The organism is Pantoea sp. PNA 14-12 (assembly GCF_004364735.1).
GTDB lineage: Bacteria > Pseudomonadota > Gammaproteobacteria > Enterobacterales > Enterobacteriaceae > Pantoea > Pantoea stewartii.
On record NZ_SOAJ01000005.1, the window covers coordinates 115,344 to 230,686 of the forward strand.

Below are 115,343 nucleotides of genomic sequence, written 5' to 3' on the forward strand. Positions count from 1 at the left end.
CGAGAGCGACGTCACCCGACTGGCGTCGTGGTGGCACACTGACGCCGATCTGGGCCGTCCAATGGAAGCCTTTACCGATATGAGTAAAAGCCGTAAAGCGGGGTTTACCGGCTACCGCAGCACGCTGGATTCATTCATCCAGCTGTTCGATAAGCTGAAGCAGGAAAAAATCATCCCGCAGTAACGGGATTCGGCCCTGTCAGCGGAAGGCCATCGTCGCTGCGCTAAGGGTTATACTTGTAGTCTGACTGACGTGAAATAAGGACCAGGACGATGGCAACGTGTTTTATCATTGGCGCGGCGGGAAAAGTAGGTACCCACCTGACGAAACAGCTTTGCGCCAGACAGCATACGGTCTCGGCGCTGCACCGTAAACCGGAGCAGGCCGAAGCCATCACCGCTGTGGGCGCGACACCGATCATGGGCGATCTTCAGAAACTCAGTGTTGAGACGCTAGGGCAGAAAATGACCGGTCATGAGGTGGTGATTTTCAGCGCAGGGGCGGGTGGTGCTGGCATTGAACTCACTAATGCTATTGATGGTCAGGGTCTGGCGCTGGCGGTTGCTGCAGCAGAGAAGGCGGGGGTTAACCGTTTTTTGCTGGTGTCGGTTTTTCCGGATGCGGCGCGGGGCGAAAAAACGTCTGAAGGCTTCGAGAACTACATGCATGTGAAGCGGCTGGCGGATGTTCGCCTGGTGGAAAGTCAGCTTGACTGGGTAATCCTGCGTCCCGGGACGTTAACGGATACGGCGGGCAGTGGCACCGTACGAGCCGGTTACGCCATCCCCTACGGAGCGGTTCCACGTGAAGACGTTGCCGCCACGCTGGTGGCGCTCGTTGAAACACCGCAACTGAATCACAAAATCATTGAACTGACCGCAGGTGATGAAAGCATCAGTCACGCTCTGCAACGTTTGCAGCGCTAAAAAAAACGGCCCCTGTCAGGGGGCCGTTTTCTGTTACTGCCAGCTTATTTTACACAGCGCGAGCAGTGTTCACGTTCGATATGCTGGAAAAAGTCATTTCCTTTGTCATCGACCAGAATGAAGGCCGGGAAATTTTCTACCTCGATTTTCCAGATTGCTTCCATTCCTAACTCAGCGTATTCCACACACTCCAGGCTCTTGATGCTCTGTTGCGCCAGAACTGCCGCGGGTCCGCCAATACTGCCCAGGTAAAACCCGCCGTGTTTATGACAGGCATCAGTAACCTGCTGGCTGCGGTTGCCTTTTGCCAGCATCACTTTGCTGCCGCCATTTGCCTGCAGAAGGTCAACATAGGAATCCATGCGGCCTGCTGTTGTCGGGCCCAGTGAACCCGATGCATAGCCTTCAGGCGTTTTTGCCGGTCCGGCATAGTATACCGGGTGATCCTTGATGTACTGCGGCAGGCCTTCGCCGTTATCAATACGTTCTTTCAATTTCGCATGCGCAATATCGCGGGCCACGATAATGGTGCCGGTCAGGGACAGACGGGTGGACACCGGATACTCAGAAAGCTGTGCAAGAATCTCATTCATTGGGCGATTCAGGTCAATATGCACCACCTCGCCCTCACCCTGTTTGCGCAGCGCTTCAGGAATATAGCGTCCAGGATTGGCTTCCAGCTTCTCAATCCAGATACCGTCGCGGTTGATTTTGGCTTTGATATTGCGGTCAGCGGAGCAGGAGACGCCCATACCGACGGGGCAGGATGCGCCGTGGCGTGGCAGACGGATAACGCGGATATCGTGGGCGAAATATTTTCCGCCAAACTGTGCGCCCAGCCCTAACTGCTGTGCGGCTTCCAGTAATTCCTGTTCCAGCTGAACATCGCGGAATGCCTGGCCATGCTCGTTGCCTTCTGTTGGCAAGCCATCGTAGTAGTGCGTTGACGCCAGCTTCACGGTTTTCAGCGTGCTTTCAGCGGAGGTACCGCCAATGACAAAGGCGATATGGTAAGGCGGACAGGCTGCGGTGCCCAGGGTGCGCATTTTATCGACAAGATAATTCTTCAGCTTACCCGGGCTGAGCAGGGCTTTGGTTTCCTGGTACAGATAGGTTTTGTTGGCTGAACCGCCCCCTTTGGCGATGCAGAGAAACTTGTATTCGTCACCATCCACGCTGTAGAGATCGATCTGGGCGGGCAGGTTAGTCCCGGTGTTGACCTCTTTATACATGTCCAGCGCCGCGTTCTGTGAGTAACGCAGATTGTCTTCGATATAGGTATTGTAGATCCCCTTTGACAGGGCGGCCTCATCACCTCCACCTGTCCACACGCGCTGACCTTTTTTCCCCATAATGATGGCTGTACCGGTGTCCTGGCAGGTTGGCAGTACACCTTTGGCCGCGATTTCTGAATTGCGCAGGAACTGGAGTGCCACATATTTGTCGTTATCGCTGGCTTCAGGATCATCAAGAATAGAGGCCACCTGCTGCTGGTGGGCCGGGCGCAACATAAAGGAAGCATCATGAAAAGCCTGTTGTGCCAGTAGGGTTAACGCCTGAGGCTCTACTTTCAGCACCTCCTGCCCGTCAAATTCAGCAACGGAAACATAGTCAGGGCTGAGCAGGTAGTATTCGGTATCCTCGTGGGTAAGAGGGAAGGGGTTCTGATAATAAAAAGGTTTGTTCGACATGGTATCTCACTTAATGACGTGCTGGCTCCTTTTGAGACAGGCTGACAGGAGCAACATCACAGGCGAATTCGTTGTTTATTATGCTTGCCAGCCGTAAGCGCAGGCTGGCAAGTAGTGGCATGTTATCGTATGACGCGCTGGATTGCACAGGGCGCGGTCAGAACATCCACACCATCCAGGGATAAGCAATCAGCATCATTGCAATCAGGAAGATAGCGCCGAAGATAGTTCCCAGTCGCCAGTAATCCTTAGTAGGTAAGTAGCCGCTGCCGTAATAAATAGGGCTCGGACCTGTACCGTAAGGTGTGATGATGCCCATCACGCCCAGAGAGGTACACAGCATCAGACAGAACACGGGCATATTGATGCCAGGAATCGAGGCGGCAATCGTCAACATGGCAGGCAGTAACGCCGTTGTGTGCGCGGTGGTACTGGCGAACAGGTAATGCAGCAGGAAAAAGGCAATTAACAACACGACCGCCGAGATCTGTGGATCATAGCCTTGAAGTAATATTCCTCCTTCTTTACCCAGCCAGGCGATAAAGCCCACTCTGGCCAGACCGTCAGCCAGGGCTACCAGCGTGGCAAACCAGGCAAAAGTGTTCCAGGCCGCTTTGTTGCTGGTGATATCATTCCAGTTAAGCACACCAGTCCACAGCATCAGGATGATGACTAACAGTGCCGCCATGGCCGGTTCGATCCAGGCAGTAGCAAAAATCCACATCAACAGCGCACAGACCACAAACACCAGTAACAGGATTTCATTGCGGGTCAGTTTACCCAGTTTTTCAAGCTCTGCCATCGCCCAGCGTGGCACCTCATCATTCACTTTGACTTCAGGTGGATAGAACCAGTAAGCCAGCAGCGGCATGCTCAGAATCAGCAGCAGACCTAAAGGAATAAAGGCAAGAAACCACATTCCCCAGGAAATATCGAAGCCAATGACGCTTTTGACTAAAGCAAGGGCTAACAGATTCGGCGCCAGTGCAGACAGGAACATGGAGCTGGTAATACAGGCCGCCGTGATGGCAACCCACATTAAGTAGGATCCGATTTTGCGCGCGCTGGGATCGTTGGGTTTAGAGCCATACAGCGGTGGCAGGTTGGCGATAATCGGGTAGATGGTACCGCCACTGCGCGCGGTGTTAGACGGAGTAAAGGGTGCTAAAAGCAGGTCAGCAAAAGTGATGGCATAACCTAATGTTAAGCTGCGGCGGCCCAGATATTTCACCAGAATCAGGGCCAGACGACGACCAAACTGCGTTTTATCGTAGCCAGCAGCAAACATGAATGCGCCAAAGATCAGCCACACGGTTGAATTACCAAAGCCGCTGACGGCCCATTTAAAGGACTCCGTTGCGAGTTTAAATGTCGGATTGGCCAGTTCTGTCGGACTAAACAGCAAAAACTGACTGAAGAGGGCGATGACTACGACGCCTGTCAGACCAATTACGGCACCGGGCAGCGGCTCAAAAATCAAGCCTACAATCACCCCAACAAAGATGGCGAAGAAATGCCATGCATAGGGTTCAAGACCGGACGGTACGGGGACGAGTAATAAAAGCACTGCGACGATGACAGGCAGGGCTAGCATCAGTGCTTTATTTTTTTTGCCCGCAGCTGCAGGGGCTGCTTTAGGGGGCTCTTTCATGTTTGAGAGTGTTTTCATAGTGTTTTTCTACGAGTTAAGGATAATACGATTAACGCCCCGGCGAATTCTTCAAGACATTTTATTTATTCTACATTATAAGAATAACCCGTGGTGTTTTATATTCTTTTAACGTTTCTACTCGTGCGATGCAGAAAATTTAAGAAACCATGTGAATATGATGCGACTTCTGGAAAATAAAATTTTGATCTGGATCAAACAAGTTAAATTGTATTTTTTATGTTTTAACAAATTAAACAATAATCAATGAGGAACAGGTGAGTAAGATAGCATTGAATACTTTTTGCAACCACATCAGGAAGAAAAAACGCAGAACGTTAATTTTAAATTATTGTTTTTAATGGGTTTATTTTACTGCTGTTTCACTATTGCTTTTTGGTAACTATTGATTAACAATAACCATACATCACGAAATCACTCCAATCAAACAAAAAGTCTAAAGATATTTAAAAGTTAAATAATTAAAATTATATCTTATGAAACTAAATTAACTGATATATTAGAAGCATGACATCGGACCACTTAAATTAAATTAAAAACGTCCAGAAAGAATTCCCGGTTTTTGATATTTTGGAGTTAATCGCAATGAATACACTCACCCCAATTCTTAATCCCCTCACCTTGCCGCGTGGTGCAGTTTTAAAAAATCGTCTGATCATGGCACCAATGACAACCTGTACCGGATTTTATGATGGTACGGTGACCAGCGAGTTGGTTGAATATTACCGTGCACGTGCGGGCAGTATCGGAACAGTGATTGTTGAGTGCTGCTTTATCGATCCAAAAGGCCCGGCTTTTCCGGGTGCGATCGCCATCGACAGCGACAACAAAATACCCGGCTTAAAACGCATCGCTGACGCCATCAAGGAAAAAGGATCCACCGCGATTCTTCAAATCTATCACGGCGGACGCATGGTTGAGCCTGAACTGATTGGCGGTAAAACCCCAGTCGCGCCCAGCGCAATTGCGGCACCCCGTGAAGGGGCAACGACGCCCCGCGCCTTAACGGCAGAAGAAGTGGATACCATGATCACCAAATTTGGTGATGCCGTTAACCGCGCCATCAAAGCGGGTTTCGATGGCGTAGAAATCCATGGCGCTAACACCTATCTTATTCAGCAATTCTACTCACCTAACTCAAATCAGCGTGAAGACAAATGGGGCGGCAGTCGTGATAACCGCGCCCGCTTCCCGCTGGAAGTGCTGGATATCACGCATAAGATGGCCGAGCGCTTTGCGCATAACTCGTTCATCATCGGTTATCGTTTTTCGCCTGAAGAACTCGAAGTGCCCGGCATCCGCTTTGACGACACAATGTACTTACTGGAGAAACTTGCAGCACGGGGCCTGGATTATGTGCACTTCTCTGTCGGGCAGTTGATGCGCCCATCCATCGTGGATACCACCGATCCTACACCGCTTATTGAGAAGTTTATTGCCATGCGGTCAGAAACCCTGGCGAAGGTCCCGGTAATAGGTGTCGGCGGCGTGGTTAACAAAGAGGATGCAGAAAAGGCACTGGAAAAAGGCTATGACCTGGTCGCCGTCGGTAAAGCCTGCATCGCTTATCCAGACTGGACTGACCGCATCATCAATAATGAGCACCTTGAACTCTATATCGACAGCAACAAACGTGAAGCTTTACTCATCCCCGAGCCTCTGTGGCGTTTCTCACTGGTTGACGCCATGATTCGTGACATGAGCGAAACCGGTCGTAAATACAAAGCGGGCGTTTATCAGGAGAAAGTTGAGGCTGAAGCGCTGAAGCTGAAAATCAACGTTACGCTGGATACCGATCGTATTACCGATATTTCCCTGGTTCCTGATGACACGCTGGATGTGGACTTCACCACCACGTTTGAAAGTCTGCGTAATCGTATTCTGGTGGCAAACAGCCCACATGTTGACGCGATTACCGGTGCGACGACACAGAGTGAAGCGCTGAAAAAAGCGGTCTCACGCGCAATGACCACATCGAACAAAGCACACGTCATTGAAGAGGGCGGCAATCCCAACGCGCCACAGCAGTATGACGTTGTGGTTGTTGGCAGTGGTGGTGCAGGGCTGGCCGCCGCCATTCAGGCCCACGATGAAGGCGCTAAAGTGGTGGTCATTGAGAAGATGCCGACCATTGGCGGCAACACCATTAAAGCCTCTGTCGGGATGAACGCCGCAGAAACGCGTTTTCAGAAGCTGAAAGGGATTCAGGACAGCAAGGAGCTGTTTTATGAAGAAACCCTCAAAGGCGGTAAATTTAAAAATAATCCCGCGCTGTTGCGTGAGTTTGTTGACTTAGCGCCGGAAGCCATCGACTGGCTGGCAGATCACGGTATTGAGCTTAACGATATCACTATCACAGGCGGTATGAGTATCGACCGTACGCATCGCCCTGCAGACCGCTCCGCTGTCGGCGGCTTCCTGATTAGTGGTCTGGTGAAAAATATCAACAGCCGTAATATCGACGTGCTGCTTGAAACCGCAGTTGAAGAGATCCTGTTTGAAAATGGCGCGGTCAGCGGCGTGAAGGTGGTGGATGAATACAATGACAGCCGTATTCTGAACGCAAAAAGCGTGATTGTGGCGACAGGCGGTTTCAGTGCTAACCGGGAAATGGTGGTGAAATATCGCCCGGAACTGGATGGTTTTGTCACCACCAACCATAAAGGCGCTACCGGTGCAGGCATCGCAATGCTGCAAAAAATTGGGGCGGATACAGTCGATATGGGCGAGATTCAGATTCACCCGACCGTCGAGCAGACGACATCTTACCTGGTCTCAGAATCAATTCGCGGTGGCGGGGCGATCCTGGTCAGCCAGGCAGGCCAGCGCTTCTACAACGAAATGGAAACTCGCGATAAAGTTTCGGCGCAGATTATTGCGCTGCCAGAAAAAAGTGCCTGGATTATCTTTGACGAGCAGGTCCGTATGAACAACAAGGCCGCTGATGAATATATTGCGAAAGGCTTTGTGATCAGCGCCCCGAGCGTAGCGGAGCTGGCGGTTAAGCTGAATATGGAACACCGTACGCTGGAAGAGACACTGCAACGCTACAACGGTTTTGTGATTAAACAGAAAGACGAGGATTTTGGCCGTCAAACCGCGCTGCGTCATCCGTTAAGCGAAGGGCCTTTCTATGCCATTCGCATCGCGCCCGGCGTCCATCACACAATGGGCGGCGTGACTATCAACACGGCGACTGCAGTACTGGACACCAAGAAGCAGGTTATTAACGGTGCCTGGGCTTGTGGTGAGGTCGTCGGTGGTATCCACGGCGCAAACCGTATCGGTGGAAACGCGGTTGCCGATATCATCATCTTTGGTATTCTTGCTGGCGCAAACGCAGCGGCTTTTGCCAAGCGCTAAGCCGTGATATCCGGCATCCGTATAACATCGGATGCCGGTTCTTCTTTCTCCCCGAGTCCTGTCGCTTATGCAAACTGATTCGCACGTGTACGCCTATTCCGCCGTCCTGATGGGCTCGCCCATTCTGCTTAAGCTGTATGAGCATAATGAGGCGCTGGCAGGTCAGGTTTTTCGCTTGATCAAACAGTATGAGAATGTGCTTACCGTCAATCGCGAGCACTCCGAAGTGATGGCGATTAATCATGCGGCCGGTCAGCGTCCCGTCAGCGTCAGCCAGCCCGTGTTTACGCTAATCGAGCGTGCACTTGCGGTCAGCCTGCTGCCTGAAAGTAGTTTTAATCTGGCCATCGGACCGCTGGTCAAATGCTGGAAGATCGGCTTTCAGGGGAAAAGCGTGCCGGCGCGGGCAGAGATACAGGCAAAACTCGCTTTAACCCATCCTGAGAACATTGAACTTGATGCGGCGAACCGTTCGGTCTTTCTGAAGCAAGCGGGCATGGAGATTGATCTGGGTGCGATTGCCAAGGGCTATATTGCCGATCGGGTGCAGGCATTTTTACATGAGCATGGTGTGGACAGCGCGCTCATCAATCTTGGCGGCAATGTGCAAACGCTCGGCGCGCCGCCTGATGCACCGCAGGAAGGCTGGGCAATTGGTTTAAAAAAACCCTTTGCCGCTTCGGACGCGCTGCTTGGGGTGATTAACGTAACGAATAAATCCGTAGTGACTTCCGGGATTTACGAACGTTACTTTGAACAGGAAGGGGTCTGCTACCACCATATCCTGGACAGGCATACCGGCTATCCGCTGGATAACGCGCTACTCAGCGTAACCATTGTGTCAGATCACTCAATTGATGGGGATATTTTTACCACGCTGATCTATGGCATGGGCATTGAAAAGGGGAGCGACTATCTGAAAGCCTATCCCGGCATAGAGGCTATCTTCGTGACGCGCGACAAACGCATCATCTGCTCGTCACAACGTCACTTTGATTTTACATTGCTGGATCACAGCTTCCGCTACATCACTGGCAGTACTGACGTAAAAGTGCGTGATACTCAGGCTGGAGACGGTAACGATAAACCGGACGACCTGTCACACCGTAATGAATGCTCGTAAATAAAATATTGCTTTGCGCCAGCCAAATCAGGTATTTGCGGCAAGATACACGAGAAATATTGACCTCCGTTGCCAGCTCATCGGTGGAAAATTCCGTTCCGGGATGCGCATCAATCCACAGGCAAAGCGTACGCAGTGTTTGCGGTGTCAGTCCTTTAGGCAGACGTTTTGTCTCGTTGGCGTTCGCCGGGTTGCCGTGCAGCAACTGGTCGACATCAGATTGTTGATAAAACTGATGATTATCCATGAGCCGTTTTTTTTGTCGCCAGCCGGTCAATGCTTCTTCAAAGCGCGAAAACTGAAACGGTTTAATCAGGTAATCCACAACACCATAATTCAGCGAGGTTTTGATGGTTGCCGCATCCGCTGCTGACGAGATGATAATCACGTCAATCGGACGACCGGCGCTGCGCAGCTCCGGCAGCAAATCCAGTCCGTTTTCCTGCTGCATATAGATATCCAGCAAAATAAGATCAACGGCCGGATCGGTCTGCAACAGGCGTTCTTTGGCTTGCAGTAACGTGGACGCAGTGCCACAACAGGTAAAACCGTCTATCTGACCGATGTAGCATCGGTTCAGCTCGGCCACCATGGCATCATCGTCTACAACTAACACATTGATCATTCGTTAATATTTCCTCTTTCCCACGGAAGCTGTACTAAAAACTGCGTGTACACGCCTGGCTCGGATTCGACGCTGACGTTACCGCCCAGACTTTCCGTTTGTTGCTTGAGTAAAAACAGTCCAACGCCACGATCTTCACCTTTGGTGGAAACGCCACGTTCGAAAATGGTTGCCAGCTGATCGGCAGGAATGCCGGGACCATCGTCGCTGACCTCACATGACAACCAGCCGTTTTGGTAGTGCAGCATGACGTGAATTTCACCGTCCATATCCGGGTCAAGCGCCTCAAGGGCGTTTTCGATCAGGTTACCCAGCACCGTTATTAATGCGGCAATTTGCTGTTCACTGCCGCTGTCTGGCAGGTAGCTGGCTTCGCTCAGGATTAGCTGATGGCCTTCATCCGTCACACGATTAATTTTGCTTAACAGGAAACCCGCAATGACCGGTGATTTAATCTTCTGCAACAGCGAACCGATTTCGGTCTGGTAGTTATTGGCCGTTTTAAGGATGTACTCTTCCATCTGCGCATAGTTTTTCATGTGCAGCAGCCCAAGAATCACGTGCAGTTTGTTCATGAATTCATGGGAACGTTCACGCAGCGCATCCACATAGTTTACCATGCCGTCGAGACGCTGCATTAGCTGACTGATCTCTGTCTTGTCCCTGAAGGTGCTCACCGCGCCAATGATACTGCTGCGACTGCGCACGGGTACGGTGTTGCTGATCAGTATCTTGCCGCGCACATTAAGTTCTTCATCATATGCGGCTTTGCCATCATGCAACGCATCACGCAGATGGGTCAGCATTTGCGCATTTTCCGGTACGCGATCGCCACTCAGAAAGGCTTCACGCGTCGTCTCTTTCAATAATTGTGACGCTGCCTGATTGATCAGGCTGACGCGGGACTGATCGTCGACGGCAATGACGCCTTCCTTAATCGAATCCAGGATAGCCTGACGCTCTTCAAACAAACTGGAGATTTCGTATGGCTCTAACCCCAGCAAAATGTGCTTCAGGCGTTTTACTAATATGAAAATGCCCAGCATGCCGACCAACGCGCCTAATAATACCGTCCAGAAGATATTCCAGCGGCTTTTTGTGACTTGCGCGGCAACGTCATTCACTGAGATGCCAATAGCCACAACGCCGATTTGCTGATGTCTGGCATTAAACACGGGTGTAAACACTCGGAGTGCTTCGACCAGAACGCCATGATTAACCGCAACGTTCTCATGACCCTGTAAAGCAGGGTTAATATCCTCACCGACAAAATGTTGGTTAACCACATCAGGATTCGGATGCGAAAACCGAATACCGCGCATATCTGTTACCACGACAAACAGCAAATCATTACGTTTACGCGTTGTCTGGGCGATAGGCTGAATGATTTTGCTGCCATCAGGCTGGGTCAGCGCCTGCTGGATTTCCGGGCTGTCAGCCAGCGTTCGCGCCACGGCCAGGGCCTTATCTTTCACATGCGCACGTGTGAAGTTATCAATCTGCACATAGTAAAGCAGATGTACGCTTAACAAGACGGTCATCAACACAGCAGCCATCATCAGAGACGAGAGCGTGCTGAGTTTCATGGGGCGTTTTTTAGACGAACGGTGGGGCCGGGAGTCATTCATAGTGAGTATCAGCAATAGTAAGGTTCGCGATGCAACATACGCGAAGTCGTACCACCAGTACAGTTTCATGGCCAGCGATCATCAGTTTAAAAAAACTCACCACACAGGCAGGACTGATTCAGGTCAATGCTGCTACCCAAAAGTAAAGCTATCGTGCGTCATTGCGCGTGTTTTCCGTGCTTATCCCCCAGAGGCCTCTTATTGCCACAATGAAATGTCAGCTTGTTATTCTGGAGTCAGGGTTGATGAAGAAGAAGAACGGCACGCCAATGCCTCACGATGCAACGTTTCGACAATTTCTCTCGCAGCCCGAGATTGCACGTGACTTTATGGAATTGCATCTTCCCGCCGAATTACGCGCTATTTGTGATCTGAATACATTGAAACTGGAATCCGGCTCTTTTGTGGAAGACGACCTTCGCCAGTATTTCAGTGATGTTCTCTACAGTCTGAAAACGACACGAGACGAGGAGGGCTATATCCATGTACTGATCGAACATCAGTCCTCCCCGGATAAACTGATGGCTTTCAGATTACTGCGGTACGCGGTGGCGGCCATGCAACGTCACCTTGAAGCCGGCCACAAAAGTCTGCCGCTGGTGATTCCTGTCCTCTTCTATACCGGGAAACGTAGTCCCTATCCCTACTCGACCCGTTGGCTCGATGCATTCAGCGATCCCGTACTGGCTGCCCGACTCTATGCCGAACCCTTCCCGCTGGTGGATGTCACCGTGATTCCTGATGAAGAAATTGCGGGTCATCGCAGTATGGCCGCGCTGACACTGCTCCAGAAGCATATCCATCAGCGTGATTTTGCGGAGCTGATGGATACGCTTGTCCCGGTATTGCTGGCAGGCTATCTTTCTTCATCACAAGTCATATCATTGATACACTACATTGTGCAGACAGGGGAAACTTCGGATGCCGAAGCCCTGGTCAGAGAACTGGCACAACGTGTGCCGCAACATGGAGACGAACTAATGACCATCGCGCAGCAGCTCGAACAAAAAGGCATCGAAAAGGGCATGGAGAAAGGTATCGAAAAGGGCATTCAGCTGGGACGTGAAGCGGGTCGTTCTGAAGGGGAACGTGAAGCTACCCTGAAAATTGCCCGTACTATGCTGCAAAACGGCCTGGATAACGAGACGGTAATGAAAATGACGGGTCTTAATGCGGATGATCTGGCGCAGATCCGTCACTGAGGATCCCCTTGACCGGTCAGTGATAAAGAGCCGCTTTTATCACCGTTGAGAGACTCACTATCCGTAATATCTTATCTGGAACGGCGCGCTTTCCTCTTTGTGTTTTAGCCTTCCTGCGAGTAAAAGCTGTCGCATCATTTCTCATCACCGCGCGCTGAAAATATTTGCCTTAGGGCATTGTATATTGCAAAACGCCCCTTTATTGTGTGGTTAAAATATATCGATAATGAAGTTAACCTTTTGTAACTAAATTAATCGAAATAAAGAAGCTTTTAATTTTTTAACTATTTTCACATTAACTACGCAATAACAATATTTTAAACTTTCGGGACTTTTTTTAACTACTTCTCCACGTTAATTGTAGATTCCGAATGATTAAATCAACTAAATTCGTACCTGCACTTTCGCTTGCAGCGTTACTCGTTTCTTCAGTCACCCATGCTGAAAATTCACCAGAAAAAACAGACGTTCTGCTGATCGGCGGCGGTATCATGAGTGCTTCTCTGGGCACCCTGCTGGAAGAGCTACAACCGGGCTGGAAACAGATCATGGTTGAGAAGCTTGATGGTGTGGCACTTGAATCCTCGAATGGCTGGAATAATGCCGGTACCGGCCACTCCGCCAATATGGAACTGAACTACACGCCTGAGCGTGCTGATGGTTCTATTGACGTGACCAAAGCGCTGGAAATTAACGAAGCCTTCATGATCTCCCGCCAGTTCTGGAGTTCTCAGGTGAAAGACGGCGTGTTAAATAACCCGCGTTCATTTATCAACTCTACGCCGCATATGAGTTTTGTATGGGGCGATAATGTGGATTATCTGACTAAGCGCTACGCGGCGTTGCAGAAAACCGTCCTGTTCCAGGGTATGCAGTTCTCCACCGATCACAAACAGATTGCGCAGTGGGCACCTCTGGTGATGGAAGGTCGCGACCCTCAACAAAAAGTGGCGGCAACCTGGACGCCTGTCGGGACCGACGTTAACTACGGTGAAATTACCCGTCAGTTGATTGGTAGCCTGAAGAAACATGATAATTTCCGTCTGGAAACGTCTTCTGAAGTCACTGACTTCAAACGTAACAGCGATAACTCCTGGCACGTGACCATCAAAGATGCCAAAAATGGCGGCGAACGCACGGTAGACGCAAAATATGTGTTCATCGGCGCGGGCGGCGGTGCGCTGAAGTTACTGCAAAAAACCGGCATTCCCGAAGCGGATAATTATGCAGGTTTCCCGGTTGGCGGCTCATTCCTGGTCACCAAAAACCCGCAGATTGCTGAGCGTCATTTAGCCAAAGTTTACGGTCAGGCTTCTGTGGGTGCGCCACCGATGTCCGTTCCACATCTTGATACACGCTACTTCGATGGCAAACGTGTCGTGTTGTTTGGACCTTTCGCCACGTTCTCAACCAAGTTCCTGAAAAACGGTTCGCTGTTTGACTTGCTGAGCTCGACGACGACTCACAACTTTATGCCAATGACCCATGTGGGCCTGGATAACTTCGATCTGGTGAAATACCTGATTGGTCAGGTCATGTTGAGCGATGATGACCGCTTTGCTGCGCTGAGAGAATATTATCCTGATGCGAAGAAAGAAGACTGGACGCTGATCCAGGCCGGTCAACGTGTACAGATCATCAAGAAAGATGCAGAGAAAGGTGGCGTGCTGAAACTCGGTACAGAAATCGTGACCGATCAGCAGAAAACCGTTGCTGCACTGCTGGGCGCATCGCCAGGCGCATCAACCGCTGCACCTATTGCGATTAACGTTATGCAGAAACTGTTCCCGGAGCAATTCAAGTCTGCGGAATGGCAGGAAAAAATCCGTAAAATTGTTCCTGCTTACGGTCAGAAACTGAACGACAATCCTGCACTGACCCAGCAGGTATGGGATGAAACGGCTGCAACGCTGCAGCTGACGAAGCCACCGGTTATTAACATGGGCACTAAGCCTGCTGAAGCTCCCGCGGCGAAAAGTGATAAAACACCTGAACCAGCGAAGCACGATATGGCGCTGTAATGCCATAATCTGAAAAAGCCCGCGTCAGTGATGACGCGGGCTTTTTTACGTCTGAAGCGTGCGCGCAATCTTCATCAGGTTTTATCACGGCGCCAACTGGACCACGGATCTTCATCGGATGACGGTGCGGAATCCGGTTGCGCGTCATCCCGTGAAGCCAGGTACAGGGCTTCCACTTCAGCACGCGCCCAGGGCGTCCGGCGAAGAAACTTCAGGCTGGACTTTACACTGGGATCGTTTTTAAAACAGTTGATATTGATACGCTTGCTCAGTTCAGCCCAGCCATATCGTGCCACCAGGCTGTTGACCTGCATTTCAAGTGTAATACCGTGCAGAGGATCGTTAGAGACGTGAGCGGTCATAGTCTTTCCGGTAAATGCTGTAAAAGTCTTATCCTGCAGCACGATGCTGCGTGGCGCAAGTCAGTTCAGTCAGGGGCGCTGTGGGGCGACATTGTCCACCGGCACGCTAAGCCTTGCGGACAGTCTTCACAAATAAATAAGGCCGGTAAAAATTACCGGCCTGAGTCAGGCAGAATAAGAAAGGCTTACAGCAATGACTGTGCTGTTTTCTCCAGGAGTGCCAGCAGGACAGTAATGTCCTCCAGGGTCACCGTTGGGTTCAACAACGTCATTTTCAGGCAGGTCATACCGTTATGCTCGGTCACGCCGACATTGGCCCGGCCGGATTCCAGCAATGCATCGCCGATGCGCTGGTTGAACAGCGCAATGTCAGCATCGCTCCAGCCCGCGGACTGATGTGGGCGATAACGGAACAGGACGCTCGCCAGCTGAGGTTTCATTACCAGCTCCAGCGCATCCTGCTGTTCAATAAACTGCGCAACCTGCTGTGCCAGCGTGACGCCGTGATCGATAATTTCGGCATACTGTTTCTGGCCCAGCGCTTCCAGTCCCATCCACAGCTTCAGCGCATCGAAACGACGCGTGGTTTGCAGAGATTTTGATACCAGGTTTGGTACGCCCTGTGCCTCATCAAATTCAGAGTTCAGGTAAGCGGCCTGATAGCGCATCAGCTCATAGTGACGGGCTTCTTTTAACAGGAAAGCGCCACAGCTGATTGTCTGGAAGAATTGTTTATGGAAATCCAGCGTAACGGAATCCACCAGATCCAGACCATCCAGGTAATGACGATATTTCTCGGACAGCAGCAGCGCGCCGCCCCAGGCCGCATCAACGTGAACCCAGATGTGCTGCTCAGCCGCCAGCCTGACGATCTCACGTAACGGATCGATAGCACCCGCATCCGTTGTGCCCGCCGTCGCGACAATCGCCAGCACCTGCTCGTTGTTGGCTTTGGCCTGTGCCAGTTTCTGAGCCAGGTCCGTCATATCCATGCGCGCAAACTCGTCGCATTTCACCAACGTGACCGACTGGTAGCCTAAGCCGAGCAGGGCCATATTTTTCTGCACTGAGAAGTGCGCGTTTTCCGAACAGAAAACTTTGATTTTTTTCAGATCGCCAGTCAGGCCGTCCTGCTGCACGGAATGACCCTGACGGGCAAAGAAGGCATCGCGTGCCAGCATCAGCCCCATCAGATTGCTCTGCGTGCCGCCACTAGTAAAGACGCCTGCATCACCCGCCTGATAACCAACCTGCTCGCGCAACCACTCGATCAGCTTCATTTCGATAAGCGTGGCAGAAGGTGCCTGATCCCACGAGTCCATACTCTGGTTCGTGGCGTTGATCAGTACTTCAGCGGCCTGGCTGATAACCAGACTTGGGCAATGTAAATGCGCAACACACTGTGGATGATGAACAGACAGGCTGTCTTTCAGGAAATACTCAATCGCGCGCTCAATGGCGGCCTGGTTACCCAGGCCTTCTGGATTAAAGTCCAGCTTGATGCGTTCGCGGAGTTCTGCAACCGTTTTGCCCTGATACATTTCAGGCTGTTCCAGCCACTTAACAACGGCCGCGCTGCTTTGAGCGATAGCCTGCTGATAAGCCTCGGTGCTTTGCATCGAGGACGCCAGAATAGGATTTGACCGTGACATCGAACTTACTCCACTTAAACTGCTTCGACGCCTGCGGCAAGCAGGGCGTTTTCAAACTTATCCAGGAAAACCTGAAGCTCATCATGGTTGATCAGCAAAGAAGGCAGCAGACGTAATACGCTGCCGTGGCGGCCGCCACGCTCCAGAATCAGACCATTTTCGAAGCATTTTTTCTGCACCAGCGCAGACAGATCGCCATCAGCCGGGTAGCAGCCCATGTGATCCTGTGCTTCGTTTGGTTTGACCATTTCGATACCGATCATCAAACCCAGACCACGGACGTTGCCAATCGCAGGATAACGTTTTTGCAGCTCGGTCAGTTTGCCTTTCAGCCACTCACCTTTTTCTGCCACGCTGTCAGCGATGTTGTTTTCTTTCAGCAATTTCAACGTTGTCAGACCGGTTGCCATGGCCAGTTGGTTGCCACGGAATGTACCGGTATGGTGGCCAGGCGACCAGGCATCAAATTGCTTTTTAATACCCAGTACGGCTAATGGCAAACCGCCACCGACGGCTTTTGACATAACGATAATGTCGGGTTCAATGCCGGCGTGTTCAAAGGCAAAGAATTTACCGGTACGGGCAAATCCGGCCTGAACCTCATCCAGGATCAGCAGAATGCCGTGCTCCTGGGTGACTTTACGGATACGTTGCAGCCACTCTGCTGGCGCAGGATTGACGCCGCCTTCACCCTGAACGGCTTCCAGGATGACCGCAGCCGGTTTACGTACGCCACTTTCAACGTCGTTGATCAGGTTTTCGAAGTAGTAGGTCAGCGCTTTAACACCGGCTTCGCCGCCAATGCCCAGCGGGCAACGGTAAAGGTGCGGATAAGGCATGAACTGCACTTCCGGCATCATGCCGTCCACGGCTTCTTTCGGTGACAGATTACCTGTCACTGAAAGCGCACCGTGGGTCATGCCATGATAACCGCCGGAGAAGCTGATCACGCCTGAACGGCCCGTGTGTTTTTTCGCCAGTTTCAGCGCGGCTTCAACTGCGTCCGCACCAGAAGGACCAGTGAACTGCAGGCAGTACTCTTTGCCCTGACCCGGTAACAGAGAGAGCAAATATTCTGAGAACGCGTCTTTTAATGGCGTGGTCAGATCGAGAGTATGTAACGGCAAGCCGCTGGTAATGACATTTTGGATGCTTTGCAGTACGTCAGGATGATTATGACCCAACGCAAGCGTTCCGGCACCGGCAAGACAGTCAAGATACTGTTTGTTCTCAACGTCTGTGATCCAGACGCCATTAGCTTTTGCGATCGCTAACGGCAATTTACGCGGATAACTTCGAACATTTGATTCAAACTCGGCCTGGCGGGCCAGATAAGACTCATTGTTACCGTTTAATGTATTCGCATTCAAACTATCAATACGGACTTTATCCGTCATCATATCTCTCCTACAACCGGGCGTGGCATCACGCTGCAGTTGGATAAGTGAATAAAATTTAGAACTCATGTTAAAAACGCGGCCAATATATTGTTTTTTAACACAGGACTCAATGATTAATTTTATGTCTTTTTATTAATTCATTTGTTATATAAAACAGTTGCTTACCGTTAATTTCGTCACTAAGTAAGCAACTTTTCTTAAAACAGATAATCAATAAAGTGCCAAAAAACACGCGCTTATCGGATCACGCATGCGTTTTACTAAGTAAAAATAAAGTGTGTTAGCAACCGTTTCGGTGCGGATAAGCGATAAAATTTGAGATTAATCAACCATCAAAATGTAAAACGTGCGCCATAGAGATGAAACAATATAAGGATAAGAGTAAATATAATTATAACTTCTATTTAACATTCCTTTAATGTCGGTGGGCGTCAACGCCACGCTGTTGTTGCGGATGCGGTTAACGCAGCAGTTTTACAAAGTGATGAATATCAGACATCACCTGCTCGACTCTCTCAGGCGAAGACTTAATACTGAGCAGATCGGCATAGCCATTCAGCATGGCGTTGAGCTGACGCGCGCTGCGCGCAACATCCTCAATCCGAAAGTATCCCTGTGCGACGCCAGCCTCAAGAATGCGACACAGCAGGGCATCCCAGCCGGCCGTAATTTTTTCGGCCAGTCCGGCATAATCATCGTGATGGCCAGCCATCTGCCACACTGAAGCATAAAGTTGCCAGCCGGAATCCGCCGCATCAGGAATATGTCCTTCGATTAAACAGTATAGTTGCTGCTCAGGATCCAGCGCGGCCAGTTCACGGGCGAAGTCGTCGAGTTCGCCCTGCATAAAGCGCTCCAGCGCCGTTAAGGTCAGCGTGTGCCAGTCAGGAAAATAGTGATAGATATGACTGCGTGAAATTCCCAGCGTCGCGGTGAGCTCGCGTGTGGTGGCCTTTTCGAGCCCCTTTTCAAGAAAAAGCGCGACGGCGCCCGCCAGAATTTTTTCTTTCAGTGTTTCCCCGGCGGTTTGTGTTGATGCTTGCATCCTGACTCCTGAATTAACTTTGAGCAATCACGCAATTATGATGCGCTGGTACTTGAGCGACCGCTCAGTTTTAACAGTTTACGAAAAGAAAATCATGTGTTCTTCCAGAGCGACACTACCGAATACCGCGCCACATACCGCCATTGCAACCCTGAAAACGCTGGGGCGACGTCACAGTAAAAAGTTGACTCTCACCCTGTTGCGGGTCATGGCGGAAAATGTCTCCTGTTTGCTTTACCCGCTGTTAGCCGGGTTCGCGATTAGTGCCATTATCACCGGACATGCGCTCCAGGCCATGCTTCATGCGGTAATGGCCTTTACAATGTGGGAAACGGTGCGGCAAGGCGTAGCGTGGATACCCGAATTTTTGCACGGATCTATGTAGAGTTGGCGGTGCCGGTGGTCGTGGCGCAACGCGAAGCGTAATGCCTCAACGATTGCTATCCGTGTGACGCTGTCACGTGAGGTTGTCGACTTTTTTGAGCTGCATTTGCCTGTCTTGATAACATCCGTCGTCCCATCAGCGGTGCCGCCATCGTGTTGCTGGCAATTGCGTTCTGGACGGGCGTCGGTTGCCCGATCATTTTGCTGAGCCTGGCATGTTTCCTGCCGGGATTCTCACACAAAAATAAAGCCTTGTCTGGCCGGCTAAATAACCGACTGGAAAAAGAGATCAGCTTGCCGCCGGCACAACACGCAGGACAGCCTGACGTAACAGGTTCACACACCTCACCCGTCTCAACAGTCAGTACCGCTTCGTATCAAATTTGTTTACTATCCATTTAATATATTCATAACCCAAATAACCATCTGGTTTAACGACTGCCAACAGGATAACGCTGTCCAGGCGCTGGTGAAGGATCACACAGCATCATGCTGGGTTTACCGCTGACAGGAAAAAGATTTCTTGCATGCGTAACGTAAAGGACAGTGGCTGGCTTGTCGATAAAGTTAATCAGAGCAGGTCGTCGCAGTCATCACTTCGTCAAGTTTAGCGATGACGTAAGGCAAAGCATCCAGGACGCGATGCATTCTGGCAACACACTATTCGTATGCCAAAGAAGGATTTGCTGCCAGAGAAAGGCAGCTTTTTGACTGGATAATATGATGAATCACTATTCACGCCGACGCGTGCTGAAGATGGTTGGGCTTGTCGCTGTGGCCAGTGCGACCGGCCATCTGTTCCCTTTGGCGCCTCTCAACGCCGCGCAACCGAACATGCAGGCAGATGCCCTTGATGTGTTTATGCTGGTTTCACAGCAACTGACACAACAGAATGAGCTCAATGACACGGTAGGCAGTGCGCTTTTTGATGCGTTCAGTCAGACGCAGAAAAACTTCAGCGCGGCACTTTTTCATCTCAGCAACCTGTTAACGCATCAGCCCGACCTGTTACAACAGGCACGCCTGCAGTTTGCTGAAACTGAGGCGGCAAGCGCCAGGCTGGCCGGGGCGATTCTGAGCAGCTGGTATACCGGCATTGTCGGCAAAGGCAAAAATGCGCGCTATATCACCTATATCAACACGCTTGCGAATCGGGTCGTTAACGACAAACTGGTTCCACCGAGCTTCTCCTATGGCGTCTGTGGCAGTTGGGCGAGCCAACCGTGACCCTTTTCAAGAGTAATGTTATCCATGAAGAAGAATAATTCGGCTGGTGTGGTCGTTATCGGTGCAGGCGTGAATGGCGCGTTACTGGCGACGCGTCTGGCGAAAGCCGGAAAGTCCGTTATCCTGCTTGAATCCGGACCTAAGGTCAGCCGTGGAGAACTGGTGGAGCGCTTCCGCAGTTCTGCCTTTAAGTCTGACTTTATGTCACCGTACCCCTTTTCACCGATGGCACCCCAACCGCGCTATACCCCAGAACCCAATGATTATCTGCAGCAACTGGGTCCTCAGGCATTTAATGCGCAATATATTCGTATTTTTGGCGGCACCAGCTGGCACTGGGCGGCTCAGTTGTGGCGCTTTGTCCCGAATGATTTTCAGCAACATTCGCTGTATGGCGTGGGAAAAGACTGGCCGATTAGCTATCAGGATCTGGAACCTTATTACTATGAAGCCGAAGTCATCGCTGGCGTCGGCGGATCGCCGGACAACGGCTCGCCTCGCAGTAAGCCGTTTCCGATGGAACGGGTGCCAGCCTCCTGGTTGCAGCAACGTGTCACGGCCCGACTCGCGCCAGACTTCACCGTACTGGATGACAGTACCGGCCGCAACAGCCGAAGTTACGATGGCCGACCGGCCTGCTGTGGAAACAATAACTGCATGCCCGTGTGCCCCATTGATGCGCAGTATCACGGTGGCCTGGCCGCTCAGCAGGCGGAAGACAGCGGCGTACAGGTAATCACTGAAGCTGTCGTTTATCAACTTGAGCACGATGCGCAGGGGCGGATTGTGGCCGCAAACTATTATGACTGGAATAAAACCCGCCATCGCGTGACGGCGCAGACATTTGTTCTGGCGGCCAATGCGATTGAAACGCCTAAGCTGCTGCTGATGTCCACCAGCGAGAGATTCCCACAGGGCATCGGCAATGCCCGGGACACTGTGGGCCGTAACCTCTGCGATCACCCCGCGATTGGCGTCACGTTTGATGTGGATGAAGAAATCTGGCCCGGACGCGGCCCCGTCAGCCCGTGCTCAATCGGGCAGTTCAGGGACGGTGAGTTCCGTCGTGAACACGCGCCATTCCGTCTGGATATTTCCAATGCCTCGCAGGTCGCCGCGGTGACGAAAGAAGTGCTGGAGGAAGGCTATTTTGGCAAAAAACTTCAGGAACAGATTCGCTTCCGTGCGGCACGTCGTCTCAGCATAAAGAATGCCCTGGAACAGCTCCCGGATCCCACCAACCGCGTCACGTTAAGCAGTAACAAAGATGCTCTGGGGCTGCCTACCCCGGCACTGTACTGGAATGTGGACGAGTATGTGCAAAAGGGCACGGCGAAAACCCGTGAATGTTATGACGCGATTGCCGCAAAGCTGGGCGCGACCAATATTCGCCACAGTAAAAGCGGCAAATTTTCTAATCGCCAACATATTACTGGCACGTTGTCGATGGGCCTGGATCCCGCTACCAGCGTCACGGATGCCTGGGGGCGGGCGCACGATCATGAAAACCTGTTTATGGTGGGCACTGGCGTGATGCCCACGGTCGGAACCTGTAATGTCACACTGACCGCCATGGCGCTTGCGTTGCGCACGGCTGATAAAATTTTGCAGGAGACGCAGCATGGATAAGTTACTGAGGCGCCTGGTGGTGCCGATTGCCCTTATGCTCAGCCTCATGCAGACCACTGCGCATGCCGAAAGCCAGGGCGATCTTATTAAGCGGGGAGAATACCTTGCCGTAGCCGGGGACTGCGCGGCCTGCCATACAGAAGAGGGCAAAGCACCGTTTACCGGTGGCCATGCGATTGGCAGCCCGTTAGGGATCATCTTCAGTACCAACATTACGCCTTCAAAAACGGCAGGCATTGGTCACTACAGTGAGAAGCAGTTTGCCGATGCCTTACGCAAGGGCATTCGCGCGGATGGCAGCCATCTTTATCCGGCCATGCCGTATACCGCCTATGCCCGGATTAACGACAGCGATATCTCCGCGCTTTATGCCTATTTTATGTACGGTGTAAAAGCAGATGATACACAGCCAGAAAAAACGGCGTTGCCGTTTCCGTTTAATCTCCGCTTCAGCATGGCGGCGTGGAATCTTCTGTTCCTTGACGGCAAGCCTTTTACTCCCGATCCCAGCCAGTCTGCTGAATGGAATCGCGGCGCGTATCTGGTGGAAGGGTTAACCCACTGCAGCACCTGCCATACGCCACGTAATTTCCTGATGGCGGAGGAGTCGGATAAATCGTTACAGGGCGCTTCTCTCGGGACCTGGTATGCGCCAGCGATTACGTCTGCTGCGTTACAAAGTGACGATCAGTGGTCACGCGAGTCGCTGGCAGCCTATCTCGCCAGCGGTCACGCCGATAATGGTGCAACGGCGGCCGGTCCGATGCTGGAAGCCATCGACAAAAGTTTTTCGCGGATGACGCCGGACGATCGGGCCGCTATCGCGACCTACCTGTTGCCTGCTGTCGATCACGAAGACGACAGCACGGATGCCGATGCCGACAGCGAGGAGCCCACTGTCGGTCTGACGCCCGTCACCGGGGACGATACACCTGATATGTTATCGGATATGACGGACGGCGAGCAGATTTACCGTAATAACTGCGCATCCTGCCATAACCTGGAAGGACAGGGACTTAACGGCCTGCCTGCCTTAACCAAACATCCGGTACTGGAGAAACCCAATGCGGATAACGTGGCGATGGTCATACTGGACGGTGTCTGGCCTGCAAAAGGGCAGGGCATGCTCAGTTTTGCCCAGACCTTAAATGACACACAAATTGCCGATGTCACGAACTACGTGATGCAGGACATCGGCAACAGTGCAGTGCGCATCACTCCGGCGCGCGTGAAAGCATTGCGTCAGGGCGGTGAGCCTTCACTGCTGCTGCCGCTGGTCCGGGGGGCGATGGTCGCAGGCGTGCTGGTGGTCATTGGGGGGCTGTTTTGGTGGTGGCGTCGTCGACGTTAAGGCATCTTCCCCTCTGTCTCTGATGGCAGAGGGGAACCTGATAATCAGCTCACTCGCCCTGCCGCATTATGTTTCCACCGCCGGAGAAGATTCTCTTTCCTCTCGCTGACATGCACAGCATGCGCGTGAAAGCGTAACCGTCATCTACACTAAACACAGTTGGCAGAAATGGCCTGTGTGGTTGTCATTGTTAACATGTTATTTCTGATATGTTGCGGTATCCCATAGCGAAAAAACGGTAAACCGGCATGGAATTACGTCGTAAAAAAGATGCTGCAATGATGCGCCTTTCCCCGCTGCTCAGAAGCATAACACTGGCCTGTAGTTTACTGACGCTGGGCGTGATTGTGGTTAATGCCTGGACGCTGCACATGGACTGGCAGAGAACCGTCCGGTCAACCGAGGAGCGTGCGATTGATCTCTCTGTCGCACAGGCCCGTCAGGCAGAAGATACCTTTTTGCAAATCGAACTTTCTCTGCGCGAGGTACAGCGCGTTATTCAGTCCCAGCCCGGAACGTATATTGACGTGGCGGAAGTCAATAACATCATGCGCACCTTACAAAGTCGTCTTCCTCAACTGGAGGACATGTTTTACTTTGACTCACAAGGGCGATGGATAGCCAGTTCGCTTACTGAGATGCCCAAAGGAAATAACAATGCTGACCGGGAGTATTTTATTTTCCATCAACATAATCTTCGTAGCAGCGTGCATGTCGGTCCGGCGCTCCGCAGCCGCAGCTCGGGACGCTATGTCATCCCGGTATCCTTACGGATTAATGACGACTATGGCGGCTTCAAAGGTGTGCTGCTCGCCACGATTAGCATTGATTATTTCCGCCATTATTACGATTACTTTGTTATCGGCCCGCAGGATTTACTGGTGCTTATGCTGGCAGACAGTACGGTGCTGTATGCGCGCCCGTTACCAGACAGCTATATCGGCAAGAACCTCTCCTCCAGTCCACTTTTCCATCAGTTATTAGCCAACGCCGAGCGCGGAAGCGGCCAGTGGAAAGCCGAACTGGATGGCGAAAAGCGAATATTTGGTTTTGTCAGCTCCAGCCGTTATCCGGTAGTTGTGACCGCGGGATTTGATACCAAACGGCTTTTTTTAGAGTGGATGCAAAGCCGCGTGCAGGGGGTTTTACTGAGCCTTGTATTGCTGGTGGGCATTATTCTGCTCTGGATATTTATCCGGAATGAAGCCAGGCGCAGCCTGCGTTATCAACTTGAACTGACGCATCTTCGCGATGAGCTCACCGCCGCGAATCAGTCGCTGAAGAGTCTGGCAAACGCGGACGGGCTTACAGGGCTGGCAAATCGTCGCTATTTCGATCAATTCCTGAAAAAAAGCCTGCTCCATGCGCGCAGCAGCGGCGGGCCGGTGTCGCTGATCCTTTTCGATATCGACTATTTTAAACGCTACAACGATACTTATGGCCATGTGTCAGGTGACGAATGCTTACAGCAGGTCGCCCAGATACTGAAAACATTTGCCCAACGTCGCACGGATATCGCGGCCCGTTATGGCGGCGAAGAATTTGCGATTGTATTGGCCGATACGTCGGCCCGGGATGCGTTGACCGTTGCCTTAAGTGTGGTCGAGACCGTCAGACAACAGGCCATACCTCATGTCTCAACGGGGCTCACAACGGGTTGCGTTACGCTCAGTGCGGGGGTGGCGGCTACGGAGGCTGGCGAAGGGCCAGAGCATGCAGAATCACTGATCAAGCGTGCGGATGATGCCTTGTACCGGACAAAACACGAAGGGCGAAACGGTGCTAGTCTGTAACGTCGCGCCATTCAGTGCCGCTGCCCGGATTAGCACCGGGCAGTGGTGTCTTACTTGTCGCTACCGAAGCCTTGCTTATGCAGTGCGGGCAGGACTTTGGGGAAATAGATGTGTTGGTAATAGCCACTCACGCTGTCACTCCAGCTTTCGCCGTCGGCGCGGCCTGTATCTTTCCAGTGCTGCACCATCTCGGCGTTATAGTGGGCAATCTGTTGTTCCAGGCCTTCGGTATGGTAGCTTTCCTCATGACGGAAAGTCTGCATTGGCAGGCGTGGCTTCTGAAACGCGGGTTGATCAACATAGCCGATAACCACACCTGCGACCGGGAAGGTATATTCTGGCAGGTTAAGCAGTTCGATCATGGCGTCAGGATCGCGGCGGATACCACCAATCGGCACAATGCCCAGTCCTTCTGAACGGGCTGCAGCCATGATGCTTCCCAGGGCAATACCCACATCCGTCGAGCCAGAAACAATACTTTCAATGCTCTGCTGGGCAATTTGCTCTTTGCCTACGGCGGCCATCGCCATCCGTGATTTATGCATATCCAGCACCACAGTGATAAAGACAGGGGCTTTAGCGATCCACGGTTGGCCGCCCGCGATTTGCGAGATAGTCTGGCGTTTAGCCGGATCGCGTGTCACCACCAGAGAAACCTGCTGTGAGTTTACGGAGGTAGGCGCGCGATAAGCAGTGCTGATTATGCGATCCAGAATGGCATCATCGACCGGCTGATCGGTGAAGCTGCGTTCGCTTTTGTGACGGGTAAACAGGTTAATTATCTCGCTCATCATCTCTCCTGACATCATCCTTTAAAAATCGTGTCGTGAGGATAACAAAAGAGTGCGCTGTGCTCTTTAACCGTACTGGCTTTCACCCGCAAAAACAGGTTAACTGCCTTCAAACGAATCAGATCAGGGCCTGTCAGCAGCACGACACGAAGGGCGTCGATAGCCTGTCTGCACAACGCTTAACCGTCCCTGCACCTTGCAGAACCGTTAGCCGCCATAATCACATCACGTTCTGTCATTCTGCTGACACTTTTCAGCCATAAATCTTTCATTTTGCTCCGCTAGCTTACTGCCATTCTCATTGGCAGAGCGGCGAAGCTATGAGCCATTTGGCGCTTCACAACATCACTAAACGCTGGGGCGAAAAAACTGCTCTGGATAACATTTGTTTCGAAGCGGAAGAAGGAACCTTTGTAGCGCTGTTAGGTCCGTCAGGCTGCGGTAAGTCGACGCTGCTTCGGACGATCGCCGGACTGGAAACCGCGGATGAGGGAACGGTCAGTTTCAGTCATCGCGATATCACGCACCTGCCGCCATCAGATCGCAAACTTTCTATGGTTTTTCAGTCGTATGCGCTGTTTCCGCATCTAAGCGTTCGCGAAAATTTGCTGTTTGGTTTAAAAGCGCGCGGCGAGGACAGGCAGACATTTGCTGGCCGCCTGAGCCGCGTCAGCAAATTAATGGAACTGGAGACGTTGCTGGATCGGTTACCTGCACAGCTTTCGGGCGGCCAACAACAGCGCGTTGCACTCGGACGTGCCGTGATTGCCAACAACACCTTATGCCTGATGGATGAACCCCTTTCTAACCTTGACGCGAAACTGCGCCAAAGTATGCGTCGCGAAATTCGTGCGCTGCAGAGAGCGCTGGGCCTGACGATGCTCTATGTCACCCACGATCAGACGGAAGCGATGAGCATGGCTGACCGCATCATTCTGCTGAATGATGGCCGGATTGAGCAGCATGATACGCCAGACAACCTGTATAACAATCCGGCCAGTATTTTTGCGGCGCAGTTTATCGGTGCGCCGCCCATGAATATTCTGCCGCTGACCTCTGTCAACGGCAGGCACTTTTTGAGCCAGCTCACTCAGCCTGTGGTCACCGAGTCATCCGAGACGGCGCTCAGTCTGGGGATCAGGGCGGAAGATATCCAGTTCATTGATCCTCAGAGTGCGGGGTTGACTGCCAACGTCGTGAACTACGAATACATGGGCGCAGATACGTTAGTGGTCTGTCAGCTAACAGGCAGCCAGGCCGTTTTAACCGTTACCATGCCGGGCATGAAACGTTTTAACGAAGGTCATCTGACCGGGCTGCAATGGCCTGTCGATAAGCAATACCTGTTTTCCACTGCGAGCGGTAAACGCTGTTTACACGCTGAACAGCAGATGTCTGCCTCTTTCAAACAATACGCCGTTTAACTTTTACCTAAGGGAAAATCATGCCAGCCATTCGTCTGTCACGTTTGCTTTCAGCCTTACTTATCGCGACGAGCACGGCAGTCTTTGCCGCCGAGCCGGTCAAACTGCAAATGTATTACCCTATCGCGGTCGGTGGGGCGATCAGCCATACCGTGGAAGCGCTGGTGGCCGATTTCGAAAAAATTCATCCTGAGGTCAGCATTCAGCCTGTTTATACCGGTGACTACGCTACAACGGTTACGAAAGCCTTAACCGCCTTTCGTGGCGGGAATGCGCCGCAAATGGCGGTCATTGGTGATATCGAAGCCTACTCTCTGATGGATGCAGGGGCTATTGTGGCGGCCAGCGATCTGGCTCAGGATGACGCCGGTAAAAAATGGATCGACAGCTTTTACCCCGCTTTTTTGCGCCACATCAACGGCAAAGTCTGGGGCGTGCCTTTTCAGCGCTCGACGGTGGTGCTGTACTGGAATAAACAGGCGTTTGAAAAAGCGGGTCTGGCTGCTGATACAGCGCCTGAGAACTGGCAGCAGGTGGTGGATTTCGGTAAAAAACTGGTCGTGAAAGACGGCGATAACGTCAGTCAGTGGGGCATCGAAATCCCGACGACGCCCAATGGTTACTGGGTTTTCCAGGGGTTTGCGGCCACGAACGGCGCGCATCTGGATAACGGCAAGGGCACGGCGGTCTATTTTAATACGCCCAACAATGTCGAAACGCTGCAATGGCTGACCGATTTAGGCCAGAAGGCGGGCGTTTCCCCGAAAGGCGCGATTGCCTGGGGCACGACGCCACAGGATTTCCTCAGTGGCAAAACGGCCATGATGGTTACCACCACCGGCAACCTGAGTGTGGTGCGCAAAAATGCCAAATTCCCGTTTGGTGTTGCCATGTTGCCTGAAAAAACACAGCGCGGCAGCCCAACGGGCGGCGGTAATCTCTACGTTTTCAAAAGTGCTTCACCAGAACAGCAAAAAGCCGCCATGGAATTTATCCGTTGGGTCACTGCGCCAGAGCAGGCGGCGCGCTGGAGTATTGCGACAGGCTATGTCGCTACCTCCCCGGCAGCATGGGAAACGCCAGCGATGCAAGACTATGTGAAGCAGGTTCCTCAGGCGCTGGTCGCTCGTGAACAACTGAAATATGCCCAGCCTGAACTCTCTACCTACAACAGTGTGCAGATACAGGAAGCCCTGAACCATGCCATTGAAGCGGCGGTGACGCAGTCTAAAACCCCGGCTGAGGCACTGGAAGCGGCACAGAAGCAGGCCGATCGTTTACTGAAGGCCTATCAGTAAGGGGATGGCGATGAACATGGCGGCAACAGCAACGCCCGCACCGCGTGTGCGGCGCGGTTCACTTCAGCTGTGTGGCTATTTGCTGATTTTACCGGCGCTGGGTTTTCTGCTGCTGTTTACCCATTATCCTGCGCTGGCAACGGTGTGGGAAAGCCTGTTCAGCGCTGCCCGTGCAGGTCATCCGGCCCACTTTGTTGGGCTGGATAACTACGCTGCGCTGCTGGATGATGATGTGTTTATCCGGTCGCTGTGGAATAACCTGTTGTATGCCTTGATCACTATACCGCTTGCGGTTTCCCTGGCGTTACTGATGGCCCTGGCCGTTAACCGACGGCTGGCGGGTAACGCCGCTGTGCGTGCAGCCTTCTTTATTCCCTCTCTGCTGCCGATGATAGCCATCGCCAATCTGTGGCTGTTTTTCTACACACCACAGCTGGGACTTCTGAATAAGCTGCTTGCGCTGTTTTCTGTCGCACCGGTTAACTGGCTCGGCGAACCCGGCACGACGCTCGGGTGCCTGATGGCCGTTTCTGTCTGGCGCGAGGCTGGTTTTTTTATGATTTTTTATCTGGCTGCGTTACAGCAGATCGATCCGCGCCTCAGCGAAGCAGCACAAATCGAAGGGGCGTCAAAGGGGTATTTTTTTCGCCGCGTCCAGTGGCCGTTACTGATGCCGACGACGTTTTTCGTGCTGATTAATGCCTCAATGAATGCATTTCGTATCGTCGATCAGGTGATTGCGATGACCAACGGTGGCCCGGACAACAGCAGCAGCCTGTTGCTGTTTTATATCTACCGTACGGCATTCAGCTACTGGGATCTCCCTGCGGCAGCGGCGATGACCGTCGTATTGCTGCTGATTTTAGCCCTGATTGCGGTGCTGAAATTTTCCCTGTTGGATAAGCGAGCGCACTATCAATGAAGCCTGAATTCTCTGCGGGCCGACTGTGCCTGAATATGGTTATCTGGCTGGCGGCGCTGCTGTGGTTGTTACCGATACTGGTGGCGTTGTGGGTAGCGGTTCACCCGGCGGCCGATCAGGGAAGCTTCTCGCTGTGGGCACCCCTGACGCTACAAAATTTCACGGATGCCTGGCACGCCGCGCCCTTTGGCCGCTATTTCCTGAATACCATATTGCTGGTGGTCATGATTGTGGTGTGTCAGCTTATCCTGGCCACGATGGCGGCGTACGCGCTGGTCAGGTTTCGCCTGAAATATTCGGGTTTTCTGTTCGCGCTTATCCTGTTACAGCTGATGATAAGCCCGGATGTCCTGATCCTGAATAATTACAAAACCATTGGTGCGCTGGGCTTGCGCGATACGTTGACCGGCATTGCCTTGCCGTATTTTGCTTCAGCATTTGCGATTTTCTTGCTGCGCCAGACCTTTAAAAGCATCCCTGTGGTGCTGGAAGAAGCGGCCATTGTAGAGGGCGCCAGTCGGTTTTATATCCTGCGCAAAATCTATATTCCGCTGGCCAGGCCAATCTATATCGCTTTTGCACTGGTCTCCATTAGTTTCCACTGGAATGATTTTCTGTGGCCGCTGGTTATTACGGATTCTGTAAAAGTCCGTCCGTTGACGGTAGGACTGCAGTTATTTTCGGCACCGGAGCAGGGCGTGCAATGGGCACTGATTGGGGCGGCAACAATCATGACAACGCTGCCGCTGTTGCTGTTGTTTCTGGTGTTCCAGCGCCAGTTTATCCAGTCATTTATGCGCGCAGGCATTCGCTAAGGAAAATAACATGTTAACGCCGCACACTCTCAGCCCGTCACAACGTACCTTGCTGGCGGATATTGCGTCGCTGTATCAGCCGCCATCGTTACGTGCGTTGCCCGTCAGAGATAATGGCATCCGTTTTGGTCTGCTTGCCGATCCTCAGTATGCTGATGTGGACCCGGATATCAGCAACAATCTTTACTACCGCAATGGCCTTAATAAACTCAGCCAGGCCATCAAGGCATTCAACGCGGAGCCGCTGGATTTTGTGGTGACGCTGGGCGATCTGGTGGATCGCCACTGGCAAAGCTATGCCGCAATACTGCCGGTGTTTGCCCGGTTACAGCATCCGCATGCTGTGGTACTGGGCAACCATGATGCGCAGACCATCGCTGAACGACTAGATAATCAGGCTCCCTTACCCAAAGGCTATTACGCTTTCCGTTTTAACGGTTGGCGCTTTGTTGTTTACGATGGCAACGATATGAGCCTGTACTGTAATACCCTCAACGGCCGCGATCGTGAAGAGGCCGCAGCCTTGTTAGCGCAACTGCAACATGACCAACAGCCTCAGGCGCAGCCCTGGAACGGTGCCGTTGGCAGGCAACAATTCAACTGGATTGAACAGCAGCTACAGGCTGCCCAACAGTCACGGGAAAGCGTGATTGTTTTTGGCCACTATCCGCTGGCACCCGTAACCACGCACCGCCTGATGAATGCCCCCGCGCTGGTGGCGTTATTCACACGTTATCGCGTACGCGCCTGTTTTGCCGGGCACGATCATCGTGGAGGTTATGCCTGTATCGACGGGACGGAATTTTTCACCCTGAAAGGCATGCTGGATGGCCCCACAGCGGTGCCCTTTGCGTGGGTTGATATCACGGGTGACCAACTCAGGGTGTCCGGTTTTGGTGGAGAAATCAGCCGGGGCTAGCGTTTTGTGGGTGCGGGTTCAGCGTGTCTGATGCAGGGGAAACGCGAACAGCGCTGTGTTATGCATTTTAGTTACATCATACTTTTACGATTTCCTGCCAGGGTGCCGGCATCAACTTTCGCGGCAAAATAGCGTTAGCAGCAGATAATCTGCGAACATAACTTTTCGCGGAAAACCCGCTTTCATCGGCCCGCCAGAAGTATGTGCTATCCGTGACAGCGTAACGAGAAGCGGCAGCAGGGCAGAGATTAACGTGCAGTCTAATAAGGAAAACCCCCAGTTTCTTCACCACTATCACCTTGTTCATTCATCTGGCGGGGTGAATTCTTTGCACTGATTAGCGACTCACACCAGTGATGCCGCGCCTGAGGTAAAGCGTTCCGGTCCGTCACGGACCAGCAAAGTGCGCTTTGATCGACTCGCAGAGTGATGCGGCTGCAGGGGATAACGGTTTTTCAGCACAGTGCAGGCTGACGCCAATCGTGCCCATTTCCGGCAGAGCTGATGTCAGCAACGTTAGCGAAGACGGTAAGCCCATCTGTGTCCGCAAGGTAATACCCAGCCCCGCCTCTGCGGCGGCCCATATTCCGCTCAGACTGCGGCTGGTGAACGCAATGCGCCAGGGAATATTTGCGCTGTCTAATGCCGCAGTGGCGGCGCTACGCATAAGGCAGGGCGCGTCAAAGACCAGCAAGGGTAGTGGTTGTTTAGCCTCCAGTAGACTCTGGACATCAAAACCCTTTACGCTGATCCAGTTGAGCGGCAACGCGCCAAGTGACTGACTGTGCGCCGTCGACTCCTCGCCTTGCCAGCAGAGGGCGACGTCAATCTCGTGCTGGCGTATTGCGGTCAGCAAGGGCTGATTGCGGCTCACGGATGCTGAAATTTGCACGTCGGGATGCGCACGCGAAAACTGACCCAGAACGGCAGGCAGGAATGTTTCGCCAAAATCTTCCTGCAAACCCAGCCGCACTTCTCCGCCAATCCCGCTGGCCTTGATGGCGGCACAGGCTTCGTCATTCAGGCTCATCAGCCTGCGCGCATAGGCAAGCATAATCTCGCCCTGCGCGGTAAGCGTCAGATGCCGTCCTGACTTCTGCACCAACGCTGCTCCCGCCTGGTATTCCAGTTTCTTTAGCTGAGCGCTCACCGCCGAGGTTGATCGGCCCAGGCGCTGCGCGGCAGACGCAAAGCTCCCCAGTTCAATGCCGGTCACAAACGTACGCAGGCTTTCTGCATCAAACGTCACGGGCCTTTTCGCCATTCTTTTTCATCCCATAAAACGGGACTGTTTGTCCCAATATTTCTGATTTTATAAATCATCGCCGCCTTTTATCTTTTTATCACACCCACAAAAGGAAAGAGAAATGAACCCCTTACCGTTAACGCGCGAAAATCTGGCTGAGATAGCGCCCAGGCTGGCAGCGTTGAGTGAAGACATTTTATTTGGCGATATCTGGCAGCGCGACGGGCTTTCACCGCGAGACAGAAGTCTGATTACTGTCAGTGCGCTTATTGCGTTAAACCGACCCGAACAACTGAGCTGGCATCTGAAACTGGCTCGCAAGAATGGCCTCTCTGAGGCTGAGCTCACGGAAATGATGACCCACCTGGCCTTTTATTGCGGCTGGCCGGCGGCTGTTTCCGCCCTCACGGTTTTTAAAAACACGCTCTCAGAGTAAGGAATATCTATGCCCGTCAGTCGTATTGCGATATCTGAACACCGTATTGAACAGTGGCGTGAGGCTATCTCCACAGCGTTACAGGACGCATTCGAGACCTCTTTTTCTGTGCCGTACGGGGATTGTTTTCAGTTCTTTGACAGTTATCACCGGCATACACGTATTTTTGACCGGCACTATTTGTGCAGCGCGCAGACGGGCCGAAGTGATGACTTTCTTCTGTTTCACATTACGGCAGGGAAAGCGCGTAGCCTCGCACAAAAGCAGGCTTTTTATGCAGATTTGAATGCGCGTCTGGTAAAGGCGATTGGCATTAATCCGGCTGACGTCATGATTGTCGTGAATTTCAGTGACCCCGAGGACTGGTCATTTGGCAACGGCAAGGTGTTTAGTCTGGCCGATATCTCATCACGCTGAGGAGAAAAAATATGCTGGCGATGCAGTACCGTTTTGTTCTTCCCGCTGACTACGATATGACAATCATTCAGCGCAGGATTGCTGACAACGGCAAAAAAATGGATGGCTTTCCAGGCCTGCTGTTTAAAGCTTTTCTTTACGCCTGGCAGAAGGGCGCCGATATGAACGGCCAGGAAAACAGTTATGCCCCGTTTTATCTCTGGCAGGATGCGGACAGTATGCACCGCTTTTTAGCCAGCGAGGGGTTCAAAAGGTTGACGCAGGCCTTTGGCTGGCCGCGTATTGATACCTTTCCGGTGCTGTCTGCCGACATATCGACGGCTATCAGCCAGGCGAGTTGGGCCGTCTGTGAAATCAGCCCCGTACAACCTTACAGCGATCTCGCGCTACTGACTCACCATCGGCCGCTGGACAATGCGCTGGCACGGGTGTCCGCACTGGACGCCTGCGGCTGGCGGCGCCTGACATTCACCTTATGGCGAACGCCGCAGGCCGTCACTTGTCCGGCTCGCGCTTATCAGGTCGGATATATAGCGCGGGCGTGACCGACGGACCGTTACGCTCTGTCACACATTTATCTTACTAACCGCATATCTATTAGAACGGTTATATGACTATCTTATTTTATCTGCCGGGTACGTGTGCATGACCTTTCTGTCCGCCCGGCCATGCGGCTAAATATTTCCATTTTTTGCCAGTGAATCTAGTATTAATGTGCATAAGGCACTGTTGCCTGTTTGCCGATGGAGAGAAAAAGAATGCATCAAATGAAGCGCCTGAAAATGCTGACGGCAGCGACGCTGCTGGCGTTAAGCCTGCCTGTGACTTCTGCGTTTGCTGCGCTGGCCGCAGGAGAAACCGCACCGGACTTTAAACTGGAAGCGGCTCTGGCAGGTAAAGAAACGACCTTCTCCTTACAGCAGGCACTGAAAAAAGGACCGGTTGTACTTTATTTCTTCCCGGCGGCGTTCAGCGCCGGCTGCACGCTGGAAGCGCATGCTTTTGCGGAAGCAACCGATGAGTTTAAAAAGCAGGGCGCAACGGTAATTGGCGTGACCGCAGGTAATACCGATCAGATTGCGAAATTCTCTCAGCTTGAGTGTCGCGATAAGTTCACCGTCGCCGCCGATCCGGGTGCCAAAGTGGCGGCCGAATACAAAAGTACGATGGAAATGAAAGGCAAAACTCTGTCTGACCGCACATCGTATGTTATTGCGCCGGATGGCAAAATTTTGCTGAGTTACACCGATAAAAATCCAGAGGCCCATATTCAGAAGACCCTGGATGCCGTGAAAAAATACCGTCAGGCTAACCCGGCTTAATCTCACATCTGGACAGCGCCATCATGTTGACTGCTATCGCCGCCGCGTTTCTGGGCGGCATTATTCTTAATCTCATGCCCTGTGTATTCCCGGTGATCTCGCTGAAGGCCCTGAGTCTGCTGCGCCACAATGCCCAACCCGCACATGCGCGAGCCGAAGGGCTGGCTTTTCTGGTGGGTGTGGTTGTCACGATGGTGCTGCTGGTCAGTGTGCTGTTACTGGCAAGAATGGGGGGCGCTTCCGTCGGCTGGGGTTTTCAGTTGCAATCGCCGCTGGTGATAGCCTTACTGGTGCTAATCATGGTGGCATCGGCCCTCAACCTGTTCGGCCTGTTTGAGGTTGGCTTATCCCTTCAGCGGGCGGGTGAAGTCGGAGGCGAGTGGGGAGGGCTAACCGGATCGGCACTCACCGGCGCGCTGGCCATCGTCGTCGCCACGCCCTGTAGCGCGCCGTTTATGGCCAGCGCCATCGGCTATGCCTTTACGCAACCTCCCGTTATCAGTGTGGTTATTTTCCTTTCACTGGCGCTGGGGTTTGCAGCACCGTTCACACTAATTTCCTTTTTCCCTGTGTTTGCCCGCCTGCTACCTGCGCCGGGTGCCTGGATGATCACGCTCAAACACGGGCTCGCCTTTCCCATGCTGGGGGCGGCGGGGTGGTTGATTTGGGTACTGGAGCGTCAGGCGGGTTCGACAGCCCTGGCAGCCATTCTGACATGCTGCCTGGTGCTGAGTTTTGCCGCCTGGCTGTATGGTATGGCGCAAAAGCGACAGATGATGGGAAGGCGGCACTGGGCATTACACATCGCTACAGCCGCCATGGTCGTTCTGTTAATTCCGCCGTTGTTAACATTGAAAACCGCCACGACAACGACGGATTCGCCCGATACCGTTGCCGCGGCCGCGGTGGCATGGACACCTCAAAATGTTGAGGCGATAAAAGGTCAGGGCAAACCCGTTCTGGTCAATTTTACGGCCTCATGGTGCATTACCTGTCAGGTTAACGAGCGCACCTCCCTGTCGACGCAGGCGGTTAAGCAAGCCATGGCGCGCACTGACACCATCTATATGATTGCGGACTCCACGAAGTACAATCCTGATGTCGAACAGGCGCTCAGCGACTTTGGTCGCGGCGGATTGCCGCTGTATGTCGTTTACCCTGCGGATGGCGGAAAACCTGTCGTTCTGCCGCAGGTGTTAACCCCGGGCATCGTTATCACGGCACTGCAGCAGGCCAGCGAAAAAGGTAAAAAAACCTGATGGCCTTATTGCTGCGGCAGACCATTAAACCTGCATTCAGGCCTGCGCACGCATAAGGCGGGCCTGAACCTGCACGGCATGCACACAGGATGAACATGAAAACAATCGGACTGATCGGTGGGATGAGCTGGGAATCCACGCTGCCTTATTACCGCTTCATCAATGAAGGTATTCGGGAAAGACTGGGCGGATTACACTCGGCACGACTGCTGTTACACAGCGTCGATTTTCACGATATTGAAGTCTGTCAGCGTGAGGGCAACTGGGCACAGGCAGGCAAGCAGTTGGGTGAAGCCGCCCGGGGACTGGCACTTGCCGGGGCCGAAGCCATCGTGCTGTGTACCAATACGATGCACAAGGTTGCCGACGATATAGAAGCCCACTGCAATCTTCCCTTTTTACACATTGCCGATGCCACGGGCAGGGCGATAACAGCCAGAGGGATGACGCGAGTTGCCTTGCTGGGCACCCGCTATACGATGGAGCAGGATTTTTATCTGGGGCGGTTACAGCAGCGGTTTTCGATTAACACGATCGTGCCGGAGGCGGAGCAGCGCGCCACCCTCAATCACATCATTTTTGATGAACTCTGCATGGGAAAATTTACCGAAAGCGCACGCCAGTATTATCTTGATGTGATCACGCAGCTGCGCGATCAGGGCGCGCAGGCGGTGATTTTCGGCTGCACGGAAATCGGCCTGCTGGTTCGCGAGGCGCAAAGCGCTCTGCCTGTCTTTGATACCACCAGCCTTCATGCCCGTGATGCCGTAGACTTTATGTTGTCCTGATTGTCCGTTATCCGGGCAACCAAAAAGTCTGTTCGTCGGCGTCATTAAGGGGTTTCAAATATCACGTAGAGCTTACGCATGGTCGTGTCCATAACCCATGTGCCTTCCGTATTTGCTTCAAAAAACAACGTATCGCCGGGTTTGAAATGCTGTGGTGTTTCGCCATCAGCAGTAAAAGATCCCGTTCCGGAAAGGAAGTGCATCATCTCCGCTTGCTTTACGCCGCGACGATAGCTGCCCGGCGAACATTCAAAAATGCCCATATCAATACTCTCATGGCCCGGGATGACTTTCTGCAGCCCGGCGATCATGATTTCAGGTGAACCAGGTAATCCCTCAACGGTACCCCAGGGTTCGAGAGTGCTGATCGAAGCAGGTTGTTCAAGTTTTTGTACTTTCATTTTTTCTTCCTGAGCGATTGTCACGGTTATGGCAGGCATTGCACGTTGCCCTTAGCGTAAACAAAACCAGAAAAACAAAGCGCGTTTTAATTTCCTGCGTATGAAACTTCTGCTCATTCACCGTCGTCTTTAAAGCAGAATATGCCTGGCAAGGTCACGGCGCGTTCGGTACAGAGGCTAAGGGCGCAGTGTGCGGTTTTCCCGACACTTTGCGACTTAATGCCACACGACATCGTCGGACTGAAACTGGCGTAGGGCTATCAACAAAATAGAAGGATCACGTTTAACGGTATCCGGCGATAGCTAACGGGTTCGTTTATCTGTTCTGCAATAAACAAGATCGCGGGATGGATTTGAAGAAGGCACTGGTGATGAATTAACCCTTTTAGTCATGACAGCCCTTTAGCGGATATCACTCTATTTGACGCAATCACGATGATTAAGGATTTACCAAAAAACGGTATCGAACATATCTGTAATTCCACGAGGCGAGAGCTTAAGGCGCTAGTATGTGCGGTATGCCATTCTCCTGAATTAAACACCAGCAAGCCAGGTTATCCAGAGCGGGCGGCGCATCCGCCGTTTTTGCTTGTGAATGCAGGCAGTTACGATGTCATCTCATCTGCCAGACGCCGTGGGATCGCAGCCTGATTTAAGTCACCTATTCTGAGCATGCTTTGACTGTTTTTTAAAGCAAAACAGACAGGCTTATTTCGCAACAGGTAGCGTTGAGATGGGTTTCGATCCCGGTTGATCGCCTTTTCCGCCAGGCTTAACCATGCCCGTTCTCGCCGACTTTATCCGTCTGTTTATTTTTTCGCCTTGCGGCGAAATAAGATTTTTAATGAAAGTTAAACGTCTCATAAACGTAACAGAACCTGAACGGCAAAAACGTACAACATCGCTACGCTCAATATAGGTAAATCATTTTCATAATCGTTACGGAGTCAAATTGATGCATAAACTTTCGATTGTTGTTATTACCGCAGGTCTGCTCATGGCAATGAGTACTCAGGTCGAAGCGAAAGGGTGCCTGAAAGGTGCAGCCGTCGGTGGCGTTGCCGGGCATATGAAAAACCACGGTGCAGCGGGTGCGGCGGCTGGCTGTGCGGTTGGGCATCATATGGCGAAGAAAAAACAAAAAGAGGCGGATGCTAAGCAGCAAGGGCAGCAGTAAATCTCGCCTCCCTACACCGTCCGTCAGCGGACAGGTGTAGGGCAGATCAGGCTTTCCACCACAGGTAATCTCTTCTCTCCCTTTCGTGACGCACGTTAGCTCAGCAGGCTGGCGGCCACGTTTACAGATAACCCCAGAATCGTCAGATTAAAGATAAAAGAGATGACCGACTGCAGCAGGGCGAGTTTTCGCATTTCTGTTGTGCCCGTTGCCACATCGGCGGTCTGAGAAGCCACCGCGATGGTAAAAGAGAAATAGAGAAAATCCCAGTAAGCCGGGTGCGCAGGTTTCTCTGGAAAGATCATCGGGGTAACGCTGCTGCTACGATGCAAATAGTGCTGGTGTGCATAATGCATGGCAAACGCGCTGGGCAGTAAAGCCCAGGAGGCGATGAGCGTTATGGCGGTCAGAAGCAAATGCAGGGCCCGCGGTGTGCCCGTCAGGCTTTTCAGCGTGGGAAGCTCGCTCATAATGGCCACCATACTGATCGTACAGGCTACAATCACCAGCCCCAGTACCAGTGCGGCACTTTGATCCTGCATCTGGGCGATTCGTTTAATCTGATCAGGCGCAGTGCGTAACATACGAAACCAGATAAACCAGAGATAGAGCCACGCCAGCACGTTCCAGCTTATCAACAGTCGCTGCATTTGCCCCAACTGTTCGGGCAGTAAAAAATAGCAGACGATACCCGCAACGACAGAGATGAGCAGGCGCAACCGGGCGAAAAGATTTGAGCCAAAGGAAGAGTGCATGGTCATGGGTTTTTACTGGTAATTGAATCAGTTAACTCTAGTGTATTCCGGATTATCCTGCCGTAAAAAAAGCACGAGATTTACCCTGCGTTGTGAATGGGATGATGATGACATTCAGCTCTGAGTCAAATGCCCCAGCCACCACACCTTAAGTCAGGCAAACAGATGCGGTTACGTGCGATGTCACCCCATTTCCTCTTTCTGTTCTGTACCGGCACCGAGAGTGTGCAACGCACATTCATTACTCATCATTCTGGTGCTTAACGGCCTGAAAATCGGGTAATTGCCTGATTTCTGGCAACATGATTTCTGGCACGTCAATTGCAGAACTGTGAACAGTACGCAGCGCAACACATAATCTGATAGCAATAGCTGGCTAGGGTTCCGGTTCACGCAGGTGAATGTCTGGTCCGAGAGCTGGCGACCTCTGCGAGGTTACACGGCGGGACAAAAGCCCGGGAGACAGCAGCACCGTGAGGTGTCGCGCTGCTCCTTTTTTGTGCCAACCAGAGGTTAACCATGAAAACAACGTCGTTCATCCGCACGCTTTTGCTGTCACTGGTCTTGCTGATCAGCTTTCCTTCCTTCGCCGCGGTCAAAAAAGAATTCAACATCTGCTGGACGATCTATGCGGGCTGGATGCCCTGGGGCACCATCAGTAATGAAAAAATTATTGATAAATGGGCCAGCAAATACGGCATCAAAATCAATATCGTTCAACTCAACGACTACATCGAATCCATTAACCAGTATACAGCGGGGCAGTTTGACGGCTGCACCATGACTAATATGGATGCGCTGACTATCCCGGCGGCAGGCGGCGTGGATTCGACTGCGCTGATCACCGGCAGCTATTCCGATGGCAACGACGGTATAGTCCTGAAAGGGGTGAATAAAAAACTCAGCGACCTGAAGGGCATGTCGGTCTATTTACCTGAGCTGTCGGTATCGCACTATCTTCTGGTTCGCGGACTGGAAAAAGCCGGACTGCAGGAAAAAGACGTGAAGGTCGTCAATACCTCGGATGCGGATATCGTCTCGGCCTTTGGCACCAGCAACGTGCGGGCGGTGGTCGCCTGGAACCCGCAACTGTCCGTCATTAAAAAGACGCCACAAACCACGGAAGTGTTTAGCTCCTCCCAGGTCCCCGGTGAACTTATCGACATGATGGTGGTGAACACCCAGACGCTGAAAGATAACCCGGCTCTCGGCAAAGCGCTGACCGGAGCCTGGTTTGAAATGATGGCAAAAATGCACGCAGGCGATACGAAAGTGCTGAGTGAGATGGCTGCTGATTCCGGTACCGACCTTGCGGGCTATCAGGCCCAGCTGAAAACGACCCACCTGTTCTGGACACCTGCCGAAACGCTGGCCTTTATTTCTTCCCCGGAATTGCCAAAAACCATGCAGCGCGTGGCGACATTCTCCTTTGATAAAGGGCTGCTGGGCCAGGGCGCACAGAGCGCTGACTTTATCGGCATGACGTTCCCGGGCAACGTCACCATTGGCGACAGGGCTAACAGCAAGCTGCGCTTCGACGACAGCTATCTGAAGCTGGCCGCCGCGGGCAAGTTGTAACCACTGACCACGGGAGTTCATGCCATGCGCCTCATCAACCGCTATCCCCGCCAGGGCATGCGCCTGACGCTAATGCTGTTGCCCTTCGTGCTGATTATCGCCGCCTGGTTTATCGGGTCGGCGGTGCGGCTTGAAGCCAATCCGCAGGACAAACTGCTGCCCGGCCTGTCGCAGATGATTGATGCCATTGACCGGATGGCTTTCACGCCGGATAAGCGCAGTGGTGAATACCTGCTGTGGACCGATACGTTTACCAGCCTGAGCCGCCTGCTGCTGGGGCTGACGCTCTCCTCGTTGATCGGCCTGTGTCTGGGTATCGCCGCAGGGGTGTTCCCACTGTCCCGCGCCGCCCTGTCACCCCTGCTGACGGTTGTCTCGATGATTCCGCCGCTGGCGATTCTGCCCGTGCTGTTTATTGTTTTCGGCCTGGATGAGTTGTCAAAAGTGATGCTTATCGTCATTGGCATTACGCCGATGCTCGCGCGCGATCTTGAACACCGGGCGCGGGAAATCCCGGCAGAACTCTTTATCAAAGCGCAAACCCTGGGGGCGAATAGCTGGACGGTTGTACTGCGGGTTGTCCTGCCGCAGCTGTTATCGCGGCTTATTACCTCGCTACGTCTGCTGCTGGGATCGGCCTGGCTGTTTTTAATCTCTTCTGAAGCGATTTCGGCGACCGCCGGGCTCGGCTATCGCATTTTCCTGGTGCGGCGTTACATGGCGATGGATGTGATTATCCCTTATGTCATCTGGATCACGCTGCTGGCATGGCTGATGGATCTGGGCCTGCGCAGGTTGCACAACGCCTGTTTCCCCTGGGCGGAAGGAGGCCGGAAATGAGTTTTATCAGCATCAGGAATATCTGGCAGGAGTACGGCGATCATGTAGTGCTGGAGCGTATCAGTTTGCAGGTTAAAGAGGGTGAATTCTGCTCCCTGGTCGGTGCATCGGGCTGCGGAAAATCGACATTTTTACGCCTGCTGCTGGGTCAGGAGAAACCTACCCGGGGAGAGATCACGCTGGATGGCCAGGCTCTGGCAACAGAACCAGACCGTAGCCGCGGCGTCGTGTTTCAGCGCTACTCCGTGTTTCCCCATCTCAACGTCCTGGATAACGTCGCGACGGGACTTGAGTTACCTGCTTCCCCGCTGTTTGGCCGCCTGTTTGGTGCCCGGAAACGCGAGGCCCGCCAGCAGGCGCGCGCGATGCTGGAGAAGGTGGGGCTGGGAAATGCGCTGGATAAATATCCGGCGCAGCTCTCCGGCGGCATGCAGCAAAGGCTGGCGATTGCCCAGGCATTCATTATGCAACCGCGCGTGCTGTTGCTTGATGAACCTTTTGGCGCGCTGGATCCCGGCATTCGCAAAGATATGCATGCGCTGTTGCTTCAACTATGGAGTGAAACCCGTATGACGGTGTTTATGGTCACCCACGATCTTGCCGAAGGCTTCAACCTGGGTACCCGGCTACTGGTATTCGACAAAGTCCGTCACGATCCCCAGGCCCCTGATGCCTGGGGCGCACGTATTACTTACGACATTCCGCTTAATGAGGCGCGAATGGCACAGATAATGGCAGACAGTAAAGACAACGTTTATGCATTAAGGAGACAGCAATGACCGCACGTTTTCACTCGGCTCCCAGCCTGCGCGAAGAGCGGCTTCCCGGCGGGGCGCATACCTCACTCATTCTGCGTAAAGGACAGATCCTGCGCCTGACCGATCTCGACGGCGGCGCTAACGTCAGCATGATGATGCTCAATCCCCACGAAAAAAGTGAACGCCTGAATCTGCCGGATACGCTAAAGGGTCAGCATACTGCCCGGCTCACCATCGGGCACTGTTTCTACTCCGATATGGGCCGCGTACTCGCCGGAATCGTGGCGGACAGCTGTGGCTGGCACGACCCGTTTGGTGGCGTACTGAACGCGGCAGAAACGCACGAAAAATATGGCACGGGGCGCTATCAGGAGCTGCGGAATGGCTTCCATCGTAACGGCGTCGATAATCTGTTGGTCGAAATGGGCAAATGGGATTTGGGTCTGGAAGATCTGCTCATGGTCGTTAACTTCTTCAGCAAAGTTACTGTAGATGAAGATGGCCGCTTCCACTTCATCACAGCGAACAGTCGCGCAGGGGATTTTGTTGAGTTGTTTGCCCCTATGGACGTCCTGATCGTTTTGACCGCGCTGCCGCATCCGATGGATCCTGCCCCGGACTATGCCCCGCGCCCCATTCAGCTGAGCTGGTATCAGGCGGATGACGAACAGGCCGCTACCGAAGCGTTGTTTATCCGCGATGAAAACCAGCGCGCGATTCGCAATACCCTACTTTTTGCCCTGTAAGGAGGCAGTGATGACCATGATTTCCAGCGACCACCGTCCTGAAGATGCCGTGTACCGTCACGTGATCCCGGCGGGAGAACCCTGGCTGTTTGAGGTTAAAAAAGGGCAAACACTGCGTCTGCTCGATTTGGAAGGGAATCAGGCGATCGATACGCTGTTTTACAACGCGGATAACCCGCGTGAACGTTACGATCCTCAACGTACGCTACGCCGTCAGGGTAAGGCTTACCTGACCACCGGCAGCGTACTCTATTCCAATCTGGGCAATCCGTTGCTGACTATTGTCGCCGATACCTGCGGCCGTCACGATACGTTGGGCGGGGCTTGTGCGCAGGAAAGTAACACTGTGCGCTATGCCCATGACAAGCGCTATATGCACAGCTGCCGGGATAATTTTCTCTGTGCCTGCCTGCACGATGGCCGTCTGCATAAACGCGATATCGGTGCCAACATCAACTTTTTTATGAATGTCCCTGTTACCCCGCAAGGGGGACTGACCTTTGAGGACGGCATCTCTGCGGCCGGTAAATACGTTGAACTGCGTGCTGATTGTAATGCGGTAGTTTTAATCTCTAACTGTCCGCAGTTAAACAACCCCTGCAACGGCTGGAACCCTACACCCGCCGAGGTACTGGTGTGGAACTGAGTCCGGCGCGGCTGAGCGTTACGCGCGCCTGAACAACATCAGCCCCGGGGACGGCCCCAGGGGACAGATCGACTTTGTGCGGGACGGCCCGCTTCCCTGAGAGTTCCGCTTATGTTTGATACCTTACTGATTGCCAACCGTGGCGCGATTGCCTGCCGCATTTTGCGCACCCTACGTGCCATGCAGGTGAAGGGTGTGGCTGTGTACGCCGAAGCCGATCTCGGTAGCCTGCATATTCGCGACGCGGATGAAGCGTTAAGCCTTGGCGACGGCCCGGCGGCGCAAACCTATCTGGTCGCCGAAAAAATTATCGCCGCAGCGCAGCAAAGTGGCGCACAGGCCATTCATCCGGGCTACGGTTTTCTCTCTGAAAATGCCGCGTTCGCGGAAGCCTGTGAGGCCGCAGGACTGATTTTTGTCGGCCCAACGCCGCAGCAGTTGCGAACCTTTGGCCTGAAGCACACGGCCCGGGCCCTGGCGAAAGCCGAAGGTGTGCCCTTACTGGAAGGCAGCGAATTACTGGCCGATGCCGCCGCAGCCTGCCGTGTCGCCGGGACAGTCGGTTATCCGGTGATGCTGAAAAGCACCGCGGGCGGCGGCGGAATTGGCATGCGCGTTTGCCGCGATGCGCACGAGCTGGCCGACGCGTTCGATACGGTACAGCGGCTGGGGCAAAACAACTTCAGCGACGCCGGCGTGTTTCTCGAAAACTATATCGAACGGGCGCGCCACCTTGAGGTACAGATTTTCGGCGACGGACTGGGTGAGGTTATCGCGCTGGGCGTGCGTGACTGCTCGGTGCAGCGGCGTAATCAAAAGGTCATCGAAGAAACCCCCGCGCCCAATCTGCCCGAAGGAATGGCGCAGGCGCTGTGCGAGGCGGCGGTTGCGCTGGGTAAAGCGGTAAACTATCGCAGTGCGGGCACGGTGGAGTTTGTTTATGACAGCGTCGCCCGCCAGTTTTACTTCCTGGAGGTCAATACCCGCCTTCAGGTAGAGCATGGCGTAACGGAACAGGTCTGGGGTGTTGACCTGGTGAAATGGATGATTGAACTGGCGGCGGGCACCTTGCCGCCGCTGCGCGAGCTGGCCGCGGGGCTTCAGCCACAGGGCCATGCTGTTCAGGCACGGGTTTATGCGGAAGATCCGGGACGGCAGTTTCAGCCTTCCCCCGGACTGCTCACGGAGGTAGCCTTTCCCGAAACCGAGAATGCCAGCCTGCGCATTGATCACTGGGTCGAAGCCGGCTGTGAAGTGCCGCCGTTTTTTGATCCGCTACTGGCAAAAATGATCGCCTGGCGGCCCAGCCGCGATGAGGCCATTGCCACGCTTTCGCAGGCGCTAGGGGAGACGCGTTTGTACGGTGTTGAAACCAATCGCCTCTATCTGCAGCAAATCCTGGCGTTTGCGCCCTTTGTCCACGGAGAACCCTGGACCCGTTGTCTGGAGCAACTGTGTTATCAGGCGGCGACAGTTGAGGTGCTGAGTGCCGGTACGCAAACCAGCGTTCAGGATTACCCGGGCCGTCTGGGGTACTGGGCAGTCGGCGTACCGCCATCCGGGCCGATGGATGATCGCGCCCTGCGTTCAGGCAACCGGCTGCTGGGGAATGAGGAGGGCGAAGCCGCGCTGGAAATCACCCTCACCGGACCCACCCTGAAATTTAACACCGCCATTGAGGCGGTGATTTGCGGTGCATCGCTGAGCGCTACCCTGGATGGCCAGCCCGTGCCGATGGAATGTGTCTTTACGATATCCGCCGGAGCAACGCTAAAGCTGGGTGCCGTAAACGGTGCGGGCGTGCGAAGCTATCTTTGCCTGAGCGGCGGTATTCAGGTGCCAACATATTTAGGCAGCAAAAGCACCTTTACGCTCGGCCAGTTTGGTGGTCATGTCGGACGCGCCCTGCGCAGCGGTGATATCCTGCACCTGGCACCGCAGGCGGCGCAGGCGGGCACGAAACTTCCTCTGGCTTTGCGTACGAATCTTCCGCAGGTCCGCACCTTGCGGGTGATTTATGGCCCCCATGGCGCGCCGGAGTTTTTTACGCCGGACTATATCGCCACCTTTTTTGCCACGGACTGGGAAGTACATTTCAACTCCAGTCGCACGGGCGTTCGTCTGATTGGACCCAAGCCTGACTGGAGCCGTGACAGCGGCGGCGAAGCCGGACTGCACCCGTCGAATATTCACGATAACCCCTACGCTATTGGCGCGGTTGATTTTACCGGCGATATGCCGGTAATTTTGGGCCCGGATGGACCCAGTCTGGGGGGCTTCGTTTGTCCGGTCACGGTCATAGAAGCCGACCTCTGGCAGCTGGGGCAACTGAAAGCCGGTGATAACGTGCGCTTTACCGCAGTGGATTTGCCCACCGCGCGTCAGCTGGCCCGGGAGCAACGCCAGGCGCTGGCAACGCTCTGCGCGCAGGAGACGGCCTGGCAACCTGCGCCGCTGACCTCGCCGATTGTTATGACCTGCGGCGAGGCCGATAAGCGCCTGGTGGCGCGGCTTTCGGGCGATACGCATCTGCTCCTCGAAGCCGGGGAGCCGGAACTGGACCTGGTTCTGCGTTTTCGTATTCATGCCCTGATGCAGGCGCTGGAAGCGCATGCAAAAGACGGGGTGATTGATATCACGCCGGGGATCCGTTCGCTGCAAATCCATTTTCAGCCTGAAATTCTCACCCATGACGCGCTGCTGGCATGGGTGCGCGGCGAGTGGCTCACAGTTTGTATGCATGATGATCTGCAGGTGCCGACGCGCGTGGTGCATCTGCCGCTTTCCTGGGACGATCCCGCCTGCCGTCAGGCGATTGAAAAATACATGACCACGGTACGTCCTGATGCGCCGTGGTGCCCCAGCAACCTGGAGTTTATTCGTCGGATTAACGATCTGCCTGACGAGCAGGCGGTCTGGAAAACGGTATTTGAAGCCAGCTACCTGGTTATGGGGCTGGGCGATGTCTATCTTGGCGCGCCGGTAGCGACACCGCTGGATCCGCGCCATCGTCTTGTCACCACAAAATATAATCCGGCGCGCACCTGGACGGCAGAAAATTCGGTCGGTATCGGTGGGGCTTACCTGTGCGTTTACGGTATGGAAGGGCCCGGTGGCTATCAGTTTGTGGGCCGCACGCTTCAGATGTGGAACCGCTATCGCGACGTCACCGATTTTGCCGGAAAACCCTGGCTACTGCGCTTCTTCGATCAACTGCGTTTTTACCCCGTATCCGCCGGGGAACTGATGCAAATCCGCCGCGATTTTCCACTGGGACGCTATCCGCTGCGCATTGAGCACAGCACGCTGCGGTTAAGCGATTATCAGCAGTTTCTTGCTCAGGAGGCGCAGAGCATCGCGGCGTTTCGTGACCATCAGCAAAAGGCGTTTAATGCGGAACGCGATCGCTGGATCGCCAGCGGTCAGGCTCATTTCGACAGCCAGGAAAGCGTGGTGGAAGAGGGCGGCGATAGGTCATTACAGCAGGGTGAACAGGGCGTCGAAAGCCCGGTTTCCGGCAATCTCTGGCAGGTGCAAACCACGGCGGGAAGTCGCGTGCGTGCGGGGGATGTGCTGGTCGTGCTGGAATCCATGAAAATGGAGATTCCGCTGCTGGCGCCGTGCGACGGCATCATTCAGCAGATAAACGTGCAGCCAGGCAGTGCTGTGCGCGCGGGACAGCGGGTTGCGGTGATAAGGGAAGAGAACGTCTGAAGCGGGAGCGGTTTCGGACCCCGGATAGCGGTTACCGCCGGGGCTGATCACGCTCGTTGGTGATCTCCGTCTGGCAGGGGCGCGAAGCAGGTATGGCTCGTGCACCTGCGCGCCGAAAGCCATGCGCTCTGGCATGTTATCGGCGCGCTGTTTGCTAAACAAAAACGGCTGTAAAGGTGATGCGTATTCCCGGCCTTTTACGCGTCGCGGACGCTGCCACCATAAGCTTCCGGCACCAGATCCTGCTCGGCATCCCCGCTCTCAAGTAGCATTAACAGACTTTCAGCAACTTTTTCAGGTGAATGCGCGAAGGCGGCAATCTCTTTTTCCTGCGCGCTGGCCTGCTCACGGCCTGATTTAACGGACTGGTAAAATTCTGTCGCGGTCACAAAGGGATAGAAAGTCGATACCGTGATCCCCTCAGAAGCCAGCTCCAGACGGGCAACACGTGAAAGCATATTCAGTCCGGCTTTCGCGCTGGTATAGGCCGCAGAGCCTGGATAGGTTGCCAGCGTTGCACCTGAGCTGACATTAACAATGCTGCCGCGTCCTTGCTGACGCATCGCGGGTAGGACCGCCTGCATCATCCTGAGTGGCGCAACCAGATTTACGTCCAGCAGTGCCATGAAGTCCTCACTGCCGATCGTGTCAATGGCACCATGCAGCCCTTGCCCCGCATTGTTGATTAACGCGTCAACGCGCCCAAAATGGCTAAGCGTGGTCTGAACGGCGTTGGCAATCTCATCATGACGCGTCACATCACAGGCTATCGCTATGGCGTTTCCCAACGCTTGCGCCAGCGCGCTAATGCGTTCTTTACGCCGCGCGATAAGTACCACCTGCGCGCCAGATTGTGCAGCCGCCCGGGCGGTTGCTGCACCAATGCCCGACGATGCGCCGGTTATCATGATTACTGCCCCTTTAATATTCATCGCTTTTCTCGCTCCGGTTGCGGCACTCTCCGCACTGATTTTAGTGCGCACATCATTGCCGCGCGGCCTGAATTCTGCTTATTATTTGCCTGTTTCTGCTTAATTCTGCGTAAGGCTGAGCTTATGACAACGGCATTAGACGCCCTGCGCGAGAGTGTGCAGGACTGGCCTGTGGATGCAAACGCGCATTCGGCCATCCCACGACTGGACATCTACCGGGTCACGCAACCTCTTACTCTTCCGCCTGAGGTTTATCCGCCCTTTATTAGCCTGATCCTGCAGGGTGAGAAGCAACTGCAGATTGGATCGCGTCTCTTTCGCTATAGCGCCGGGCAGGCCTTTATCTCGTCTGTCGATCTGCCAGCAAGCGGTAAGATTGTGGGTGCCAGCGATACAGCGCCTTATCTGGCAGTGTGCCTGACATTCGATCTTGCCGTGATAAGAGCATTACTGCATGTGTCACCCGCAATGAGTGAACCACCGGACGGACCGGGGTTTGCTGTTGAGGATGCAGATGCAACATTACTGGATGCCTGGTTGCGACTGGTGCGTCTGATTCATCATCCCGAAGATATTGCTGTGATGGCGCCCTTAACGGAGCGTGAAATTGTTTACCGCCTGTTGCGTGGCCCCCAGGGGGCGCTGTTGCGTCAGGCTGCTGACACAAGCGGTTATTTTTCATCCATCCGCAGTGCGGTGAGCTGGTTGAAAACGCACTATGCTTCGCCGGTGCGCATTGAACAACTGGCGCATATGACCAACATGAGTATCTCGGTATTTCATCGTCGTTTTAAAGCCAGCACCGGATTTTCTCCGTTGCAGTATCAAAAGCATCTGCGGCTTTATGCGGCGCGTAATCTGCTCTTTCGTCAGCCCGGTAACGTCGCTGCCGTTGCGTCGACGGTGGGTTATGACAGTTTGACGCAGTTTACCCGCGAATATACTCGTCTGTTTGGCATCCCGCCCGCGCGGGACGCCAGAGATCATCGTGGGGTAGGCGCGTTTCAGCAGGTGAGGTCGCTTTGATGACCCGCACCCGAATAATGCATCAGGGCACAATAACCATTTGAGAAGGCGCGCCTACGGCAACGTAGTTTCCGGTAAAGGTGATGGCACCGCTCGCTTTATCCACTCTGAAGCTGGTGATGTTATCGCTACGCTGATTCATCACGTAAATCATGCTGCCATCGGGGGATAACGTCAGCGTTCTGGGGTAATCACCGCGCGTCCACACATCATCCTTATGCGTCAGTGTGCCGTTAGCATTGACCTCAAAGTGCGCAATGCTGTCATGCAGACGGTTGGCCACGTAAAGATTTTTCCCCGCCTTATCAATAACTAACCCGGCTGCAAAACTGGTGCCTTTATAACCGGCAGGCAGCGTAGAAACCGTGGCCTTTTCCTGCAAGGCACCGGTATGCGGATTAATAAGGTAATGCGTGAGTGTCGAGGCTTCTTCATTGACTAACCAGAGCGCACGACCGTCGGCGCTAAAGACGAAATGGCGCGGGCCTGCTCCTGCTGACGAGGCATTTATCCATGCGGGTTTACCGGGCGTGAGCGTACCGTCTTTATTCAGGTGATACTGGTAAATGCGATCCAGTCCCAGATCCGTCGAGTACACAAACTGGCCCGTAGGATCGCTGGCGACCATATGTGCATGCGGACCGTTGTGGTCGCTAATAGCAAAGCTGCCCTCGGGCGCCGCCGCGGGTTTGCCTGCGCCTGCCGGGCCACTGTCCTGATGATGATCGATGGCCTGGCTCAGTTTACCCTCTGACGTCACCGCAAACACTGTGATACTGCCGCTGACATAATTGGCGACCATCAGGTAACGCTGGTCGGGTGTCAGAGACAGATAAACCGGCCCCTTACCTTGGGTGTCAACCTGATTTAATGCCGTGAGCGAGCCGTCCGGGCCAATCTGATAAGCGGTAACGCTGCCTTTTTCGGTCTCACTGGCCACATAGAGATGTTTACCATCGGCTGACGCGACCATCTGCGCCTGATTGGGCAGTTGACTCACCAACGTTTTTCCCGACAGTTCACCCTGCGCATTGATCGTGAATCGATAAACCCCTTCGCCATCAGTATTATAGGTTCCCACATACGCGTAAGATGCCTGAGCCATAAACGGCACAAAGGCCGTAACGCTTGCAACGGCGGCTGCTGTCAGAATCGTTTTATTCATAATTTTTCCCTATTTACCAGTGTCATAAAGCGAATATAACGGTTGCCCGTTCATCAATGCAGTGACTGCGCCGTGAGTAAAAGGGCAGAACGCAGCGTTTCAGTGATGCGCGCTTTGCCTTCACGTCGAAACGATTACCAGAAAAGTGTGGCGGAGAGTATCCATCCACTTTGTCGTGTCGCTTTTCGGCCTGTCAGAAGCGCCTCTGCGTGGCACACATGCCTGGCTGCGGTTTTCTGAAGGTGTCCGTTAAGCGTTTGTATTGGGAATGTAAAGCCAGAGTCTGGATAAATTATCAGCAAGCTCTGATGGGATACAGAGAGTGTTTTTCCGGTAGTAAGCGGAAATGTTTTGGCTGGGGATGGGGGATGTCACAGGAGGGGAATGGGCAGAAAGCTGTTTGGAGATAAAGGCTTGAATAAAAAGGCTTTTGCTGACGCAGGCTCTTCCCGACTCATCATTATTAACGATTCAGGTTCAGGTCTGGTGTTTGATACAGATGCGAACACCGCAGGTCACTTCTGTGCAGCCTGAAAACTTTATTATCTTAAGTAAAACCGAATTCAATGTCAGAAACATGATATAGCGTGGTTATTTTATCATGGTGAATTAAAAAGAAACCTGCGTTGCTTCGAGGCGAATAATTAATTGCCATTTTCTGTAATGGTGAAATGTAGTTTCGCGCATCTGTAAAAGCTTTTCGGCGGGGATATATCGATCCTCACCGGGTCCGCTTTCAGGCTTTTCTCCTGTGTGCGAAGAATAACCCGGTCGTCCGGAAATAAAAAGCGGGGCTCTGGACGGTTTCCTGTAAACAAGATGAAGCTAACCCTCTGTCGGTAAAAGAGAAAATGAAAAGGGGGGAGGAGGGCATCGCCCTGACACTCTGTCCTTGAGTTGTGGTAACGGCGGAAGTTGCCATACAACAGGCTGACTCAGAGAAAACCTCGAAAATTGCCCAAATACAGGGGGCGGGAAAAGCGATAAAATCTGTCTGGTCAATTACCGCATAAGTGACTTTCATCGGGTATCATATCATTCATATGCTAAAGTCTTTTAATTAATAATCTAAGCCGAATTCGTCCTCTTTTTATATCCGCATTCATTCAGACAGACATATCAAAAATTGCTCGCGATAAGGCGAGCAGAATGAAATTAATATAAAATTTGAGTTTAACGCTATAAAGGTGTTGTGGTGATGGTAATAATGTTATTAAAATTTCCCGCAGTAGGTTTATCGTCGGAACGGACACCTGTGAAACCCAAATCAAAAACACGACTGGCGGAATTAACCGAAAATGATATTTTACCATCAGAGCCGAAAACTGTTTTTTTTCCGTCAATATCGGTAAGAAAATTCAAACCTCCGCCAGCAACGAGATACCCGCCAGATGTTACCTTATTGGTGCTGAGGCTAATATTAATACCAGCACTGTAAGAGCACTGTGAAATAACTTTCACACTTTTACTGACACCAGTCGACTGACCAGGAGAAAGAGCGGCGAGTTGAGAAGTGGTAAAGGTCCCCATATTCAGATTCGCGTTACTGACAGATGTCGTGCACACAGGCGGTGGGGGCAATACATTGACTGTGTAGGTAAACCTGTCGGAGTTTTCTCCATATCGGTGATCAATATTTATGCTTATCGTTTTAGTCTCAGAGGATTCATTTTTGAATGTGGCGTATACAGTGTCTACTAATTTCTCTACCTTTTTATTTGAATCAGGACGGTTTGAGGGGAAATAACGGTTCTTTTCATGGTTGAGAGGAATTTTTATATTATTTGCGTATGAAGACGTACCATCACTATAAGTATATGTAACATTGGCAATGACAGAATCATTATCAACCTGAGCATCGTCACTTTTCCATCCTGTAATATCATAATCGTATGCAGGCTCAATGCTATGGCCATTATAAACAGACTGTAACTGCATTCTGCATACCTTACTTGACGTGCAGGTAAAACTGCCGCTGACGGAATCTGCAAAAACAGACCGGGAATGTAGAGAACAGACAAGCACAGGTATGATACAGAAAACTATGAATTTGCATCTCGCCCCCAAAAAAAATTTAAGGAAAAAGCTAAAAGTCAGCGTATTATTCATTTTGTGTATTTACTCATTGAAGGGCGATGCCGTTAAGAATAAACGACATTCGCCAGTCATTTTCAGTAAGTGAAATAAAAGCTACCCGGTACGGGCAGCTTTGCTAATTAGTTGTACGCAACGTTGAGCGTGACAATACTGCTAAAATCACCAGCCGTGGGTGCGGTGGCAGACGTCTGGATTAACTTTGCGGTAAAATCCATTCTCACTTTGCTATCCACTATCGCATAATCAACGGAGCTGCTACCGTTGGGCAAAAGCTGGGTTGCTTGTGTGCTACCACCGTACAGACCGAGTGCTACACCTGCAGCTCCTGAACGGGTACTATTTGCAAAAAGTGTCTGATTGGTTCCGTCAGGGGTTCCATCTGCGGTCACAGTAACTGATTTAGCACCAGCGCCACAGCCTTCTAAATCCAGATGAAATGTTTTAGCCGCACCAGATTCTCCTGTGCCCGTAAAATCTCTAAGAGATGCCCGGCCTAAAGATACATTGATTCCAGAAGCACTCCAGCCGGGCGTACAGGTATTATCAACAACCGTTGCTGTAACATTAATTTTTGCAGTTTCGGTTGCCGCATAAACATCAGTAGCTGCGCATGCAATTATGATATTCATCAAGAAAGCAGCACTGAACTTTTTGGTTGAAGGCATTTTAGATCCTCAATAGTTTTCATTTAAAATTTGAAATAAGAATGTTTGCAATAGTTCATATTTCACTTACACACCAGAGACATTTGAATAATGCTTTTATCCTGTTTTATTTTTGAAAAGTCATAACGGGCAGTACATTGTTCGCCTGTATGATTTCCCCATTTAGCCCTAAGCAATCCTTTCTCCTTTAAACCGGTAAGATATACCTCTCCATTTTCATCAATAATTCCGGCTTTATCATCGTCAGAGACAGAAACACCGGCACCAAAAGGTAAAGGTTTATCCTGATAAATCAGGTTTAAAAGAGCTTGATGCCCTTTACGAACGTTAAAACCGGCAAGTACTATCGCACCTTCGGTAGGAGTAACGTATTTGACGGGCTCTTTAATTTCAGTAAACTGATCAAGCGAGCCGACATTAAGAGCGACACGATTTCGACGATAATCTGAAGCATTATTTTTGATTGTATAACCACGCCAGTCAGTTCTCACTCCCGGACTATCAGTTACAGGTATATACGATGCTTCAGGTGCTTTAATGAGAATATTAGTTTTACTCAGCTGCTGACCAAACGTCAGACCATATGACGAAAGTACCACGCTTCCTGTAGCTCCATATCTTAACTGGCTGTAATTCTTACTCTGACCGTAACCCAGTGAAATACCGCCATAGGTACCCAAATAATCAATGGCAGCGTCGCTGGAGTTACCCTCCCGCTGGTTATAAACCTGACTAACACCCCAGTTTAAATTATTGTTTTCCAGAGCACTTCCGCTGAGCTGCATTTGATTAGAGGTACTGCCGTTACCGCTGTTAATATTGTATGCTAGGTAACTATTACTCAGCATACCTCTATTGGATAACCAGTTATCAAGTGGAAGTGAAAAAGAGAGGTATATACTCTTATCAGCATAAGGCTGATCGCTGTATTTACTATACCCTGCGGAGACTTGATAATTAACCTTCCAGAATGAACTGTTGAATCCGACTTGAAAAGAAGTGGTCGGTGTCATGCCACTCCAATATGTCTGCCGACTTGCTGTCAGATACAGCGAGCCTACTTCCCCGAGTCGTTGTGTTATATTAGCCTGTATAAGATTTTTTTTAGCTTGATAGAGGTTGTAATAATCACCCCAGTTTACTTTATCGTTATTAGGATTAATGCGGTTTGAAAGATCATCACTGGCCCATCCGTTCATTTTTTTCAAAGCCGCTTCAGATAGCGTGTAATAACCCCTGGTAGAAAATCGGTTTGCCATTAACTGGAATGTTGTCCCTACCGATGACAGAGATCTTGCATACATCAATCTCCATGAAGCACCACTATGCTTCGATTCATCAGCTAAAAGACTCTCTGCCCGGGTAACATCGGCTGATATGGCACCGAGAAGGCCAGCATTTAAACCTGTACCGATTGCAGCCGCCTGATAACGGTTTGCTAGCTGCGTGCCACCATAAATGGTTGTATCATCCGTTACACCCCACTGAAAAGTTCCATGCGCAAAGTTAAGCGGATCATATAAGTTGTTAGTATCTCTGACTTTCCCGGCTGCCAGCGTATAAACAACACGTCCTTCTCGTTGTAAAACCGGTACAGAAGAATAAGGCACAACAAAATGTGTCTTTGTACCATTAGTTTCTACAATCGTAACCCTGAGGTCACCACTGTTGCTGACGGAAGCCAGATCAGTAATAGAGAATGCCCCTGCAGGCACTGCCGTGCTGTAGATAAGATTACCGTTTTGACGAACATACACTTCGGCATTACTGGCAGCGACACCTCTGATTACCGGCGCGAAGCCCTGCATCGTGTCGGAATACATTGCTAAATCAGTCCCTATTTTAAAACCACTGAATGAAAAAGATTCAAATATGTTTCCATTCGACTGTGTATTACCTATGACGAGGTTACTCTTCCATGGAACGATAGGCCGCATTAAATAAGTATTCAGATGTTCCCAACTATGCTCTCGCTTACCGTTGCTCCTATATCGAGTTAGTATACTGTTATCGCGTAAACGCCACGCGCCTGTGTTTATGCCAGAATTTAAGTTCATATAATCATTAAAGGCATTTCCGTATACGGTACTGTTTTTATTTCCTGAATATTGCCAGCTCAAAAAAACCGCGTTTATGCCGTTGTCCCATTCAGTTTCATTCGTTGATTCATTGTTTTTCAAAATTAAATATGCTTGTGGGATATTAATGTCCAGCCTCATTTTGGAGAAGCTGAATCGTGTATACGCAGAGTCTATATATTCTCCCGGATTAAAACATTTCGTTCGGGACGTATTATTTATCTTAGTGAACGTGTTAAAGTTCAAGCCGATACTTTGAAAAAAATCCGGCCTGAGACAAGCCATTAAACCGGTATCATCTCTTACGCTTTTTGTTTTTATATTCATATAATGTATGGAAGTAAAATAAATGTTCTTCTTTTCAATGAGTGAACCATTTAAATACACGTCAACATTATAATTTCCAGGTAATTGTCTGCCCGGGGTAGAGAACACAGATAAATCAGCTACATTATTGACATTGTCTGAAATCATAGCTGGATCAAAATTAAGTCGGGCAAAACTAATTTTAGGGTTTAAAATTATGGTCAATATAAAAATACTTTTCACAAAAAAACATGTTCTTTCCATTTTTATTGCTTTTTTTGTTATAGCACTTTGGCATGAATTGGGAGAGTGTTCGCACCATAGTCATTAATGGTTGAGTAAATAATCAGAGATGAGCTTGTATCCCCTGATGTTAATAATTGTTCTGAAAAAGGTTTAACCATCATGCTTTCGATATTTTGTGAGCCATATTTAATATTGACCATGGTCAGGTAATAAGGTGTTGGGTTTTTTACAACTATGCTGTTATTACTTTTCATGAAACTTAACTTTGCCGGTGCTTTCTCAGGAGAGGGGCTTAACCCTGACGGACGCACAAATAATTTAATGCGGCTTGCTATGGCGATACGGACATTATTCTCATCATCAGTTTTTTTTCCGATTGAAGGAATACCTTTCGCAATGAAGTAGTAAAGAGACTCTCTGTCTTCCGGCAGATTATGATTCATAAGAATGAGCCTGAGAATGTTCTCATCCTCCGGACCACTCAGATAAAGAGGAGGGACTACGATCAAATCCTTGACTTTCACACCTGCCTGATTTTCAACCCAGGACTGTACCAAAAAAGAATCTTTGGATGATGTGTTAGATATAGTGAAAGTCAGTTGTTTATCATCCATTGGATAAACAAGTCTTGTTCCTTCTATAGTAATACCACCATCAGCAATGGCGTGATTAAGGGAAACTAAAAAAAACGCAAATACAGCTATAACACTTCGTATTTTTGACATGATCTACAATTTAACCTCAAAAAACCCTGATGCGGCAACTACATGACTTCATAAATTGATATCGGCCTCTTAGTTTATTAGACCTGGGTAAGTCATGATGTGAAGGATAACTCTACCATTTTCTTTTTTATTTTGTTAAATATGAGATCTGAATAAATCTGAAGTTTTCTTTTTATGCTGAAATGATTTTTTTAATTAATCTTTTGTTTTTTACTAAAAAAAATTCCGTTGTTTGATTTAAATCAATTGTTAACTTAAAAAAGGTCTCCGGAATTAATGTGGATATTTGCTGTTCTTTACAAAAGAAGTCTGTGCGCCCACCTGTAACCTGTTAAAGAAGATGAATTCTTTTATCAAAAGATTAGATAGCATTGATGTTTGTGAATGTGCTGTCCATGAATAGCCGACTTTTTTGATATTGCTGATTAAACAGGAAAGAGGTGGTGGTTATGAGCCTGTGCGCTATCAGAAATTCCAGTTAGGTAGACTGATTCATTTTTTGCATTTACATAATTATTGCTTACACCGATCTGAAAATTATCACCGCAGCGCAGCAAAGTCGCGCGCAGGCAATTCACCCGGGTTACGGTTTTCTCTTTGAAAATGCCGCGCTTGCGGAAGCCTGTGAGTCCGCAGGGCGGATTTTTATCGCCCAACGCCGCAGCAGTTGCGAACCTTTGGCCTGAGGCTCACAGCCCGTGCTCTGGCGAAAGCCGAAGATATGCATTGCTGGAAGGCAGCGAATTACTCGTCGATGTCGCCGAGGTCTGCCGCGTCACCAGTACAGCCAGTTATCTGGTGAGGCTGAAAAGTTCACCTGCGTTCAGGTTCGGGCTGCCTCCGTAGAAACAGGGGTTATTGAGTTCTTCAGTTGTGTACAACGCCTGCGCCCTCACGTTCAGCCGGAATTATCATCCTGACGCTTTTATGAAGATACCGCTGATAGTGACGCGGGCAACCTGACGGTCGGGAACGCACTCCGGCCACCAGCTGACCTGTCATCAGTTTCCTTCAGGCTTATCCTCTTTCAGGTAAAACGGATCGGCGCTCTTTGGCAGAGTCAGGGAAATCTGGCGCTAACGGTCAAGGCGCTCATCAAAATAAACCCGCAGTACCTCTGACTGCTGCAGTTCTGCTTCCATCGGGATAAGGGTTTATTCATTTGCTCTTTACAGACAACACAACGCCTGAGGCTGCGAGATCAATATTGATTTTATACCGCTCCAGCCTGTCTTTCGCTGCAATATCATGTGACGTAGTAACTCTTCCTGAATACAGTATGGTGTCTGTACAGACAAAGGCGGCAGGAGAGGGTGATATAATGGCCAGAACGGCCGGTGGGATTACGTGTGCGGTTTTTCGTCAGACACATTCAGGGAAAGCTTCAATAGTGCGCGGCGGGTGACAGATGCTCTCAGTATTTTCCGGGAGTTTACACCCAGCTTTTTCTGCACGGAATTGATGGCTTCTTTAACCTTATCTTCAGAAAACCTAAGTTATTTAGCGAGACTCTCTCTCGTAATGTGACAGAAGACCAGCATGCAAAGATGAGTGGCCTGCTGCACAGTCTGCTCAGGAAAAATGTTGTAAGCGATTCATAATTTACGTATTCGTTAGCAGTCATCGTGACTTCATGATCACTTTAACTGCGATACGTTTCCCTGAGTTCATAAATCATGTTACTGATTAATTCGTCCTGATATAAAAAATACGGCGAGTTTCAAAAGTCACTCAACAGATTGTCAGGTATAGAGTTTTTATTATGGAACCTGGTAATTTTGTTAAGACAGCTCAGAACGTTGAATTTATAAAAAATCTTAGTGAATATAAACGAGAAAAAATAGCGTTCCCTGGTGTTGTTTATATTATGTAAAAATCACATGGCTGAATGCCCTAATCCAGACCCATCATGCGCCAGAAATATACTACTAAAACAATGCCATTTTAAATTTCTTGCAGTCTGTTTTTTATTTATATACCCTTGCAGAAAATAAAAGGGAATTAAGCATCTTCCGGTCTGTTGTTTCATTTACGTAGGATACACCACACCGGAATGGAGTAAATGGGGTTATTCACCCCATTGACAGATGCAATGACTTGTGTATAAGGATTCTTATTCCACAGAGAGTAATCTGCTTTATACATCTGCAAGCCGCAAGGAACGTACTTTGAAGATCACACTTATTACCAATCCTTCCCACCAGGAAAAAAACGTTATTACTGATGGACTCTGGAGCCACAACGCCACATTCCATCCCGTTGAAATCGAACCGTTTCTGCTTTACTGCACAGACGATGATGGCAACGTAGCTGGAGGTCTGATCGCTCAGACATGGTGGGGGACTCTTGAAATTCAGTATTTATGGATCGCTGAACGTATCAGAGGTAAGGGATATGGAAAAGAATTGATGTCAGCTGCTGAAGCAGAGGCCAGAAACCGAAACTGCCACATGGCCACAGTGGACACGTTCGATTTTCAGGCCAGGTCGTTCTATGAAAAGCTCGGTTACAAAGAGTATGGATCACTCTCAGGCTATGCACATAAGTTCAGACGTCACTACCTGGCAAAAGAATTTACGTAGCATACCTGCGAAAGCAGAGGTATGTATGCAGTATAAGAGAGTCTGCGCGAACACACTGTCCATCATGATCAAAATGATCGAAAAACTGGATGAACCGTGGGGAATTAAAGACTGCCAGTCCAGACATCTTTTTATGAACAAAGCCGCCCGCATGTACACCTGCACACCGGCGGCTTTCGATCTTGAGGGTAAACTTGACTGCGAATTTCCCACAACGTGGGCGGAGCAGGCGGAAGGGTTTATTGAACATGACAGAAAGGCGGAATCAGAAGGAAAAGGCGTCAGCGTGATAGAGACCGACTTCTGGTTTGGCCGAAAAGAACTCTACCCTTATATCAGTGAGAAAATACCCTTCAGGGATGCGAACGGTGTCTGTATGGGGACACTGTGGAATGCCAGAAAAATAAGGGTCCTTTCCCCGTACGTATGTATCAGTGATAAAAAACCGGGCGTCCTGCATACAGCGTCCGACCAGTCTGTATTCACTCGTTCGGAAATGGATATGATTTTTTATCTGATGAAAAACCTGAGTCAGAAAGAGGTCGCAAACCAACTCGGATTATCCACAAAGACCATTAATAACAAAATGCAAAATATATACAGAAAGACAGGAGTTAATTCAGTTTCTGCGCTCTATGAATTCTGCTTACATAAAAACCTGCAGAATTACCTGCCTGAATTTGCCATTAATAAAGGCATAAAATTTATCTGACCGGAGCACTTATGAGCTTGCATGAAAATTATTCTGTTGAAAGGGTTCCGGCCGCAGCCCGCCTGCCGTTCTGGGGCGTGGCACTGGTTCACATGGGGATGCTGACTGCGCTGGACCAGTTCATGTTGGGGGCCACCCTTGGCCACTCAATGAGCTATGCACACGCCTTCATCGCCATCACCGCCGGCAGCCTGATTTTCTTTGTCGCAACATTTGGGCTGGGTTACGCCGGTATGCGGGAAGGCATCTCCGGCAGCCTGCTGGCTCGCTGGTGCGGTTTTGGCCGGGGAGGTTCCGTGCTGGTCAGTCTGCTTATCGCCGTCAGTCTCCTGGGATGGTTTGGCATACAGAATTCCGTCTTTGCCAGTTCGCTGGATCATGCCCTTGGCCAGAAACTCGGATTCCACTGGGCAGCTGCGCTTTCAGGCCTTACCCTGACGCTTATCGTGGCTTTCGGTTTCAGAGCGCTACGCTTTGCCGCCCGCATAGCGGTCCCGGCGTTCGCCATCAGCGTTCTGTACATTTCTACCGTTCTGCTGACAGGTCAGGACATGGGGGCGCTTTCGGCGCTGTCTGAAGCAGGAAAAGGTCTTTCCATCAGTGATGCCATTACGCTTGTGGTGGGAGGCAGTATCGTGGCCAGCCTGATAACGCCAGACCTGACACGCTATTACAGCAACGGCCGGCAGGTCATGCTCATGACGGTTCTGACCATCTTTGCGGGAGAATACGTTATCAACGGGCTGGCAGTGATCATTTCCGTGATACTGAATACTGCAGACGTGGTGACCATTATGAGTCAGGTCACCGGCGGCATTGGGCTGGTCGTCGTGGTGTTTTCGACGATGAGGATCAACGACATCAACCTGTATTCGTCCTCGCTTGGCGTGGCCAACGCGATTGAAGCTTTTACGGGGAAAAAAATCCCGTACGTGGTTATCACGCTTTTCATCGGCCTTGCCGGCACTACGATGTCGGTAATGGGCATTCTTGACCGTTTCGTCGACTTTCTTAACCTGCTGGGTGTCCTGTTCCCGCCAGTCATCGGAGTCATGATGGTTGACTATTTCATTCTGAAAAGTGACAGGAAGGTACTGGACGAAAGCCGGCGCAGGAACGCCTTACCCGACGAATCGCAGACGAAAAACTTCGGCTGGAATGCGATCATCGCCAGCCTGTTGGGCGCGGTAGCGGGTTATTACGTCACCTACGGCGTACCGGCGCTGAACTCAATCATTGCTGGCTGCCTGATGTACCTCGTACTGAATTTTATCAAAGGACAAATGACGTCACGGGACAGTGAAAGCATATCCGGAATCTGACAGCCGTAAACATGCCCTGACACAGACTAATCTGCGCTGTTTAAGGCGGGTACATTCAGCCACGCTTCAGCGGCCTTCCTGGCCGCTTTCTTTACCCCACGATCATTACGTGTCAGTACTGACGAGGAAGAACTGACGCTGCAGAACAGCATTTTTAAAGATGCCCGGGGCAGGGATGGTTATGTTGACGGCGTTTATAAAGAAAAGGCCTCAGGTGCCAGAGTTGACCGCGCTGAACTCCAGCGCATGATTGCCGACCTGCATGCCGGTGAGGTGGTTGTAGCCGAAACAGGCCATGTATTCATTTTCAGGGAGCAGGTCAGCTGGTCGGTAAGGCTCATCAGCATATAAATCCAGCTCTTCAAAATATAAAACGGCTCAACTATTGTCATCGAATGATGCCGGGAACCAGTACAGCAAGGCCTTGCACAAGCTGGCGATTGCGCAAGCCACGGCGGCGGTTCGCCATTGCCAGCGGCCCGGACTCGCGATAACGAACAGGCAGACGCCGGCAGTGGTGAACCGTCAGGCCGAGTCGTTGTGATGCAAGCGAGGTGGTAAGCCGGCCATCAATAACGTCATGCACGATTTTGATGCGGTTAACTTCATTCATCGTAAAGCACGCCGAACCCTAAGCCGTCATCAGGTTTATCCTCAGCCCGGAAGCCTTGGTAAAAGGACGTCAATGCGGACATCTCAATACAGCCAGAGGCAGACATCTGAACTTAGCCACTACAGTAAAGTGCGCATAATCATAGTTATGTTAAATGATATAGCTTTTATGTAATTATCTGCCCATTACCAGTCCTGTAAGTCGCCCTGTCTTCACAATCCTCCTGCTTCTCGTTTTTCTGAAGCGTATATCTGGTCGCTGCGCCTGTAGCGAAAGCTGTATTGACACTAAAGCACCCACATATTTAGTGGAACTGGTGGACCCCTAACTCCCACTCACAAAAGGTTTAACGTTAGTTAAAGTGGCTTTTACCATCCATTCCCAGGGAAAATAAGAGGTATCATTGATATGGGTTGCGTATCTTCCAAAAACTCTATCACGTCTGATAGTTTTCGTTCTTACACATTAAATTCTCCAGACAATTTTGGGGCATCATCATCTTCTGCGGTCAGGCGTCAGGGACATTCCCCTAGATATGGCGAGCTAAAAGGACCACAACCTAGCAGGTTGGTACCTTATCAGCAGTCTCTGGTCGGTGTGGCACGTTGGCCGGATCAAAGGTTTAACAGAGATGATTCACCTCACCAAATGGCATATGGACAATCTTTTTACAATAAAACCAGAGAATTGGGTTCGGAAATTGCTGAGGGCTCAGTGACAAACTTCCATGAGCTTTGGGGTAAGGCCCGTGAATGGAGAGCAAACATGGCTTCCGAAAACGCACATGTTTTTCGGGAGGAACGTGATCCCAATACTTATAAAGTTTATGGGACGCCCTTAGCTGAACAGTACGCTTATGTAGCCCGGAAGTTAGCTGACCGAAATGATTTAGAAACCAGCCCTTCTCAATATTCTCTTCCGCCAACTAAATCCCTTCAAATTATAGGGAAAATAAATGGTGAAAAAATTCCCCTTACACAGGTTACGGTCAGTACAGATAAGAATGCAGATCGAATGCAAGAACCTTATTTAAGTATACGTCAGCGAGGGTTCGATGATATTGGAGAGCCGAATCAAATGTTTCATACAAGTGCTGAACATGTACCGCTAATCATGCAACATGTTGAAGATCTGTACAGAAAAGCTATCGATGCAAGAGAACCTGATTCCAAAGCATTAAACACGCTGGCAGAAATGCATTGGTGGATGGCGCATGCCATGCCAGACAAGCGTGGAAGTGCAGCGAAAACTGAATTATGTGTTCGTTCTATTGCCCAGGCAAGAGGCATGGATTTAGGACCTATGAAACATGGTATTGTGCCGGACCTGGAAGCAATGACCATGCAGCTTAAAGATTTCATGAGAAAGTATGAAAGTTTTTTTGAAAAACCATAGCGATATCTATCGTAAATACTTCTCATGACTTATTTATTTAGTCCTGCTAATCTGTCATAAGTCATAATAAATCCGGCGTTTTATAAAGTAATTTTCCTTCCTTTACGCTGGTCCGGCTGGGCCAGCTTGACTCTTTTTGGATAATCTGTAGTTTCGCTAAAATAAGTTGACTATACATTGCTCATAAATTTATTTCTTGAGTAATTTACCTTTGTCGCGTGATGCAGATAAGCGCCCTCCTCTACACGTTAATAAAAAATCGCCAAACTGCGCATTGTTACGGCCTCATGGCGACTTAGCTTAATGTTAAATTTTGTAATTTATGAGGGCGATTTATTTTATAACACTTTTTTGACTAACTAAGTTGTATCTAAGAGGGTTTGATGTTGTTACGTATTATAATTCAAGCCACGTCGTGCTCAGTAATGTGTGTGATGAACTCACGCACCTCTTCAGCTTGTGTAATAAAACCTGTTATAAGGTTACCAAAACTGGTCTCATCAATCTGACTTATCGTTTGCTGAAAACATAAACGCACTATATGATTTTCATCTATCGCCAGCCAACAGCCTCGCATAGCAGACATTTCAAAATTCAACTGCAGTAAAAGCGCATAAAAGTTCTGTCCGGCCTGATGTTCAGCGTTGATTAACTGGCAATGAAAAAGCAGGCAGTCACTTTGGTCTGGAACCTCCAGCACTGCGGCTTCATGTCCCTGAGTGTTATACAATGCGCATACACCTTCTTTAAGGTACAACGTTGTATTGCAGCTCGTGGCAAATTGCTGTAATAATGCTTCAATTTTTTTTTGAGAAGGTGTCATTAATTTACTCCTGAATGTTGTAATAACCTGAAGTAACTGATTAATTAATCATAACGTCAGCTTTTCATTTCAAACCCTTCTTTTTTAAGCTCAGACAAAGCAGAGGCTACGTCTGGATTTGCTTTAGCAATTTCGCCTTCCAGGGTAAAGCGCCTGGGAGTGTCTTGATCTTGCCCATATTTGAAATTAATGGTGCCAATATTACGTCCCATACTTAGACCTGCACTGTTGCTAGCCCCGAGTAGCAATGCGGGCATATTAAAACCCTCGCTTTTACTAACACTCTGACTGACACTGATTGAACGGATGCGTAAGTTATTACGATCCTGGAAGAGCAGCGCAAGTTCTTCACGTCCCACCTTACCGTCCAGAATGGCTTTTTCCGTTTGGTCACGCAGGCCATCTTTGAGCTCCATCGAAACGCTTGCGCTGGTGAATGGTGAACTTTGCAACTTTTGGATAAGCGCCTTAAGTAAAGGGTTGTTAGCCATCATATTACTAATACGGGTTGCGCTGGTCGGCGGTAATGCTGCATTGAAATGATGATGTAAAATATCGAAAATGCCGTTTTCATCTAAACGAGAGAGGTTGGTGTATTGCGTGGTATGTTTGGCTGAACCTAATTCCATCATATTACTTTCTGCTGCCCGTTGGCGCTGAACTAATTGTTTCAGACTTCGCACTGCTTCATAACGGTCATCGCCAACGACATTATTATAGCTGAAATGTCGATCAAGGCTTTTCAGTTGCTCAGCCGGATCGGGATTTTCTTGATTTTTAAGAGATGAAAGTAATGTAGTACTCATACTGTCTTTAAAATGCTTACCTAACGTTGAAATTAGCTCGTCGATATCGTTTTGAGAGACGGGATCAGCATGTTTCATTTCAACGCTGATGCTTTGTGTCGTGCGATTATCCAAAGCCAGCGCTGCTGAAACATTAACTGACATAAATGCAGGGAAGGTTCCAGATTTTTTTTCTGGTTTTGTTGTTCCATCCTGACTGACGCTGGCACCGCGGATAAAATCATGAGCGACGCCCGCACTTAACGTAAGGTTGGCACCTATATTAGCAGAATTGAAAAATGTAGGCCGGTTGTCACTGGCCGAAACCGTATTCCCAAGCTGGCCGACTGTTGTACTGCGCTCGCTTCTGGCTGAAACAAGATTGGCTGAGGCGCTCAATCCTGTAGATGCACGGAAGGTGGCGGTATCGGGTTTGCTACCGTCGGCGGTGATATTGATACCGGCACGGAGATCTGACGCGGCCGAAACATCTATGTTAAAGACCAGTTTGCTCCCCTGTTTCATCTGATGCTCAATCCCTTTTTTCATCAGATCTACTGGGGTCAATGTGCCCTGAATCATCCCATTCAGAAATGAGGGAAGCTCATCTTCTGTGAGTTTAAAATTGAGGCTGTTTTGTAGCGTGCGCTGCATGTTGCTACTCAGGGTGGCACCGATACGAAAATCCGGGCTGATTTTATGTTTTTTGCTCAGCCAGTCACTGGCGTTTTCGGCGGTGGTTTGGGTGCCGGTCATATAAGGTAATAAATCATGTCCTGTAGAAACAGAGAGGGTTCCTGTCACTCCGCCGTCGCGGGCAAAGCTGACATCGAGTCCGCCATCAGTACGAGCAAACGTGAGATTATAAGCCCGATCCAGAGTGATGCCCGCGCCGGGTACAATCGGTACCGGTATTTTTTTTATAGTGGGAACAAAGGCCGTACTGAGGCCACCACTGTATGCACGACTGAAACTCATACTTTCACCCGCGTTCAGGGACAGAAGCGTATCCTTCAATTTCTTTTCCAGGCTGGCGTTTCCCTGGGTTTCCAGTACGGTGCGAGTGGTCAGGTTTACGCCATGATGCTCTTTTCGAAACGCGTTGATAAAAGCTTTTACCGCGTCGTAATTCGCCTCCAGTGCGGCATTATGGGTAAAGCCCATGTCGGTAAACTGTTTTACCGGGTTTGCTTCGTACTGGTTTTCACGCAGGGCCTCAAACTGTTGATGTAGCTGGGCTATCTGGCTGGGGTCGGGATTATGCCCCGATATCAGTGCTGCCTTATCTACAAACTCGTGCAACTCACCAAGGGTAACGACATCCAGAATAAGCCGGGATTTTGTCAGTGCGTTCTCATCATTAGGATCTCGCTGGCGTCCCAACGGTATATCACCTTTCTGGTGGCTCATATTGAGACCTGACGTGACAAAATGGCTTAGCAATTTTTGCAATTTACTTTGAGGGGACGGAGAGGCAGCACGAACGGCTTGCTCCAGACCTTTACTTAAATCCCTGCCAGAGCGGTTAACGTTAAAGCTTTGTATTGCCGCTTTACTGATCGGAGGTTTGAATTTTTCATTGATTTGACCGTTGCTGGTCAGTACGCCTTGATGCTTTCCTAGCAATATTGCTGCTTGTGTTGCGCTGTTTTCAAGTTCTTCACGGAATTGCTTTATGTTTTTAAGTAACGTCGCACCCTGCTCCCCAAAGTCCAGTGCGTCCAGTTTGCTTTGCAAATCCGTTTGCGCACCCTTGTTTCGTACATTTTGAGATTCCAGTTGCTTAATCAGCGCGCCTTGCATTTCATAGACGGCACTCAGGCCTCGCCGTCCTTGCCATCTGTGTTGAAGATTGTATGCAATATTTTTCAGAGGTCGCGGTGTAGCCATAGTAGGATTAAATATATAAGCACGCACCCTTTCAGCGAATTTACTCTTTATTTGTCGGTTTTCCCTCCCTGTCTGGCCGGCAAGCTGCGCTGAAGCCTGTATTGTTAGTCCGGTCCCCGGAATTAGCCCACCTTTCATATCCTGATTGAGTCTTGCAAATACACGCTGTGAATCGCGCAGACCGGTTTCTAATTGCGTGGGTTCAGATGCGTTTTGAGAATGCCATGTTTCACCTCTTAACTGGTAACGGCTGCCGTCGAGAAGTACTGCAACAGGATGAAAATGAGCGTCAGTTTCGATACGATCTATTCCGCTCTCACCTGGTGGCATTGTCAGTTTTTGCCAACCTCTCCCTGACTCACCCTGCTGCCAGTGTTCACGTGCCTGGCGAAATATCTCTCCTTCGCGGGTCACTGCATACAAATTCTGCTTTTTATCGAGATGAATATCTTTAAGAGTGCCGTTCAGCCCTTCCTGACTCAGGGTTCGCGCGGGACGTGCTAATTGCTGAGCGCCTGGTTTTATTTGAAAAGACCGGATATCGCCTTTTTCAGATAAGGCAAGATAATTATTCACGCCAACAACAGCGATAGCCTGCGCTTTATCCGTTTTATCCAACCCATGAAGTGCCGTTCCCGGTTCCGGTTTATTGCGAACATGAGGCAATGCGAAGAAGTTATCTCTGCCCTGGCTGATGGACGAGGTTGACTGATTAATATTCAGGCGCTTGACTTCACCCTCTTTCAGGATATATGCGCCACCGTCGAGTCCTTTTTTTAACTGCTGACAGCCCGCCTCTGCTTCTGTCCAGCCCCTGGTAAGCTGATCAAAATAGTGCACTTTGCCATCCTGCAGCGTCAGACTGCCTTCATGCCCCAGATTAATGATTTCATGAGGCGCAGGATTAATATTATTCAGCCCGAGCTGATTGTTTATGATCAGGGCATCACTCAAATTCCAGCCTGCATGAAACTGATTGTCGTCAGCCAGTGGGCAAGCATGCATCTGTCGGAAGCTATCTTTTACCAGCGCATTGACCTGTCCGTTGTCATCAGTAAAAAAACCTTCAATACGGTGATCGTGGCCAAAATATTGCTTAAGAACATTTTGCGACATGGGATTCATGGGCAACTCGCCATCTTTAATCTGTGATAGCTCGCCGCAGTATAATTTCCCTTCGCTGTCGGCAGCAAAAAGCCTGCCGTCCTTAAGCGCGATCGACTGGGTTTCAAGATGTGACTCACCACGCTGAAGCATTTGCATGGTGTCAGCCAGATGAAGACTGAACGCTATACGCTCACTGGAAACCGCATTTGCCGAAGGCATCAGACAAATATGGTGGGGACTTTCTGTATCAGTCAGAACAGCGACTTCCCCGTGCTCACTGACAGCAAATGACTTAATCTTGTCGACAAACCTTTCTGATACGTGATTATCGGAAAGGTTGTGAAGTGCCCGGCTATCCCGTACGGCGTAGAGTTTGCCATCCCCCTGAACGGAAAGCTGGCTATACGGTGTTTTATCCGACGTTTGCCACACTCCGACTTCATTATTTAAATAATGGATTTTGTCATCATGAATGCGGACCCATTGGTTTTTCTGGTTCATCTCCCCTGCTACAGAATGTCGCCAGATACCGCTGAGGTAAGCATGGTGGATTTCGCCGGGAGGATTGAGATGCAATACTTTCTGACCTTCAGCTCCCCTGTCCAGGATTAGTTTTCCATTATCATTTACCAGTTTAATCGGTTCATCACTGTTTTTGGACAACTGCATTTTTACCGTTGAGGGCAGGCTGTTATGAAAAACGCTGTAACCACCCTCATGACTTTTGAGGTCAAACAAGTGCCCTTGTTCATCCAGCAGCATATGATGGTTGCCCTCTGCGCTGGCTGTGTGTGCAACATAGTGTTGCCCCTCCTTGCCTAAGGTTTGTTCCAAAAGCGTATTCATTGCAGTGGGATTACTGTCAGCAAGCCGTAATTTACCTTTATCCAGCGTCAGGCTAAGCGGGCTGACCGGTGTATTTTCCAGAGGTGGTGGAGTCTGAAGCGGCTGTATTCTTCGGTTTGCCTCAGCTTCCGCGGTATTTTCTGCAATAGCGGGTAATGTAGGCCGGAAGCGGTGAAGGCTTGTCACATCCCGGCTTGTTTTTAGTATTCGTGAAGGATTTTCTCGAGCATCAAGATGCCGCTGCGGAAGCTGTTGTTCGGGCTGGGTTGCATCAACCTCTTCCGTTATTTCTGATGTTGTGGATGGAATGGCAGCTAAAGGCGCTCTCGCGTCCATGACTGATGATGTGGTAGCTCCCTGAGAAAATGGTCTCGTTTTGTTCAAGATGTTTTGACGCATCTGATTGAAATTCTTCAGTTGATGCTTAATATCGATGGCAGACGTTTCACGTGGGTCTGCCTTTGCGACAGGCTTATCGCGCATGTCTTCCACGCTGTGACGTCTTACACCGGGAGAACGGGTCAGGCGCGGGGAAGCGGCTGAAGGATGGGGGGCTTGAATCTCACCGTCCTGCTCTGGTTGTGCCAAAAAGTCACCCAGCGTGGGTCTCCGAATCCGACTGCTTTCCGGAACATTTGAGCCAGGGTTTGTGGGTTGGGCAGGGGCCTTTGTTGTTTTTTTAAATCCGAGAAAATTTTTTAAACTGAAGCTTTTATTTTTTTGCCGGGCAGCACCATTTTCACCATCAGCGGATAAATGCTGACGAATAGCGGGCATACTGGCAATGTTTTTACCCTCGCTGGCTAGCGTTCCGCCTGACGCCTGAGGGGCGCTGCTGCTGCTTCCCTGTTGCAGTGGCGGGATTGTAGAATTATTAGGATTTTCGACATTCTGAACGGTTGTTTTCTTTTCTGTTGCGTGCAAATTCAGTCTCATAATCCGCCCTCGCCATCAGGTCTTCGCAAAAAAACATTAATTATCTTTATGTGGTGAGTTTGCGTAGATAGTTCCACTTTGTTGAATAAAGCCTCAAGCGAAGGATGAACAGTGTTTCAGAACGTGTACGCAAAATTTTTTCCCTATAGTGAAATGATATTTATGGCGCGTGTTCTTATAACGATGAAATAAGGAATGCGTGAGAATGATGATTAGCGGTCCGAGGGGGGAATCATTGCTGGCAAGGGGCACCGGGCAAATCGTGAAGTAACATGATTTATCTACCCGGAAAGGCTTTCGCGGAGCCAGGATTTATTGCAGGTCCGTAAAATGGGCAGGCAGAAACTCCCTGCCTGCCTTATGGTGCTTTATGCCGCACTCAGTCTGGTCAGTGCCATATTGTTTATGGCATCTCCCGTCAGGGTGGCATCAATACCCATTGATGATCCGCCTGCGCCACGTGCCTGAAGGTTGATGTTGCCATTATCGCCAGCCATAGCGCTTTTGATGATGCCTTTGGCTTTATTAAATTGCTCCATGCTGGCAGGCGTCATACCGTCATCGTCTGGTTGACTCAGTGCTTCAGCCCAGGATTTCGTATCGGTCTTTACTGCCGAATCTGCGTTTTTTTGGTACTGGGGTTTGCCGAAGGTTTCGGGATATTGATCCATAAACTGTCCCACTTCCCTGGCCAGCGCGCGATCCTCTTTGTTAATAAAAGAGCGAGTACTGCTATCGCTATGTGTACCAATATTGTTCAGGGCCTCAATGCCCGCTTTCATACCGACACCGGTACCGATCGCATTACCCAACTGCTGAAAGTCAGCAGGACCACTCAGATCCTGTAACCCTTTTCCGCCCAGTCCATTACCGCCACCAAGCCCCATGCCTCCATCCAGTCCACCTTCGGAGCCGTTTCCAGCAACCTGGCTCAGGCCTCCTCCCATAAAGGCAGTCAGGGCATCCGTAACACCTTTTTTATATGCATTTTGCTCATCCTGAGAAGGTTGACGCCCTGCGTTGCCTCCCGATGCGCCATCCTGATCGCCAAACAGGCTTTGCGTAATATCGGCGAATATTTTCATCAACTGTTCCATCGGACTCATACCGGATGTTTGGCCAGCGCCTGACAGAGAATCATCACCCGTCTGGGTCGGATCAAGTCCTAGCGACGAACCAGCCCCCGTAGTACCTCCAGGTGAACCACCCGATGTTCCACTCAGCGTGTTCCCGGGTGCCGAGCCTGAACCACCGAAAGGTGAGTTCCCCAGGCCGCTTCCCATCCCAGTGCCTGAACCAAAAAGGCTGCTAAGGCCGCCGCCGCCCATCATGCTCATCATCATCATCATGCCAGTGAGGGCAGCTGCAAGCAGATCGATGCTTTCATTGTGACCTTTCCCCTCGCCCAGCCCTGGCTGGGAAAGTAATCCCAATCCGTCGGTACGTAAATCCGTTCCCATCAAACCATTATTGCCACCCAAAGTAACTTGTAGCGCAGATGTGCCCAGCGGACTCGTATTCATACTCATGTCCTCTTCCTCTTTGAATAAGTGATGATTACTTTGCATACGGAGCGCTATGTGAGTGTCCGGGCAAAGCTTTTATTAAGTGCCGCTATCGCGGTGCTGGTTCCTGTCTGAAATGAAAATAATCACACGTGATGGGGGAATTTGACGTTTACAGGGCGTGACTTTCGTTTGGGTCAGAAGAACGAAATTTGCAAATAAAAGCGGCACAGCGATGTGGAAAAAAGCTGTAAATACAAAGCGTAGTGGGTTAGCAGAGGTAGGTGGAAGATCATAAAAGATGAAAATTACTCAGATCCAGACTTCAGTTTCGATGCCGGCTAGCTGAAAAAGTTGTGCAATCTGATGCTTGTCATCAGCGCCCTCTTCCCTTAACTGATACCAGCAAGAAAGTATGTTCTCACTGTTCAAACAGAGATAACAGCCATCATAGTAATCCGGGTGCTGCGCGCGGCGGCGCAGCAATCGCTGAAAAATTCCGGGAGCCTGAAAAGGGGGATACAGGTTAAGCATCAATTCACGTCCATGAGTACCGCACAATACAACAAGTTCAACCCCCTGAAGCACTGTCCAGCGGCAGTTTTGTTGAAGTTTGAGCACGTCTAGCACAGCAGAAAGTGAGTTAACCTGAGGGCAAGTTTCATTCATTTACCGAGACCTGAGTATAGTCCGCAGCGTTGTTGCGTAAATCGGGTTGCCACCAGATAACCAACTGATGTGGGCTGGACTGTGGACGACAGTCTGAGGATGTACAGGACAACCCTTTATCCTGCCGCGAAGCGCAGCCAGCAAGTAAAAATGCGGTCACCAGAAGAAGGTAAGCAGAAGATTTAAGCATATATTTAGCCTTAACGATTTATCAGCGATTCTCGTGTCACAGCAATATTACGATGTGGTTGTAGGGCCATGTAAACTTCTGCCGATTCACCCGGTGCCAGGGAACTGTGCGGCCAGACAGCCACCGCCAGTGTCCGTTTGCCTGCGCAACTGGCTTCGTTAAAGCGCAGTGTGTTATGCGTGATATTGCGGACCACACCAACGCTCAGTCGTAAACTCCCGCTGTCGCTGCTGTACCACTGCCCGCGCGCGTTATCAAAAAGTATGCCCGGGGTGGACTGGCAAATATCGTTTAAACGTTCCCCCGATGCTTCTGCTTTAAAACCTGCGGGAGTTTGTCGTTCAGCCAGATCGCGCAGGGCATTTTCCACCATATCCTGCAGGTTAACGTTACTGTGACGACGTTCGACTCGCGCCATGGCGTCACTTAACTGCTGACGGTTATCTGCGGAGACATAGCGTGTGGGATCTGTTTGATCACCGATCAGACGCGGGGTAAGAATAAACAATCGCTCACGCTGAGAAATTTCATGCCGTGTTGACGTGAAAAGCCTCCCTAACCACGGAATATCTCCCAGCAAAGGAATCCGGCGGTCACGTTCACCACTTTCTTCGACATGGAATCCACCTAACACCAGGGCGCGATTTTCGCTTATTAATGCCTGGGTGCTAACCGTACCGCGTTTAACGCCGGTTGCCTGGCCGTCGTTGTTGGTTTCAACGTGCCCATCTTCAATATCAATCACTAACTGAATACTGGCATGGTCCTGATGGCCTACTGCACGCGGCGTGACCTGAAGACTGGTGCCTGCCGTGACTGGCTGAATATCCGCAACGCGTTCACCTGTTGCAGTAATGTAAGCGGTCTGGCTGAAATCAATGACAGCTGGCTGATTTTCAAGTGTCAGCACCGACGGGTTGGCGACAATCGATGCGGTACCTTCTCCTTCCAGAGCCTTAATATCGGCAAAAAAACGTTTAAAATCACTGACGAAAAGCGTACCGCTGCCTGACATTAGTGATGTACCGCCAGTTACGCCACCTAACGTTGCCTGCCAGTTTGCTTCCAGTCGATTAAGGGCGGTACGATCGATATCAATGATGACTGCATCAATTTCTACCAAATTTTGCGGTATATCGATCTTGTTAATAAGCTGCGCGTATTCTTCACGACGCTTATCATCATCCCTGATAAGTAATGCATTATTCCTTACGTCTGCAGAAATGCGGCCACTGAGATCGTCAACGCTGTTATTATCTCTGTCACCCGGTCGGTTAGTGTTGTTCGCGTGATTAGAGAGACGAGCCAGTAATGACTGGGTGTTTTGCATCATTGCAGCGTTATCCGCTCCCCCTATCGTCCCCTCAGCCCCGCTGGCGCTTACCGGCGCGGCACGCTTACCGTTCATCAACTCATTAAGCATTGTGGCGACACCGGGAATGACCAGCGTTTGATCCCGGTAATGAATAGTCCTGTCCGCAACCGAAGCATACTTAAGGGGAAAGGTCATCACCTTCCGCCGATCCTCTTTTTTCTGTCGCTGTTCGCTGAAACGTTTAACCAAAGACAGGTATTGTGGCGGACCTGTCACCAGTACCACCCCATCATCAGGTAGCTCACCCCAACCGAATCGGGGATCGAGCAGGCCAATACCACTTAAGGCCTGTTTAATATCAGGCGCGGCATCCGGGGAAATTTCGAGCCGCTCAGAGCTTTGTTCATCTTGTGGGCTAATGTAGAGAGTATTATTGTAAACGAACCATTGAAAACGGTGCTCCAGGGCTAACCGGTCCAGGAAAGCGCTTGCGCTGTCGGCGCGCATCTTGCCATTGACTTCCGTGTCTTCGATATTCCCCAACTGCAAATCAACTCCATGCCCGTCAGCAAAATCTTGAAGTAAAGTGGATAACATAGTGTGATCGGCGGAATAGGCGTAAGACTGGTCTTTCCAGTCAGACGGCGTCTGAGCACATAACCGAAACGTGGCGCACAGCACTAAGACCGCGCATATAACTCGCCAGCGCGATTGAGGTTCGTTAACCATGATCTCCCCTTGATAAAAAAGCCATGCTGTGTAATGGCACGGAACAATGGGTTATTGCTTTTTTTTGCAGTTTTTGTAGCAAACTCTGCCAGACATCTCGTTGATTAAGCAGAGATTCCAGTTGTTTAGCTATTTTTTCTGAGTGAGCCTCATGGAGACGCAAAATTAAGACCAGACTGTTATTTTGCAAGGCTAATGCGGCCGAATCCCGTCCGTAATGACGCAGTGCAGGGGCTGAGAGGCGCAATGCTTGCGCCAGAAACATTTCATCCAGCGGTACTTTATTTGTTAACTCAGCAAGCGCAAAAAGCTTCCCTCCCCGTTGCTGTAACCAGAGAAGACCATCATCGACCTTGCATTGATGGTCTTCGGCGGGGTTAGTCAAAAAAGATCGCACCCAGTGCTGCAATTTAGTTGATCTCGTTGATGAGGGCTTTGATTAAACCATGTTTGACGGTCAATTCTTGCGTGGCTGCCCAACTGGCACTGGAAAGGCCCATGCTGGCTTCAAAAAAGGCAAAACTGTCAGCTTGACTATACCCCTCACTGGCATTCATGGTGGCTTCGTCAAGCTGGTTTTTCGCACGTTCAAACTGATTGTCTAAACGCCGCTGAATCGAACTCAGTGATGACATACATACCCTCTCATTTTGGATGTTCCTGTCATTGAGTGGCAGAAAGTGCAAAACGGTTCCTTAAAAAATAGCTTTTTAAGGCGCTTGTTGTTCTACCGGACAAGGTTTTAATTGCTGCGAAGCCAGCTGCCAGTCGAGGTATAATTCACCCTGTGGTGTAACAAGTTTCAGGCTGTCTGGCGGAAGGGACTCTTCTGGCTGCAGTTGCCAGTTCAGGTGTGAATAATTTTCCAGCATTGTCGCAATGGACGCCTGTTGAGAGGGATGGCAGCACAGCGTAGCCTTATCTGTCTGCGTTTTTTCAAGCAACAATTGTCGCAGCAGTCCCTGGAGGCGCTGTGATTCAGGGACTTCCGTCAGCAACTGTTCCAGGGCCTGTTCCAGTACGACGTCCATCACTGAGAGCACGTCTGACTCCCACTGCTGTTGCTGCTTTTGCCAGTGCATGAACATCGTGTCTGCCCGCTTCCAGAACGCTTCCTCTGCACGCTGCCGAACCAACAGTGAAGAAGCTTCCGCTTCCTGTTCTGCGGCCGATATTATTTTTTCTGCTCGCTGATGGGCCTCCTGAATGATTGTCCTGGCCTGCTCCTGCACGGCGAGCTGATGCCGGGAGATCACTGGTGCGAGATCATCTTTGCCATTCACCAAATCAATATGTCTGCGTATCAACATGGGCATTCCTGCCTTGCATACCAGAGAACGGCCTGCCAGAGCGGTCGTAAGCGTTCGGGAAAGGTTTCAATGTGGTGCAGTTTTTCCATCTGATTTACACGCTCAGCATTAAATGCCAGACGCAGGCGCTGCCAGCATTCCGGGCCAGCGCGTAGACGCAATAACCATAAGCTCTTAAGATCTGGGCAACTGGCGGGTAAGTCTGTGGCTTGAGTAAGCCAGAGTCCAGGGCGCAGTCCCTGAGCAATGCGACGACACCAACGTTGTTGTGTTGGTTCGAGCAATGCGAGTGCGCAATCCCGCCAACATACTTCTGCAGCAAGTAACATTGCCAGTTGCCGTTGCGACATCGTCAGTTCCAGCCATGCCAAAATTTCAGCATCGACCGGTGCGACTTTATTATCTAGCTTCAACTGCTGGCAGATTTGCTTGTGGTGGGTCCTTGCCAGGGCACTAAGACGCGCCTCATCCAGGTCATAAAATGCCGCATAGCGCCAACTTTTATCGGCGGTTAACCAGCTGTCGATGCACCACCACCGTAGCCACCGCAAACGCGCATCGTCTGAAAAAGGCATATTACTCACCCTTTTCGTCCGACTCTGTTTTTTTACGTTGGTGATAGCGCCGCCAGTAGGGTAAGCCTACAGATGCAGCCACGGCCAACAGAATCAATGTACCGATAGTGCCACTCAACCAGGTTAACTGTGTCGCCCGCTGAGGCGTTACGGTAAAAGGGCCGAAAGAGACTTCCGATGGCTTATCCTGATACGTTCCCGCCGGGACAAAAACAATAGCCAGATCTTTGCCGGGCCGCCCAGCCAGCCCGGGTAGGCTGCTGGCTACCATTTGACGTATACGTGGTTCAATGACATCAGGATCGAGTTCAGGGCGATACTTAATAAATACCGCCGCACTGGCGGGTAAGATCGGTTCGCCCGGCGCAACGCGTTCCGGAAGCACCACATGCACCCTGGCCACAATCACGCCGTCAATTTGACTCAGTGTCGATTCTACTTCCTGCGACAGTGCGTAAATGTAGCGGGCACGTTCCTCAAGCGGCGTAGAGATAACGCCATTTTTCTGAAAAACTTCGCCCAGATTGGTGCGCGTGGGTCGTGGTAAACCTGCAGCGTCCAGAATATGCACGGCACGGTTCAGGTCTGCAGTATCCACCATTACAGTGATGCCATCTTTGTTCGTGTGTTTTTCAGCCTTGATGTGGTAACGACCCAGTTCCGCTGCGACTTCATTGGCATCGTTTTCCGTAAGACCATGATTGAGTTCTACCTGATCATTGCAACCGAACAACAGCAACACTGACATTAAAATCAATGATTTGAGAGGAAATTTAACCATGCGAATTATTGGAGATTCGTCAGTTTTTCTAGACTCTGGACACTCTTACCAATCAGTTTTGCATTGAGAAGGCTTTCCAGATAGTAAGATGATAAGGTGCGGTTAGCATCCATGACGCTTTTTGAGTCAATGCTGCGTGAGGCTTTAGCGAGAGCCCTGTCGGCCTGCTGAGATTCCTTGCTTGCCGCTTGCGTCAGATCAGTAAGTTTGTTTATCCATGAATGATTATCCGGAACATCAGCTTTCTTCGCAGGCGCCTGCAACGCTGTTCTAAACCATGAAGCATCTGCATTGCTGGTGTCCGCCAGACTGACGTCATTATTTTCAGAATTCATGACCAATGAAGAGGATGTGCCGGTATTAATTTTCATTGTTCGTCCTTATCTCTGGGAAGAAACGGGCGCAGCTTTAAAGCTGACGCCCGTTTTAATAATCAGAACTGAATGGCTTTTGCCGCATTATGACCGGAGTTGATTTCTTTGGTCGCAGAGTCCATTTTTCCATCCAGAATGGAGTTCTGAGTATCCATTTTCATTTTAGCTGCCTGGGCAACCGCAGACTCTGTCATAGAATCGCTCATGGCACCTTCCAGGGTTTTTGAAGCAAAACTGGTGGCACTCGACAGTGGACCACCAAGTCCCATAAGTCCGGTAAGAAGACCGCTCATAATTTTCTCTCCAGTTAATTAGGTTTATTCTCAGAACATTACATAATGTTCATGCTTTTAGTGGTGAGTCTTTTATTGCGGTTCCCTTTAATGAGATTTTTTTAATACGCCCGGATTAATCAGGTAGTCAGCTACGCCGTCAGGCAGGTATAAAGGCAGAACAGATATTAAGCTTCTTGCCGGGCTGGAAAAACGTATCGGCAAGAAGCTGACTATCAGACAATGATGCGTTGCGTTGTCACGTTGAGTAATTTGATACGGTGATAAAGCGTGCGTAGCGGCATACCTAACTCCATGGCGGCTTCATCAATGCTGTGCCCATGGCGGACCAGGCAGTCGTGAATCAGGCTTTTTTCAATGCGACGCAGTATCTCCTTCAACTGTGGCCCTTGCCGTTCGGCGTTCCGGGGAACGTTAAGGGGGGGTAATCCCAGCGTAAAGCGTTTAGCCGCCGTTTTAAGTTCACGAATATTTCCCGGCCAGCTGTAACTAAGTAAATATTCACAAAGTTCCTGCGTGATTTCCGGCGGCGTGCATTGCATCGTTGTGGCCGCCTTAGCAATGAAGTGACGAAACAGTGGGATAATAATTTCAACCTGTGATCGCAGAGGCTGTAGCTGAATCGAGACAGTATTTAGCCGAAAATAAAGATCGCGGCGGAAAGTGCCCTGCTCAACCAGCGTCAGTAGCGGCTTCTGCGTCGCTACAATGACGCGCATATTTACCGGGATAAACCGGGTACCGCCAAGGCGCTCTATGCCACGGTTTTCGAGTACTCGCAGTAATTTGGCCTGCAGGGATAATGGCATGCTATCGATCTCGTCGAGAAACAGAATGCCGTTATTTGCTTCTTCGATGTAACCCGCTCTGGCTTGCACAGCACCGGTGTAAGCTCCGTTGTTGACGCCAAAAAGTTCACTCTCAGCCAGCGTTTCCGGAATGGCTGCACAGTTAACCGCTACCAGTCTGCCTGAGCACCCTGAAAGTCGGTGGATCTTACGTGCCAGAGTATCTTTTCCCGTTCCGGTTTCACCTTCCAGAACAAGATCGATTTCCAGCGGTGCTACAGTTTCAATGAGTGAAGCTAATGAATCGTGGATATCGACAGGTTGCTCTTTCGTGAATGAGATATGCTCTCCCAATTCCGGATGTGGTCGGAATGAGTGCTCATTATTTTCAATATTCATAAAAAGTTGCCCCTCACTTATCCCTTTCATCTGACATCATCGCAGTTAACAACATACTTAGAGCCAATAGCTGAATTACATTTAATTACAATCACTATTCTTATGTTTACGAAGTGCTTACAGGGGCATAAGAAATACCATGTCAGCACAGATAAACCATCGTCATATGCTGATATCGGGTAAGGAATTGATGGAGGATTGTAAGGATTTCCTTACTAACCCTGTGTGAAATGAAAACGGTTACATAAAATTTTTAGGCATAACGTGCTGTTTAAAAAGATTTTTTTGTAACCTGTTGAAATGATTAAGTAATAACGGTGGGTAGCATTAATTTGTAAATTAAGAGCAATCCTAAGAGATTAAATGATGGCTTATCGCGTATTTAACAATGTCAGCATTGGTCTTAAACATCATTTTTTCCATCAGGCGGGCTTTATGCGTACTGACGGTTTTGTTACTGATTGCCAGAGCTTCTGCGATACTGTTAACTCCTTCTCCTCTGGCCAGCTTCAGCATAATTTGCATTTCTCGCGCAGTAAGCTGTTGATGAAGTCCTTCATTCGCACTCATATTTTCATTAAAGACAATTTGCTCGGCGAGCATTTGGTCAATAAAACGCTGTCCGCGCGCTACGCGATGAATGGCAGCCAGCAGGGTTTCAGGATCGTTATCTTTTGTGATGTAACCCAGCGCGCCACATTTAAGTACCCGTCGTGCGATCTGTGGCTCACTGTACATCGTCAGGATAAGGATTGGCAGTTGAGGGTATAGCGAGTGAATGCGGCTGATCAGCTCTTCTCCGCACAGTCCAGGCATACACATATCTAACAGTAAAAGATCGACCTGCTCATTACGCAAACCTTCCATGACCTGTGTACCGTTTCCTGCTTCGCTCACTACCACCAGACGTTCGTCTAACGAAAAAATTTGCTTTAGTCCTTCGCGCATGATGACGTGGTCATCCACAATCATTATTCGAATCGTGTTATCCATATTGTTATCCAAATCTTTACTATTATTCGTCAGGGTATTAAAGGAATGGTCAAAGTCACACGGGTTCCATTGTCAGGCTGACTTTTGACTTCTACTTTGCCTCCGATCATGCGACCACGTTCTTTCATCCCCATAAGACCAAACGCGTTATCTTTGCTCTGATTGCAATCAAAGCCACGGCCGTTATCACTCACTGTTAACACGACCAGATGAGGCTTCCGGATAACCTCTATGAGAACCTCGTTCGCCTGGGCGTGACGAGAGATATTGGTTAAAGACTCCTGCGCGACACGAAATGCGGCTGTGACTTGCTCATCATTCAGTCTTACCTCATTTTCTGGCGCGATCAGCTGGCACTGACAACCAATATGGCGATTAATGAACTCATCGCGAAGCCACTCTAGCGCGGGCGTCAGACCCATGTTCAGCACATTTGGCCTGAGGCGGGTAGCGACATTACGCACTACCTGAATCGTTTTATCAGTAAGCCCCATCAGATGAACTATTCGCTCATGTAGCAAAGGGTTATCTTTGCTGAACTGGATGCGAAGCATCGAAATACCCATTCTCAGCGACGTAAGGTGCTGCCCCAGCTCATCGTGGATTTCACGCGCTATACGTTTTCGCTCCTCTTCACGTGATATTTCTCGCTGCCTTGTTAACAAACGCAAGCGCATATGTGAATCTTCTAACTTTTTTTCAGCGTAATGAATGGCCGTGATATCACGTCCGACCAACATAACTGAGGTCAGATTGCCATTTTGATTAAACTCCGGCACACAGCGGGTATGAATAATCATGGTTCCGCTAGTAAGTGAACTGTCCGACTCTACAAGTTCCCCTTCAGCTTCAATTTTCCTGTTTACCACTTCTTTAAGAAGGCGTTCAATATGCCTCACACAGGGTAAATCCCCCTGAATCTCACGCAAAGTGCGTCCGCGAAGCTCTTCAAAAGATAACCGCAGGTGACGCAATGCAGCAGGATTGGCGTATTGGCATTTTAAATCGGGCGAGAATCGAACCACCATATCCGGTGAGTTCTCAACTAATACCCGAAACTCCTGTTCCCGAGCATAAGCTACCTGCTCTAGTTGCTTACGCTCTCTTATATCTTTTACCACGCACATACTGTAGCTTTTCTCTTCGTAAACAAATGGATTCGCACTAATCTCAACCGCTATCATCTCGCCCTGTGAGCTTTTGTGAAAGGTCTCAAAGGTGAATGGCCTGCCGCCATTTTGCTCTCGTACGCGTTTCCACATATCCATGACGTCATCGAAATCCCATTCGGGATCAATATCTGAAACGCGCATATTGAGCAATTCTGCATTGCTGTAGCCAAGCATTCTGCACGCTTCGTCATTGACATAAAAAAAACAGGTATCACTGTCAATCAGGTATACGGCGTCCCTTAGCATGTTCATGGCGAACTCAAGAAGTTTGATTGGCGTATCACTGCTATGTAATCGTCTGTCCAAATACTGCATCTCGCCTCCTTGAAGTAAACATTGTTAACCGGTCTGGGCGCAGATCCACAAGCTCAAGTCGTAATATTGAGAAGTGTCCTAACAGTGGATTAAACACACATCTCATTACAGACTGTTTCCGGTTTGTTTTACCCCGTTCAGCTTCAATAAAAGACTGACTGCTTTAGTGACACACGCGTCCGTGACAAACGCGAACGTACTGTGCCAACAGGGATGTTTAGACTCCTAGCAATATTCTGATAACTGCCGTCTTCCTCTACTAACATACTGAGCAGCTTACGTGTTTCTTTGGGCAGCAGGGCAATAGACTGGAGCGTAGAGCCGAGAATGCGTTGATGCTCTATGATGTGGCTAGGATCATCCTCCTGATTCAGAACAACATCCTCTTCTAATTCATCATAGTGGGGACGGGAAGACTGCGAACGGAAATGATTACGAATAAGGTTCAGGGCAATACCGAATACCCACGTCTCGGGTCGCGAGGCCCCCGCAAACTTATCACGGTTACGAATGACTTCCAGCCAGGTCATTTGAACTAAATCTTCCGCATCTTCACGATGCGCAACACGCTTTCGAATGAAGTTATAAACGCGGCGTCCATGTTCACGAAAAATTTTCTCCCAATCAATACTATGTGGGGATGGAGGGTTAACGTGTAATGACTCAGTAGGGTGCAGGTTCATTTCTGACATAATACGCTCCGTATCTTAATCCATTTTGCCGTTTGGCTTAATGGCGATAGCAAAGTCTGTGCCAGCGATTTTATTTTGTTAAGCATTTGAAATTTAACGATTTAAATTTCATTTCCCTTCATTTTTTCGCAACTTTTTGCCGTAAGCTCCAGCTAAATCTGCAACTCATTGCAATCTTCTGTAATTAACTCTGTTGCCTGGGAAAATTTATTGGGAACCGGAGCATAAAACACGCCACATATCTGCATCAGCTTCCCTGTATGAGGTTCGCCAGGATGAAAATTGCTCCCGCTGTGCCCGGCGTTCAATCGGCGCATTTGTCTCCCAATACCGTGGTTGAAGAGGCATCGGTACCCGTTGTGAGTGCAGCGTCTTCGGTAAGCGGCGCATCATCAAGAGTGCCCGCCTCACCGCTTGAAGACGCTATGGAAGAGGTCTCAATGACATTTGCTGAACATGTAGAGCGTAAAAACAAAGCGCTTAACCAGCGAAAAGTCGTCGCGCAACCGGGTAGCAAATCAACTCAACATATTGAACGTATTGAAAAACTCTACGAGTTAATGAAGTTGCTTGAGCACCCACAGCATGCTCAGCTGGAAACGCAGAATCAAAAAATGCAGACGTTGCTCCAGCGATCGCCTGCGCCTGACTTAGATGCTCTGCTGGATGTCGCTGGAAAGGATCCAGCCCTTTGTGACGTTTTGTTAAGACATACGATGATAAAGGGGCAGCAGACACAGAATACGTTGATAGTGGAGCGATCGCGGCACAGCATCGAACAACTGCATGAAAAGAAGGGAGCTGAAGTCAACGCAGGTTTAAATACTGCGCACGCCATTGCCAGCTTCAGTACCGATCCGCTGCAGAAGCAAGCGTTGCGTCACCTTTACTATGAGACGATTGTTCATCTGCAATCGGGTAATGCAATGCTGGATGCGCTGCTCAACCGTTTCGGCAGCGTTAATTTCATCCAGGGTCTGCGTACCCTACAGCGAGCACTTTCAGATGATATAGCAGCGCGTATCTCTTCCATACCGAAACGCGCGCTACAAAAAATCATGGTTAGCCTGCAGGACGCCAGTCATATCAGCCAGACGCTTACAGCAAGCAAAGTTTTAATTTCGCGACTGACCAGTAAGTTGCCTGGTGTCGGCATTACTCCCCTGGATCTCACCCGTCGTTTGCTTAACCTGAGTGGCAATGGTGCCTATTTGCGTGATTTACAAAACTTAACGCGCGATGTAGCCGGCCAGTATCCTCAACATCAGGTTTTGTTTCTCAGTGGATTGGTTCCCCTACTCAGCCATTTGCCTATGGGAGTGTGGCGTGAGGACAGAAATAAAAACCGCCACCTGGCGTTAAATCTGTTACGCACAATGATCGGTGAATATGCAGCTGCTGAGCCGCGTGCGGAGCTCAAACAATCCAGGACGGCAGGGTAAATGAGTTCGTTGTTTGTCTGGTTAAATCGTCTCGCCATTAGTGCGATGCAACGCTCGGAAGTCGTAGGCGCCACGATCGTCATGTCGATCGTGTTCATGATGATAATTCCTCTGCCAACCAGTCTGATTGATGTGCTGATCGCACTCAATATATGCATATCTTCTCTACTTATTGTTTTGGCAATGTATCTGCCAAAACCACTGGCTTTCTCAACGTTTCCTTCAGTACTGCTCTTAACAACGATGTTTCGTCTGGCGCTGTCCATCTCAACGACGCGTCAAATCCTGTTGCAACAGGATGCAGGACACATTGTTGAAGCGTTCGGAAATTTTGTAGTGGGCGGCAATCTGGCAGTAGGTCTGGTGATCTTTTTGATTCTGACCGTAGTGAATTTTCTGGTGATAACCAAGGGTTCAGAGCGCGTGGCAGAAGTGGCTGCGCGCTTCACTCTGGATGCGATGCCGGGTAAGCAGATGTCAATTGACAGCGACCTCCGCGCAGGACTCATAGAAGCCCATCAGGCACGTCAGCGACGAGAGAATCTGGCTAAAGAGAGTCAGCTATTCGGCGCGATGGACGGCGCAATGAAGTTTGTAAAAGGTGACGCCATAGCAGGCCTGGTCATTGTCTTTATCAACATGCTTGGCGGATTCGCCATTGGTGTTCTGCAAAATGGTATGGACGCCAGTGCAGCAATTCATATCTACTCTGTATTGACCATTGGTGATGGTTTGATCGCACAGATCCCCGCGCTTCTCATTTCACTGACAGCCGGGATGATTATTACCCGGGTTTCCGCTGATGGTCAGCAAGTCGATGCCAACATTGGCCGGGAAATCGCCGAACAGTTAACAAGCCAGCCTAAGGCCTGGATTATGTCTGCCGCAGGTATGCTCGGCTTCGCGCTGTTGCCCGGTATGCCCACCGCCGTCTTCATCATCATCAGTTTACTCGCCCTGGGCAGCGGTCTTTTTCAGTTATGGCGCAGTAAACATAACAGAATACGACAGGAGGCCGACCAGCTCCATTTGCAGCAGCTGGCACCAGAAGAAAATGGCTACCAGGATCTCAGGCGTTTCAACCCAACCCGCGCTTTTCTGCTGCAGTTTAGCCAGGTTCATCAGGGTGGTGAGGCTGCCACAACGCTGATACGGGAAATACGTCGTCTTCGTAATCGCCTGGTATACCGTTTTGGCTTCACGCTTCCCGGTTTCGATATTGAGTTTTCGCCCAGGCTGGCTGAGGATGAGTTTCGCTTCTGTGTTTATGAAATTCCTCTGGTGACTGCAACCTTTGGCATTCCATTCGTGGCTGTCAGGAAAAGTGATGTGGATGCCTCGCACGGTGAGGACCATGATGAAGCTGATATTCAACTCAAGCCAGGTATTGCAGACCGGAACGAAGCTCACTATTGCTGGCTGTCACCTGACCACCCACTCCTGCAAAAGGACGAAATGCGCTACTGGGCAGCCGGGCAGCTCATTATGCTGCGCATGGAGCAGGCTATTCACCAGAGCTGCGCGCAGTTTATTGGTCTGCAGGAGAGTAAATCCATTCTTACCTGGCTGGAAAGCGAACAACCCGAGCTGGCTCAAGAATTGCAACGTATTATGCCGCTTTCCCGCTTTGCGTCCGTATTACAGCGACTGGCCTCCGAGCGTATTCCGCTGCGCTCAGTCCGCACTATTGCGGAAACACTTGTTGAACATGGACAACATGAACGAGACAGTGCGGCGCTCACCGATCTTGTCCGTATTGCATTGAAAGAGCATATCTGCCACCAGTATCTGCAACCGAATGGGCTAAATGTCTGGTTACTGACTCCAGAAACCGAAGAGCTCCTCCGTGATTCTTTACGTCAGGCACAGAATGAAACCTTTTTCTCGCTGGCGCAGGATTACGGCATCAGTTTACTGCATCAAATGCGCGATGCCTTCCCTCCTTATGACACGCCACAGGCGTTAATTCTTGTCGCCCAGGATTTACGGAGCCCTCTTCGCGCGCTGCTGAAAGATGAGTTCCATGCGGTGCCGGTTATCTCCTTTGCCGAATTGACCAGTAATGTTGCTATCAATGTGTTGGGGCGGATCGATTTACAGCTATCACCGCCTACGCTGCAGGAAGATGAATCATGCATGAATTACGCGTACTGACAGGCTTGCACCGCGGTGCTGCATTGCCGCTAAGTGGCGATAAATGGTGGATTGGTGCTGATGAACATGCCGATTTGGCCCTTTATGATCCGGGAATAAAGGATCGCCACTGTCAGCTGGTAAAAACCCCGCAGGGATGGGAAGTCAAAGCCTCTGACGGGCCAGTGAAAGATAACGAAGGGCAGCGCTGCGAAGCGCTGAGTAATCTGCAACCTGGCACAGCTTTTGCCGTCGGGCATATCTGGTTGAGCATCGTTGACGCAGCGACGCCCTGGCCGGAGGATGAGGCTGAACTGCTGCATGACGCGGAGTCAGCCCACGATAGTGAACCAACTTTGGTTGAGGCTTCAGCCTCAGTTCAACCCGTCTCAGAACACCTTTCGGCGAAGAAGAGCCCATTGCCATTTTGGGCGAAACTGTCTTACATGGGCCTGACGTTGCTGCTGGTTATGATGCTAGGGACCTGGATGCTGAATACCAGCATTGCCTCGCCCTCCGCGCCACCTGCTCCAGGTAAACCCTCGCTAACGAGCGTACCCCGGACGCGCCAGATTATTGCCAGCATGTTGCTCGACCGCGGGCTTAATAAACACGTTTCTCTCACTTCAGATAATCAAAGCGTAACCCTGTCAGGCGGGGTCACCGATGAAGAAAATCAGCGATTACAACGCATGCTGAAAACGCTTTATCGCCATTATGACGTACGGTTACCGATTCATAACCATGTGGGTGCCGCTAGCGTTAAGCTGCCGTTCAATATTGTGCAAATTACCAGCGGTGCTCACGCCAACATCGTCACTGACAGTGGTCAGCGTATATTTATAGGCGATGAAGTAGACCAGTTACGTCTGGTGGCAATTAACAGCGACAGCATTGAGTTTGCAGGGCGCGAAAATATCCGGGTGAAATGGTAATGGATACCTTAAGCCAGGATTTGAAACAGTGGTCGCTGAATCACCAACAGCGGCTTGCCCGTTATAAGCCCATCAGACGTTATGGAAAAGTCACCGGCATCAATGGGATTCTTATCGAATGCAGCCTGCCGGGCGCACGTATTGGTGATTTGTGCCTCATCCAGCGCAGTGAGGGTGACGCTGTGTTGTCCGAGATTGTAGGTTTTAGTGCAGAACACATTTTGCTTTCTGCACTCGGCGCTTTAGACGGCATATCTCAGGGTGCCCTTATCACACCCCTTTATCTCCCTCACAGCATCTGCGTGAGTGAACGGCTTATGGGGAGTGTACTCGATGGTTTTGGGCGCGCACTGGAACCTGGCGGCTACAGCGCCTTCGCTGAGCCGGGCCTTCAGTGCACTACCGTACCCGTCCTGAATGATGCACCTCCTCCTACAGAGCGACCGCGAATTGATACCGTTTTGCCAACCGGACTGCGGGCGATTGATGGTCTTTTGACGATAGGCAAGGGCCAGCGTGTTGGCGTTTTCGCCGGAGCGGGTTGTGGTAAAACGACGCTGCTGGCAGAACTGGCAAGAAATTCACCCTGTGATGTTATCGTCTTTGGTTTGATTGGCGAACGTGGTCGAGAGTTGCGCGAATTTCTCGATCATGAGCTGGACGATACCCTACGCAAACGTACCATTTTGCTATGCGCCACTTCAGACCGAAGCAGTATGGAGCGCGCCAGGGCCGCGTTTACAGCCACTGCCATTGCCGAGGCGTTTCGTGCTGAGGGCAAAAGCGTGCTGCTCATCATCGACTCTTTAACCCGCTTTGCCCGTGCCCAACGTGAAATAGGTCTCGCCTTAGGCGAACCGCCGGGACGTGGCGGGTTGCCGCCTTCTGTATATACGCTTCTGCCGCGCTTAGTAGAACGCGCCGGACAGACCCGGAAGGGAGCGATCACCGCGCTGTATTCGGTCTTGATCGAACAGGACTCCATGGGCGATCCGGTAGCCGATGAAGTTCGTTCACTGATTGATGGACACATTGTGCTCAGTCGCCGTCTGGCCGAGCGTAACCATTACCCTGCTATCGACATTCTGGCCAGCCTGAGCCGGACCATGAGTAACGTAGTAGATCAGGTTCACCTCAAGCAGGCGGGGAATATCCGTAGCCTCATAGCCGCTTACAAGCAGGTAGAAGTGCTGATTCGGTTAGGGGAATATCAACCCGGTCACGACATCCTGACGGATGCTGCCGTTAATGCGAACGACACCATCAACCATTTTCTGTGCCAGACAATGCGCACTCCTGAGCCTTTTGAACACATCCTCTCTCAACTTAATGAGGTCAGTGCCCATGCGCCAGAATGAAGACGATGAACTTGCTCAGGAAAACCCATTTGAAAGCCTACAAATGGCCCTGGAGACATTGATTCCCCTACGCCGCCAGCGTTTCATACGTGCCCAGCGCGTACAACGACAGCTGCAAAATAATCTGACTGAGGCTGAGTCACAGCAACACGTTGAAGAACAGCACCTTCAGCAAGCTCAGTTGCACTATCAACGACAGCGTGAAGGCTTGCGTAAGCAATCGTGCCGGCAAACGCTCACGGCACAGGTTAACGCAGAGCGTACGGCTCTGGAGACCATGTGTCGGCAGCAGCAGAGCTGTCAGCAGTCAGAGCAACGCTGTCAACAGGTGGCTCATGAACTGACGCAAGCGTCTCAACACACGCGCGAACGGCAAAAAGATCTCGAAAAACTGGAATATTTAGCTGAACACCTGGAGGATGCATGAGAGAGCCATCGGGTTATCCAGACCGGTTACCGTCCCATAAACCTCAGCATCGGCTTGATGAGCGCGCAAGTAAGTCCACATCCGCGTCTTTCTTGCGCAAGCACGAGAGCAAAGAATCGCTGGCCACATTAGGTTCACTGTTTTTGGCCAGCACAACTTCGTACGAGCCCGTTAAGGATCAGCCGCCGGATGCATCGCCCTCGCCGGACTGGGACAGCCTTCATCAGGCGTTACTTGAACACATCGCTGACCATGCAAACGAAGACTGTGCTTTTACCCTTATGCTGCCTGAAGCAGGCGAAGTTGACGTCAGGCTCGCCCGTTCCCAGCCGGCCGGATGGGATATTACGCTGCGCTTTTCGCCTCGCGTCTGGGATCACTGGCAGCGTCGTGAAAGACAGTGTCGCCGCCAGTTGAGTCAGTCTTTTGGTGCACCTGTCAGTCTCAGAATTGAACAGGGTAGCCTCTGATGGGCAAGATAACGCGACGACATTTCCCACTGGTGAGCCGGGCCAGTATGCAGTCACAGAATCAACTGGCGTGCAAATATTCATTTCCTTTCACGTTAGGTGATGAAGTCGGAGCACTGTCTCTTTTGCCCGGGCACCTCTCCTCTCCGTGCGCCCTGACTCACTGGTCTTGTGCACTGGGAAACTTTTCCCTGGGTGACGGCATACCGCTGCTTAATATGTTGTCGCTGTCACCTTTTACCGATCAGGATGTGCAGTCGCCTGCCTGTGAATGGGAATTGATATTATTTAACCAATACCTCAGCCCAGAACTGGCGAACCTGTTTGGTGAAATAAAGCGCTGCGACAGAGCTGAAAAGGATGTATTAAGCACGAGGCTTATTGTCAGGCTCGGAGAGCGTCGTGTGGAAGGCAGACTTTATCTCAGCCATACGAGCCTGGCACACTGGCTCAGGCAACCCGGTTGGCAACCTCAACGATATACGCTGCCAGACACGCTGACTTACGTCAGGCCGTTAGTGCTTGGCCGCATCACTCTGCATACCTCACAGCTACATGCGCTTCAGGAAGGCGATGTGCTTGTTCCCCCCGTTAACTATTTTAGCCCGGATGGAAAAGGCTACGTCAACATTGCTGGATATGAGCTGGTGGGGACACTGCAGTTGCCTCATCACTTTGTGATTACTCATCTGGAGAGAACCGCTTTGAATCCCTATGAAACTGAAGGCTCTGACGCTGTTTCCAAACGGGAACATCTTGCATCGGATGATCATTTCTCGTTAGCCATGCTGCCATTGTCGCTGGAAGTCCGATGTGGTCGAACACGCCTTACTTTAGGAGAACTGCAACACCTCCAGCCGGGCAGCGTGTTGACGCTCGATAACATGACGCCTGGCGAAGCTGATTTATATTACGGCGAGACATTAATCGCTCAGGGTGAACTTGTGGATGTGGAAGGGCAACTTGGATTACAGCTCACCCGTCTCCTGCTGACATTACAGCAGGTATGAGTATGAGTACTGAACAATTCGATCCCATGACCTTTGCTCTTTTTCTGGGCGCGCTGTCACTCATACCTATCCTGATGATCGTCTGTACCTGCTTTTTAAAAATCTCTATGGTGCTGTTGATCACACGTAATGCTATTGGGGTCCAGCAGGTTCCACCCAACATGGCCCTTTACGGCATTGCACTGGCGGCAACGCTGTTTGTTATGGCTCCCGTTTTTAATCAGATGCAGCAGCAGTTCAGTCAGGCGCCCGCAGATTTCTCGAATGTGGACAACCTGAGAACCAGCATCACCAATGGCGTAACACCGTTACAGAAATTTATGACGCATAACACCGATCCCGACATTTTGATTCACTTGCAGGAAAACAGTGTCAGGATGTGGCCGAAGTCCATGTCAGAAAATATCAGTAAAGACAACCTGTTACTTGTCATACCGGCTTTCGTTTTGTCGGAATTACAAGCTGGATTCAAGATTGGTTTCTTAATCTATATCCCGTTTATTGTTATCGACCTCATTGTTTCAAATGTTTTACTGGCGCTGGGGATGCAGATGGTGGCTCCGATGACACTTTCCCTGCCCTTAAAAATGTTGCTCTTTGTGCTTATCAATGGCTGGACACGCCTGCTGGATGGCCTGTTTTATAGTTATCTTTGAGGTGCAAGCATGGAAATAATGAATCTCTTTAAACAGGCGATGTTACTTGTGGTTCTGCTTTCTGCTCCGCCATTGCTGGTTGCCGTCATTGTTGGCGTATTGGTTTCTCTGCTTCAGGCCGTCATGCAACTTCAGGACCAGACCCTGCCGTTCGCGATCAAACTCGTAGCGGTAGGCATTGCACTGGCATTGAGTGGTCGCTGGATTGGAGTTGAGTTGCTGGAGCTGGCCCAGCAGGCTATGGCCATGATTCCTCAAACTGGCGCTTAATCATGGCGAACACTGTCATCCACGTACTCTATGAATATCTTTTCGCCCTGGCGCTGAGTGCCGCACGTTTATATCCCTGTCTGATCCTGGTGCCGGTATTTTCTTTCAATATCCTTAAAGGGATTGTACGTAGCGGGGTGGTATTAGCGCTGGCAATCGTCCCGACTTTGGGTTTACAGGCACAACTGGCATTACAAATGCCAGGCTGGCCGCAACTTATTGCGCTGATCCTTAAAGAGGGGGTGATTGGAATTCTGCTGGGATTGGTGATCAGTATGCCCTTCTGGTTATTTCAGTCAGTCGGTGCGCTGTTCGATAACCAGCGTGGCGCCCTCATTGGGGGACAATTGAATCCGGCACTCGGTAGTGACGTGACACCGCTGGGTCTTCTGCTTCAACAGACACTCATACTGTTTCTTATTCTTACCACTGGATTGAGTGGCGTCACTCAGATCATTTGGGACAGCTATTCTGTCTGGCCGGTAATGCAGTGGTTGCCATTTCCGAATCATAATGGATTTGAGCAATATCTGGCTCTGCTGACTGACACGTTCAGTCATATTATTATTTATGCTGGTCCGCTGGTGGCACTACTACTCATGATGGATTTCAGTATTGCGATTCTCAGTCTGTATAGCCCTCAGCTACAGGCTTTTGTTCTGTCGGTTCCCGCAAAATGCCTCCTCGGTCTGCTGTTTTTTGTACTTTATATCCCAACGTTAAGCACGCTGGGAGAGGAACGACTGTACCTGTTACGCGATCTCAGCAAACTGATAAAAGGCTTATTGGGGGGACAATGACATGTCTGAAAAAACGGAAAAACCTACGGCTAAAAAACTGCAGGATGCGCGCCGTAAAGGCCAGGTTCCCCAAAGCCAGGACGTTCCGAAGCTTCTCATTTGTGCAGGCGTGGTTGAAACCGTAATGGCGCTGGATGATGTTGGCATGCAGAAGCTTCAGGCTCTTATGATGTTGCCGCTTATGCGCCTGAACCAGCCTTTTGAGCAGGTTCTCAGCGAGCTTGCTGGTAGTGCTTTGCTTATTGTTTCAACATTTTTTGGTATTACTGTGGCAGTGGCTGCGTTACTTCGTATTATCGGCGGTTGGATACAATATGGGCCTTTGTTTGCAACAGAAGCCCTCAAGCCTGATTTTAATCGCCTGAATCCCGTGAATCAGTTCAGGCAGATGTTTTCTGTAAAGAAACTCACCGACATGCTTAGTAGCGTGCTAAAAGCTGCGGCAATATGCACTATTTTTATTTTAGTGCTGAGTACCGATCTTGAGTCTCTTTCCCGTCTTGCTTATGGTGACCTGAACAGCTTTTGGCCTGCGGTGGAGGTTCTGCTCACCCGCGTTTCACGCCAGACACTGTTCACCTTATTGATAATGACCCTCCTGGACTTTGGCCTGCAGAAGTATTATTTCCTTAAGCAACAGCGTATGAGTCATCAGGACATACGTGATGAACATAAGCAATCCGAAGGTGACCCTCATATGAAAGGACATCGTCATGCTGTTGCACAAGAGTTGCTGAACGCGCCTGTACAGGCTGTGAAGCGAGAGCCGCTTGAAAAGGCTGACCTGCTTCTGGTCAACCCTACCCATTATGCTGTTGCGCTCTACTATCGTCCTGAGTTAACGCCCTTACCACGTATCATATGCAAAGGTGAGGACAGTGATGCTAAGACGCTGATTGTCCGGGCACAACAGGCTAAAATTCCCGTGATTCGCTTCATTTGGCTGGCCAGAACGCTTTATCAATCCCAGGAGGGGCAACTCATCCCCAGGCATACTTTGCAGGCCGTCGCGAGAGTTTATCGTGTGTTGCGTGAACTGGATGACCCGTCTGACGAGGATGTGATCGAACTGGAAGCAGAATAATGGAACTTAATGCCACATCTCGCCACTTACACGTTTTAATGCTGAGGTAGAGCAGATTGCTGTTAACAAGGAACAGGGTACGTGAAGATGATAATAACAGCTACTCCTCATCCTGACGATGTGGCTGAAATACATAAGAAATTGATGGCATTTAATTCCCGGTATGTCGATCCTGATGAAAAAAAAGACATTGCTCTTTTCATTAATGATGATGAAGGCAACAAAGTGGCTGGCTTAGTCGCTATTACATGGGGTAACTGGATGCATATACACTTTCTGTGGGTCGACGAATCACGTCGAAAAACAGGGCTTGGCGCGAGGATGCTGCACGCTGCAGAACAGGAAGCATTAGCACGTGGTTGTAAAGGCGTTTTCGTTGATACATTCAGTTTTCAGGCGCGTGAATTCTATGAGAAACAAGGCTACCTGTTGCAAATGACGATCGAGCAAATTCCCCATCATCATCGCCAGCACTTTTTAATTAAACAGTTAGAATGTGCGGTTTAATTATTACTTAGTGATGTTATAAAATGTTTTTAATAATGGAGAAAGAAAATGTTGCTCTCTAAGCAATCTGCTTCATCAGACAGAAAGTACAGACTGTATGCCAGTAAATTCGCCATATTGGCTACTTTTTTATGCATCTTTTCCCAGTCTGCTTTTGCCAGTACGCTCAATACGGTTTCTGAGATTAACCAGGCGTTAATGAAAGGAAAAGACATTAATTTGTCTATCGATTTAACGCAGTGTTTCGATCGGGAAAACAATATCAAAGGTACCATGAGAGGCGGTATGAAGATTACGTCATACCTGATCAGACCTGACGGTTCTCTGGCTTTCTCAGATATGCACCAAACGGTTAATAATAAAGATAAACCGCAAGTCCAGTTTTTGCGCTACCGTTCAAAGGATGAAAACACCATAGGATTCTCCATGCGGACGTTTACTTTGCCAGACTGGAAGCCCTACGGCAATCCCGCTCAATACGAGTGTGCCATTAATAAAGGGATCGTGTTCTATTCTCACGATCAGGACTAACGGTTCTTCGGCTTAACTGCCCTACTGGTATTTATTTGCGGGTTTTTATTTCCTTGCAATTAAACAATCAGAAATAAATAACGGGTTTTACAGAGTAATATGAGCTAACGGGGCCTGCACTATAAGGTGGAGTCTACACATTTAGCGGCGGGCCCCCTCTTCCCCTGTCAGTCATCAATTCTTTTACTCCCGAGCTTTATTGTCAGAATTCACGTAGTGCTGTCCCTGGACTGTACAACTCGTAACAGCCTGCCCGGACAGAGAGGGGGCCGTCGCTTCCGGCGACAGTGAGGCCTTTTCTGAACATATATGATGCTCAGCATGACGCAGATCATGAGTTTAGCAACGTCCGCTGCTGGTACAGAGCAGACATCCGCCGCCGTGAAAGCGTACCGTTCAGCGTTGCATACCCGTTAACTGATTCGTTCTTTCCCATCTTACTTTAACAACAGCCTGATTCAGGATATGGCCCGGCCGGACAGGAAAAATCTGATTTTATGAGTCCGTCATAAAACCGATATACCGGAAATATAATTTCAGTTTGCTGGAACTCAGACACAGAGACTAACGACTCACATAATACTTTCCACAACAGAACGTAATCACTAAGGATAAATGATGAACATGCTCTCAACAAAATCAATACTGAAGACAACAGCATTCGCTCTCACTGCGTTTTTGTTAAACCAGGGCGCAGCACTGGCTGAAACCCCTTCAGCATCTACACAGCCTGTCCACAACGGTGCGGTTTCACAGCTGAAGCATACTGCGCAAGGTAACGAAAACATGATTCTGGCCAAAGAGCCAACCCTGGCGAGTGGCCAGCGCGTCAACTCTGCCTGCGACGAGTTAGATCCGTGTCCACATGATGACATCACAGATGATGCATCGTAAGTGATTAAAAACCGGCGGTGAATTGTGCCTGCAGACTCCGGACTAAAATAAAAAACCGCCTAAAGGCGGTTTTTTTATTCTTAACAGCGCAGATTCGTTAAAAATACTGAGTCATTCCCAGCATGCAGGAAAGCATCGACAGAGACGGACGTGATAATTTTGACTTACTCTGATTAATCATTAATTTACAACTTTTTTGTAATTGATCTCGCTAACAATATCTCTGCTATAAGCGGGCAGCCAAAGCGGGAGCGCTCGGATAAAGAGTAAGGCGTCACACCAGGTATTGCATTGGCATGGACGGGATTTAAATATGCGGAGGTCGTAAAAATTTCCCACGCCGTGTACGCGTGATATACAGGCAAGTGCATCATGCGTTCCACCAAATTCGAGTACGTTAAAAGTGTGAAAATTAAGAGGCCAATATTATTCGTCGTATGCATTAACATTATTGAGTGCTAAATTTTTAAAGGTTAAAATTGTTGAACCTTCCAAAATATTAATTTGGTGAATAACGCTGATGTTTTAAAGGAGCATCTGATTCTGGTACAAAATAGGTTAATAGTAAGGTATACGATTAACGATGCCACAAGTCAGCATTTCCCCTGCTCTTGTGATTCGTTATTCCCCTGTTCCGAATGCATTGCCTCCCCGATTATTGCTTCAGGCTTTCCCGCTTAGTGGATCTGAATGATATTGACGTCAGGATGCATCATTTAGCAGCTGGCATCAACGCTCATGCACGAAATTCTGTCTCTGCAATGTTGAAGCTGCGCATTCTTAATCGCTCTGAATGCTGAGCGTGAAAATACATTTCCAGCCTCTGGATTTGATGTGGAAGCGATTACGCAGTTATTCTCAAACTTCAGCGAAATAAAAACACCACGCAAACTGAGGTCGGGGTTGTACAGGCACACAGCAAGCCATCCTCCCGTAAAGATTCTGTCATGTCCGTATAACGTTCTCCCGGAGCCATATCCTGGCAAAAGCCGTCAAATAAAAAAACTGGTTGTTTGCCATGCAGTTGGCCCCAGAGCGTCATGCCCGGATAATAATTAACTCAGCCGTTATCCTTAACCGCTAAAAAAATTTTATTTTTTACACTTTCAAGTGTATTGAAACTTTTCAGAGAGTTGACCGGAAATGTTACAGCGGCTATAACCCTATTAGGTTCGATACTAAAATCATAAGATTTTAAGTTTAACCAAGTTGCTTTGGTATAGAAATTTTTCACTCTTGCCCGCGATAAGTCAGGATGTTATCCGCATCTTCGTGGTTAAGATTTTTTCTGCACACAGCCAAGGTATTCTGAATATGTCAAATTCTGACAGCGACGCCCTACCGTTGCAAACGTGCGCAAGCGAGGACGCCCAACAACAACGCGCCATCATTGACGTAGCGCCGGGAAAGCCAGGGAGTGAAGCCCGCTGGACATCGAGTGCCAAGAGCGGAATTGGCACCGCCCTTTCACCTGATTCCCGCGTCTGGTTCACCTTAAGCCACGGCATTCTCAACGAAATTTATTATCCGCGCGTTGACAGCGCCTGCACCCGCGATTTCGGGTTCATCATCACCGCCCCTGAAGGTTATTTTTCAGAAGAAAAGCGCGATTGCTCGACAGAAACCCATACGGTCTCGCCAGGCATTCCGGCCTTTTCGATCGTTAACACGGCCCGGGATGGTCGCTACCGGCTCGAAAAAGATATCATCACCGATCCTGCCCGTGACTGTGTCCTGCAACGCATCCGTTTCACCGCGCTAAAGGGGGATGTTGCGGATTACAAGATCACCGCCCTGCTCGCTCCCCATCTGGTGAACGCCGGGCAAATGAACACCGCATGGATCAGTGAATTTGAAGACAGGCCCGTGCTTTTCGCCACGGGTCGCTCTCGTTACTTAGCGCTCGTCTGCGATATACCCTGGACGGCAATGAGCGTGGGCTTTGTCGGCACGTCAGACGGCTGGCAACAGCTGAAAAAATACGGGCGCATCGCGAACTCGTATCAGCGCGCGGACGATGGCAATGTCGCCCTTGCCGGTGAGCTGGCATTCACAAGTGCCTGCCGTGAAGCCACGCTGGCAATCGGGTTCGGCCAGACGGAATCCGAAGCCGCAGCGGCGGCAACCGCCAGTCTGAAAGCAGGCTTTGGCAAAGCCCGCAAGCACTACATCAGTAACTGGCAAGCATGGCAGAACACGCTCATTCCACTCGATCAACCCGAGCGGAACGGTGTGAATACATACCGGGTGTCAACCGCAGTTCTGGCCTCGCATAAAGCAGCCGATTGCCCCGGTGCCGTTGTCGCGAGCCTGACGATTCCGTGGGGGTTTTCGAGGGGCGATGACGATCTGGGAGGCTATCATCTGGTCTGGCCGCGTGACCTGGTCGAAACGGCTGGGGGATTCCTGGCAGCTGGCGATGCCAACGAAGCACTCGCCATACTGGATTATCTCCGACGCGTTCAGGAGCCCTCCGGGCGCTGGCCACAGAACCTGTGGCTCGATGGAAAACCATACTGGTCAGGTATCCAGATGGATGAGTGTGCCTTCCCTGTTCTGCTAGCCGATATGCTGCACCGACTTGGTCATCTCGATAAAAAAGCGCTGAAACACATTATGCCCATGCTGCGCGGTGCGGCCCGCTATATTTTGACCAACGGCCCGGCGACCGGCGAGGATCGTTGGGAAGAAGACGCGGGCTACAGCCCGTTTACCCTGGCGGTCGAAGTCTCCGCCCTTCTTGCCGCCGCGGACCTGCTTTCGCTAGACGGCGATGAGGTGGCTGCAAACCATCTGCGCGAAACCGCCGACTGCTGGAATGAGCAGATTGAAAAATGGACCTTTGCCGGAGAGCCCGATTTTTGCGCATCGGTTGGTATTGCCGGTCACTACGTCCGCATCGCTCCCCCCGGCGCAACGGATGAAGCAAGCGCATCCGGCGAAACCGAGATCCGCAACCAGACGCCGGATCGGGCGATTCTGTCAACCACCGATGTGCTGAGTCCGGATGCTCTGGCATTGGTGCGTTTTGGTCTGCGCGCCGCCGACGACCCGCACATCGTGGATACGGTAAAAGCAATCGACCACAGTCTGCGTGTCGAACTCCCTCAGGGGCCACTATGGTATCGGTATACCGGCGATGGCTATGGTGAGCACGAAGACGGCGCGCCGTTCGATGGTATTGGCCAGGGACGTCCCTGGCCCTTGCTGGCGGGCGAACGCGCGCATTACGAGCTGGCAGCGGGCAGGCGCGAGGTCGCGGAGGCGCTCTTATCCACGCTGGAGAAGTCGGCAGGTCCGGGCGGGTTGTTACCGGAACAGACCTGGGACGGGCCCGATATTCCTGAAAGGGAGCTGTTCTTCGGCCAGCCAGCCGGGAGCGCCATGCCACTTGTCTGGGCGCATTCCGAGCATATTAAACTCGTGCGGTCGCTCCGCGATGGCGCGGTCTTCGATATGCCACCGCAGGGCGTCGAGCGCTATATCCGGAATAAAACCGCATCGCACTTGCGCATATGGCGCTTTAACAACCGCCTGTCTTCTGTTCCTGTCGGGAAGCAACTGAGGCTGGAAACGGAAGCAAACGCACTGGTGCACTGGAGCACAGATAACTGGGCGACCGTCTCTGACAGTCCGGCGATCCCTTCCGGACTTGGCACATACTATGTGGACCTGCCTTTACAGCATGAGGACGCAGGAACCCGCGTTGTCTTCACCTTCTACTGGCCTGATGTTGAAAACTGGGAACACACCGACTTCACCGTTCAGGTTGTGAATGAACCGGAAAATCAAATGCGCATTGACAGAGAGGAATGATATGCAGATTGGAATGGTAGGACTCGGCCGTATGGGCGCAAACATGGTTCGTCGTCTTCTTAAACAGGGCCATGATTGCGTGGTCTTCGACGTGAACGCCGATAACGTTGACGCACTGGTTAAAGAGGGGGCAACCGGCGCGTCGTCGCCAGCCGATCTTATTGCTAAACTGGCGGCGCCGCGCGCGGTCTGGCTCATGCTGCCTGCCGCGATCACACCGAAGATTGCGCGGGATTTCGCATCAAAGCTGAATAAAGGCGACGCCATCATTGACGGGGGCAACTCCTTTTATCGTGAAGCGATCGATCTCTCTGGAGAATTTTCCCCCCTTGGGATCGACTATATCGACGTCGGTACATCGGGTGGCGTGTGGGGCCTGGAACGTGGCTATTCCCTTATGATCGGTGGCCCGCAGGCGGCTGTGAAGCGTCTGGATCCGATTTTTGCGTCGCTCGCGCCTGGTGCCGGTCAGCACATTGAGGAAGATGCGGTCGTAGGCACAGCGCCGAGAGGCTATCTTCATTGTGGGCCGGCGGGCGCCGGACACTTCGTCAAGATGGTACATAATGGCATTGAATATGGTGTGATGGCCGCCTATGCCGAAGGCCTGAATATACTGAAAGCCGCCAATGCCGGAAACGGCGAACGGGAGGCAGATGCGGAAACCGCGCCTCTGTCCCATCCTGAATATTACCGTTTTGACATCAATCTTCCCGCCGTTGCGGAGGTATGGCGACATGGCTCGGTTATCGGTTCCTGGCTGCTGGATTTGACCGCCGAGGCGTTGAAGCAGGACCCGCATCTTAAAAACTATGATGGTCGTGTGTCAGATTCTGGTGAAGGCCGCTGGACACTGCAGACAGCGGTGGAAACGGGCGTTCCCGCGCCGGTTCTCGCGTCTGCTCTCTTCGGGCGTTTCTCTTCTCGTGGTGAAGCTCTGTTTGCTGAAAAAGTTCTTTCAGCCATGCGGCACGCCTTCGGTGGCCATCTGGAAAAAACCCGCTAAAGCGGAGGGACACAGTGATGGTACAGCAACGTTCAGACGTACTGGTAGTGTTCGGTGTCACGGGCGATCTTGCCTATAAAATGATCTTCCCTTCACTCTATGCAATGGTGAAGCGTAACACGCTCAATACGCCCATTATCGGTGTGGCGTTTGAAGACTGGACGCACGACCAGTTGATTGCGCGTGCAAAAGAGTCGGTTGAAAAACACGTCGATGAGTTCGATGAGGCAGTCTTTGCTGCGCTGGCGGACAGGCTGTCCTATGTTTCCGGCGATTATCGCATTCAGTCAACATTCGATGGATTGCGCGATGCGCTGGGGGACCATCATCACCCGCTCTATTACCTGGCTATACCCCCGTCGCTGTTTGAAACGGTCGTCACAGGTTTGCAAGAGGCGGGTATCGCGAAAGGCGCCCGCCTGATGGTGGAAAAGCCGTTCGGCCGCGATCTCGCGTCGGCAAAACAGCTGAACAACGTGCTTCACAACGTTTTCGATGAGGACGCGATTTTCCGTATCGATCACTTTTTGGGGAAGGAAGCCATCCAAAATCTCCTTTACTTTCGCTTTGCCAACAGCTTCCTCGAACCAATATGGAATCGCGATCATATCGAAAGCGTTCAGATTACTATGGCCGAGGACTTTGGTATTAAAGGACGCGGCAAATTTTATGATGAAGTTGGCTGCCTCCGCGATGTGATCCAAAATCACCTGGTGAATGTGCTTCTGTTGCTGACTATGGAACCTCCCGCCTCCGGCGCGTCCGACGATCTGGTTGATGAGAAAGTTCAGGTGCTGAAGGCCATTCCCCCCCTGTCGGACGATGATGTGGTTCGTGGACAGTTTGCAGGCTATACCGATGAACCCGGTGTCAACCCTTCCTCTTCGACAGAGACGTTCGCTGCGGTTCGTTTCCGGATTGCGACATGGCGCTGGAGTGGTGTTCCCTTTTTTATCCGTGCCGGCAAAAATCTGCCTGCGCATGCGACGGAAGTGATCGTGCGCTTCCGGCGACCACCCGTTACACTTTTCGATGACATTGCCAACGAGGCCGCTAACTATATCCGCTTTCGCCTTGGTCCGGATATTACGATCGGCATTGGGGCGCGACGCAAGGCGGCTGGCGAAAAGATGCGAGGTGAAGCCGTTGAGCTAACGGCGCTTGACGATGGCATCGGCGATATGGCGCCCTATGAGCGGCTGATAGGCGATGCGATGGCTGGCGATCGTCAGCTTTTTACCCGACAAGACGCGGCGGAACTGGCCTGGAAGATCGTTGAGCCAGTACTGGATAGGAAAACCGTCCCCCTTTCCTACAAGCCCGGAACCTGGGGGCCGGCTACGATGGCAGACTTTGCGCCCCCCGGCGGCTGGGTCGATCCCGATTGAGTTATGGAGCACTATCAATGACGCGGCAACCTAAAAAGAAAAAAGATCAAATCGTTCTGGCCATCGACATCGGCGGAAGCCATGTAAAAATCCTCTCCAGCGCTGGCGGGGTGAAAAAGAAGGCGGACAGTGGAAAAACAATGTCTGCGGCTGAAATGGTTGCTGTGGTTAAGAGCCTGGCTGAAGGCATGACCTACGATGTGATTGCAATGGGATATCCCGGTCCGGTCGCGCACAACAAACCGCTTCGGGAACCCGCCAACCTCGGTGAGGGCTGGGTGGGATTTGACTATGCGGGCGCATTCGATTGCCCTGTTCGTATCGTCAACGACGCCCTGATGCAGGCGCTGGGTTCCTATCAGGGCGGACGCATGCTCTTTCTCGGTCTTGGCACGGGATTAGGTGCTGCGATGATCGTTGAGAATGTCGCTCAGCCCATGGAGATTGCTCACTTACCTTATCGCAAGGGCAATAGCTATGAACATTATGTGGGTGAAGCCTATCGGATAAAAAAGGGCAACAAAAAATGGCAAGAGCGTGTTTTTGATGTTGTGGAGATGCTGACCGCCGCGTTACAGCCTGAGTACGTCGTCTTAGGCGGCGGAAACGTAGGTGAACTTGATTCACTTCCGCCCAACTGCCGGAAAGGCGACAACACGCTGGCATTCGAAGGTGGATTTCGTCTCTGGAACGACCCAAACTTGATCACGTGATCCCTGGCTTTTATGAAGGTCAGAATAGCGTTGCTGTGTTTTAGGTTTACTGCCGTGAACGTTTATTTGCGGCAGACTAACGAAAACCGCCAGCGAATGCGACATTCATGGCTGTCCGACCCGACCCGTCATTGCCGGTGACCGGCATCGGTGGGTTAAGAAAACCTGTCAGAAACCCCAAAAAAGCCTGAAAATGGCGTTTTTTATTGCTGCTTCATACTGACTGACATCACCCACTTTATCCCCTAACGCTTTCACCGGGACAGATGCAATGTCGGTTGTCACAACGCGGTACTTGCTGCCGTTAACCAGTACCTCAGGATAAAGTTCACCTGAACCCACGAACTCGCCCGGAAGAGCAAGGGGGGCGACCATTAAACGGCCTGGTGTGTCTATCAGGTAGCTTTGTACTTCAACAAGATAAGGATATTTTTTACCATTCTTGTGTGAGTAAACGTCAAATTGCATCCCTACCAGTTCCTGTACATATCAGAAAGCGATCCCTCTTCTCCCACAAAGTCAGAGAAGGCTTTCATGCTTTCACGGTTTTCTTCTTTCCAGCGTTCAGCCCGGATTCTGCGAGCCTCAGTAGTGACAAGCTCGTTAACCATTTTAGAAAGGTTTAAGCCCGCAGATGAAAATATCTCGTAGGCTTCTTTATCAATGGTGACGTTAGTTCTGTATTTCATGTACACCTCCGAAGTGTGAGTTACAAGTATACACTGCTGATACACACCAGCAAGGAACGATTTTTAGGTGTACTCTGCTTTCACGATGCGCCTGGTTTGACCCGCCCGAAAAGCGTTGTTCAGCTTGTCAGACTGCCTATAACCCAGAATGTACAATCACACTGGCCCAGAGAAAAATGTCTGCTCAGATAACAGGCTCTTTCTGAATGAGTGGCCACTTTGTTATCGTCTTGGACGGGCCAAAGCAGATAGCCGTGAAGAAAAACGAAACGGTGACGATATATTAGCTGACCACTTGTCCGCGTTTCTGATGCGGATAGCTTTCTGTTGAAACCTTTCAGCGACAGGAAGGAAGGCGAATGCAGGAAGCGGATTAATGTAAGTGCAGGTTTAACTCTCGTTGTGCGGCAAGAGCGGAGGGACGGCAAAAAGCTCGTCCTGATGGTCCGTCTGCCGTGGTTACTCATACACAATAAAAAAGATTCAAGCTAGCCATTTGACTGGAGCACCGCATGTTAGACACCAGCATATATCACACCTCAGAAACAACCACCGGCGTTTCCTGCTCACCCACTAACCTGGTGACCCTCAGGGACAGAAATAATAAAACATGGATGATCCAGAAAGAGCTTATTGCATGGGTCCGTGAAGAAGAATTTTCAAAAGGTTGCCGCGTCGTTCTGTCGAACGACAAATGGTTTGACGTTCCTCTCAGTATCGATGAACTGGTAAGCGCGCTAGGTCTGCCGGTTCCACCGCATACTGACGACTAAGTGGGCGCCGTGTGACAGGTGCATAAGTGCCTGTCCAAAAAAATATCACAGAACTGCGATGCCATAGGTTGAGTGCGTGTGCCGCTCAGAACGTGTCGTTGAGTCTGTTGTTAGCAGCATGGACATACGTAGGGTAACACCGCGTTCGCCCGGCGCAACAGCTTATCAGTCCAGTACATTCGCTCATAACCCAGCATGCGGCACTAACATACCAACGACTTTTCCAGCAAAGTAATATTTTTGCCCGCCGAGTATTCGATCCGGAATTTATCCACATACCACAAAATCAATTTCAGCCCTCTGCCGCTTTCCTGGGTTATTGTCTGGTCAGAAAAAGCATCACAACGTGCCGCCTGGAGGCGTTCAGCGGGAAATACACTCCCCTCGTCCATAAAGCGAAGCGTAATGCTGATGTCTGACGCAATAAATTCCACTGTAAACCGGCGGTGACTGTCTTCATTTAGCGCATGACGAATGATATTGGTTGCTGTCTCACACGCGGCGAGATCGAGTGAGAACCGCCACTCATCATTGACGGGTAACGCTTCCATCTTTTCCGCAAGCCATTCTGCCAGGCGAGCGAGCGAGGCCAGCGTAGCGGGAAGCGTAATATCGCTGTTCACTGACATCTCACTTATTTAACTGCGCAAGTGCCGCGGAGCGGTCCGGACAGATCCGGAAAATGCGATCCATTCTGGTGAGTGTGAACATCTTCTGGATATTGGCATTCAATGCACATAATGTCATTTCCCCTTTTCCGTTCATTAACTTAAGCAACGAAACCAGCGTTCCCAGTCCACTGCTATCGATAAAGTCAATTTTGCTAAAATCCACAATGAGGGCTTTTTTATCCTCACCAATTTCCCGCGAAACCGCTTCTTTAAAGGCTGCGGCTACCGATGCGTCCAGCCTGCGCACTGCGGGTGTAAGGATATTCACTTCAGGCTGCCGTTCTGTACCCATGTTCATAAGTTTTCTCCTTGATGCTCAATGATTAAAAGCGATACATCATCGGCCATCGCATGTTGTTCTGTGTTTTCACCATTGCGCCAACGGATGAGATGTTGGCCGAATTGTTGCAGAAGGTCATCAGGTGCCTGCGCAATGCTGTCCTGTATGCATGTCTGCAGGCGTTCCTGACCAAACTGCTCTCCGGCCAGGTTTTCGCACTCAGTAATGCCGTCACTGAACAGACAGAGTCGTTCACCTGGCGCAAGGGTAAAGGAGACGTCGGTCCAGGAGAGATGGGGCATTAAGCCCACCGGTGCGCCACCCTCGCCGACCGTTCTGATTTGCCCGTGGGGCGTTACAATGAAAGGCGTAGGATGCCCGGCCTGACATAACCGTCCTTCGCCACTAGTCAGGTTGATCACGCCATAAATCAGGGTGAAGTAACTGACAATTTCCGCCTCATCACTACAAAAGCGTTCATTCAGAATGCGCACGACCTCCGCCGGGGAAACGACACCCTTGTCGCCATCTAAAAGAAAACGCTCTACCGTCCTGCCGTGAAGAAACTGCCGGGCGACGGCGAGCGACATCATCGCTGCACCGACGCCATGACCTGATACATCCACGCAATAAAAACCCAGATGATTATCAAGCGGAAAAACGTTAAAAATATCGCCTGAAACCCAGGCGGACGGTAAAAACAGCCAGTCGGAAAAGTAGTCACCGTAACACTGCTGATGTGCCGGGAGGACGGAGTGTTGAATCCGTGCGGCGACTTCAAGGTCCTGCTCAATTTGACGCAGCGCCTCACTGAGATGAGTATTACGCGCGGCTAACGTCGCCTCCAGAGACAGAATGCGCGTGCCGGCATGCAACCGTGCCCGCAGTTCGGATTGCTCGACAGGTTTGCTCAGAAAATCATCCACACCGGCATCAAACCCCTGCGTCAGATCGTTAGGATTTTCGCGTGCGGTGAGCAGAATGAAATAGATATAGTGACCAAGCTGACGACCACGTATCTCCCGGCAAAGCGTCAGACCGTCCATCTCCGGCATTTCCCAGTCGCTAATCACCATGCTCACCGGTTGAGTTTCAAGGATGGACAGCGCGACTATGCCATTTTCAGCCTCGCTAACCCGATAGCCCCACTGGGTCAGCATGCGTGATAACAGGCGACGATAAACCAGTGAATCCTCCACGATCAGAACGTGCGGTATCGACATGATGCCCCCTAAATCGGTAAGAACCAAATCAGGCTGATCGTGCCTTCACGAAATTTTCCGCTACCGCTCTGATGGCCGGGATAACGTGTTCCGGAATAGTTCGCATACTGTATTGAAAACGATCCTGGTGTGTAGCCTGCGTAGCCGAAGCTATAACTGTAATCACCGTTCCACGGTTGCTGCTGACTCTTATCCGGAAACCAAAATGCCGTTACACGCACGAAGAAATGTTGTTTAAACGTATAACCGCATCCGCCTAACAAGACGTTTTTATTTTGGCGAATATCGTTGCTGCTTAAGTCGTAATAGCGGGGGACCCAGCTGTAGCCTGCCTGGCAAATGATAGCGTCGCCTTTATTAATCAACAGCGCATTTTCGACCGGCTTCGGCAAGGAGAATTTATAGGCCAGCGTAATGGCTCCCTGCTCAAAATAGGTATGCCGACGACCACCCGAGGTCCAGAAGTGGTTATCACCATAATTGCTGTAAACCAGACTGAGCGTATTCGCGTGCCAGTCATCGTAACCAAAACTGTAGCGATAGTCTGCCGTATAACGGCTGGTATCGCTGACAGGCAAACGTGATGTGATATTGGCAAACCAGAAACTATAAGGGGAATACTGCAGGCTCAGATTTACGGTTTGATTGATTTTTTTCTTCTGTTCCGCGCTGTCTTTGCGGTTAGGGATAGTCATCCACTGCTCTTTCAAACCCGAACTAAAACTCAGGGCACCAGAAAATGCTTTCTCATTACCAGAAAAAAGTCGTCCCCAGCGACTGGTGTACACGCCCGCCTGTATCGGCTCATCGTTCTTATCCCGCAACGGTAATGTATCGTCCGTTTGTGCCGCCCCACTTTCCGTCGCGGCACTGAATAACGCGCAGATCAAGAGATATTTCTTATTCATCTGCCCTTCCTTAGTTAGGTATCCAGCGTGCAGCAACGTTATATTTTGCCATCAGCCACAGCGTGCCCAGCGCAGCCGCATGAATAAGCGTGTTTTCTAACCATGCGTGACGCCATAAATCAAACGACACAAACTGGCTGACTGCGAGCACAACATAGACATGCAAAATAAAGGTATAAAGCGAGTGCTGGCCCAGTGGAATAAGAAACCAGCCTGCAAAGCGATATACCGGCTGCCAGCACCATGTCAGAAGCAGATAGACCGTTACCATCAGGCAGATATCGTTGACGACCCTGACGGGACCCAGCCCATTTTTTGCCGCCCACGTATGGTAGAACGTATCAAAATCTGCTGCAGGAATGATGTGCATCAACAGATCGGACGGCATAAAAGGGTTGGTATGATTTTGTGCAACAAACCCCATAACTAACGCCACTACGACAAGTGCCGCCACGGTCAATTTGCCCGGCGGTGTATGTGCAAAAGAGAGCAGTTCGTCTTTATACCAGCCACTGCACATCCCCAGTACAAAAATGAATTGCCAGGCTAACAGCGGAAAAGCGAATTCGAACTCCGCCGTTGTCACGCGTACAGGCCAGCGTTGCCAGTAGCAGTAGATCAGTAACGAAAGACCCAATAACCCGTAAACTTTTCCCTTTTGCAGCATGGCTAAATAAAACGGACTGACCAGCAGGAGGCATATATAGAGGCCAAGGATTTGCGTCTGATGAGGGCCGATTTGTAAATAGAAAACAATGTTAAACCAGGTCTCTTTTATTTGTGGTGTGACCGGATAGAGTGACCAGTGGGTGCCTGAAAAGCGATCGGTGAAATGCGTCACCTCAAAAACATTGATAAAAGGCAAATACCCTAACAGCAAAAATGACAGGATGATAAGGATATTTACCCGGTATATCTTCCATGCGCGAAGATAAAGTCCCCAGGACACTGTGAGCCAAACCACCTTTTGCAGTCTGGCACGACTAAGCATACCTAGCATAAAACCGGATAAAATAACAAACCCTTCCGCTCCGGTTACTAAACCGAATCTCTCCCAGGTGAATATGTTGAACAGGGACATTATTTCTGTATGGGCTACAACCATCATCACCAATGCAATGCCGCGCATGAAATCAATTCTTAAATCGCGGCTTCCCGCTGCGCTATAGCGCCATGTGGCTGATTTGCAGAATGATTTCTGCTTCACCGCTTGCACGACCTGGCTCATGATGAGGTTTTATTCCTGACTGAAAAACATCTGGTTAAATATTTGATAGCCTAAGGCGGGCTTTATGGCAAGTAATTAGGTGCAATGAGGATAAGCCGGGACTAATAACGAAAAAACAGATCTCGCTTCATAATTTTTTAGTTTTCTGGACACTTTTTTTTGTGCTATCTACACTTGTTTTACTTTTTGTTTTATTAGACGTTATTTTCTCGGGCAGGCTGAGCGCTGCCTGCAGGATGGCTTTATTTCATCCCTGTTGCGGAATCAGGATATCCTTTGCTATGGATTTTTACTTTTCCCGTTTTGAAAATCGCAAACCACCGGAGCCCCTCAGCACACCGACCTGGGTGATACTGACCTGGCAGGTTTTAGCGGTCGCCGCGTTAATTCTCGGCGCAAATTATATTTACTGGCGCTGGGCCGCCTCGCTTAATATTTACGCGCTGTGGTATTCGATTCCGTTGGTATTGGCAGAAACGTTTGCCTGGATTGGAACGATATTATTTACGATCAATCTCTGGAAAGAAGAAGACCCGCTGCCAAACCGTCCCCCAGAGCAAATTAACGATTGCCTGCTTGCAGAGGAACAGGTTGAGAAAAGACCGCTCAAAGTCGATCTGTTTATCGCGACCTATTCTGAAGACGTTGAACTCGTCAGGCTGTCTGTTCGTGACGCTCTGAAAATGCAATACCCCTTCCCGCTTCACTATCAAATACACGTGCTCGACGATGGCCGGCGTCCGGAAATGAAAGCGGTATGCGATGAGGAAGGCGTCAACTACATTACCCGTCAGACCAATATTGGCTACAAGGCCGGAAACCTCCGTAACGGGCTGGAAAACACGGAGGGTGATTTCCTGGTTATTTGCGATGCTGATACGAGAGTCTTCCCCACGTTGCTCAGCCACACATTGGGCTATTTTCGCGATCCAGATGTGGCGTGGGTCCAGACACCTCAATGGTTTTACGATCTCCCTGAAGGGGAAAACCTGTCAAACTGGCTGCAACGAAAAGCGGGCAAGGTGGGATATGGTCTTGGCTGGCTGACACAGAAATTTGTCGGGCCGGTCACGATTGGGCGAGATCCGTTTTTTAACGATCCACGCATGTTTTACGACGTGATTTTACGTCGGCGTAACTGGGCAAATGCGGCATTTTGCTGCGGTGCGGCTTCTGTACATCGACGAGAAGCGGTGATGCAGGCAGCCTTGCGGAGCTATGTCTGGACGGTGGAAGAAGAAATTGATCGTCACACGCGCGACATTCATGATGCTGCCACGCGTGAAGCATTGCGTGACGCCATGCGCCCTCACGTTGCGTTTGACACAGAACTCACACCCTATAAGTTTCACGTCTCAGAAGACATTTATACGTCCATCCTGCTTCACGGCGATGCGGGCCGGCGCTGGCGCTCTGTCATGCACCCGCGTGTTGAATCCAAGATGTTGTCTCCCCAGGATATGCTGACATGGATGATTCAGCGTTTTAAATATGCTGCGGGTTCGCTGGACATCCTGTTTCATGACAATATTTTCAGTCGCCGCCGCTTCAGGCTTTCTTTGCCGCAAACGCTTATGTATGGCACCACTTTCTGGTCGTATCTGGCCTGCATCTGGAACACCGTTTTTCTCTTTTCACCCATAATCTACCTGTTCACCGGCATTCCGCCCGTATCGGCCTGGTCAACGCCCTTTTACCTGCATTTTTTGCCTTTTTTCATTGTGTCGGAACTCGCATTTATGTTCGGGACATGGGGGATCTCTGCCTGGGACGGCAGGGCCTCATATCTTTCTTTTTTCTCCATGAACCTGCGCGCGTTGGGCACGGTACTTCGTGGTGAGCAGATAAAATTTCATGTTACGCCAAAGGAAAGACAGACAGGCCGTTTTCTGTATCTCGTCAAACCGCAAATCGCCGTTGTGGTACTGACCCTTGCCGGGCTTATATGGGGAGGGATTCAGGTTGCACGCGGTCAGGTCGATGACCCTTCAGGCTATGTCATCAACATCTTCTGGGGGGCCGTCAACATAGCCGCCATGTTGCCCTTGATTTTAGCCGCAATCTGGACGCCCGCCGACGAGAAGGAGACGAGGCAATGAGGACGAGAGATGCGCTGCTTTCTGCCCGAAGTTATCTCACCATCCTGCTCGGTTTTCTGATCGGGTTTGCTATTGTCGTCTGGGTAGAAAAACAGATGCCGACACGCGTAGAAAGCAGTACGGAGGTCGCGTTAAGTGAGGATTTCCCTCCCCTGCCGACCCCACGAGAGTTGACCTTTGAAGAGGCAATTTGGGCACGGGTGGCCTGGCAATATTATGTCAATAATACACAGCCAAACGGTCTGGCTAACGCGAACGACGGTGAACCCTGGTTCAGCCTGTGGAGCATTGGTAGTTATCTGTTTGCTGTCACAGCCGCAAAGCAACTTAATGTCCTGACAACCGACGAGTTTGATGAGCGGATTGCTGCTGCACTGCTGACGCTTAGCCAAATCCCGCTCACGCCTGACGGTCTGCCAGCGGCCTATTATCATGCAGATACTCTGAAGCTGCTGGGAAAACAGGAGTCTTCCGCAATCGGTATGGGACGCCTGCTTAACGCCCTGCAAACGTTAGTGTGGCGTTATCCCCAACATGCAACCGCCGTGCGCGACCTGTTTAATCAGTGGAACGTCGGTGCGCTGATTGTAAAGAACTCGGCCAGTCAGGCTGCGGTAGCGTTACACCAGTGGGCGCTGGCAACAGATGAACCCAAAAACAGTTTTGGCTATCGCCTGTATGCCAGCCATACGCTTCGCCTTATCGACAGCGTCGCCGGACTGGCGGTGACGAACCCACCGGAGCGTCAGCAAATGATTGATATCGATGGCATCATGGTGCCTGACGAAGGATTACGCACGCCCTGGGGACGGCAGCCCTCACTGATCAGCCTGCCTTACCTGTTGACCGGACTTGAAATGGGTTTTGATGCGCAAAGCGCGGAGATCGCCTGGCGCATTATGCAAATTCAGCAGCGCCGTCACAGCCTGCGCGTCAGTAAACCGCCCATCAGTACCGATTATGCCGAACCCGCACCAGATTATGCCAACGATCTGCCAGATCGGCAGCCTGTCCAAAATCGTGATCTGCGTGATGAGGCACCCGAACAAACGGCCATCACTTCCACACGTTCTGCCTTTGCATGGTATGCCCTGTTTCGAAACCGCTGGAGTGAGGCGCTGCGCCAGCAGGTACAACCTTTACAGGTGCCCGGTAAAGGCTGGCAGCGCGGACTAAATTTGGACGGCAGCATCAACACGGTTATTGATGCAGATACCAATGCCGTGGTCCTGGAGAGCCTCGCCTATATCGTTCAGGGACAGATGCTTTGTCTGGCCTGCCTTAGCGCGCCCCCTTCTCTTACGTCTTCAGCAGGAGCTACGCCATGAAGCGGAAATGTATCCTTTTTTTCCCCGTATTAGCCGGGCTCATGGCATGCTGGCTCGCGCTGGCGACAGCGCAGGCAGCGCCGGGACTACCGGCATCAGAATTTACTCCCCGAAGTGGTGAGCTGACACCACGTGAAATGACCATTGCCAAAAATGCCTGGCAATATTTTGTCGCTAACTACCAGCCCAGTACTGGGCTGGTGAACGCAGTCAACAAATATCCTTCCACGACAATGTGGGACAGCGCGTCTTATCTGGCTGCTCTGACGGCGGCGCGTGAGTTAGGCATTATTGATAAAGCCGAGTTTGATCGACGTATGTTGAAATTTCTCGCGACCCTGAACACGCTGGTGCTGTTCAGAAATGAATTGCCCAATAAAGCCTATAACACGATCAGCGGACAAAAAGTGGACTACCGAAACCAACCTGGAGAGATTGGTTTTTCGGCGCTGGATATCGGCAGAATGCTGGTATGGCTTAAAGTGATTAAAGAGCGTTATCCGGAATACAGCAACGGTATCGATAATGTCGTGCTTGGCTGGGACTTCAGCCATGCCGTTGATCCCTGTGGCACCCTGTACGGTGCTTATCTGGAAAATGGCCAGCCTAAATATGTTCAGGAAGGTCGACTGGGCTATGAGGAATACAGCGCTGCGGGTTTCCAGCTCTGGGGATTCAATACCTGCCAGGCCAGCCGGCCACAGCCTTATGAGCTGGCAGAAATTTACTGTGTGCTGGTGCCTTATGACTCGCGCGACCCGCGAGATACGTCACAACATAACTATGTCGTGACCGAGTCCTATCTTCTGTATGGTCTGGAGTTTGGTTTTGATAAAGCGACCGACAGAGATAACAGCCCACGCAATTATTCCCATCCGTGGATGAAAAATTTTGCCGATCGGGTTTATCAGGCGCAGGAAAACCGCTATGCAATCACCGGCATTCTGACCGCGCGCTCTGAGCACCAGCTCGATAAAGCTCCCTACTTTGTTTATGACACCATATTTAGTGATGGCTATAACTGGAACACGATTACGGATAAAGGACAGTTTGTACCAAATAGTGCGGCCGTATCACTTAAAGCCGCACTCGGTATGTGGGTGCTCTGGAGCTCGCCCTATACCGACAGATTGCTGAATGCCATTGAAAACGCTAATGAGGAAGGCAAAGGCTACTACGAGGGTTTATATGAAAACGGCGATGGCCCCATTAAGGAGTTCACCGCCAACAATAACGGCATCATGCTTGAAGCGTTGTTATTTAAAAAAGAAGGCAAACTGTTGCAGTTTAATAGCGACAACCCAAAAAATAGTCAGTTCGCCCCCTCGCTCTGGAACCAGAAGCTTCTCGATCAGTTTGAAGAAAATAATACCCGACGCAATCGCCCCTTCCTGAGCGACACGGCCGCCAACAGAAGCTGGTGCGAGCAGACCGGGACAGCGCAGCGCACCAAACCTGCCTGCCAGGCGTGTCAGTGTGCATCCTGCAAGACGGACGAGCCCATTAAATTGCCGCCGGTGACTGCGCAATGCTTAAAACCCTGATCTACAGGCTGGTCGCAGCGGGAATCATCGTACTGGTGATCGCACTGGCGTTGTTCAGTCGCGAAGGCGCGGGATGGCGCTGGCTGACGAAAGGCGGCTGGCATACCTCCGCTCGCATTGATAGCCTGACGCCGCAGGAACGGGAGTGGGCGGCCATTGCATGGCGCTATTTCCAGAATAATACGCAGCTGCAAACCGGCCTGGTCAATGGCAGCGATAAACAGCCGCGCGTCACGCTCTGGCAGATGGGAGATACGTTAATCGCGCTTCTGTCCGCCAGGGAGTTGGGTCTGGTGCCGGAAGATGAGTTTGATGCCCGGATAAGCCGCCTGCTTGGCACACTCAATCGCCTTGCGTTGACCAACACGCGTACACCCGGCAGGCTCTATTCGAGCCAGACGGCGATGCCAATAGATTACACAGGCAAATCCATCAGCAGCGGCTGGTCGGCAAAAGATATGGCAAGGCTGATGCTTGCTTTACGGCTTACCGCCGAACGTGCACCGCACTATCGTGAGTATCTGGACAAAATCATCCTGCGCTGGAATTTCTGCTCTGTTATCAATAAAGAGGGGGAATTATGGTCCGCCTCAGTGCAGAACGGCCAACCTGTCGTGCGTGAAGAACTCCGTCTGGGTGAAAGCGAATATGCCGCCAGTGCTTTTCGGCTATGGGGATTCCCGGCAGGTAAAGCATTCACGCCACCCGCAAGAAACGTCATTGTTTATCAGCGCAGCCTTAGCGTTGACGCGCGCGATCCGCGTACGACCTGGCAACCGTCATTACTCACTACGTTACCTGCCATGTTGCCCGGGCTGGAGTTCGGATGGCAGCCTCCTGGCGTGCCACCCGATGTCCAAAAATTAATGCGTACGCGAGCGGAAGGCATCTGGCTCAGTCAGAAGTCGCGCTGGGAGCGTGACAAGCTCCTGACTGCGCGAGCCGATTTTTCGCTGTCACATGCGCCCTGGCATCTTGAGGACACCGTCTGGGGAAATGGTTACGCCTGGAACACGTTGGGCGATGATGGCCGCGATTACCGCCAGCTGTCACAGGTGTCTACGAAGGCGGTTTTTATCCTCTGGACGCTGTGGAAAAACGACTATACCGATGTACTTATGGCAGTAACGAAGCACCTTAACAGTCCACAACGTGGCTGGTTTGAGGGCCGTGTTGAAGCGACGGGAGATATCAACCCGATGATCACGCTATCCACTAATGCCATGGTCCTTGAGTCGCTCTTCTACAAACATAACGGCGGGCCGTTATTTGATAATCATTTTGATACTGATAACAGCTACTTCACTCACCGTCTGGCAGACGAATTCAATCCTCCCGGCCTGTGTCTGCCGGGTGAAAGAAAAGGGAGGTCAGCACCATGAAATTTTATCGTGATCTCTTTGAGGCCAGCGTGAGCCGTGTCTTGTCAGAGACGAACAAAAAAGACTTTTTCCTGGCGTTTTACGAGGCTTTTATTCACCGATCGCCAGAGACGGAGCAACACTTCGCCCGTCGCCCGAGCGAAGAAGGTCGACAGATGATCTATAAAAGTTTCTTCGCCATGCTCACCGTCGATGGTGCCCTTTTTGTTCCGGACTTTCTTGAGCAACTGGCGCGCAGGCAAACCCAGGATGGTCTGCGCCTGCCGCCACGCTTTTTCGCCTTCTGGCGGGAAGCCATGCTGCGCACTGTACGTGAACGGGATCCCCTCTGTGATGAGGAGATCCTCACGGCGTGGGCGATGGCGATAGCGCCCGGCCTGGAATATCTGCGACGGCAAGCCGAACTGCACTATCAGCCCGGGGGAGAATAAGCGATGGGAACTTCATCCCGTTTTGAGCCTGATGCGCTGCCTTGTGCGATCATGATTTACGATCGGGCCGAACGCCTGCTGGTGTGGAACGATAAAGTTTCGCTCTTTTATCCGGTGATTGCACCGTGGCTGGAGGCAGGCGCGTCTCTCGAAACGCTGGTAGAGAAATTTATTGAAGCGGGTTATTACATCGACTCCAGTCGTCGTCAGACGCTACGGGACGCCACCCTCCGTAATTGTCGTCAGGATAACCATTGCGAAGTCAGGCAATCCGGAAAACGCCGTCTTTATGTACAGCATCAACGCCTTCCTGAAGGAGGCATTGTCAGTCTGCATACGGATGTCACCGAGCTTGATGAAGCACAGCGCTCACGTCATCTGCTGCACAATGATTTTTTACTGACGGCCGAGTCAATCCGGATCGGCATTTGGGACTGGCACGTCTCTCATGACAGCCTGCAGGTAAATGATACATTGCTGGCAATGGTGGGGCAGTCACGCTCGCAATGGCGTTATCCGCTGCGTTTTTTGCTCAATCTGGTGCATGAAGAGGACCGCGCATCGCTGCGACAGGCGATGATGTCATCGAAACAGGATCACCGGCCTGTATTTGAATGTGAAATCCGCGTCCTGCATCAGACGGAAGGCTGGCGATGGATGCTGCTCTCCGGGCAGGTGGTGACCTTAACCATTCAGCAGGAAGCCGAAAGGGTGATTGGTACGTTGCAGGATATTACCCGCCGGAAGGAAGCAGAACTGCTTGCAATTGATGCCGCCCGCGTCGCCCGCGAAGCCAATGAAGCCAAAAGTGCGTTTCTGGCTAATATGAGTCATGAAATTCGGACACCGATGAACGGTATCCTCGGGATGACACAGCTCTGTCTGGACACCCCGCTGAGCCCTGAGCAGCGTGAGTACCTTTCGCTGGTCATGAGTTCGGCCCAGTCGTTGCTACATATCATTAATGACATTCTGGATTTCTCGCGCATTGAGTCGGGCAAGGTCATCATGGACGAAGAGTTGCTGGAAATTCGGCCCTTTATTCAGTCGTTGATTCGCCCACATATGCCTGCCGCTAGTGAAAAAGGGATAGAGCTTCTGGTGGATATTGCGCCTGCAGTCCCGGACGTGCTGAAGGTGGACGGCCCCCGACTGCGTCAAATCCTCACAAACCTGCTAGGCAACGCGCTTAAATTTACCCATCACGGCGAAGTCCTGCTGGCGATAGAGCCCGCGGCCAGTGAAGACCACTGGCGTTTTCGTATTCGCGACAGTGGTATTGGCATACCTGCAGAGAAACAACAGGCCATCTTTGAAGCGTTCAGCCAGGCAGACAGTTCTACGACGCGGCGTTATGGTGGAACAGGGCTGGGGCTAACCATTTCCGCCCGGCTGGTTGCGCTGATGGGGGGAAATCTGGAGGTGGAGAGTAAGCCCGGCGTTGGGAGCGAATTTACGTTTACGCTACCGCTGGAGGGGCAACACTCGCCGCTTACAGAACGCGCATCTGGCGTTCGGTTTAATGGCGAATGCGTGCTGGTCGTGGATGATAACAGCACTAACCTGCGGTTAGTGGATACCATGCTCCGTCAGATGGGACTGAACCCGACGTGTGTGAATAATGCCAGTAAGGCCTTACAGCTTGCCGCCGG

Annotated in this window: 104 protein-coding genes, 2 pseudogenes and 1 riboswitch (2 of these 107 cut by a window edge); of the genes and pseudogenes, 63 read left to right on the forward strand and 43 right to left on the reverse strand. The window is 50.9% G+C overall.

Translation table 11 applies throughout. From position 1 onward, the window contains the following. A protein-coding gene (locus C7434_RS17260; protein WP_033742291.1) for an SDR family oxidoreductase crosses the window boundary here: on the forward strand, window positions 1–184 show its 3' end. It extends 884 nt beyond the left edge of the window; the window shows 184 of its 1,068 coding nt (coding positions 885–1,068); the start codon falls outside the window, past its left edge; its stop codon occupies window positions 182–184. An 89-nt stretch (window positions 185–273) separates the two neighbouring features. Next, window positions 274–927 carry an SDR family oxidoreductase gene (locus C7434_RS17265; RefSeq protein WP_033742289.1) on the forward strand — a complete coding sequence of 218 codons (654 nt, stop codon included), beginning with the start codon at window positions 274–276 and terminating at the stop codon, window positions 925–927. A gap of 44 nt (window positions 928–971) precedes the next feature. Here C7434_RS17265 and fumA read toward each other — a convergent pair whose 3' ends face one another. Both fumA and C7434_RS17275 read right to left on the reverse strand, forming a co-directional pair. Then, window positions 972–2,618: a class I fumarate hydratase FumA gene (gene fumA / locus C7434_RS17270; protein ID WP_006122067.1), complete on the reverse strand. Its 1,647-nt coding sequence runs from the start codon at window positions 2,616–2,618 to the stop codon at window positions 972–974. Window positions 2,619–2,775: 157 nt separating this feature from the next. Further along, window positions 2,776–4,287 carry a DASS family sodium-coupled anion symporter gene (locus tag C7434_RS17275; protein WP_133745720.1) on the reverse strand — a complete coding sequence of 504 codons (1,512 nt, stop codon included), beginning with the start codon at window positions 4,285–4,287 and terminating at the stop codon, window positions 2,776–2,778. 585 nt (window positions 4,288–4,872) lie between these two features. Between C7434_RS17275 and C7434_RS17280 the strand changes: the two genes are divergently transcribed. Both C7434_RS17280 and C7434_RS17285 read left to right on the forward strand, forming a co-directional pair. Then, entirely contained in the window at window positions 4,873–7,650 is a 2,778-nt protein-coding gene (locus C7434_RS17280; RefSeq protein WP_133745721.1) for a flavocytochrome c, read from the forward strand. Window positions 7,651–7,717: 67 nt separating this feature from the next. Beyond that, entirely contained in the window at window positions 7,718–8,773 is a 1,056-nt protein-coding gene (locus C7434_RS17285) for an FAD:protein FMN transferase (protein ID WP_133745722.1), read from the forward strand. On the opposite strand, the gene dcuR is transcribed toward C7434_RS17285, so the two are convergent. Both dcuR and C7434_RS17295 read right to left on the reverse strand, forming a co-directional pair. After that, complete coding sequence (gene dcuR / locus C7434_RS17290; protein ID WP_006122071.1) at window positions 8,679–9,398, reverse strand: two-component system response regulator DcuR; 720 nt, start codon at window positions 9,396–9,398, stop codon at window positions 8,679–8,681. The genes C7434_RS17285 and dcuR overlap by 95 nt on opposite strands. After that, a complete protein-coding gene (locus C7434_RS17295) occupies window positions 9,395–10,984 on the reverse strand; it encodes a sensor histidine kinase (RefSeq protein ID WP_208295869.1) in 1,590 nt (529 codons plus the stop codon). The genes dcuR and C7434_RS17295 overlap by 4 nt, the downstream gene beginning before the upstream one ends. 287 nt (window positions 10,985–11,271) lie before the next feature. On the opposite strand from C7434_RS17295, the gene C7434_RS17300 reads away from it, so the two are divergent. Continuing rightward, on the forward strand, window positions 11,272–12,228 hold the full coding sequence (locus C7434_RS17300) for an Rpn family recombination-promoting nuclease/putative transposase (RefSeq protein WP_033742282.1): 957 nt from the start codon (window positions 11,272–11,274) through the stop codon (window positions 12,226–12,228). Between the two features lie 371 nt (window positions 12,229–12,599). Next, window positions 12,600–14,249: a malate dehydrogenase (quinone) gene (gene mqo / locus C7434_RS17305; RefSeq protein ID WP_006122074.1), complete on the forward strand. Its 1,650-nt coding sequence runs from the start codon at window positions 12,600–12,602 to the stop codon at window positions 14,247–14,249. Window positions 14,250–14,323: 74 nt separating this feature from the next. On the opposite strand, the gene C7434_RS17310 is transcribed toward mqo, so the two are convergent. The 4 genes from C7434_RS17310 to C7434_RS17325 all read right to left on the reverse strand — a co-directional run bounded on the left by C7434_RS17310 (window position 14,324) and on the right by C7434_RS17325 (window position 18,708). Further along, window positions 14,324–14,611, reverse strand: coding sequence for a VF530 family protein (locus C7434_RS17310; protein WP_033742281.1), 288 nt, complete (start codon window positions 14,609–14,611; stop codon window positions 14,324–14,326). Between the two features lie 185 nt (window positions 14,612–14,796). Further along, on the reverse strand, window positions 14,797–16,263 hold the full coding sequence (locus C7434_RS17315; RefSeq protein WP_033742280.1) for an aspartate aminotransferase family protein: 1,467 nt from the start codon (window positions 16,261–16,263) through the stop codon (window positions 14,797–14,799). Between the two features lie 14 nt (window positions 16,264–16,277). Further along, window positions 16,278–17,660, reverse strand: a complete 1,383-nt coding sequence (locus C7434_RS17320; protein WP_033742606.1) for a diaminobutyrate--2-oxoglutarate transaminase — start codon at window positions 17,658–17,660, stop codon at window positions 16,278–16,280. A 463-nt stretch (window positions 17,661–18,123) separates the two neighbouring features. Further along, entirely contained in the window at window positions 18,124–18,708 is a 585-nt protein-coding gene (locus C7434_RS17325) for a TetR/AcrR family transcriptional regulator (RefSeq protein WP_006122078.1), read from the reverse strand. A 208-nt stretch (window positions 18,709–18,916) separates the two neighbouring features. On the opposite strand from C7434_RS17325, the pseudogene C7434_RS17330 reads away from it, so the two are divergent. From C7434_RS17330 to C7434_RS17350, 6 genes and pseudogenes are all read left to right on the forward strand, one after another. Next, window positions 18,917–19,300: pseudogene (locus C7434_RS17330) on the forward strand (ABC transporter six-transmembrane domain-containing protein). Next, a complete protein-coding gene (locus tag C7434_RS22335) occupies window positions 19,246–19,494 on the forward strand; it encodes an ABC transporter six-transmembrane domain-containing protein (RefSeq protein WP_252988434.1) in 249 nt (82 codons plus the stop codon). Before C7434_RS17330 ends, C7434_RS22335 begins: the two are co-directional and overlap by 55 nt. Window positions 19,495–19,815: 321 nt before the next feature. Continuing rightward, the gene (locus C7434_RS17335) at window positions 19,816–20,319 is read left to right on the forward strand and encodes a sugar dehydrogenase complex small subunit (RefSeq protein ID WP_033742279.1); all 504 of its coding nucleotides are present in this window, start codon (window positions 19,816–19,818) and stop codon (window positions 20,317–20,319) included. A gap of 24 nt (window positions 20,320–20,343) precedes the next feature. After that, entirely contained in the window at window positions 20,344–21,948 is a 1,605-nt protein-coding gene (locus C7434_RS17340) for a GMC family oxidoreductase (protein ID WP_133745723.1), read from the forward strand. After that, entirely contained in the window at window positions 21,941–23,299 is a 1,359-nt protein-coding gene (locus C7434_RS17345; protein ID WP_033742277.1) for a cytochrome c, read from the forward strand. Before C7434_RS17340 ends, C7434_RS17345 begins: the two co-directional genes overlap by 8 nt. Before the next feature lie 248 nt (window positions 23,300–23,547). Next, window positions 23,548–25,092 carry a sensor domain-containing diguanylate cyclase gene (locus C7434_RS17350; RefSeq protein WP_033742276.1) on the forward strand — a complete coding sequence of 515 codons (1,545 nt, stop codon included), beginning with the start codon at window positions 23,548–23,550 and terminating at the stop codon, window positions 25,090–25,092. A gap of 50 nt (window positions 25,093–25,142) precedes the next feature. Here C7434_RS17350 and C7434_RS17355 read toward each other — a convergent pair whose 3' ends face one another. Further along, the gene (locus tag C7434_RS17355) at window positions 25,143–25,883 is read right to left on the reverse strand and encodes a nitroreductase family protein (protein ID WP_006122082.1); all 741 of its coding nucleotides are present in this window, start codon (window positions 25,881–25,883) and stop codon (window positions 25,143–25,145) included. A 320-nt stretch (window positions 25,884–26,203) separates the two neighbouring features. Here C7434_RS17355 and C7434_RS17360 point away from each other — a divergent pair, with 320 nt between their 5' ends. From C7434_RS17360 to C7434_RS17380, 5 genes are read left to right on the forward strand one after another with little or no spacing between them, the layout of a single operon-like run. After that, window positions 26,204–27,307: an ABC transporter ATP-binding protein gene (locus C7434_RS17360; RefSeq protein ID WP_133745724.1), complete on the forward strand. Its 1,104-nt coding sequence runs from the start codon at window positions 26,204–26,206 to the stop codon at window positions 27,305–27,307. Between the two features lie 20 nt (window positions 27,308–27,327). Next, on the forward strand, window positions 27,328–28,605 hold the full coding sequence (locus tag C7434_RS17365) for an ABC transporter substrate-binding protein (protein ID WP_033742274.1): 1,278 nt from the start codon (window positions 27,328–27,330) through the stop codon (window positions 28,603–28,605). Between the two features lie 4 nt (window positions 28,606–28,609). Further along, the gene (locus C7434_RS17370) at window positions 28,610–29,527 is read left to right on the forward strand and encodes a sugar ABC transporter permease (protein ID WP_205956242.1); all 918 of its coding nucleotides are present in this window, start codon (window positions 28,610–28,612) and stop codon (window positions 29,525–29,527) included. Continuing rightward, on the forward strand, window positions 29,524–30,342 hold the full coding sequence (locus C7434_RS17375) for a carbohydrate ABC transporter permease (protein WP_033742272.1): 819 nt from the start codon (window positions 29,524–29,526) through the stop codon (window positions 30,340–30,342). The genes C7434_RS17370 and C7434_RS17375 overlap by 4 nt, the downstream gene beginning before the upstream one ends. A 10-nt stretch (window positions 30,343–30,352) precedes the next feature. After that, window positions 30,353–31,261: a metallophosphoesterase gene (locus C7434_RS17380; RefSeq protein WP_033742271.1), complete on the forward strand. Its 909-nt coding sequence runs from the start codon at window positions 30,353–30,355 to the stop codon at window positions 31,259–31,261. 388 nt (window positions 31,262–31,649) lie between these two features. On the opposite strand, the gene C7434_RS17385 is transcribed toward C7434_RS17380, so the two are convergent. Beyond that, window positions 31,650–32,525 carry a LysR substrate-binding domain-containing protein gene (locus tag C7434_RS17385; protein WP_033742270.1) on the reverse strand — a complete coding sequence of 292 codons (876 nt, stop codon included), beginning with the start codon at window positions 32,523–32,525 and terminating at the stop codon, window positions 31,650–31,652. Window positions 32,526–32,628: 103 nt separating this feature from the next. Between C7434_RS17385 and C7434_RS17390 the strand changes: the two genes are divergently transcribed. The 6 genes from C7434_RS17390 (at window position 32,629) to C7434_RS17415 (ending at window position 36,729) form a co-directional block, all read left to right on the forward strand. Further along, window positions 32,629–32,943, forward strand: a complete 315-nt coding sequence (locus tag C7434_RS17390) for a carboxymuconolactone decarboxylase family protein (RefSeq protein ID WP_033742269.1) — start codon at window positions 32,629–32,631, stop codon at window positions 32,941–32,943. A 9-nt stretch (window positions 32,944–32,952) separates the two neighbouring features. After that, on the forward strand, window positions 32,953–33,360 hold the full coding sequence (locus C7434_RS17395) for a tautomerase family protein (RefSeq protein ID WP_033742268.1): 408 nt from the start codon (window positions 32,953–32,955) through the stop codon (window positions 33,358–33,360). Window positions 33,361–33,371: 11 nt separating this feature from the next. Continuing rightward, entirely contained in the window at window positions 33,372–33,905 is a 534-nt protein-coding gene (locus tag C7434_RS17400) for a DUF4865 family protein (protein WP_033742267.1), read from the forward strand. 222 nt (window positions 33,906–34,127) lie between these two features. Continuing rightward, window positions 34,128–34,682, forward strand: coding sequence for a peroxiredoxin (locus C7434_RS17405; RefSeq protein WP_072209579.1), 555 nt, complete (start codon window positions 34,128–34,130; stop codon window positions 34,680–34,682). Window positions 34,683–34,705: 23 nt separating this feature from the next. After that, the gene (locus C7434_RS17410) at window positions 34,706–35,941 is read left to right on the forward strand and encodes a thioredoxin family protein (RefSeq protein WP_033742265.1); all 1,236 of its coding nucleotides are present in this window, start codon (window positions 34,706–34,708) and stop codon (window positions 35,939–35,941) included. Window positions 35,942–36,036: 95 nt separating this feature from the next. Further along, window positions 36,037–36,729: an aspartate/glutamate racemase gene (locus C7434_RS17415; RefSeq protein ID WP_033742264.1), complete on the forward strand. Its 693-nt coding sequence runs from the start codon at window positions 36,037–36,039 to the stop codon at window positions 36,727–36,729. A 44-nt stretch (window positions 36,730–36,773) separates the two neighbouring features. Here C7434_RS17415 and C7434_RS17420 read toward each other — a convergent pair whose 3' ends face one another. Next, window positions 36,774–37,130: a cupin domain-containing protein gene (locus tag C7434_RS17420; protein WP_006122092.1), complete on the reverse strand. Its 357-nt coding sequence runs from the start codon at window positions 37,128–37,130 to the stop codon at window positions 36,774–36,776. A 955-nt stretch (window positions 37,131–38,085) separates the two neighbouring features. On the opposite strand from C7434_RS17420, the gene C7434_RS17425 reads away from it, so the two are divergent. Further along, window positions 38,086–38,307: a hypothetical protein gene (locus C7434_RS17425; RefSeq protein ID WP_033742263.1), complete on the forward strand. Its 222-nt coding sequence runs from the start codon at window positions 38,086–38,088 to the stop codon at window positions 38,305–38,307. 95 nt (window positions 38,308–38,402) lie between these two features. Here C7434_RS17425 and C7434_RS17430 read toward each other — a convergent pair whose 3' ends face one another. Next, window positions 38,403–39,062: a DUF1345 domain-containing protein gene (locus tag C7434_RS17430; protein WP_039339618.1), complete on the reverse strand. Its 660-nt coding sequence runs from the start codon at window positions 39,060–39,062 to the stop codon at window positions 38,403–38,405. A gap of 365 nt (window positions 39,063–39,427) precedes the next feature. Next, window positions 39,428–39,526: riboswitch (guanidine-I (ykkC/yxkD leader) on the forward strand. Window positions 39,527–39,581: 55 nt separating this feature from the next. Here C7434_RS17430 and C7434_RS17435 point away from each other — a divergent pair. The 6 genes from C7434_RS17435 to uca all read left to right on the forward strand — a co-directional run bounded on the left by C7434_RS17435 (window position 39,582) and on the right by uca (window position 47,344). Then, window positions 39,582–40,640 carry a putative urea ABC transporter substrate-binding protein gene (locus tag C7434_RS17435; protein WP_033742261.1) on the forward strand — a complete coding sequence of 353 codons (1,059 nt, stop codon included), beginning with the start codon at window positions 39,582–39,584 and terminating at the stop codon, window positions 40,638–40,640. A gap of 24 nt (window positions 40,641–40,664) precedes the next feature. Further along, the gene (locus tag C7434_RS17440) at window positions 40,665–41,480 is read left to right on the forward strand and encodes an ABC transporter permease subunit (RefSeq protein WP_033742259.1); all 816 of its coding nucleotides are present in this window, start codon (window positions 40,665–40,667) and stop codon (window positions 41,478–41,480) included. After that, window positions 41,477–42,259 carry an ABC transporter ATP-binding protein gene (locus C7434_RS17445; RefSeq protein WP_033742257.1) on the forward strand — a complete coding sequence of 261 codons (783 nt, stop codon included), beginning with the start codon at window positions 41,477–41,479 and terminating at the stop codon, window positions 42,257–42,259. The genes C7434_RS17440 and C7434_RS17445 overlap by 4 nt, the downstream gene beginning before the upstream one ends. Next, on the forward strand, window positions 42,256–42,984 hold the full coding sequence (locus tag C7434_RS17450; protein ID WP_033742255.1) for an urea amidolyase associated protein UAAP1: 729 nt from the start codon (window positions 42,256–42,258) through the stop codon (window positions 42,982–42,984). The genes C7434_RS17445 and C7434_RS17450 overlap by 4 nt, the downstream gene beginning before the upstream one ends. Window positions 42,985–42,994: 10 nt before the next feature. Then, window positions 42,995–43,630 (forward strand): urea amidolyase associated protein UAAP2, encoded by a 636-nt coding sequence (locus tag C7434_RS17455; protein WP_033742253.1) that lies wholly within the window; start codon window positions 42,995–42,997, stop codon window positions 43,628–43,630. Window positions 43,631–43,741: 111 nt separating this feature from the next. Further along, window positions 43,742–47,344, forward strand: a complete 3,603-nt coding sequence (gene uca, locus C7434_RS17460; protein ID WP_133745726.1) for an urea carboxylase — start codon at window positions 43,742–43,744, stop codon at window positions 47,342–47,344. A gap of 197 nt (window positions 47,345–47,541) precedes the next feature. Here the strand turns inward: uca and C7434_RS17465 are convergent, their stop codons facing one another. After that, window positions 47,542–48,252: an SDR family oxidoreductase gene (locus C7434_RS17465; RefSeq protein WP_232368770.1), complete on the reverse strand. Its 711-nt coding sequence runs from the start codon at window positions 48,250–48,252 to the stop codon at window positions 47,542–47,544. Between the two features lie 147 nt (window positions 48,253–48,399). On the opposite strand from C7434_RS17465, the gene C7434_RS17470 reads away from it, so the two are divergent. Continuing rightward, entirely contained in the window at window positions 48,400–49,302 is a 903-nt protein-coding gene (locus C7434_RS17470; protein WP_133745727.1) for an AraC family transcriptional regulator, read from the forward strand. Window positions 49,303–49,324: 22 nt separating this feature from the next. On the opposite strand, the gene C7434_RS17475 is transcribed toward C7434_RS17470, so the two are convergent. Next, window positions 49,325–50,407: a lactonase family protein gene (locus tag C7434_RS17475; RefSeq protein ID WP_226374673.1), complete on the reverse strand. Its 1,083-nt coding sequence runs from the start codon at window positions 50,405–50,407 to the stop codon at window positions 49,325–49,327. A gap of 444 nt (window positions 50,408–50,851) precedes the next feature. Here C7434_RS17475 and C7434_RS22000 point away from each other — a divergent pair, with 444 nt between their 5' ends. After that, window positions 50,852–51,001: a hypothetical protein gene (locus C7434_RS22000; RefSeq protein ID WP_166649062.1), complete on the forward strand. Its 150-nt coding sequence runs from the start codon at window positions 50,852–50,854 to the stop codon at window positions 50,999–51,001. 645 nt (window positions 51,002–51,646) lie between these two features. Here C7434_RS22000 and C7434_RS17480 read toward each other — a convergent pair. From C7434_RS17480 to C7434_RS17495, 4 genes are all read right to left on the reverse strand, one after another. Then, window positions 51,647–52,405 (reverse strand): hypothetical protein, encoded by a 759-nt coding sequence (locus tag C7434_RS17480; RefSeq protein ID WP_133745729.1) that lies wholly within the window; start codon window positions 52,403–52,405, stop codon window positions 51,647–51,649. A gap of 278 nt (window positions 52,406–52,683) precedes the next feature. Next, window positions 52,684–53,229, reverse strand: coding sequence for a fimbrial protein (locus tag C7434_RS17485; RefSeq protein ID WP_033742599.1), 546 nt, complete (start codon window positions 53,227–53,229; stop codon window positions 52,684–52,686). Between the two features lie 62 nt (window positions 53,230–53,291). Further along, a complete protein-coding gene (locus C7434_RS17490) occupies window positions 53,292–55,856 on the reverse strand; it encodes a fimbria/pilus outer membrane usher protein (RefSeq protein ID WP_166649063.1) in 2,565 nt (854 codons plus the stop codon). A 38-nt stretch (window positions 55,857–55,894) separates the two neighbouring features. Next, window positions 55,895–56,584 (reverse strand): fimbria/pilus periplasmic chaperone, encoded by a 690-nt coding sequence (locus C7434_RS17495; RefSeq protein WP_133745731.1) that lies wholly within the window; start codon window positions 56,582–56,584, stop codon window positions 55,895–55,897. Between the two features lie 572 nt (window positions 56,585–57,156). On the opposite strand from C7434_RS17495, the gene C7434_RS22340 reads away from it, so the two are divergent. The 5 genes from C7434_RS22340 to C7434_RS17525 all read left to right on the forward strand — a co-directional run bounded on the left by C7434_RS22340 (window position 57,157) and on the right by C7434_RS17525 (window position 61,551). After that, window positions 57,157–57,270, forward strand: a complete 114-nt coding sequence (locus C7434_RS22340) for a biotin carboxylase N-terminal domain-containing protein (RefSeq protein ID WP_279586525.1) — start codon at window positions 57,157–57,159, stop codon at window positions 57,268–57,270. A gap of 1,482 nt (window positions 57,271–58,752) precedes the next feature. Further along, window positions 58,753–59,166, forward strand: a complete 414-nt coding sequence (locus tag C7434_RS17510) for a GNAT family N-acetyltransferase (protein WP_033742594.1) — start codon at window positions 58,753–58,755, stop codon at window positions 59,164–59,166. A 73-nt stretch (window positions 59,167–59,239) separates the two neighbouring features. Next, complete coding sequence (locus C7434_RS17515; RefSeq protein WP_226374662.1) at window positions 59,240–59,878, forward strand: LuxR C-terminal-related transcriptional regulator; 639 nt, start codon at window positions 59,240–59,242, stop codon at window positions 59,876–59,878. Between the two features lie 11 nt (window positions 59,879–59,889). Then, window positions 59,890–61,200 (forward strand): cytosine permease, encoded by a 1,311-nt coding sequence (locus C7434_RS17520; protein ID WP_033742592.1) that lies wholly within the window; start codon window positions 59,890–59,892, stop codon window positions 61,198–61,200. 78 nt (window positions 61,201–61,278) lie between these two features. Then, a complete protein-coding gene (locus tag C7434_RS17525) occupies window positions 61,279–61,551 on the forward strand; it encodes a recombinase family protein (RefSeq protein WP_226374674.1) in 273 nt (90 codons plus the stop codon). Between the two features lie 64 nt (window positions 61,552–61,615). Here the strand turns inward: C7434_RS17525 and C7434_RS17530 are convergent. After that, window positions 61,616–61,813, reverse strand: a pseudogene (locus C7434_RS17530) (helix-turn-helix domain-containing protein); the annotation flags it as partial. A 408-nt stretch (window positions 61,814–62,221) separates the two neighbouring features. On the opposite strand from C7434_RS17530, the gene xopAH reads away from it, so the two are divergent. Beyond that, the gene (xopAH, locus tag C7434_RS17535) at window positions 62,222–63,208 is read left to right on the forward strand and encodes a XopAH/AvrB family type III secretion system effector (protein ID WP_033742588.1); all 987 of its coding nucleotides are present in this window, start codon (window positions 62,222–62,224) and stop codon (window positions 63,206–63,208) included. A 403-nt stretch (window positions 63,209–63,611) separates the two neighbouring features. On the opposite strand, the gene C7434_RS17540 is transcribed toward xopAH, so the two are convergent. The 17 genes from C7434_RS17540 to C7434_RS17620 form a co-directional block, all read right to left on the reverse strand. Then, the gene (locus tag C7434_RS17540; RefSeq protein ID WP_033742586.1) at window positions 63,612–64,031 is read right to left on the reverse strand and encodes a type III secretion system chaperone; all 420 of its coding nucleotides are present in this window, start codon (window positions 64,029–64,031) and stop codon (window positions 63,612–63,614) included. A gap of 56 nt (window positions 64,032–64,087) precedes the next feature. Further along, window positions 64,088–69,595 carry an AvrE-family type 3 secretion system effector gene (locus tag C7434_RS17545; protein WP_133745732.1) on the reverse strand — a complete coding sequence of 1,836 codons (5,508 nt, stop codon included), beginning with the start codon at window positions 69,593–69,595 and terminating at the stop codon, window positions 64,088–64,090. Between the two features lie 368 nt (window positions 69,596–69,963). Further along, window positions 69,964–71,124 carry a harpin HrpZ family protein gene (locus C7434_RS17550; RefSeq protein ID WP_033742583.1) on the reverse strand — a complete coding sequence of 387 codons (1,161 nt, stop codon included), beginning with the start codon at window positions 71,122–71,124 and terminating at the stop codon, window positions 69,964–69,966. 288 nt (window positions 71,125–71,412) lie between these two features. Next, window positions 71,413–71,769 carry an HrpV family type III secretion system protein gene (hrpV, locus tag C7434_RS17555; RefSeq protein ID WP_033742582.1) on the reverse strand — a complete coding sequence of 119 codons (357 nt, stop codon included), beginning with the start codon at window positions 71,767–71,769 and terminating at the stop codon, window positions 71,413–71,415. Further along, window positions 71,762–71,959, reverse strand: a complete 198-nt coding sequence (gene hrpT / locus C7434_RS22240) for an HrpT family type III secretion system protein (RefSeq protein ID WP_133745733.1) — start codon at window positions 71,957–71,959, stop codon at window positions 71,762–71,764. Before hrpT ends, hrpV begins: the two co-directional genes overlap by 8 nt. Before the next feature lie 10 nt (window positions 71,960–71,969). Further along, on the reverse strand, window positions 71,970–74,003 hold the full coding sequence (gene sctC / locus C7434_RS17565) for a type III secretion system outer membrane ring subunit SctC (protein WP_133745734.1): 2,034 nt from the start codon (window positions 74,001–74,003) through the stop codon (window positions 71,970–71,972). Further along, a complete protein-coding gene (locus C7434_RS17570; protein WP_226374663.1) occupies window positions 73,996–74,388 on the reverse strand; it encodes a type III secretion system chaperone in 393 nt (130 codons plus the stop codon). The genes sctC and C7434_RS17570 overlap by 8 nt, the downstream gene beginning before the upstream one ends. A 25-nt stretch (window positions 74,389–74,413) precedes the next feature. Next, a complete protein-coding gene (locus tag C7434_RS17575; RefSeq protein ID WP_033742579.1) occupies window positions 74,414–74,638 on the reverse strand; it encodes a serine kinase in 225 nt (74 codons plus the stop codon). A 75-nt stretch (window positions 74,639–74,713) separates the two neighbouring features. Next, window positions 74,714–75,313 (reverse strand): type III secretion system stator protein SctL, encoded by a 600-nt coding sequence (gene sctL, locus C7434_RS17580; RefSeq protein ID WP_033742576.1) that lies wholly within the window; start codon window positions 75,311–75,313, stop codon window positions 74,714–74,716. Next, complete coding sequence (locus C7434_RS17585) at window positions 75,307–75,888, reverse strand: type III secretion system protein (RefSeq protein WP_217271732.1); 582 nt, start codon at window positions 75,886–75,888, stop codon at window positions 75,307–75,309. The genes sctL and C7434_RS17585 overlap by 7 nt, the downstream gene beginning before the upstream one ends. Window position 75,889: 1 nt before the next feature. Further along, entirely contained in the window at window positions 75,890–76,669 is a 780-nt protein-coding gene (gene sctJ / locus C7434_RS17590; RefSeq protein ID WP_033742572.1) for a type III secretion inner membrane ring lipoprotein SctJ, read from the reverse strand. A 5-nt stretch (window positions 76,670–76,674) separates the two neighbouring features. Next, window positions 76,675–77,040, reverse strand: a complete 366-nt coding sequence (locus C7434_RS17595; protein ID WP_133745735.1) for an EscI/YscI/HrpB family type III secretion system inner rod protein — start codon at window positions 77,038–77,040, stop codon at window positions 76,675–76,677. Window positions 77,041–77,102: 62 nt separating this feature from the next. Further along, window positions 77,103–77,312, reverse strand: coding sequence for an Hrp pili protein HrpA (locus tag C7434_RS17600; RefSeq protein ID WP_033742622.1), 210 nt, complete (start codon window positions 77,310–77,312; stop codon window positions 77,103–77,105). A 239-nt stretch (window positions 77,313–77,551) separates the two neighbouring features. Beyond that, on the reverse strand, window positions 77,552–78,523 hold the full coding sequence (locus tag C7434_RS17605; protein ID WP_033742565.1) for a sigma-54 dependent transcriptional regulator: 972 nt from the start codon (window positions 78,521–78,523) through the stop codon (window positions 77,552–77,554). A gap of 351 nt (window positions 78,524–78,874) precedes the next feature. After that, a complete protein-coding gene (locus C7434_RS17610; RefSeq protein WP_033742563.1) occupies window positions 78,875–79,516 on the reverse strand; it encodes a response regulator transcription factor in 642 nt (213 codons plus the stop codon). A 29-nt stretch (window positions 79,517–79,545) separates the two neighbouring features. Beyond that, the gene (locus C7434_RS17615) at window positions 79,546–81,003 is read right to left on the reverse strand and encodes a PAS domain S-box protein (protein WP_033742559.1); all 1,458 of its coding nucleotides are present in this window, start codon (window positions 81,001–81,003) and stop codon (window positions 79,546–79,548) included. A gap of 143 nt (window positions 81,004–81,146) precedes the next feature. After that, entirely contained in the window at window positions 81,147–81,695 is a 549-nt protein-coding gene (locus C7434_RS17620; RefSeq protein WP_033742558.1) for an RNA polymerase sigma factor, read from the reverse strand. Between the two features lie 275 nt (window positions 81,696–81,970). Here C7434_RS17620 and sctW point away from each other — a divergent pair, with 275 nt between their 5' ends. The 18 genes from sctW (at window position 81,971) to C7434_RS17710 (ending at window position 101,135) form a co-directional block, all read left to right on the forward strand. Then, window positions 81,971–83,137 carry a type III secretion system gatekeeper subunit SctW gene (gene sctW / locus C7434_RS17625; RefSeq protein WP_033742556.1) on the forward strand — a complete coding sequence of 389 codons (1,167 nt, stop codon included), beginning with the start codon at window positions 81,971–81,973 and terminating at the stop codon, window positions 83,135–83,137. Beyond that, window positions 83,138–85,291 (forward strand): type III secretion system export apparatus subunit SctV, encoded by a 2,154-nt coding sequence (gene sctV, locus C7434_RS17630; protein ID WP_033742554.1) that lies wholly within the window; start codon window positions 83,138–83,140, stop codon window positions 85,289–85,291. Continuing rightward, window positions 85,270–86,205, forward strand: a complete 936-nt coding sequence (gene sctD, locus C7434_RS17635; protein ID WP_033742551.1) for a type III secretion system inner membrane ring subunit SctD — start codon at window positions 85,270–85,272, stop codon at window positions 86,203–86,205. The genes sctV and sctD overlap by 22 nt, the downstream gene beginning before the upstream one ends. After that, a complete protein-coding gene (locus C7434_RS17640) occupies window positions 86,199–87,563 on the forward strand; it encodes a FliI/YscN family ATPase (protein ID WP_080752825.1) in 1,365 nt (454 codons plus the stop codon). The genes sctD and C7434_RS17640 overlap by 7 nt, the downstream gene beginning before the upstream one ends. Beyond that, on the forward strand, window positions 87,550–87,990 hold the full coding sequence (locus C7434_RS17645) for a hypothetical protein (protein ID WP_050505023.1): 441 nt from the start codon (window positions 87,550–87,552) through the stop codon (window positions 87,988–87,990). Before C7434_RS17640 ends, C7434_RS17645 begins: the two co-directional genes overlap by 14 nt. Continuing rightward, window positions 87,987–88,460: a type III secretion system HrpP C-terminal domain-containing protein gene (locus tag C7434_RS17650; RefSeq protein WP_226374664.1), complete on the forward strand. Its 474-nt coding sequence runs from the start codon at window positions 87,987–87,989 to the stop codon at window positions 88,458–88,460. Before C7434_RS17645 ends, C7434_RS17650 begins: the two co-directional genes overlap by 4 nt. Further along, on the forward strand, window positions 88,460–89,470 hold the full coding sequence (locus tag C7434_RS17655) for a FliM/FliN family flagellar motor switch protein (RefSeq protein ID WP_033742544.1): 1,011 nt from the start codon (window positions 88,460–88,462) through the stop codon (window positions 89,468–89,470). Before C7434_RS17650 ends, C7434_RS17655 begins: the two co-directional genes overlap by 1 nt. Before the next feature lie 2 nt (window positions 89,471–89,472). Beyond that, window positions 89,473–90,126 (forward strand): type III secretion system export apparatus subunit SctR, encoded by a 654-nt coding sequence (sctR, locus tag C7434_RS17660; RefSeq protein WP_033742541.1) that lies wholly within the window; start codon window positions 89,473–89,475, stop codon window positions 90,124–90,126. Between the two features lie 9 nt (window positions 90,127–90,135). Then, window positions 90,136–90,396, forward strand: a complete 261-nt coding sequence (sctS, locus tag C7434_RS17665; RefSeq protein WP_033742539.1) for a type III secretion system export apparatus subunit SctS — start codon at window positions 90,136–90,138, stop codon at window positions 90,394–90,396. Window positions 90,397–90,398: 2 nt separating this feature from the next. Beyond that, a complete protein-coding gene (gene sctT / locus C7434_RS17670) occupies window positions 90,399–91,196 on the forward strand; it encodes a type III secretion system export apparatus subunit SctT (RefSeq protein WP_033742534.1) in 798 nt (265 codons plus the stop codon). Between the two features lies 1 nt (window position 91,197). Further along, on the forward strand, window positions 91,198–92,280 hold the full coding sequence (gene sctU / locus C7434_RS17675; protein ID WP_033742532.1) for a type III secretion system export apparatus subunit SctU: 1,083 nt from the start codon (window positions 91,198–91,200) through the stop codon (window positions 92,278–92,280). Between the two features lie 81 nt (window positions 92,281–92,361). Then, entirely contained in the window at window positions 92,362–92,787 is a 426-nt protein-coding gene (locus tag C7434_RS17680) for a GNAT family N-acetyltransferase (protein ID WP_033742530.1), read from the forward strand. A 48-nt stretch (window positions 92,788–92,835) separates the two neighbouring features. Further along, window positions 92,836–93,318: a VirK family protein gene (locus C7434_RS17685; protein ID WP_050505021.1), complete on the forward strand. Its 483-nt coding sequence runs from the start codon at window positions 92,836–92,838 to the stop codon at window positions 93,316–93,318. Window positions 93,319–93,933: 615 nt separating this feature from the next. Beyond that, a complete protein-coding gene (locus tag C7434_RS17690) occupies window positions 93,934–94,212 on the forward strand; it encodes a hypothetical protein (protein WP_133745736.1) in 279 nt (92 codons plus the stop codon). Window positions 94,213–95,526: 1,314 nt separating this feature from the next. Then, window positions 95,527–98,028 carry a glucan 1,4-alpha-glucosidase gene (locus C7434_RS17695; protein ID WP_110268553.1) on the forward strand — a complete coding sequence of 834 codons (2,502 nt, stop codon included), beginning with the start codon at window positions 95,527–95,529 and terminating at the stop codon, window positions 98,026–98,028. A 1-nt stretch (window position 98,029) separates the two neighbouring features. After that, window positions 98,030–99,034 (forward strand): phosphogluconate dehydrogenase (NAD(+)-dependent, decarboxylating), encoded by a 1,005-nt coding sequence (gene gnd / locus C7434_RS17700; protein ID WP_033742527.1) that lies wholly within the window; start codon window positions 98,030–98,032, stop codon window positions 99,032–99,034. 17 nt (window positions 99,035–99,051) lie between these two features. Continuing rightward, on the forward strand, window positions 99,052–100,422 hold the full coding sequence (gene zwf / locus C7434_RS17705) for a glucose-6-phosphate dehydrogenase (RefSeq protein ID WP_133745737.1): 1,371 nt from the start codon (window positions 99,052–99,054) through the stop codon (window positions 100,420–100,422). Between the two features lie 17 nt (window positions 100,423–100,439). Beyond that, window positions 100,440–101,135 carry an ROK family protein gene (locus tag C7434_RS17710; protein ID WP_033742524.1) on the forward strand — a complete coding sequence of 232 codons (696 nt, stop codon included), beginning with the start codon at window positions 100,440–100,442 and terminating at the stop codon, window positions 101,133–101,135. Between the two features lie 168 nt (window positions 101,136–101,303). Here the strand turns inward: C7434_RS17710 and C7434_RS17715 are convergent, their stop codons facing one another. After that, on the reverse strand, window positions 101,304–101,603 hold the full coding sequence (locus C7434_RS17715; RefSeq protein ID WP_006121898.1) for a CcdB family protein: 300 nt from the start codon (window positions 101,601–101,603) through the stop codon (window positions 101,304–101,306). A 2-nt stretch (window positions 101,604–101,605) separates the two neighbouring features. Continuing rightward, the gene (locus C7434_RS17720) at window positions 101,606–101,824 is read right to left on the reverse strand and encodes a type II toxin-antitoxin system CcdA family antitoxin (RefSeq protein WP_006121899.1); all 219 of its coding nucleotides are present in this window, start codon (window positions 101,822–101,824) and stop codon (window positions 101,606–101,608) included. 512 nt (window positions 101,825–102,336) lie between these two features. On the opposite strand from C7434_RS17720, the gene C7434_RS17725 reads away from it, so the two are divergent. Beyond that, window positions 102,337–102,597, forward strand: a complete 261-nt coding sequence (locus C7434_RS17725; protein WP_006121900.1) for a hypothetical protein — start codon at window positions 102,337–102,339, stop codon at window positions 102,595–102,597. Window positions 102,598–102,800: 203 nt separating this feature from the next. Here C7434_RS17725 and C7434_RS17730 read toward each other — a convergent pair whose 3' ends face one another. The 5 genes from C7434_RS17730 to opgC are packed head-to-tail and all read right to left on the reverse strand — an operon-like array spanning window position 102,801 to window position 106,907. Next, complete coding sequence (locus C7434_RS17730) at window positions 102,801–103,226, reverse strand: ATP-binding protein (protein WP_033742522.1); 426 nt, start codon at window positions 103,224–103,226, stop codon at window positions 102,801–102,803. 1 nt (window position 103,227) lies between these two features. Beyond that, entirely contained in the window at window positions 103,228–103,566 is a 339-nt protein-coding gene (locus C7434_RS17735) for an STAS domain-containing protein (protein ID WP_033742520.1), read from the reverse strand. After that, window positions 103,563–104,771, reverse strand: a complete 1,209-nt coding sequence (locus tag C7434_RS17740; protein WP_033742518.1) for a SpoIIE family protein phosphatase — start codon at window positions 104,769–104,771, stop codon at window positions 103,563–103,565. The genes C7434_RS17735 and C7434_RS17740 overlap by 4 nt, the downstream gene beginning before the upstream one ends. Before the next feature lie 8 nt (window positions 104,772–104,779). After that, on the reverse strand, window positions 104,780–105,679 hold the full coding sequence (locus C7434_RS17745; RefSeq protein ID WP_033742517.1) for a hypothetical protein: 900 nt from the start codon (window positions 105,677–105,679) through the stop codon (window positions 104,780–104,782). Window positions 105,680–105,689: 10 nt separating this feature from the next. Then, window positions 105,690–106,907 (reverse strand): OpgC domain-containing protein, encoded by a 1,218-nt coding sequence (opgC, locus tag C7434_RS17750; protein WP_033742515.1) that lies wholly within the window; start codon window positions 106,905–106,907, stop codon window positions 105,690–105,692. Between the two features lie 281 nt (window positions 106,908–107,188). Here opgC and C7434_RS17755 point away from each other — a divergent pair, with 281 nt between their 5' ends. The 6 genes in view from C7434_RS17755 to C7434_RS17780 are tightly spaced (at most 41 nt apart) and all read left to right on the forward strand, a layout consistent with a single transcriptional unit that may run on beyond the window. Further along, a complete protein-coding gene (locus tag C7434_RS17755; RefSeq protein ID WP_133745738.1) occupies window positions 107,189–109,006 on the forward strand; it encodes a cellulose synthase catalytic subunit in 1,818 nt (605 codons plus the stop codon). Then, window positions 109,003–110,334 carry a DUF3131 domain-containing protein gene (locus C7434_RS17760; RefSeq protein WP_133745739.1) on the forward strand — a complete coding sequence of 444 codons (1,332 nt, stop codon included), beginning with the start codon at window positions 109,003–109,005 and terminating at the stop codon, window positions 110,332–110,334. The genes C7434_RS17755 and C7434_RS17760 overlap by 4 nt, the downstream gene beginning before the upstream one ends. Window positions 110,335–110,375: 41 nt before the next feature. Further along, window positions 110,376–111,878 (forward strand): DUF3131 domain-containing protein, encoded by a 1,503-nt coding sequence (locus C7434_RS17765; protein ID WP_044243148.1) that lies wholly within the window; start codon window positions 110,376–110,378, stop codon window positions 111,876–111,878. Beyond that, the gene (locus tag C7434_RS17770; RefSeq protein ID WP_133745741.1) at window positions 111,863–113,260 is read left to right on the forward strand and encodes a DUF3131 domain-containing protein; all 1,398 of its coding nucleotides are present in this window, start codon (window positions 111,863–111,865) and stop codon (window positions 113,258–113,260) included. The genes C7434_RS17765 and C7434_RS17770 overlap by 16 nt, the downstream gene beginning before the upstream one ends. After that, entirely contained in the window at window positions 113,257–113,691 is a 435-nt protein-coding gene (locus tag C7434_RS17775) for a globin (protein ID WP_033742509.1), read from the forward strand. Before C7434_RS17770 ends, C7434_RS17775 begins: the two co-directional genes overlap by 4 nt. Before the next feature lie 3 nt (window positions 113,692–113,694). Then, window positions 113,695–115,343, forward strand: the 5' portion of a protein-coding gene (locus C7434_RS17780) for a response regulator (protein WP_133745742.1). It continues 1,024 nt past the right edge of the window; only the first 1,649 of its 2,673 coding nucleotides appear in the window; the start codon lies at window positions 113,695–113,697; its stop codon lies off the right edge, out of view.

What these genes read in the sequence shown, in the direction of transcription:
- C7434_RS17345 (WP_033742277.1), top strand. Translation starts at nt 21,941, where the DNA reads ATGGATAAGTTACTGAGGCGCCTGGTGGTGCCGATTGCCCTTATGCTC.
- C7434_RS17340 (WP_133745723.1), top strand. Translation starts at nt 20,344, where the DNA reads ATGAAGAAGAATAATTCGGCTGGTGTGGTCGTTATCGGTGCAGGCGTG.
- C7434_RS17755 (WP_133745738.1), top strand. Translation starts at nt 107,189, where the DNA reads ATGGATTTTTACTTTTCCCGTTTTGAAAATCGCAAACCACCGGAGCCC.
- sctL (WP_033742576.1), bottom strand. Translation starts at nt 75,313, where the DNA reads ATGTTGATACGCAGACATATTGATTTGGTGAATGGCAAAGATGATCTC.
- C7434_RS22000 (WP_166649062.1), top strand. Translation starts at nt 50,852, where the DNA reads ATGGGCAGAAAGCTGTTTGGAGATAAAGGCTTGAATAAAAAGGCTTTT.
- C7434_RS17485 (WP_033742599.1), bottom strand. Translation starts at nt 53,229, where the DNA reads ATGCCTTCAACCAAAAAGTTCAGTGCTGCTTTCTTGATGAATATCATA.
- C7434_RS17495 (WP_133745731.1), bottom strand. Translation starts at nt 56,584, where the DNA reads ATGTCAAAAATACGAAGTGTTATAGCTGTATTTGCGTTTTTTTTAGTT.
- sctS (WP_033742539.1), top strand. Translation starts at nt 90,136, where the DNA reads ATGGAAATAATGAATCTCTTTAAACAGGCGATGTTACTTGTGGTTCTG.
- C7434_RS17370 (WP_205956242.1), top strand. Translation starts at nt 28,610, where the DNA reads ATGGCGATGAACATGGCGGCAACAGCAACGCCCGCACCGCGTGTGCGG.
- uca (WP_133745726.1), top strand. Translation starts at nt 43,742, where the DNA reads ATGTTTGATACCTTACTGATTGCCAACCGTGGCGCGATTGCCTGCCGC.
- C7434_RS17765 (WP_044243148.1), top strand. Translation starts at nt 110,376, where the DNA reads ATGGCATGCTGGCTCGCGCTGGCGACAGCGCAGGCAGCGCCGGGACTA.
- sctR (WP_033742541.1), top strand. Translation starts at nt 89,473, where the DNA reads ATGAGTACTGAACAATTCGATCCCATGACCTTTGCTCTTTTTCTGGGC.
- C7434_RS17595 (WP_133745735.1), bottom strand. Translation starts at nt 77,040, where the DNA reads ATGAAAATTAATACCGGCACATCCTCTTCATTGGTCATGAATTCTGAA.
- C7434_RS17615 (WP_033742559.1), bottom strand. Translation starts at nt 81,003, where the DNA reads ATGCAGTATTTGGACAGACGATTACATAGCAGTGATACGCCAATCAAA.
- C7434_RS17300 (WP_033742282.1), top strand. Translation starts at nt 11,272, where the DNA reads ATGAAGAAGAAGAACGGCACGCCAATGCCTCACGATGCAACGTTTCGA.
- C7434_RS17450 (WP_033742255.1), top strand. Translation starts at nt 42,256, where the DNA reads ATGACCGCACGTTTTCACTCGGCTCCCAGCCTGCGCGAAGAGCGGCTT.
- C7434_RS17320 (WP_033742606.1), bottom strand. Translation starts at nt 17,660, where the DNA reads ATGACGGATAAAGTCCGTATTGATAGTTTGAATGCGAATACATTAAAC.
- sctV (WP_033742554.1), top strand. Translation starts at nt 83,138, where the DNA reads ATGAGTTCGTTGTTTGTCTGGTTAAATCGTCTCGCCATTAGTGCGATG.
- C7434_RS17735 (WP_033742520.1), bottom strand. Translation starts at nt 103,566, where the DNA reads ATGAACATGGGTACAGAACGGCAGCCTGAAGTGAATATCCTTACACCC.
- C7434_RS17395 (WP_033742268.1), top strand. Translation starts at nt 32,953, where the DNA reads ATGCCCGTCAGTCGTATTGCGATATCTGAACACCGTATTGAACAGTGG.
- C7434_RS17425 (WP_033742263.1), top strand. Translation starts at nt 38,086, where the DNA reads ATGCATAAACTTTCGATTGTTGTTATTACCGCAGGTCTGCTCATGGCA.
- dcuR (WP_006122071.1), bottom strand. Translation starts at nt 9,398, where the DNA reads ATGATCAATGTGTTAGTTGTAGACGATGATGCCATGGTGGCCGAGCTG.
- C7434_RS17575 (WP_033742579.1), bottom strand. Translation starts at nt 74,638, where the DNA reads ATGTCATCACTGAGTTCGATTCAGCGGCGTTTAGACAATCAGTTTGAA.
- C7434_RS17600 (WP_033742622.1), bottom strand. Translation starts at nt 77,312, where the DNA reads ATGGGACTTGGTGGTCCACTGTCGAGTGCCACCAGTTTTGCTTCAAAA.
- C7434_RS17410 (WP_033742265.1), top strand. Translation starts at nt 34,706, where the DNA reads ATGTTGACTGCTATCGCCGCCGCGTTTCTGGGCGGCATTATTCTTAAT.
- C7434_RS17655 (WP_033742544.1), top strand. Translation starts at nt 88,460, where the DNA reads ATGGGCAAGATAACGCGACGACATTTCCCACTGGTGAGCCGGGCCAGT.
- C7434_RS17430 (WP_039339618.1), bottom strand. Translation starts at nt 39,062, where the DNA reads ATGCACTCTTCCTTTGGCTCAAATCTTTTCGCCCGGTTGCGCCTGCTC.
- C7434_RS17605 (WP_033742565.1), bottom strand. Translation starts at nt 78,523, where the DNA reads ATGAATATTGAAAATAATGAGCACTCATTCCGACCACATCCGGAATTG.
- C7434_RS17540 (WP_033742586.1), bottom strand. Translation starts at nt 64,031, where the DNA reads ATGACACCTTCTCAAAAAAAAATTGAAGCATTATTACAGCAATTTGCC.
- C7434_RS17620 (WP_033742558.1), bottom strand. Translation starts at nt 81,695, where the DNA reads ATGTCAGAAATGAACCTGCACCCTACTGAGTCATTACACGTTAACCCT.
- C7434_RS17745 (WP_033742517.1), bottom strand. Translation starts at nt 105,679, where the DNA reads ATGAATAAGAAATATCTCTTGATCTGCGCGTTATTCAGTGCCGCGACG.
- C7434_RS17350 (WP_033742276.1), top strand. Translation starts at nt 23,548, where the DNA reads ATGGAATTACGTCGTAAAAAAGATGCTGCAATGATGCGCCTTTCCCCG.
- C7434_RS17405 (WP_072209579.1), top strand. Translation starts at nt 34,128, where the DNA reads ATGAAGCGCCTGAAAATGCTGACGGCAGCGACGCTGCTGGCGTTAAGC.
- sctJ (WP_033742572.1), bottom strand. Translation starts at nt 76,669, where the DNA reads ATGGTTAAATTTCCTCTCAAATCATTGATTTTAATGTCAGTGTTGCTG.
- C7434_RS17310 (WP_033742281.1), bottom strand. Translation starts at nt 14,611, where the DNA reads ATGACCGCTCACGTCTCTAACGATCCTCTGCACGGTATTACACTTGAA.
- C7434_RS17640 (WP_080752825.1), top strand. Translation starts at nt 86,199, where the DNA reads ATGGTAATGGATACCTTAAGCCAGGATTTGAAACAGTGGTCGCTGAAT.
- C7434_RS17585 (WP_217271732.1), bottom strand. Translation starts at nt 75,888, where the DNA reads ATGCCTTTTTCAGACGATGCGCGTTTGCGGTGGCTACGGTGGTGGTGC.
- C7434_RS17280 (WP_133745721.1), top strand. Translation starts at nt 4,873, where the DNA reads ATGAATACACTCACCCCAATTCTTAATCCCCTCACCTTGCCGCGTGGT.
- C7434_RS17335 (WP_033742279.1), top strand. Translation starts at nt 19,816, where the DNA reads ATGAATCACTATTCACGCCGACGCGTGCTGAAGATGGTTGGGCTTGTC.
- sctC (WP_133745734.1), bottom strand. Translation starts at nt 74,003, where the DNA reads ATGGTTAACGAACCTCAATCGCGCTGGCGAGTTATATGCGCGGTCTTA.
- C7434_RS17285 (WP_133745722.1), top strand. Translation starts at nt 7,718, where the DNA reads ATGCAAACTGATTCGCACGTGTACGCCTATTCCGCCGTCCTGATGGGC.
- mqo (WP_006122074.1), top strand. Translation starts at nt 12,600, where the DNA reads ATGATTAAATCAACTAAATTCGTACCTGCACTTTCGCTTGCAGCGTTA.
- xopAH (WP_033742588.1), top strand. Translation starts at nt 62,222, where the DNA reads ATGGGTTGCGTATCTTCCAAAAACTCTATCACGTCTGATAGTTTTCGT.
- C7434_RS17690 (WP_133745736.1), top strand. Translation starts at nt 93,934, where the DNA reads ATGATGAACATGCTCTCAACAAAATCAATACTGAAGACAACAGCATTC.
- C7434_RS17315 (WP_033742280.1), bottom strand. Translation starts at nt 16,263, where the DNA reads ATGTCACGGTCAAATCCTATTCTGGCGTCCTCGATGCAAAGCACCGAG.
- C7434_RS17515 (WP_226374662.1), top strand. Translation starts at nt 59,240, where the DNA reads ATGATCGAAAAACTGGATGAACCGTGGGGAATTAAAGACTGCCAGTCC.
- hrpT (WP_133745733.1), bottom strand. Translation starts at nt 71,959, where the DNA reads ATGCTTAAATCTTCTGCTTACCTTCTTCTGGTGACCGCATTTTTACTT.
- C7434_RS17545 (WP_133745732.1), bottom strand. Translation starts at nt 69,595, where the DNA reads ATGAGACTGAATTTGCACGCAACAGAAAAGAAAACAACCGTTCAGAAT.
- C7434_RS17480 (WP_133745729.1), bottom strand. Translation starts at nt 52,405, where the DNA reads ATGCAGTTACAGTCTGTTTATAATGGCCATAGCATTGAGCCTGCATAC.
- C7434_RS17325 (WP_006122078.1), bottom strand. Translation starts at nt 18,708, where the DNA reads ATGCAAGCATCAACACAAACCGCCGGGGAAACACTGAAAGAAAAAATT.
- C7434_RS17440 (WP_033742259.1), top strand. Translation starts at nt 40,665, where the DNA reads ATGCGCCTCATCAACCGCTATCCCCGCCAGGGCATGCGCCTGACGCTA.
- C7434_RS17435 (WP_033742261.1), top strand. Translation starts at nt 39,582, where the DNA reads ATGAAAACAACGTCGTTCATCCGCACGCTTTTGCTGTCACTGGTCTTG.
- C7434_RS17610 (WP_033742563.1), bottom strand. Translation starts at nt 79,516, where the DNA reads ATGGATAACACGATTCGAATAATGATTGTGGATGACCACGTCATCATG.
- C7434_RS17520 (WP_033742592.1), top strand. Translation starts at nt 59,890, where the DNA reads ATGAGCTTGCATGAAAATTATTCTGTTGAAAGGGTTCCGGCCGCAGCC.
- opgC (WP_033742515.1), bottom strand. Translation starts at nt 106,907, where the DNA reads ATGAGCCAGGTCGTGCAAGCGGTGAAGCAGAAATCATTCTGCAAATCA.
- fumA (WP_006122067.1), bottom strand. Translation starts at nt 2,618, where the DNA reads ATGTCGAACAAACCTTTTTATTATCAGAACCCCTTCCCTCTTACCCAC.
- C7434_RS17710 (WP_033742524.1), top strand. Translation starts at nt 100,440, where the DNA reads ATGACGCGGCAACCTAAAAAGAAAAAAGATCAAATCGTTCTGGCCATC.
- C7434_RS17380 (WP_033742271.1), top strand. Translation starts at nt 30,353, where the DNA reads ATGTTAACGCCGCACACTCTCAGCCCGTCACAACGTACCTTGCTGGCG.
- C7434_RS17645 (WP_050505023.1), top strand. Translation starts at nt 87,550, where the DNA reads ATGCGCCAGAATGAAGACGATGAACTTGCTCAGGAAAACCCATTTGAA.
- C7434_RS17720 (WP_006121899.1), bottom strand. Translation starts at nt 101,824, where the DNA reads ATGAAATACAGAACTAACGTCACCATTGATAAAGAAGCCTACGAGATA.
- C7434_RS17360 (WP_133745724.1), top strand. Translation starts at nt 26,204, where the DNA reads ATGAGCCATTTGGCGCTTCACAACATCACTAAACGCTGGGGCGAAAAA.
- C7434_RS17470 (WP_133745727.1), top strand. Translation starts at nt 48,400, where the DNA reads ATGACAACGGCATTAGACGCCCTGCGCGAGAGTGTGCAGGACTGGCCT.
- C7434_RS17385 (WP_033742270.1), bottom strand. Translation starts at nt 32,525, where the DNA reads ATGGCGAAAAGGCCCGTGACGTTTGATGCAGAAAGCCTGCGTACGTTT.
- gnd (WP_033742527.1), top strand. Translation starts at nt 98,030, where the DNA reads ATGCAGATTGGAATGGTAGGACTCGGCCGTATGGGCGCAAACATGGTT.
- sctD (WP_033742551.1), top strand. Translation starts at nt 85,270, where the DNA reads ATGCATGAATTACGCGTACTGACAGGCTTGCACCGCGGTGCTGCATTG.
- C7434_RS17475 (WP_226374673.1), bottom strand. Translation starts at nt 50,407, where the DNA reads ATGGCTCAGGCATCTTACGCGTATGTGGGAACCTATAATACTGATGGC.
- C7434_RS17695 (WP_110268553.1), top strand. Translation starts at nt 95,527, where the DNA reads ATGTCAAATTCTGACAGCGACGCCCTACCGTTGCAAACGTGCGCAAGC.
- C7434_RS17375 (WP_033742272.1), top strand. Translation starts at nt 29,524, where the DNA reads ATGAAGCCTGAATTCTCTGCGGGCCGACTGTGCCTGAATATGGTTATC.
- C7434_RS17650 (WP_226374664.1), top strand. Translation starts at nt 87,987, where the DNA reads ATGAGAGAGCCATCGGGTTATCCAGACCGGTTACCGTCCCATAAACCT.
- C7434_RS17415 (WP_033742264.1), top strand. Translation starts at nt 36,037, where the DNA reads ATGAAAACAATCGGACTGATCGGTGGGATGAGCTGGGAATCCACGCTG.
- sctU (WP_033742532.1), top strand. Translation starts at nt 91,198, where the DNA reads ATGTCTGAAAAAACGGAAAAACCTACGGCTAAAAAACTGCAGGATGCG.
- C7434_RS17455 (WP_033742253.1), top strand. Translation starts at nt 42,995, where the DNA reads ATGACCATGATTTCCAGCGACCACCGTCCTGAAGATGCCGTGTACCGT.
- C7434_RS17275 (WP_133745720.1), bottom strand. Translation starts at nt 4,287, where the DNA reads ATGAAAACACTCTCAAACATGAAAGAGCCCCCTAAAGCAGCCCCTGCA.
- C7434_RS17420 (WP_006122092.1), bottom strand. Translation starts at nt 37,130, where the DNA reads ATGAAAGTACAAAAACTTGAACAACCTGCTTCGATCAGCACTCTCGAA.
- C7434_RS17550 (WP_033742583.1), bottom strand. Translation starts at nt 71,124, where the DNA reads ATGAGTATGAATACGAGTCCGCTGGGCACATCTGCGCTACAAGTTACT.
- C7434_RS17355 (WP_006122082.1), bottom strand. Translation starts at nt 25,883, where the DNA reads ATGAGCGAGATAATTAACCTGTTTACCCGTCACAAAAGCGAACGCAGC.
- C7434_RS17390 (WP_033742269.1), top strand. Translation starts at nt 32,629, where the DNA reads ATGAACCCCTTACCGTTAACGCGCGAAAATCTGGCTGAGATAGCGCCC.
- C7434_RS17465 (WP_232368770.1), bottom strand. Translation starts at nt 48,252, where the DNA reads ATGATAACCGGCGCATCGTCGGGCATTGGTGCAGCAACCGCCCGGGCG.
- hrpV (WP_033742582.1), bottom strand. Translation starts at nt 71,769, where the DNA reads ATGAATGAAACTTGCCCTCAGGTTAACTCACTTTCTGCTGTGCTAGAC.
- C7434_RS17295 (WP_208295869.1), bottom strand. Translation starts at nt 10,984, where the DNA reads ATGAAACTCAGCACGCTCTCGTCTCTGATGATGGCTGCTGTGTTGATG.
- C7434_RS17715 (WP_006121898.1), bottom strand. Translation starts at nt 101,603, where the DNA reads ATGCAATTTGACGTTTACTCACACAAGAATGGTAAAAAATATCCTTAT.
- C7434_RS17685 (WP_050505021.1), top strand. Translation starts at nt 92,836, where the DNA reads ATGTTGCTCTCTAAGCAATCTGCTTCATCAGACAGAAAGTACAGACTG.
- C7434_RS17730 (WP_033742522.1), bottom strand. Translation starts at nt 103,226, where the DNA reads ATGTCAGTGAACAGCGATATTACGCTTCCCGCTACGCTGGCCTCGCTC.
- C7434_RS17365 (WP_033742274.1), top strand. Translation starts at nt 27,328, where the DNA reads ATGCCAGCCATTCGTCTGTCACGTTTGCTTTCAGCCTTACTTATCGCG.
- C7434_RS17400 (WP_033742267.1), top strand. Translation starts at nt 33,372, where the DNA reads ATGCTGGCGATGCAGTACCGTTTTGTTCTTCCCGCTGACTACGATATG.
- C7434_RS17775 (WP_033742509.1), top strand. Translation starts at nt 113,257, where the DNA reads ATGAAATTTTATCGTGATCTCTTTGAGGCCAGCGTGAGCCGTGTCTTG.
- sctT (WP_033742534.1), top strand. Translation starts at nt 90,399, where the DNA reads ATGGCGAACACTGTCATCCACGTACTCTATGAATATCTTTTCGCCCTG.
- sctW (WP_033742556.1), top strand. Translation starts at nt 81,971, where the DNA reads ATGAAAATTGCTCCCGCTGTGCCCGGCGTTCAATCGGCGCATTTGTCT.
- C7434_RS17725 (WP_006121900.1), top strand. Translation starts at nt 102,337, where the DNA reads ATGTTAGACACCAGCATATATCACACCTCAGAAACAACCACCGGCGTT.
- C7434_RS17740 (WP_033742518.1), bottom strand. Translation starts at nt 104,771, where the DNA reads ATGTCGATACCGCACGTTCTGATCGTGGAGGATTCACTGGTTTATCGT.
- C7434_RS17760 (WP_133745739.1), top strand. Translation starts at nt 109,003, where the DNA reads ATGAGGACGAGAGATGCGCTGCTTTCTGCCCGAAGTTATCTCACCATC.
- C7434_RS17265 (WP_033742289.1), top strand. Translation starts at nt 274, where the DNA reads ATGGCAACGTGTTTTATCATTGGCGCGGCGGGAAAAGTAGGTACCCAC.
- zwf (WP_133745737.1), top strand. Translation starts at nt 99,052, where the DNA reads ATGGTACAGCAACGTTCAGACGTACTGGTAGTGTTCGGTGTCACGGGC.
- C7434_RS17770 (WP_133745741.1), top strand. Translation starts at nt 111,863, where the DNA reads ATGCTTAAAACCCTGATCTACAGGCTGGTCGCAGCGGGAATCATCGTA.
- C7434_RS17445 (WP_033742257.1), top strand. Translation starts at nt 41,477, where the DNA reads ATGAGTTTTATCAGCATCAGGAATATCTGGCAGGAGTACGGCGATCAT.